The 115,343-nt window shown below is 48.2% G+C and carries 103 protein-coding genes and 12 pseudogenes; 51 read left to right on the forward strand and 64 right to left on the reverse strand.

The annotated features are described in order from the left end of the window. On the reverse strand, nucleotides 1-681 hold a 681-nt coding region (locus tag ATN88_RS10645), incomplete at its 3' end, for a trypsin-like peptidase domain-containing protein (protein ID WP_198158367.1). Nucleotides 682-1,152: 471 nt separating this feature from the next. Between ATN88_RS10645 and ATN88_RS10650 the strand changes: the two genes are divergently transcribed. The 4 genes from ATN88_RS10650 to ATN88_RS28890 all read left to right on the forward strand — a co-directional run bounded on the left by ATN88_RS10650 (nucleotide 1,153) and on the right by ATN88_RS28890 (nucleotide 4,147). Beyond that, on the forward strand, nucleotides 1,153-1,548 hold the full coding sequence (locus ATN88_RS10650) for a hypothetical protein (RefSeq protein WP_067415318.1): 396 nt from the start codon (nucleotides 1,153-1,155) through the stop codon (nucleotides 1,546-1,548). Nucleotides 1,549-1,694: 146 nt separating this feature from the next. Beyond that, the gene (locus tag ATN88_RS10655; RefSeq protein WP_067415330.1) at nucleotides 1,695-2,489 is read left to right on the forward strand and encodes an enoyl-CoA hydratase; all 795 of its coding nucleotides are present in this window, start codon (nucleotides 1,695-1,697) and stop codon (nucleotides 2,487-2,489) included. Between the two features lie 9 nt (nucleotides 2,490-2,498). Beyond that, nucleotides 2,499-3,323: an AMP-binding protein gene (locus tag ATN88_RS28885; RefSeq protein ID WP_269748131.1), complete on the forward strand. Its 825-nt coding sequence runs from the start codon at nucleotides 2,499-2,501 to the stop codon at nucleotides 3,321-3,323. Continuing rightward, complete coding sequence (locus ATN88_RS28890; protein ID WP_269748132.1) at nucleotides 3,254-4,147, forward strand: AMP-binding protein; 894 nt, start codon at nucleotides 3,254-3,256, stop codon at nucleotides 4,145-4,147. Before ATN88_RS28885 ends, ATN88_RS28890 begins: the two co-directional genes overlap by 70 nt. Before the next feature lie 70 nt (nucleotides 4,148-4,217). On the opposite strand, the gene ATN88_RS10665 is transcribed toward ATN88_RS28890, so the two are convergent. The 5 genes from ATN88_RS10665 to ATN88_RS10685 all read right to left on the reverse strand — a co-directional run bounded on the left by ATN88_RS10665 (nucleotide 4,218) and on the right by ATN88_RS10685 (nucleotide 9,495). Further along, entirely contained in the window at nucleotides 4,218-5,633 is a 1,416-nt protein-coding gene (locus ATN88_RS10665; protein ID WP_067415333.1) for an aspartate kinase, read from the reverse strand. Between the two features lie 83 nt (nucleotides 5,634-5,716). Continuing rightward, nucleotides 5,717-6,103, reverse strand: coding sequence for an ectoine synthase (locus ATN88_RS10670; RefSeq protein ID WP_067415336.1), 387 nt, complete (start codon nucleotides 6,101-6,103; stop codon nucleotides 5,717-5,719). A gap of 11 nt (nucleotides 6,104-6,114) precedes the next feature. Continuing rightward, entirely contained in the window at nucleotides 6,115-7,380 is a 1,266-nt protein-coding gene (ectB, locus tag ATN88_RS10675; RefSeq protein WP_067415337.1) for a diaminobutyrate--2-oxoglutarate transaminase, read from the reverse strand. Nucleotides 7,381-7,411: 31 nt separating this feature from the next. Continuing rightward, nucleotides 7,412-7,948, reverse strand: a complete 537-nt coding sequence (gene ectA / locus ATN88_RS10680) for a diaminobutyrate acetyltransferase (protein ID WP_067415339.1) — start codon at nucleotides 7,946-7,948, stop codon at nucleotides 7,412-7,414. Nucleotides 7,949-8,628: 680 nt separating this feature from the next. Further along, a complete protein-coding gene (locus tag ATN88_RS10685; protein WP_067415345.1) occupies nucleotides 8,629-9,495 on the reverse strand; it encodes an aldo/keto reductase in 867 nt (288 codons plus the stop codon). Nucleotides 9,496-9,706: 211 nt separating this feature from the next. On the opposite strand from ATN88_RS10685, the gene ATN88_RS10690 reads away from it, so the two are divergent. Continuing rightward, on the forward strand, nucleotides 9,707-10,969 hold the full coding sequence (locus tag ATN88_RS10690) for an RNA polymerase sigma factor (RefSeq protein WP_067415346.1): 1,263 nt from the start codon (nucleotides 9,707-9,709) through the stop codon (nucleotides 10,967-10,969). Here ATN88_RS10690 and ATN88_RS10695 read toward each other — a convergent pair. The 5 genes and pseudogenes from ATN88_RS10695 to rsgA form a co-directional block, all read right to left on the reverse strand. Further along, the gene (locus ATN88_RS10695) at nucleotides 10,966-11,322 is read right to left on the reverse strand and encodes a YciI family protein (RefSeq protein ID WP_067415348.1); all 357 of its coding nucleotides are present in this window, start codon (nucleotides 11,320-11,322) and stop codon (nucleotides 10,966-10,968) included. The genes ATN88_RS10690 and ATN88_RS10695 overlap by 4 nt on opposite strands. 134 nt (nucleotides 11,323-11,456) lie before the next feature. Next, nucleotides 11,457-12,620: a glutathionylspermidine synthase family protein gene (locus ATN88_RS10700; RefSeq protein ID WP_067415349.1), complete on the reverse strand. Its 1,164-nt coding sequence runs from the start codon at nucleotides 12,618-12,620 to the stop codon at nucleotides 11,457-11,459. A 2-nt stretch (nucleotides 12,621-12,622) separates the two neighbouring features. Continuing rightward, nucleotides 12,623-13,120, reverse strand: a complete 498-nt coding sequence (locus tag ATN88_RS10705; RefSeq protein ID WP_232313098.1) for a DUF1190 domain-containing protein — start codon at nucleotides 13,118-13,120, stop codon at nucleotides 12,623-12,625. Nucleotides 13,121-13,187: 67 nt separating this feature from the next. Beyond that, nucleotides 13,188-13,603 (reverse strand): annotated as a pseudogene (locus tag ATN88_RS10710) (DUF350 domain-containing protein). A gap of 249 nt (nucleotides 13,604-13,852) precedes the next feature. Further along, a complete protein-coding gene (rsgA, locus tag ATN88_RS10715; protein ID WP_067415351.1) occupies nucleotides 13,853-14,899 on the reverse strand; it encodes a ribosome small subunit-dependent GTPase A in 1,047 nt (348 codons plus the stop codon). 356 nt (nucleotides 14,900-15,255) lie between these two features. Here rsgA and ATN88_RS10720 point away from each other — a divergent pair. Together ATN88_RS10720 and ATN88_RS10725 are read left to right on the forward strand one after the other, a co-directional pair. Next, nucleotides 15,256-17,302 (forward strand): annotated as a pseudogene (locus tag ATN88_RS10720) (prolyl oligopeptidase family serine peptidase). 235 nt (nucleotides 17,303-17,537) lie between these two features. Further along, nucleotides 17,538-18,389 carry an alpha/beta hydrolase family protein gene (locus ATN88_RS10725; protein WP_067415352.1) on the forward strand — a complete coding sequence of 284 codons (852 nt, stop codon included), beginning with the start codon at nucleotides 17,538-17,540 and terminating at the stop codon, nucleotides 18,387-18,389. A gap of 30 nt (nucleotides 18,390-18,419) precedes the next feature. Here the strand turns inward: ATN88_RS10725 and ATN88_RS10730 are convergent, their stop codons facing one another. After that, entirely contained in the window at nucleotides 18,420-18,929 is a 510-nt protein-coding gene (locus tag ATN88_RS10730) for an RNA methyltransferase (RefSeq protein ID WP_067415353.1), read from the reverse strand. A 266-nt stretch (nucleotides 18,930-19,195) separates the two neighbouring features. Between ATN88_RS10730 and ATN88_RS10735 the strand changes: the two genes are divergently transcribed. After that, on the forward strand, nucleotides 19,196-20,623 hold the full coding sequence (locus ATN88_RS10735) for an amidohydrolase family protein (protein WP_067415354.1): 1,428 nt from the start codon (nucleotides 19,196-19,198) through the stop codon (nucleotides 20,621-20,623). A 19-nt stretch (nucleotides 20,624-20,642) separates the two neighbouring features. After that, entirely contained in the window at nucleotides 20,643-20,870 is a 228-nt protein-coding gene (locus ATN88_RS10740; RefSeq protein WP_067415355.1) for a serine protease, read from the forward strand. A 78-nt stretch (nucleotides 20,871-20,948) separates the two neighbouring features. Here ATN88_RS10740 and ATN88_RS10745 read toward each other — a convergent pair whose 3' ends face one another. Beyond that, entirely contained in the window at nucleotides 20,949-21,377 is a 429-nt protein-coding gene (locus ATN88_RS10745) for a hypothetical protein (RefSeq protein ID WP_067415358.1), read from the reverse strand. A gap of 298 nt (nucleotides 21,378-21,675) precedes the next feature. On the opposite strand from ATN88_RS10745, the gene katB reads away from it, so the two are divergent. Next, nucleotides 21,676-23,136 (forward strand): catalase KatB, encoded by a 1,461-nt coding sequence (gene katB / locus ATN88_RS10750; RefSeq protein ID WP_067415361.1) that lies wholly within the window; start codon nucleotides 21,676-21,678, stop codon nucleotides 23,134-23,136. Between the two features lie 55 nt (nucleotides 23,137-23,191). Here katB and ATN88_RS10755 read toward each other — a convergent pair whose 3' ends face one another. Both ATN88_RS10755 and ATN88_RS10760 read right to left on the reverse strand, forming a co-directional pair. Continuing rightward, nucleotides 23,192-23,692, reverse strand: a complete 501-nt coding sequence (locus ATN88_RS10755) for a GNAT family N-acetyltransferase (RefSeq protein ID WP_067415363.1) — start codon at nucleotides 23,690-23,692, stop codon at nucleotides 23,192-23,194. 157 nt (nucleotides 23,693-23,849) lie between these two features. Next, a pseudogene (locus ATN88_RS10760) lies at nucleotides 23,850-25,462 on the reverse strand (bifunctional metallophosphatase/5'-nucleotidase). Nucleotides 25,463-25,523: 61 nt separating this feature from the next. On the opposite strand from ATN88_RS10760, the gene ATN88_RS10765 reads away from it, so the two are divergent. After that, nucleotides 25,524-26,777 (forward strand): IS1/IS1595 family N-terminal zinc-binding domain-containing protein, encoded by a 1,254-nt coding sequence (locus ATN88_RS10765; protein WP_157490703.1) that lies wholly within the window; start codon nucleotides 25,524-25,526, stop codon nucleotides 26,775-26,777. Between the two features lie 26 nt (nucleotides 26,778-26,803). Here ATN88_RS10765 and ATN88_RS10770 read toward each other — a convergent pair. From ATN88_RS10770 to ATN88_RS10810, 9 genes and pseudogenes are all read right to left on the reverse strand, one after another. Beyond that, a pseudogene (locus ATN88_RS10770) lies at nucleotides 26,804-27,273 on the reverse strand (DUF1097 domain-containing protein). A gap of 204 nt (nucleotides 27,274-27,477) precedes the next feature. Next, nucleotides 27,478-28,398, reverse strand: a complete 921-nt coding sequence (locus tag ATN88_RS10775; protein ID WP_067415371.1) for a 5-oxoprolinase subunit C family protein — start codon at nucleotides 28,396-28,398, stop codon at nucleotides 27,478-27,480. Then, nucleotides 28,395-29,081, reverse strand: coding sequence for a 5-oxoprolinase subunit PxpB (gene pxpB / locus ATN88_RS10780; RefSeq protein ID WP_067415373.1), 687 nt, complete (start codon nucleotides 29,079-29,081; stop codon nucleotides 28,395-28,397). Before pxpB ends, ATN88_RS10775 begins: the two co-directional genes overlap by 4 nt. Then, nucleotides 29,068-29,808 (reverse strand): 5-oxoprolinase subunit PxpA, encoded by a 741-nt coding sequence (locus tag ATN88_RS10785; RefSeq protein WP_067415375.1) that lies wholly within the window; start codon nucleotides 29,806-29,808, stop codon nucleotides 29,068-29,070. Before ATN88_RS10785 ends, pxpB begins: the two co-directional genes overlap by 14 nt. Nucleotides 29,809-29,836: 28 nt before the next feature. After that, nucleotides 29,837-31,143 (reverse strand): annotated as a pseudogene (locus ATN88_RS28895) (TRAP transporter large permease). Further along, nucleotides 31,143-31,673: a TRAP transporter small permease gene (locus ATN88_RS10795; RefSeq protein ID WP_067415378.1), complete on the reverse strand. Its 531-nt coding sequence runs from the start codon at nucleotides 31,671-31,673 to the stop codon at nucleotides 31,143-31,145. The pseudogene ATN88_RS28895 and the gene ATN88_RS10795 overlap by 1 nt, the downstream one beginning before the upstream one ends. Nucleotides 31,674-31,760: 87 nt before the next feature. Then, entirely contained in the window at nucleotides 31,761-32,741 is a 981-nt protein-coding gene (locus ATN88_RS10800) for a TRAP transporter substrate-binding protein (protein ID WP_067415380.1), read from the reverse strand. Nucleotides 32,742-32,768: 27 nt separating this feature from the next. After that, complete coding sequence (locus ATN88_RS10805; RefSeq protein WP_067415382.1) at nucleotides 32,769-33,596, reverse strand: putative hydro-lyase; 828 nt, start codon at nucleotides 33,594-33,596, stop codon at nucleotides 32,769-32,771. 104 nt (nucleotides 33,597-33,700) lie between these two features. Beyond that, nucleotides 33,701-34,597 (reverse strand): LysR family transcriptional regulator, encoded by an 897-nt coding sequence (locus ATN88_RS10810; RefSeq protein WP_067415574.1) that lies wholly within the window; start codon nucleotides 34,595-34,597, stop codon nucleotides 33,701-33,703. A gap of 194 nt (nucleotides 34,598-34,791) precedes the next feature. Between ATN88_RS10810 and rimO the strand changes: the two genes are divergently transcribed. Continuing rightward, nucleotides 34,792-36,207 carry a 30S ribosomal protein S12 methylthiotransferase RimO gene (gene rimO / locus ATN88_RS10815; RefSeq protein ID WP_067415577.1) on the forward strand — a complete coding sequence of 472 codons (1,416 nt, stop codon included), beginning with the start codon at nucleotides 34,792-34,794 and terminating at the stop codon, nucleotides 36,205-36,207. A gap of 62 nt (nucleotides 36,208-36,269) precedes the next feature. Here rimO and ATN88_RS10820 read toward each other — a convergent pair whose 3' ends face one another. Next, entirely contained in the window at nucleotides 36,270-37,658 is a 1,389-nt protein-coding gene (locus ATN88_RS10820; RefSeq protein WP_067415383.1) for a serine hydrolase domain-containing protein, read from the reverse strand. A gap of 147 nt (nucleotides 37,659-37,805) precedes the next feature. Next, on the reverse strand, nucleotides 37,806-38,093 hold the full coding sequence (locus ATN88_RS10825) for a hypothetical protein (RefSeq protein ID WP_067415384.1): 288 nt from the start codon (nucleotides 38,091-38,093) through the stop codon (nucleotides 37,806-37,808). A 115-nt stretch (nucleotides 38,094-38,208) separates the two neighbouring features. On the opposite strand from ATN88_RS10825, the gene gcvA reads away from it, so the two are divergent. Then, nucleotides 38,209-39,117, forward strand: coding sequence for a transcriptional regulator GcvA (gene gcvA, locus ATN88_RS10830; RefSeq protein ID WP_067415386.1), 909 nt, complete (start codon nucleotides 38,209-38,211; stop codon nucleotides 39,115-39,117). Nucleotides 39,118-39,161: 44 nt separating this feature from the next. Here gcvA and ATN88_RS10835 read toward each other — a convergent pair whose 3' ends face one another. After that, nucleotides 39,162-40,022: an AraC family transcriptional regulator gene (locus ATN88_RS10835; RefSeq protein WP_067415388.1), complete on the reverse strand. Its 861-nt coding sequence runs from the start codon at nucleotides 40,020-40,022 to the stop codon at nucleotides 39,162-39,164. A gap of 210 nt (nucleotides 40,023-40,232) precedes the next feature. Beyond that, a complete protein-coding gene (locus ATN88_RS10840) occupies nucleotides 40,233-42,014 on the reverse strand; it encodes a glycoside hydrolase family 19 protein (RefSeq protein WP_232313104.1) in 1,782 nt (593 codons plus the stop codon). Between the two features lie 606 nt (nucleotides 42,015-42,620). Between ATN88_RS10840 and ATN88_RS10845 the strand changes: the two genes are divergently transcribed. Continuing rightward, nucleotides 42,621-44,021 carry a hypothetical protein gene (locus ATN88_RS10845; RefSeq protein ID WP_157490705.1) on the forward strand — a complete coding sequence of 467 codons (1,401 nt, stop codon included), beginning with the start codon at nucleotides 42,621-42,623 and terminating at the stop codon, nucleotides 44,019-44,021. A gap of 62 nt (nucleotides 44,022-44,083) precedes the next feature. Here ATN88_RS10845 and ATN88_RS10850 read toward each other — a convergent pair. Further along, nucleotides 44,084-45,138 (reverse strand): annotated as a pseudogene (locus ATN88_RS10850) (alcohol dehydrogenase family protein). A gap of 102 nt (nucleotides 45,139-45,240) precedes the next feature. Continuing rightward, entirely contained in the window at nucleotides 45,241-46,125 is an 885-nt protein-coding gene (locus ATN88_RS10855) for a LysR family transcriptional regulator (protein ID WP_067415394.1), read from the reverse strand. A 104-nt stretch (nucleotides 46,126-46,229) separates the two neighbouring features. On the opposite strand from ATN88_RS10855, the gene ATN88_RS10860 reads away from it, so the two are divergent. The 5 genes from ATN88_RS10860 (at nucleotide 46,230) to ATN88_RS10880 (ending at nucleotide 51,487) form a co-directional block, all read left to right on the forward strand. Continuing rightward, nucleotides 46,230-47,609, forward strand: a complete 1,380-nt coding sequence (locus ATN88_RS10860) for an MATE family efflux transporter (RefSeq protein WP_067415397.1) — start codon at nucleotides 46,230-46,232, stop codon at nucleotides 47,607-47,609. 154 nt (nucleotides 47,610-47,763) lie between these two features. After that, nucleotides 47,764-48,957, forward strand: a complete 1,194-nt coding sequence (locus ATN88_RS10865; protein WP_083539464.1) for a glycoside hydrolase family 5 protein — start codon at nucleotides 47,764-47,766, stop codon at nucleotides 48,955-48,957. A 203-nt stretch (nucleotides 48,958-49,160) separates the two neighbouring features. Then, entirely contained in the window at nucleotides 49,161-49,814 is a 654-nt protein-coding gene (locus ATN88_RS10870; protein WP_067415400.1) for an inorganic diphosphatase, read from the forward strand. Between the two features lie 330 nt (nucleotides 49,815-50,144). Further along, complete coding sequence (locus ATN88_RS10875) at nucleotides 50,145-50,918, forward strand: DUF2076 domain-containing protein (RefSeq protein ID WP_067415583.1); 774 nt, start codon at nucleotides 50,145-50,147, stop codon at nucleotides 50,916-50,918. 143 nt (nucleotides 50,919-51,061) lie between these two features. Next, nucleotides 51,062-51,487, forward strand: coding sequence for a cysteine--tRNA ligase (locus tag ATN88_RS10880; RefSeq protein ID WP_067415408.1), 426 nt, complete (start codon nucleotides 51,062-51,064; stop codon nucleotides 51,485-51,487). A gap of 225 nt (nucleotides 51,488-51,712) precedes the next feature. Here the strand turns inward: ATN88_RS10880 and ATN88_RS10885 are convergent, their stop codons facing one another. The 6 genes from ATN88_RS10885 to ATN88_RS10910 all read right to left on the reverse strand — a co-directional run bounded on the left by ATN88_RS10885 (nucleotide 51,713) and on the right by ATN88_RS10910 (nucleotide 55,713). Then, nucleotides 51,713-52,180, reverse strand: a complete 468-nt coding sequence (locus ATN88_RS10885) for a hypothetical protein (RefSeq protein WP_067415411.1) — start codon at nucleotides 52,178-52,180, stop codon at nucleotides 51,713-51,715. Further along, nucleotides 52,177-52,890: a hypothetical protein gene (locus ATN88_RS10890; protein WP_067415414.1), complete on the reverse strand. Its 714-nt coding sequence runs from the start codon at nucleotides 52,888-52,890 to the stop codon at nucleotides 52,177-52,179. Before ATN88_RS10890 ends, ATN88_RS10885 begins: the two co-directional genes overlap by 4 nt. Next, nucleotides 52,887-53,768, reverse strand: coding sequence for an ATP-grasp domain-containing protein (locus tag ATN88_RS10895; RefSeq protein ID WP_067415417.1), 882 nt, complete (start codon nucleotides 53,766-53,768; stop codon nucleotides 52,887-52,889). The genes ATN88_RS10890 and ATN88_RS10895 overlap by 4 nt, the downstream gene beginning before the upstream one ends. Continuing rightward, entirely contained in the window at nucleotides 53,765-54,571 is an 807-nt protein-coding gene (locus ATN88_RS10900; protein ID WP_067415420.1) for a hypothetical protein, read from the reverse strand. Before ATN88_RS10900 ends, ATN88_RS10895 begins: the two co-directional genes overlap by 4 nt. Nucleotides 54,572-54,686: 115 nt before the next feature. Further along, nucleotides 54,687-55,403, reverse strand: coding sequence for a hypothetical protein (locus ATN88_RS10905; RefSeq protein ID WP_067415423.1), 717 nt, complete (start codon nucleotides 55,401-55,403; stop codon nucleotides 54,687-54,689). A 1-nt stretch (nucleotide 55,404) separates the two neighbouring features. Continuing rightward, complete coding sequence (locus ATN88_RS10910; protein ID WP_157490707.1) at nucleotides 55,405-55,713, reverse strand: pentapeptide repeat-containing protein; 309 nt, start codon at nucleotides 55,711-55,713, stop codon at nucleotides 55,405-55,407. A gap of 379 nt (nucleotides 55,714-56,092) precedes the next feature. Between ATN88_RS10910 and ATN88_RS10915 the strand changes: the two are divergent. The 3 genes and pseudogenes from ATN88_RS10915 to ATN88_RS10925 all read left to right on the forward strand — a co-directional run bounded on the left by ATN88_RS10915 (nucleotide 56,093) and on the right by ATN88_RS10925 (nucleotide 59,787). Further along, nucleotides 56,093-57,027: pseudogene (locus ATN88_RS10915) on the forward strand (hypothetical protein). 362 nt (nucleotides 57,028-57,389) lie between these two features. Beyond that, a complete protein-coding gene (locus ATN88_RS10920) occupies nucleotides 57,390-58,661 on the forward strand; it encodes a hemolysin family protein (RefSeq protein ID WP_232313106.1) in 1,272 nt (423 codons plus the stop codon). A 100-nt stretch (nucleotides 58,662-58,761) separates the two neighbouring features. Continuing rightward, entirely contained in the window at nucleotides 58,762-59,787 is a 1,026-nt protein-coding gene (locus ATN88_RS10925) for a CNNM domain-containing protein (RefSeq protein ID WP_067415434.1), read from the forward strand. 76 nt (nucleotides 59,788-59,863) lie between these two features. Here ATN88_RS10925 and ATN88_RS10930 read toward each other — a convergent pair whose 3' ends face one another. From ATN88_RS10930 to ATN88_RS10945, 4 genes are all read right to left on the reverse strand, one after another. Continuing rightward, a complete protein-coding gene (locus tag ATN88_RS10930; RefSeq protein WP_067415439.1) occupies nucleotides 59,864-60,988 on the reverse strand; it encodes a M14 family metallopeptidase in 1,125 nt (374 codons plus the stop codon). A 104-nt stretch (nucleotides 60,989-61,092) separates the two neighbouring features. Then, nucleotides 61,093-61,419, reverse strand: a complete 327-nt coding sequence (locus ATN88_RS10935; protein ID WP_067415443.1) for a hypothetical protein — start codon at nucleotides 61,417-61,419, stop codon at nucleotides 61,093-61,095. Nucleotides 61,420-61,626: 207 nt separating this feature from the next. Then, the gene (locus tag ATN88_RS10940) at nucleotides 61,627-62,196 is read right to left on the reverse strand and encodes a sigma-70 family RNA polymerase sigma factor (RefSeq protein ID WP_067415446.1); all 570 of its coding nucleotides are present in this window, start codon (nucleotides 62,194-62,196) and stop codon (nucleotides 61,627-61,629) included. Nucleotides 62,197-62,259: 63 nt separating this feature from the next. Next, nucleotides 62,260-63,960 (reverse strand): vWA domain-containing protein, encoded by a 1,701-nt coding sequence (locus ATN88_RS10945; protein ID WP_067415448.1) that lies wholly within the window; start codon nucleotides 63,958-63,960, stop codon nucleotides 62,260-62,262. Nucleotides 63,961-65,378: 1,418 nt separating this feature from the next. On the opposite strand from ATN88_RS10945, the gene ATN88_RS10955 reads away from it, so the two are divergent. Then, on the forward strand, nucleotides 65,379-66,488 hold the full coding sequence (locus ATN88_RS10955; protein ID WP_067415454.1) for a mandelate racemase/muconate lactonizing enzyme family protein: 1,110 nt from the start codon (nucleotides 65,379-65,381) through the stop codon (nucleotides 66,486-66,488). Between the two features lie 138 nt (nucleotides 66,489-66,626). Here the strand turns inward: ATN88_RS10955 and ATN88_RS10960 are convergent, their stop codons facing one another. Further along, entirely contained in the window at nucleotides 66,627-67,145 is a 519-nt protein-coding gene (locus tag ATN88_RS10960) for a thioesterase family protein (RefSeq protein WP_083539465.1), read from the reverse strand. A gap of 124 nt (nucleotides 67,146-67,269) precedes the next feature. On the opposite strand from ATN88_RS10960, the gene ATN88_RS10965 reads away from it, so the two are divergent. The 4 genes and pseudogenes from ATN88_RS10965 (at nucleotide 67,270) to ATN88_RS10985 (ending at nucleotide 73,197) form a co-directional block, all read left to right on the forward strand. Beyond that, the gene (locus ATN88_RS10965) at nucleotides 67,270-68,226 is read left to right on the forward strand and encodes a GlxA family transcriptional regulator (protein ID WP_198158368.1); all 957 of its coding nucleotides are present in this window, start codon (nucleotides 67,270-67,272) and stop codon (nucleotides 68,224-68,226) included. Between the two features lie 212 nt (nucleotides 68,227-68,438). After that, the gene (locus ATN88_RS26120; RefSeq protein ID WP_083539466.1) at nucleotides 68,439-70,307 is read left to right on the forward strand and encodes a 3-keto-5-aminohexanoate cleavage protein; all 1,869 of its coding nucleotides are present in this window, start codon (nucleotides 68,439-68,441) and stop codon (nucleotides 70,305-70,307) included. Nucleotides 70,308-70,552: 245 nt separating this feature from the next. Beyond that, nucleotides 70,553-72,104, forward strand: a pseudogene (locus ATN88_RS27220) (BCCT family transporter). Nucleotides 72,105-72,192: 88 nt separating this feature from the next. After that, nucleotides 72,193-73,197 carry a GlxA family transcriptional regulator gene (locus ATN88_RS10985; RefSeq protein ID WP_067415468.1) on the forward strand — a complete coding sequence of 335 codons (1,005 nt, stop codon included), beginning with the start codon at nucleotides 72,193-72,195 and terminating at the stop codon, nucleotides 73,195-73,197. A 47-nt stretch (nucleotides 73,198-73,244) separates the two neighbouring features. Here the strand turns inward: ATN88_RS10985 and ATN88_RS10990 are convergent, their stop codons facing one another. From ATN88_RS10990 to ATN88_RS11020, 7 genes are all read right to left on the reverse strand, one after another. Then, nucleotides 73,245-74,432: a TauD/TfdA family dioxygenase gene (locus ATN88_RS10990; protein ID WP_067415471.1), complete on the reverse strand. Its 1,188-nt coding sequence runs from the start codon at nucleotides 74,430-74,432 to the stop codon at nucleotides 73,245-73,247. A 224-nt stretch (nucleotides 74,433-74,656) separates the two neighbouring features. Beyond that, nucleotides 74,657-74,977 (reverse strand): amphi-Trp domain-containing protein, encoded by a 321-nt coding sequence (locus tag ATN88_RS10995; RefSeq protein WP_067415474.1) that lies wholly within the window; start codon nucleotides 74,975-74,977, stop codon nucleotides 74,657-74,659. Nucleotides 74,978-74,988: 11 nt separating this feature from the next. Beyond that, entirely contained in the window at nucleotides 74,989-76,278 is a 1,290-nt protein-coding gene (locus ATN88_RS11000) for a metallophosphoesterase family protein (RefSeq protein ID WP_067415477.1), read from the reverse strand. Nucleotides 76,279-76,283: 5 nt separating this feature from the next. Further along, nucleotides 76,284-76,967: a histidine phosphatase family protein gene (locus tag ATN88_RS11005; RefSeq protein WP_067415481.1), complete on the reverse strand. Its 684-nt coding sequence runs from the start codon at nucleotides 76,965-76,967 to the stop codon at nucleotides 76,284-76,286. Between the two features lie 61 nt (nucleotides 76,968-77,028). Continuing rightward, nucleotides 77,029-78,120 (reverse strand): HprK-related kinase B, encoded by a 1,092-nt coding sequence (locus ATN88_RS11010; protein WP_067415485.1) that lies wholly within the window; start codon nucleotides 78,118-78,120, stop codon nucleotides 77,029-77,031. After that, nucleotides 78,117-79,013, reverse strand: a complete 897-nt coding sequence (locus ATN88_RS11015; protein ID WP_067415487.1) for a GAK system ATP-grasp enzyme — start codon at nucleotides 79,011-79,013, stop codon at nucleotides 78,117-78,119. Before ATN88_RS11015 ends, ATN88_RS11010 begins: the two co-directional genes overlap by 4 nt. Next, complete coding sequence (locus ATN88_RS11020; RefSeq protein WP_067415489.1) at nucleotides 79,006-80,652, reverse strand: phosphotransferase family protein; 1,647 nt, start codon at nucleotides 80,650-80,652, stop codon at nucleotides 79,006-79,008. Before ATN88_RS11020 ends, ATN88_RS11015 begins: the two co-directional genes overlap by 8 nt. A 426-nt stretch (nucleotides 80,653-81,078) precedes the next feature. On the opposite strand from ATN88_RS11020, the gene ATN88_RS11025 reads away from it, so the two are divergent. From ATN88_RS11025 to ATN88_RS11035, 3 genes are read left to right on the forward strand one after another with little or no spacing between them, the layout of a single operon-like run. Further along, entirely contained in the window at nucleotides 81,079-81,837 is a 759-nt protein-coding gene (locus ATN88_RS11025) for an amino acid ABC transporter substrate-binding protein (RefSeq protein WP_067415490.1), read from the forward strand. Between the two features lie 2 nt (nucleotides 81,838-81,839). After that, nucleotides 81,840-82,511: an amino acid ABC transporter permease gene (locus ATN88_RS11030; RefSeq protein ID WP_067415493.1), complete on the forward strand. Its 672-nt coding sequence runs from the start codon at nucleotides 81,840-81,842 to the stop codon at nucleotides 82,509-82,511. Beyond that, on the forward strand, nucleotides 82,508-83,242 hold the full coding sequence (locus tag ATN88_RS11035) for an amino acid ABC transporter ATP-binding protein (RefSeq protein WP_067415496.1): 735 nt from the start codon (nucleotides 82,508-82,510) through the stop codon (nucleotides 83,240-83,242). Before ATN88_RS11030 ends, ATN88_RS11035 begins: the two co-directional genes overlap by 4 nt. A 92-nt stretch (nucleotides 83,243-83,334) precedes the next feature. Here the strand turns inward: ATN88_RS11035 and ATN88_RS28900 are convergent, their stop codons facing one another. The 3 genes and pseudogenes from ATN88_RS28900 to ATN88_RS11045 form a co-directional block, all read right to left on the reverse strand. Then, nucleotides 83,335-84,192: an FGGY-family carbohydrate kinase gene (locus tag ATN88_RS28900; RefSeq protein ID WP_408607701.1), complete on the reverse strand. Its 858-nt coding sequence runs from the start codon at nucleotides 84,190-84,192 to the stop codon at nucleotides 83,335-83,337. A 26-nt stretch (nucleotides 84,193-84,218) separates the two neighbouring features. Next, nucleotides 84,219-84,784, reverse strand: a pseudogene (locus ATN88_RS28905) (FGGY family carbohydrate kinase); the annotation flags it as partial. 129 nt (nucleotides 84,785-84,913) lie between these two features. Beyond that, nucleotides 84,914-85,264 carry a cupin domain-containing protein gene (locus ATN88_RS11045; RefSeq protein ID WP_067415499.1) on the reverse strand — a complete coding sequence of 117 codons (351 nt, stop codon included), beginning with the start codon at nucleotides 85,262-85,264 and terminating at the stop codon, nucleotides 84,914-84,916. A 169-nt stretch (nucleotides 85,265-85,433) separates the two neighbouring features. On the opposite strand from ATN88_RS11045, the gene ATN88_RS11050 reads away from it, so the two are divergent. The 3 genes from ATN88_RS11050 to ATN88_RS11060 all read left to right on the forward strand — a co-directional run bounded on the left by ATN88_RS11050 (nucleotide 85,434) and on the right by ATN88_RS11060 (nucleotide 89,091). Beyond that, nucleotides 85,434-85,973: a glutathione peroxidase gene (locus tag ATN88_RS11050; protein ID WP_067415504.1), complete on the forward strand. Its 540-nt coding sequence runs from the start codon at nucleotides 85,434-85,436 to the stop codon at nucleotides 85,971-85,973. A gap of 285 nt (nucleotides 85,974-86,258) precedes the next feature. Continuing rightward, nucleotides 86,259-87,410 carry a Na/Pi symporter gene (locus ATN88_RS11055; protein ID WP_067415506.1) on the forward strand — a complete coding sequence of 384 codons (1,152 nt, stop codon included), beginning with the start codon at nucleotides 86,259-86,261 and terminating at the stop codon, nucleotides 87,408-87,410. A 244-nt stretch (nucleotides 87,411-87,654) separates the two neighbouring features. Further along, a complete protein-coding gene (locus ATN88_RS11060; RefSeq protein ID WP_232313108.1) occupies nucleotides 87,655-89,091 on the forward strand; it encodes an MFS transporter in 1,437 nt (478 codons plus the stop codon). A gap of 22 nt (nucleotides 89,092-89,113) precedes the next feature. On the opposite strand, the gene ATN88_RS11065 is transcribed toward ATN88_RS11060, so the two are convergent. The 5 genes from ATN88_RS11065 to ATN88_RS11085 form a co-directional block, all read right to left on the reverse strand. Next, nucleotides 89,114-89,881, reverse strand: a complete 768-nt coding sequence (locus ATN88_RS11065; protein ID WP_067415512.1) for an ABC transporter permease — start codon at nucleotides 89,879-89,881, stop codon at nucleotides 89,114-89,116. Next, the gene (locus tag ATN88_RS11070) at nucleotides 89,881-90,501 is read right to left on the reverse strand and encodes an ABC transporter ATP-binding protein (protein WP_067415514.1); all 621 of its coding nucleotides are present in this window, start codon (nucleotides 90,499-90,501) and stop codon (nucleotides 89,881-89,883) included. Before ATN88_RS11070 ends, ATN88_RS11065 begins: the two co-directional genes overlap by 1 nt. Further along, nucleotides 90,494-90,931, reverse strand: coding sequence for an acyl-CoA thioesterase (locus ATN88_RS11075; protein WP_083539469.1), 438 nt, complete (start codon nucleotides 90,929-90,931; stop codon nucleotides 90,494-90,496). The genes ATN88_RS11070 and ATN88_RS11075 overlap by 8 nt, the downstream gene beginning before the upstream one ends. Before the next feature lie 94 nt (nucleotides 90,932-91,025). Next, a complete protein-coding gene (arfB, locus tag ATN88_RS11080) occupies nucleotides 91,026-91,439 on the reverse strand; it encodes an alternative ribosome rescue aminoacyl-tRNA hydrolase ArfB (RefSeq protein ID WP_067415517.1) in 414 nt (137 codons plus the stop codon). Between the two features lie 40 nt (nucleotides 91,440-91,479). Beyond that, a complete protein-coding gene (locus ATN88_RS11085) occupies nucleotides 91,480-92,298 on the reverse strand; it encodes an IclR family transcriptional regulator (RefSeq protein ID WP_083539470.1) in 819 nt (272 codons plus the stop codon). A 141-nt stretch (nucleotides 92,299-92,439) separates the two neighbouring features. Here ATN88_RS11085 and purU point away from each other — a divergent pair, with 141 nt between their 5' ends. The 9 genes and pseudogenes from purU to ATN88_RS11115 all read left to right on the forward strand — a co-directional run bounded on the left by purU (nucleotide 92,440) and on the right by ATN88_RS11115 (nucleotide 100,347). After that, on the forward strand, nucleotides 92,440-93,300 hold the full coding sequence (gene purU / locus ATN88_RS11090; RefSeq protein WP_067415520.1) for a formyltetrahydrofolate deformylase: 861 nt from the start codon (nucleotides 92,440-92,442) through the stop codon (nucleotides 93,298-93,300). Nucleotides 93,301-93,309: 9 nt separating this feature from the next. Beyond that, entirely contained in the window at nucleotides 93,310-94,194 is an 885-nt protein-coding gene (folD, locus tag ATN88_RS11095; RefSeq protein ID WP_456297734.1) for a bifunctional methylenetetrahydrofolate dehydrogenase/methenyltetrahydrofolate cyclohydrolase FolD, read from the forward strand. A 24-nt stretch (nucleotides 94,195-94,218) separates the two neighbouring features. Then, complete coding sequence (locus tag ATN88_RS11100; RefSeq protein WP_232313110.1) at nucleotides 94,219-95,787, forward strand: FAD-dependent oxidoreductase; 1,569 nt, start codon at nucleotides 94,219-94,221, stop codon at nucleotides 95,785-95,787. Continuing rightward, nucleotides 95,784-96,320 (forward strand): 2Fe-2S iron-sulfur cluster-binding protein, encoded by a 537-nt coding sequence (locus ATN88_RS27225; protein WP_232313112.1) that lies wholly within the window; start codon nucleotides 95,784-95,786, stop codon nucleotides 96,318-96,320. The genes ATN88_RS11100 and ATN88_RS27225 overlap by 4 nt, the downstream gene beginning before the upstream one ends. Next, nucleotides 96,296-98,392, forward strand: coding sequence for an FAD-dependent oxidoreductase (locus ATN88_RS27235; protein WP_269748133.1), 2,097 nt, complete (start codon nucleotides 96,296-96,298; stop codon nucleotides 98,390-98,392). Before ATN88_RS27225 ends, ATN88_RS27235 begins: the two co-directional genes overlap by 25 nt. Beyond that, nucleotides 98,365-98,691 (forward strand): glycine cleavage T C-terminal barrel domain-containing protein, encoded by a 327-nt coding sequence (locus ATN88_RS27240; protein WP_232313115.1) that lies wholly within the window; start codon nucleotides 98,365-98,367, stop codon nucleotides 98,689-98,691. Before ATN88_RS27235 ends, ATN88_RS27240 begins: the two co-directional genes overlap by 28 nt. 1 nt (nucleotide 98,692) lies before the next feature. Further along, entirely contained in the window at nucleotides 98,693-99,280 is a 588-nt protein-coding gene (locus tag ATN88_RS11110; RefSeq protein WP_067415523.1) for a hypothetical protein, read from the forward strand. Between the two features lie 82 nt (nucleotides 99,281-99,362). Then, nucleotides 99,363-99,596: a hypothetical protein gene (locus ATN88_RS27245; protein ID WP_232313117.1), complete on the forward strand. Its 234-nt coding sequence runs from the start codon at nucleotides 99,363-99,365 to the stop codon at nucleotides 99,594-99,596. A 2-nt stretch (nucleotides 99,597-99,598) separates the two neighbouring features. Next, nucleotides 99,599-100,347: pseudogene (locus ATN88_RS11115) on the forward strand (Ldh family oxidoreductase). Here ATN88_RS11115 and ATN88_RS11120 read toward each other — a convergent pair. After that, nucleotides 100,331-101,236, reverse strand: a complete 906-nt coding sequence (locus tag ATN88_RS11120) for a LysR family transcriptional regulator (RefSeq protein ID WP_067415526.1) — start codon at nucleotides 101,234-101,236, stop codon at nucleotides 100,331-100,333. The pseudogene ATN88_RS11115 and the gene ATN88_RS11120 overlap by 17 nt on opposite strands. Nucleotides 101,237-101,351: 115 nt before the next feature. Here ATN88_RS11120 and ATN88_RS11125 point away from each other — a divergent pair, with 115 nt between their 5' ends. Continuing rightward, the gene (locus ATN88_RS11125; RefSeq protein WP_067415529.1) at nucleotides 101,352-101,843 is read left to right on the forward strand and encodes an ester cyclase; all 492 of its coding nucleotides are present in this window, start codon (nucleotides 101,352-101,354) and stop codon (nucleotides 101,841-101,843) included. Nucleotides 101,844-101,859: 16 nt separating this feature from the next. Here the strand turns inward: ATN88_RS11125 and ATN88_RS11130 are convergent, their stop codons facing one another. Next, the gene (locus ATN88_RS11130; RefSeq protein ID WP_067415599.1) at nucleotides 101,860-102,810 is read right to left on the reverse strand and encodes a DMT family transporter; all 951 of its coding nucleotides are present in this window, start codon (nucleotides 102,808-102,810) and stop codon (nucleotides 101,860-101,862) included. A 445-nt stretch (nucleotides 102,811-103,255) separates the two neighbouring features. Here ATN88_RS11130 and ATN88_RS11135 point away from each other — a divergent pair, with 445 nt between their 5' ends. Further along, complete coding sequence (locus ATN88_RS11135; RefSeq protein ID WP_067415532.1) at nucleotides 103,256-103,645, forward strand: DUF805 domain-containing protein; 390 nt, start codon at nucleotides 103,256-103,258, stop codon at nucleotides 103,643-103,645. A 52-nt stretch (nucleotides 103,646-103,697) separates the two neighbouring features. Here ATN88_RS11135 and ATN88_RS11140 read toward each other — a convergent pair whose 3' ends face one another. Next, nucleotides 103,698-104,786 (reverse strand): mandelate racemase/muconate lactonizing enzyme family protein, encoded by a 1,089-nt coding sequence (locus tag ATN88_RS11140; RefSeq protein ID WP_067415535.1) that lies wholly within the window; start codon nucleotides 104,784-104,786, stop codon nucleotides 103,698-103,700. Next, entirely contained in the window at nucleotides 104,722-105,624 is a 903-nt protein-coding gene (locus ATN88_RS11145; RefSeq protein ID WP_067415538.1) for a LysR family transcriptional regulator, read from the reverse strand. Before ATN88_RS11145 ends, ATN88_RS11140 begins: the two co-directional genes overlap by 65 nt. A gap of 134 nt (nucleotides 105,625-105,758) precedes the next feature. Here ATN88_RS11145 and ATN88_RS25825 point away from each other — a divergent pair, with 134 nt between their 5' ends. The 7 genes and pseudogenes from ATN88_RS25825 to ATN88_RS11175 all read left to right on the forward strand — a co-directional run bounded on the left by ATN88_RS25825 (nucleotide 105,759) and on the right by ATN88_RS11175 (nucleotide 111,356). Next, nucleotides 105,759-106,178 (forward strand): Rossmann-fold NAD(P)-binding domain-containing protein, encoded by a 420-nt coding sequence (locus tag ATN88_RS25825; protein ID WP_067415541.1) that lies wholly within the window; start codon nucleotides 105,759-105,761, stop codon nucleotides 106,176-106,178. Beyond that, on the forward strand, nucleotides 106,061-106,723 hold the full coding sequence (locus ATN88_RS11155) for an NAD(P)-dependent oxidoreductase (protein ID WP_083539471.1): 663 nt from the start codon (nucleotides 106,061-106,063) through the stop codon (nucleotides 106,721-106,723). Before ATN88_RS25825 ends, ATN88_RS11155 begins: the two co-directional genes overlap by 118 nt. 59 nt (nucleotides 106,724-106,782) lie before the next feature. Next, complete coding sequence (locus tag ATN88_RS11160; protein ID WP_067415547.1) at nucleotides 106,783-107,523, forward strand: class II aldolase/adducin family protein; 741 nt, start codon at nucleotides 106,783-106,785, stop codon at nucleotides 107,521-107,523. An 18-nt stretch (nucleotides 107,524-107,541) separates the two neighbouring features. Beyond that, nucleotides 107,542-108,441 (forward strand): HalD/BesD family halogenase, encoded by a 900-nt coding sequence (locus ATN88_RS11165; RefSeq protein ID WP_067415550.1) that lies wholly within the window; start codon nucleotides 107,542-107,544, stop codon nucleotides 108,439-108,441. A 9-nt stretch (nucleotides 108,442-108,450) separates the two neighbouring features. After that, nucleotides 108,451-109,074, forward strand: a complete 624-nt coding sequence (locus tag ATN88_RS11170) for an NAD(P)-dependent oxidoreductase (RefSeq protein WP_198158371.1) — start codon at nucleotides 108,451-108,453, stop codon at nucleotides 109,072-109,074. Next, complete coding sequence (locus tag ATN88_RS26140) at nucleotides 109,059-109,361, forward strand: NAD-binding protein (protein WP_198158372.1); 303 nt, start codon at nucleotides 109,059-109,061, stop codon at nucleotides 109,359-109,361. The genes ATN88_RS11170 and ATN88_RS26140 overlap by 16 nt, the downstream gene beginning before the upstream one ends. A gap of 403 nt (nucleotides 109,362-109,764) precedes the next feature. After that, nucleotides 109,765-111,356, forward strand: a pseudogene (locus ATN88_RS11175) (BCCT family transporter). A 57-nt stretch (nucleotides 111,357-111,413) separates the two neighbouring features. Here the strand turns inward: ATN88_RS11175 and ATN88_RS11180 are convergent. The 4 genes and pseudogenes from ATN88_RS11180 to ATN88_RS11195 all read right to left on the reverse strand — a co-directional run bounded on the left by ATN88_RS11180 (nucleotide 111,414) and on the right by ATN88_RS11195 (nucleotide 114,993). Beyond that, complete coding sequence (locus tag ATN88_RS11180) at nucleotides 111,414-112,169, reverse strand: iron ABC transporter ATP-binding protein (protein ID WP_067415553.1); 756 nt, start codon at nucleotides 112,167-112,169, stop codon at nucleotides 111,414-111,416. Nucleotides 112,170-112,174: 5 nt separating this feature from the next. After that, nucleotides 112,175-113,125: an iron chelate uptake ABC transporter family permease subunit gene (locus ATN88_RS11185; protein WP_067415556.1), complete on the reverse strand. Its 951-nt coding sequence runs from the start codon at nucleotides 113,123-113,125 to the stop codon at nucleotides 112,175-112,177. Continuing rightward, nucleotides 113,112-114,052, reverse strand: a pseudogene (gene vctD / locus ATN88_RS11190) (iron chelate uptake ABC transporter permease subunit VctD). Before vctD ends, ATN88_RS11185 begins: the two are co-directional and overlap by 14 nt. Nucleotides 114,053-114,081: 29 nt before the next feature. Beyond that, nucleotides 114,082-114,993, reverse strand: a complete 912-nt coding sequence (locus ATN88_RS11195) for a siderophore ABC transporter substrate-binding protein (protein WP_067415559.1) — start codon at nucleotides 114,991-114,993, stop codon at nucleotides 114,082-114,084. Between the last annotated feature and the right edge of the window lie 350 nt (nucleotides 114,994-115,343).

A 115,343-nucleotide genomic window follows, 5' to 3' on the forward strand; every position in this document is an offset into this window, starting at 1 on the left:
AGTCAAATTTATCTTGTAATTAGTGCTTTGTCCTTTGGTTATGTTGTCATTGAATGTTTTTCTAACATTGTTTTTATGTGGTGGCTTGTCTTTTTGTAAACCAAAGTGCCCTTCAATTAATTTCAAGATGTGATTGAATCTTAATATGTATCCATGACCGTCGTCTACCTCAGTCAATATTCCACTTATGCTATTTGCAATATATAACACGCTTCCGCTATATCCTTGTTTCAATCCTCTATTTGAATCTGATGCTTTTATTTCAATTATCTCATTATGATTTACCGCAACAATATCGATTGGAGATCTCATTAAGCTTGCATCTTCCAGCATAGAAAATATCTCTCCATTGTTGACTACTGTTAAGATTGTATCTAGATCATTAATAGGTTGATGATTGATATCACCACAAGGTTTAGAAGTGCTTTCAACCTTCAATATTGCCAAGTCTTCTTCAAAGATATGCTCAATTTTGGCTATATGTTTCTTTCTGTCGGGAGTTAGAAGGTTAATTTTTTTTGCGTTACTAACTACATGTGCCGGAGTAATAACAAAACAATCGTTTTGATGAGAATAGAAGAACCCTTGACCAAATTGATTATCCGTAGAAATTAGCACATCTGAAGAGAGTGCGGTGGTTGAGAATATGGAGAAAATAAAAGCCATGAGATATAAACGCATGTTAACCCTCAAGTGTTGGACCTAATGTGCTAATTACTGCCCATATTGTACACTTCAAATGGATTTTCGTGTGTTGACTACATACCTTAGATGTGAAAGTCAAACATGCGTCGCACTATTCAATTCTAAGATGATACTTTCATATTTCTATTGGTTGAGTTGGGTCTAAATTCAATGTGAGTTTAGAATATGGTTGGTCTTGACTCTCTTTTTATGGATGAAACTGTTATTCATCTTAATTGTTAACCACATTCGGTTTTTCGATGGGCTAATCCTATGGGTAATCAACCACTGTCTAACTTCGAGTTCGCTAGAGTGGTAAACTGTGAAAGCCATATTTTTACAAAGTTGCCAGACTAGCTTACTACTTCGTTACCTACCGCACGCTTACATCAGAATTTTTTGAATACACTTCTTTCATGTCACCGCTCTTTATTCATCTGCATCAATCTCAAGCAAGGAGAAGACTCAATGAAAACGCTCTCTAGACTTGCTATTGAACATGCTACCCGCGCTGCGTTTGAAGACCTGCTCTCGCACGGCGTGATGTTTGATTCTGACATCATCGACAAAGCGCAAAACCTGCTTGGCGAACTTCTTTCCAGTCAGGTAGAAATCACCCCTGATAACGACCGCGTGTACATTGAAAAAGAGCGAAGAATTCACTGTGTCGCTAAAGAGTGGACAACCTATTACGTCACCCAATCTGAATACGAAGACGCGCTGCGAGATTGCGGCGGTGAGGAAGCCGAAGCGATTACCTTGCTGGTTGGTGCGGGGAAACTAAAGCGCGAAAGCCACGGTGACCACTCAATGGACATTCAAGAAGTCGTTGCGGAATTTGATGTGGAATACTCACCGACATAGAGCCTGAAAGCTGCCTCAAAGGTTCTGTAAGAGTCTTTTGCTTAAACAAATACGACAAGTCTCACTTCCAGCCTACGCTGCCTATTCTCTCTGGTCTGTAATAAATAGACGCTAACACGAAGTCTGTTAATGACAGGGAAGAGATAATGAGTGAATTGATTGAAAAAGCACTGAGCGGCGATGGCGTTTTGCGGCTAACGCTGAATAACTCGCAACGGCGAAATGCACTGTCTGAAGCTATGATCGAGGAGCTTCATCAAGCCATCAATGCCGCGGGCGAATCACCGGATGTGAAGGTGGTGGTCCTCTCTGGTAATGGTCCGGCGTTCAGTGCTGGGCATGATTTGAAAGAGATCACTGCGGCCAGAGAAGCTTCTGATAACGGTCGTGCCTTCTTTACCCGTCTTATCGAAAAATGCGCTGCCATGATGACGGCGATTGTTCACTGTCCTAAACCCGTTATTGCTGAAATTGATGGTATTGCGACTGCGGCAGGATGTCAGTTGGTAGCAAGCTGTGATTTAGCCTATGCCTCGGAGACGTCGCGCTTTGCCACGCCCGGTGTGAATATCGGTTTGTTTTGCTCAACGCCTATGGTTGCGCTATCTCGCAACGTCTCAAGCAAACACGCGATGGAAATGCTGCTGGTCGGTGACATGATCTCGGCATCAGACGCGGAGCGCATTGGCCTGATCAATCGCGTTGCCGAAGTAGAATCGTTGAACGCTTTCACCCAAGACATCGCCGAAAAGATTGCGGCGAAATCCTCCCTGACTCTTGCGATTGGTAAAGAGGCTTTTTATCGCCAGCAAGTGATGGATTTGCAACAAGCCTATGCCTATGCAGGCGAAGTGATGGTGAACAATATGCTGACCAAAGACGGCGAGGAAGGGATCACCGCGTTCGTCGAGAAACGTCCTCCGGTTTGGCGCAACGAATGAGGGGTAGGCATGACAAACCCTTATAACATTGGCCTCGATAAAAACGCCGCTAACTTCCAACCGTTAACGCCATTAGGGTTTCTAGAGCGTACGGCGTCAAGTTACCCAAATGTTACTGCCATTATTCATGGTGATCTTCGCATTGATTACCAGACGTTTTACGACAGAAGTCGTCAGCTAGGTGCGCAGCTTTACGCACTTGGCGTTGGTCGAGGCGATACGGTTTCCGCCATGTTGGCGAACACGCCTGCGATGCTGGAGTGCCACTACGGTGTACCAATGGCTGGCGCGGTGCTGCATTCCATCAATACTCGTTTGGAAGCGGGCACTGTTGCTTATCAGTTGGATCATGCTGACGCGAAAGTGGTGATTGTGGATGCCGAGTTCCTGGCTGTGATGAAAGAGGCGCTGAATCTGACAAAGGTCTCGCCTACCGTGATTGTCTATCAGGATACGCATTGCTCAGAGACGAACAGCACCGAGCAACACAATACTGGGCAGCCTGCGAGGTATTTGGATTACGACGCCTTTGTGGAACAAGGAGACAAAGACTTCGCATGGCTGATGCCAGAAGATGAGTGGGATGCGATTTCCATCAATTACACTTCTGGCACTACTGGGAATCCGAAAGGCGTAGTGTGTCATCATCGCGGTGCTTACCTGCTTGCATTGGGGAATGTGTTTACGGCGGATATGCCTAAATACTCTACCTATCTTTGGACGCTTCCGATGTTCCATTGCAATGTTGGTGCTTTCCTTGGACAATGTCCGCGATTTGCGGCACGCACGTTTGCCTGCGTCAGGTTCGCGCTGAACTCATTTGGCAGGCGTTAACCGAACATGGCGTTACTCACCTTTGTGGTGCGCCGATTGTCATGGATGTGATCCTGTCAGAGCAAGCTAAGCCCTTATCCAACGGCGTGGCGTTTTTCACAGCCGCCGCACCGCCACCTGAAAGTACGCTGGCGAAGATGCAGCACGCTGGCTTTGAGGTGACACACCTTTATGGCTTAGCCGAAGTCTATGGCCCTGCGGTAGTGAATGAATGGCATTTGGAGTGGGATGCGCTGGATATCGAAGAACAAGCCAAACTCAAAGCGCGACAAGGTGTGAGATATTTGCCGCTCGAAAGTCTGGATGTAATAAACCCGGAAACCATGGAGCCAGTGCCTGCGGATGGAAAAACCATTGGTGAGGTGATGTTTCGTGGCAATGTTGTGATGAAGGGATACTTTAAGAACCTTCCGGCGACGGAGTCGGCTTTTAAGGGCGGTTGGTTTCACTCCGGCGATCTCGCCGTGAAACACCCAGATGGTTATATCCAACTCAAAGATCGTTCCAAAGACATCATTATCTCTGGCGGGGAAAATATCTCATCCATCGAAATTGAAGATGTGCTCTACAAACACCCTGATGTTGCGGTTGCTGCGGTCGTCGCGTGCCCTCATGACAAATGGGGAGAAGTGCCTTTCGCCTTTATTGAATGCGCAGAAGGGAAAGCGGTAACGGAAGAGGTATTGAAAGCGTGGTGCAGTGAACGATTAGCAGGATTTAAAGTGCCCAAGCACTATGTCTTCACCTCGATTCCCAGAACACCGACAGGCAAAATCCAGAAATTCCAACTGCGGGAAGATGTGCTGAAACGCTTGGAAAAGTAGTTTCCCTAGCACTTTTGGGGAACAAAAAAGCCAGCGTGTGAACGCTGGCTTTACAGTATTATCTACAGCATCAAGCAATCTGCTTGGTTACTGTTTCTCTTGCGAAGAAAGCTTCATGCAAGGCACGAATCGCGTTTTCGTACATGTCGTCTTTTACTACGAACTGCACATTAACGTTGCGCATTGATGAGTGAACAGCAATCGGTGCAATGTCGTGGCTCATCAGTGCCAGCATGCCTTTGCTCAGTGTCGTGTTGGTGTTGATTTCTGCGCCGATGGCCGAAATCAGAGCCACCATATGACGGGTGATGGTCGAGTTCGGGAAACGCTTCTCAGCACGATACAGAAGCTGGTTCAGGTTTTTCGTCGCGCCACTTAAGTAGTAAGTGATGGAGTTAGCATTCATTTCTTTCCCAATCAGGCTGACGCGCTCTTCGTAGATGATTTCCATCATCTCGTAGCCAACGTTATCAACTTGACCCACCATTGCCTGATCGAAGATTTGCAGAGCGAATACCTTATTTTTGCCTGCGATGATCTCGATTTTCTCGCGCGTCGGCGCGTATTGCTGGGAAATCAAAGTGCCTTTGTGCTCTGGTTCAAAGGTGTTTTTGATTTGCAGTGGAATGTTCGCCTGACGCAAACCAGAAGCCGCATTCGGGTGGATCGCTTCCATGCCGAGGTTAGCCAGTTGGTCTGCTACATCAAAGTTGGTTTGGCCGATAGGCAATACGTTTTCTGGACCGGCGATACGAGGGTCAGCACTGCTCAGGTGGTATTCTTTGTGAATGATCGCGATATCCGCTTTGGTGATGCTGGCGATGCGGCTGAACGTCATTTCGCTATAGCCGCGATCGTAGGTTTTCATCAAGCCTTCATCGCAGTACGAGTAGCCAGTGACGATTGGCAGCTCGGTTTTCACATCAATGTCTTGGAACGCGCAGGCGATCACTTCATCAAGGTTTCCTGAGAACTTGTCATCCCAGCTTGAGAGGTCAACGAATTTGGCGTTGATGCCCAAAGACTTAAGCTTCAATGCTGTGTTAAACGCGCTGTGCGCTTCACCGATGGAAGACAAAAACTCGCGAATTTGCGGCAAGTACTGACGCAGGGTGAACTGGCCGTATTGGCAGGTCGCGAGGATGTTGGTGATACAGTTTTGCGCGTCATCTAGACGAGCAGAAATGTATTTATCAGCGCGAGCACGGCTAACGGTGTCTTCGAAGATTTCTGCGTTAATGCCGACAAGACGTTGCTTCAATGCCGCGAACGCATCAATCCAACCGTCTTCACGTTTAGCCACTAATTGGTAAATGCCTGGGTCGCCAGTACGTTTACTTTCAAGCAGCGCATCTGTGATGCCACCGTATGCAGAAACAACAAATACGCGGTTGTAGGGTGATTCAGGGCGAAGAAAAATATTGTTCAGTACGGCGTCAAACGCCGACATTGACGTACCACCGATTTTTTCAACGGTATAAGTCATGGGTAAATCCTTTACTTGAGCGTGCAGACAGCAATCTGCAGGTAACAAAAGGGGAGCAAACATGCTCCCCAAATGAGGCGGGATCAGTCGACCAGCGGGTAAACGCCGTTTTCGTCGTGAACCTCTTGCCCAGTGATTGGCGGGTTAAACACGCAAGCCATCACCATCTCTTTACCTTCATAAGCGCGCAGGTAATGCTCGTCATGCTTGTCCAAGATATACAGCGTGCCCGGTTTAATTGGGTAGGTTTTGTCGCCGACCACTTCAATTTCACCTTCACCCGACATGCAGTACACAGACTCCAAGTGGTTTTGGTAGTGGATGTGGGTTTCGGTGCCACCAAAGATAGTGGTGATATGGAAAGAGAAGCCCATTTTGTCGTCTTTCAACAACATACGGACACTTTCCCACGTTTCCGATACCACGCGGCGTTCGCTGTTCTTACACTCTTCCAGAGTTCTTACGATCATGACTTATTCCCTTAAGATGCTTTCTTGGTTGCTTTCTCTGCAACGCTTTCTACGGCCTTTTCAAAAATCTGCAGGCCTTTTTCGAGTTCAGTTTCTGTGATGGTCAATGGACAGAAGAATTTAACCACTTCATCGTTCGGTCCTGCTGTCTCAATAACCATATTCAGCTCAAAACAACGCTGTGAAATCGCGGATGCCAAATCACCGTCTTTACACTCGATGCCTTGCATCATGCCGCGGCCTTTGCCTTTCACGAACAAAGAAGGGAATTTGTTCAAGGTTTTGTCGATGACCTTTTTCACCTGCTGGCTGCGTGCGGCAATGTGGTTTTCAAAGCTGTCTTCTGCCCAGTAGGTTTCAATCGCTTTGGTTGCCGTGATGAATGCATGGTTGTTACCACGGAACGTACCGTTGTGCTCGCCAGGTGACCACTTATCCAGCTCTGGTTTGAGCAGAACGATGGCCATTGGCAGACCATAACCACCGATAGATTTAGACAATGTCACCATGTCTGGCTTGATGCCAGATGGCTCAAAGCTAAAGAAGGTACCTGTACGGCCACAACCTGCTTGAATGTCATCGACAATGGTCAGGATGTCGTGCGCCTTACAAATCTTAACCAGCTTTTGTAACCACTCGTTTGACGCAACGTTCAGGCCGCCTTCACCTTGCACCACTTCCAGAAGCACGGCTGCTGGCTTATCGAAGCCGCTTGAGTTGTCGTTAAGCATGGTTTCGAACAGGGCCAGACCGTCAACACCTGCATAGCCTTCATATGGAATGCGTAAGGTGCCTGACAGCGGCATGCCAGCACCACCTCGGTGGTGTTGGTTACCTGTTGCTGCCAGCGCACCCATGGTGCAGCCGTGGAAGCCGTTGGTGAAGGTAACAATGTTGGTTCGGCCAGTGACTTTACGCGCGAGCTTCATCGCCGCTTCAACGGCGTTGGTGCCAGTTGGGCCAGTAAACTGCACTTTGTAATCAAGATTTCTAGGGGTGAAGATGTGATTACGGAGTGCGGTCAAGAAGCTGGCTTTGGCTTCTGTGTGCATGTCCAAGCCGTGCGTAATGCCGTCTTTTTCAATGTATTCAATGAGTGCTTGCTTCAACACTGCATTGTTGTGCCCATAATTTAGCGACCCTGCACCGGCAAGAAAATCGATATGCTTCTGTCCATCCTCAGTATGTAGCCATACGCCTTTTGCTGACGTGAAGACAACTGGGAAGCTGTTACAGTAAGATTTTACGTTCGACTCTTGCTTGTTAAAAATATCCATGTCTGGTCCGTTTCTACTCTTAATTTAATTTCTACTTCAAAGGGATACGGTAGAGATACTCAGTATCGTGGTGTCCTTTGAAGTGCTGTTCTTGGTCTAAAAACACCGATACAGAACCTCGTTTTCCATTCGCGGTATCGAGTTTTTTAAATAAGCTCCAAGACCCTTCGTTTGATTTAGTGATAGTGGTTTCAACTGCACTGACATTGCTGAGGTGTTCGCGCTGTAGAAGCGTTTGCAGCATGCGGTAGGCCAATCCTTTTCCACGGCTAGATGCCGAGACTGCCACTTGCCAAACAAACAGTTCTGACGGTGCTTCCGGCTTTAAGTACGCAGAAATAAAGCCAGCGACTTCGCCTTCGTGTTCGGCCAAGATGCAGGTCTTGTTGAAATGGGAGGATTGGAGAAAGTTACAGTAGGAGGAGTTTTCGTCGAGAGGGGGGCAGTTAGCGATCAAGTTATGAATCTTGATTCCATCACCTTTGTTGGGAACACGAAATACCAGGGCATCCAGTTCCTTTTTCAAACGCGCCGTTACTACACTGTGGTCGATCGTTTCGGTACTCATCAATTATCCAAATCATTTAGAGGTCTAAACATTTAAACCCTTTAAAGGATACATTGATATGTTCAATTTTCAAGCTTCCGTCACAGCACTGAGACTTTTTGAGGCTAACTTTATGTTTTCAAATAGACATTAAATTTTAATGAATTCAGGTAATCATTTAGAGGTATAAAGAATAATTCAAAAAATCGTCACTTTTTGTGTGCTTTTTCTTACTATGCCTTTGCATGGCGTAGGTTGAGACGTATTGATAACTGACGTTTTAAGTTGATGTGATGATGGGGCAATATTTGCTCACAATCACAAAACGTAGACCGAGGTGATGATTGGACTAAAGTTGTAAGTAATGAATTTATCTGTTTGTTTTTATTGTATTAACTAGTCTTTTTTTCTAACTAAACCAGAGATAATTGACGGGTTTGGGGGGAGTAATTTATGGCTTTATCGCCGTTCGCCTTGCGCTCATTTCTTTTTTGTCAAAACTCAAAAACATCCCTACGCACTGTTTTGGTGAGATAGCGCATTCTTTCAAGCAAAAATATTGTAATAAAAAGATTTTGTTACAGGTTATTTCGATAGAGATCTATCTATTTAGCGTAAGGAAAGGGCTACTTTTCTGAGGATAAAGCATGTGCCACAAGAAGGTGCATGCGCTGCATCTTCTTGTGGCGACAAAAGTGGGTTTAGCGAAGTCTGCGCACCAACATGAGGTTTTCTTTCAAGTGCTTAACGTTGCTTGTCATGCAAACGGGGAAAATGCCTTGGTTGGCGATGTTACGCAGCACAATGGCGGAAGGGCTCATCAATAACATATCTGCTTCGGCGCGTAGCTCTGCGATAAAACGTTTGTTCTCTGGCGTGTCGTACTCTTCTGGCAATGTCCCTTTGTGCTCAAACGCGCCATTTAGCAGAGGCGAGTAGGCAACGATAGTCACGTCAGGATTGGCGTCTTTAAGCAGTGCTTGAATGTCGTTGGTCAGACAAAGCTGAACGCCAAAATCTAAATTGGGTTTTGGGTGGATCACTGTGTGGCGGTATTGTGCGTAGCTGATGGGTGCCAGTGCTTTGCGTTCAATCAATACACAGAGGTCGCTCAGTCTGTCTAAGGTGTAGTTGGACACACCCAGCTTTTTGACGATACCTCGGTTTACGTAATCGGTCAGCGTTTCCCACGTTTCTTCTAGTGGCGTATTCAGATCATCAATATGGGCGTAGAGCACATCAATGTAATCGGTACCTAAACGCGCCAAAGCCGCACTGACTGCACTATCAATTGCTGCTTTGCTCAAGCCTTCAGCCGTGGCAAAGTCTTTACCATCAAGCGGCATGGCACCAATCTTGGTATGGATTTCTACCGAGTCGCGGTCGATGGTTTTCAGCCAATCACCAACCACTTGTTCGCTTTCGCCACCTTTGCCTGCCCAAAACGCATACGCGTTCGCGGTATCAATTACCGTCCCTCCCATGTGAATGAATGCATTTAGTACGTCAAAGGCGTCTGAAGAAGAGATGGTTGTACCAAAGGCGGCTGTACCTAAACCTGCTTTCATAGGAGATCCTTACTGGTGATGCAGAAGAGTATTGCGAGCGTTTCTTCTGAGTGTGGAGTGCATTCAAAAGGATAGAGAGCTTGTGTTGTCAGTGAAAGCACTCGTTTCGGGTATAAGAACAAACTTATTTTACCGAAATGATTTCTCGGCAATGTATCAATCTAGGAGCAATACTCAATTCATTACGGTACGGACGCGAAAAGGCCCTTAATTGTCTAAAAGATTGGAAGAAATCTATCGTCAGGAGTCATCAAAGATACTGGCGGCACTCATCCGTATTTTTGGTGTTGAGAACGTCGATTTGGCGGAGGACACCTTGCATGAAGCGTTCGGGAAAGCGTTAACGCATTGGCAAGAAAATGGTGAGCCAGAAAACCCCGGCGCATGGTTGATGCTGACGGCAAAAAACCATGCCATCGATGTGATTCGAAAGCACCGCCACAATGTAGAGTTCGCTGATGATATCGCGGTATTGCTCGACAGTGAGTGGACGCTATCAACCACGCTAGATGGGGCGTTTAGCGAACAGGCATTGCAAGAAGACATGCTGAATATGATCTTTTGGTGCTGCCACCCGAACATTAAGATTGATAACCAGTTACCGATTATCTTAAAAGCCCTCTGCGGCTTCTCTCTTCCAGCGATTTCGAATGCACTGTTTTTGCCTGAAGAAACCGTAAAAAAGCGGCTGCAAAGAACAAAGCAGCAACTCAAACAATACCCGCTTAAACGCCCTGATGAGGCGCACATGGCGGAATCACTCTCGTCTGTACATCTGGCGTTATACCTTCTGTTCAACGAAGGCTTGTATTGCTCTGATGAGAAGAAACTCATCAACATCGATTTTTGTAAAGAGGCAATGAGTTTGTTGGCAAGGCTCATTGCAGCCCCGCAGGTTGCCAGTCGTGAAACGCTAGCCCTGTATGCCTTGATGCATTTCCATATGGCACGGCTTGAATCCCGCGTTGATAAAGATGGCTTGCCCGTGCCTTTAGACCTTCAAAATCGTGAGTGTTGGGACAGAACCCAGATTCAACAAGGGCTGCAATGGCTAGCGTTTGCTCGAACCAACGTTCAAGACGAGGACATAAGATCTCGTTTTATGCTGGAAGCCATGATTGCCAGCGAACATTGCAAAGCAGCGTTGTTTGATGACACAAACTGGCGAGAAATAGAACGTCTGTATGACGCCTTATATGAAGTGACCGCTTCGCCCGTGTCGCTACTAAATCAGGCGGTGGCCAATGCGTATTTGAACGACATGACAAAGGCGGTGGCTTTGGTGCATGAAGTGAACGATGAAAAGCGTTTGAGTGAGTCACATCTGCCCGATGCGACCCTGGCGCATATTTACGCCAAATGCGGCGATGAAACCGCCGCCAATGCTCATGCAAAAGCGTCGATGGCGAAAGGAGGCACCCAACAAGAGCAGCAACTGATGTTGTCTCAAATTGAGCGCCTCTTACGGGGTTAGCAATTACCCATTTGGACAACTTCTCGCACTTCTAAGCTCACGCCAGGAGAGAGGAAAATCGGGCATTCATTGGCGATTTGCAATGCCTCTTCCATGGTTTCTGCTCGGATGATGGAGTAGCCACTCACCAATTCTTTCAGTTCTGCGGCAGCGATGTCTGTGACGACTTTATTCGGATCCATGCGCTTACCTGAAAAATGCAAGGGTGATCCGCCAGTGACAAGTTGATCAGAGGCTGCCAGCTTTTCCATCCACGCTTGCCATTGACCCATGATCGCCGCCATTTCATCAGGCGTTGATTTCGTTGCCCAGTCTGGATCGCCACCTTGATAGATAAACATAAAGTCTTTCATGCTTGTTACTCCGTGTAATTGATTGAGGGTGAGATTCAACTCTCGGTAAGACAACGGATGAGCAAAATAAAAAGGGACACTTTTTTGCGTCCCTTTTAAAAATAGTCTGTGCACACCGAATTGTGCGGTCGGGTTTAAAGAATGATATGAGGCAGATAGCGGGCAAGATCTTGGGTGATCAAGGATGCGTCTTCGCGAATGGAAATCCCCGCGGCACGATCGTTTACCAGCCAACTGCCGATCAAGGTATAGTTGTCACCAAACTTGGGAAGCGGCTGATATTGCTGAACAATGGCTTGGCTCGCGTTGTATGGGCCATCGGTTTTGAAGTGTGTTTTCCCGTTTCTTACGACTTCAATGTTTGCGCCTTCACGCGAGAAAAGCGGTTTGACCACATAGTTCTCGAGGTGTGAGGCATTGGCATCGTCGGCAAAGTAGGAAGGCAACAAGTTAGGATGATTGGGATGAAGCTTCCAAAGCATTGGCAGTAGAGCTTTGTTCGACAATACCGACTTCCACATGGGCTCTAACCAGTTAATGGTGGCTGAACCTAAATACTGCGCGTACTCCTCGTCGAACATGAACTCCCACGGGTAGAGCTTGAACATCCAACGAATTTCTCGGCCTGTGGTATCCACAAACTCATTGCGATCGTTGATGCCTATATCTTCGACATAAACAAAGCCGGTTGAGAGCCCGGCTTCTTTGGCGCAATCTTCAAGATATTGCACCGTTGCACGGTCTTCTTCTGTGTCCTTGCAGCAACTGAAATGGAGTCGCTGGCCGGGTTGACGACGAGACAACTCAGCAAACCGCGCCATGATGAAATCTTGCAAGATATTAAACTGATCGGCACTTTGGTGAATGCGTCCGCTATCGACCACATCCTCTAGCCAGACCCATTGCCAGAACCCTGTCTCAAACAGTGAGGTGGGCGTATCGGCGTTGTTCTCATAGAGCTTGGCAGGATTGACTCCGTCGTAGGTAAAATCAAGCCGTGCGTAGAGAGAAGGATCGTTGCGCTTCCATGATTGAACGACAAGATCCCACATGGATGCTGGGATCCCAAATCGGCGGAGTAAAACTTCATCGCGCACCACCCGATCAACCACATCAAGACACATTTGGTGGATTTCTTCAGTCGGCTTTTCCAGATCGCCTTCGATTTGCTTTAAATTGAACTGGTAATAGGCGGTTTCATCCCAGTAAGGCTCGCCATACATGGTATGAAACCCAAAGCCGTATTTCTGCGCGAGGGCGCGCCAATGGGGACGTTCTGCGATTTCCCGTCGGAACACGCTTAGCCACCTCGGCTTGATGAAACGGATTTACCAAAGCCGCCGCGTGACATCACGTTGCCTATGGTGCCGCCTGATTTCTTGGTAGAACTGGACGAGACTTTCGCCGGTTTACCAAACGATCCTGCGAGCTTTGCGCCATCACTGGAATACAGGCCACCGCGATAGCGGTAAACGGGTTTGGAGTAGTAACGCTTTTTCTTCTTTTTGAAGTAATCATCATCCAAGGCATTGGCAAAGAAGAACCCTGCCAGTGCGGGAATAAACCACGAGCCGTAGCGTTCACACCCTTCCTGAAAATCAGATTCACAGGCGTATTGGCTTTGATAGCGAGGCGCATCTTGGGCGGCGTCTTCCACGGCATCTTTGTAGGCAACTTGGCATTGCGCCACTTCTTCTGGAAAAGCGTTTGAGCACTCCTGCGCGTTTTGGAACACAAAGCCTTCGGTTTGCGGCTCAAAGAAGCACCCTGATATACCGCCCACAAAAGTAAACGGCACCGCTTTAGTGCTTTGTTCATGGATGCGCGTTTGACGTTCTGACTTCTTTTCATGACAGACTCCTACATCAGTAAGTCAGACATGCAGCATTCAAGATGCCAATCGAGACGGAGACGACAGCGAGGATGATACCTGCGGGCAGTTCATCGTTCTCAATGCGCTCTGTCAGCTCTTTTAAAAGCAAAAAACGCACGATGGCAAATGCAATGAACTGGCTGATCATGCAATGACGCCCCACACCGCAAAATCGACGATATCGACGGAATTTTTCGCAGCCCCAGCGATAGCCAAGCAGTAGCCCAAGAACGCACCGCCCAAGGCAACGGCCGCAGTGACGCTTTTCTGATCTTTGATCAGTGCCCATTCATCGTAAGGTGTGACGCGCACATAGATGAATTTAAACACCAGCACAAAGACCAAAGAGGTCGCAAAGTAGATAAGAAAATTCGGTAGGCCAGAGAGCAGTCCCGAGAGCAATTCCATATGTCGTTTCCTATTGTTTCACGTATTTTGAGCATAGAGGGTTTCATGCAAAGTGGGTTATACACTACCTAACTTTACGGAAAGGTTTTGTGTTAAAAGTGAACAGCATAGGGATTGAGCGAAAGAATGCGATGGAGATGGGCTGAAAATGAAAAAGCGCGCGCCCGAATCAGGCAACGCGCTTTGTATGTGGTGCTTTAACGTTGATGGCAGATTAACTGCGCGTGCAGCGCAAAAAGCGACTGCTGATCAAAAGCCTTTGTTTTTACGGTTTTGCTTTTGTATGTCGTACACCATTTGGGTAAACGCTTTGTCTTTGGCACGTTTGGTCGCAATGGTGGCTGAGTTGCGTGCATCTTCGCGTTGCAGCTTTTGGTAGTTGTTGAGGCGCCGCTCATCAATCGTACCCGCTTTCAATGCTGCTTGGATTGCACAGCCTGGCTCATTGTGGTGCTGACAGTCGCTAAAACGACATTGCGCTTCAAGCTCTTTAATGTCGGCGAAGACATTACTGATGCCTTCTTCGGTATCGAAGATTTGAAGCTCACGCATCCCCGGTGTATCCAGCAATACGGCACCAGACGGTAGACAGTGCAAACTGCGCGACGTGGTGGTGTGTCGGCCTTTGCTGTCGCTTTCGCGAATCCCACCTGTTGCCTGCACGTCATCACCCATTAGGGTATTCGCCAAGGTCGACTTACCTACGCCAGATGAGCCCATGACAACAAGGGTTTTACCTTGTTTAAGCCAAGGTTTCAGTGTGTCGATTGTGCTTGCGTCTAGGCCGTTTACCGCTTCGACATAAAGCAGGGGAGACAGTGCTTCTACCGACTGTTTTCTGTCGTACATGGTGTCTTCGTCAACCAAGTCTCGCTTGGTGAGAATCACCACAGGTTCAACGTCTGCCTCTGAACACATCGCCAAATAACGTTCAATGCGGTTGAGGCTAAAGTCGTTGTCGAGCGCACACACAATAAAAGCGGTGTCGACGTTTGCAGCAATAAGCTGCTCTTTGACCTTTGAACCTGCTGCTTTACGGGCGAACAGGGATTGTCTGTCCAGCAAACGCAGAAACTGCCCGGTATCGTCAAGCAACACCCAGTCGCCCACCGTCATTGATGGAAACGAAGGATGAATCTCCAAAGGAGTTGTACCGCTTTCACTGACGAGAACAAACTGGCTTCTGTGATGCTCAGCAATTCGCGCGATGTGCGTGTTTTCGTAATCGTCGAGTGTCAACTGCTGTTGGAATACAGGTTGCCAGCCAAGTTGGTTAAGCGATGAAAATGATGTCATTGGTCTTTCCCTACGCACAGAGTCACGCTCTGTGAGATAAAATTACAGAGTTAGGTAGGGTCAATGCTATAAATATGGACCCCGGTTTTATTCACCGGGCAAGATGGGTTTGATTCTGATGGGAAGTAACGGTGTGAAAGTTGTTTACGCGTTGCTTCTATCAGCGAGCAAATCCTGCCGGGTGGGTCATTGTTACAATCATTTTATTCCTCCTGGTTTTGCCACGATTTTTCATGACACTTATCTCGTTTGAATTCGCGGCGAATCTAACATGAAGATCTTTCTGCTGTAAAGCTGTCGGTTATCGTATTGTCTGTTGATGAAGATCTTCCCTCGACACATTCATGGAGAGAGCTATGTTCCGTTATCCGGAGACCCGAAAAGACACCACGGTTGATACCTATTTCTCAACAAATGTTGCAGATCCTTACCGCTGGCTTGAAGACGATTTAAGCGAAGAAACCGCGAAGTGGGTTGAAGCGCAAAATACGGTGACGTTTGCTATCTCAACAGTATTCCGTTTCGCGGTGCCATCAGGGAACGATTAGAAGCGGCCAATAACTATGTGAAAGAGTCGGCCCCTTTCAAGCGTGGTGACTTCACCTATTTCTACCGCAATGACGGTCTGCAAAATCAAACCGTGGTTTATCGCTTCAAAGACGACATTCGTGCTGCGGTTGTGTTTCTAGACCCGAACACCTGGAGTGATGAAGGCACAACTCTCTCGACCAACTACGTTTTTCCCGCGACGACAAATATATTGCCTACTCCACGTCAGAAGGCGGCAGTGATTGGCGCACCATCTATGTCATGGATGCCGAGTCTGGCGAACTGCTGGGCGATAAGATTGAGAATGTGAAGTTCTCTGGCATTGAATGGCGAGGAAGTGAAGGATTCTATTATTCCACCTACGACAAGCCAGAAGGCAGTGAGCTCTCAGCGCGGACAGAGCACCACAAGCTTTACTTTCATAGGCTAGGCACTGCGCTTCAAGACGACGAATGTGTTTTTGGTAACGAAACCGACCCGCAGTTTCGTTATGTGGGCGGATATACGACGGAAGACGATCGCTATTTGGTGATCAGCGGTGCCAATGCCACGTCGGGCAACATGCTGTATGTACAAGATTTACAGATGGGCACCGAGTGTATTTGCTTGACTCATGATGACAGTGCTGACAGCGATGTGGTTGATCATATCGATGGCAAACTGCTTATCTACACCAACTTGGATGCGCCAATGGGACGCATCGTTAGCGCGAACGCTCAAACGCCAACACAAGATGGCTGGGTAGACGTTATCCCGGAAACCGAACATGAACTGAGCTTCACGACAGGCGCAGGGTATCTTTTCATCAGCTATTTGGTGGATGTACAAACGCAGGTGAAGCAGTACCGTATGAACGGTGAGTTTGTCAGAGACATTGCTCTGCCGGGCGTGGGGATGGCGTCAGGTTTTGGCGGACGCAAGAAAGACAAAAACCTTTACTACAGCTTCACCAACTACACCACTGCCAGCAATACCTACTTGTTTGATCCAGAGTCCGGGGATGCCGTGCTGTATCGCAGAAGTGCTTGTGTTATCGACAGTACTCAACTGGAATCTAAACAGGTTTTCTATATCTCGAAAGATGGCACTAAAGTGCCGATGACCATTTGTTACCGCAAAGGCATCACATTGGATGGCAGAAACCCCACCATTTTGTATGGTTACGGCGGTTTTAATATCAGCTTAGAGCCGAGCTTTAATCCGAGTGTGGCGAGTTGGATTGAGATGGGCGGTGTTTACGCTGTTGCTAACCTTCGCGGCGGCGGTGAATACGGCAAAGCGTGGCACAAGGCGGGCACGCAGCAACAAAAACAAAATGTCTTCGATGACTTTATTGCGGCGGCAGAATATCTGATTGCTCAGCAATATACTTCGTCGGAAAAGCTTGCCATTCGCGGCGGTTCAAACGGCGGTTTGCTGGTGGGCGCGTGTATGACTCAACGCCCTGAGCTGTTCAAAGTAGCACTGCCTGCGGTGGGTGTGTTGGACATGTTGCGCTACCACACCTTTACCTCAGGCGAAGGCTGGGCCTATGACTACGGTACGTCAGCGCAGAGCGAAGCGATGTTTACGTACCTTCTTGGTTATTCGCCTGTTCACAACGTAAAAGAAGGCGAGAGATATCCATCCACGTTAGTCACAACGGCCGATCACGACGACCGCGTTGTGCCTGCACATTCCTACAAGTTCATTGCAGAACTTCAGTCTAAACAGTCTGGTGAGAACCCTGTGTTGATCCGTATTGATGTCAATGCAGGACATGGCGCAGGCATGCCAATGCACAAAGTGCTGGATTTGAACGCAGACGTGTATGCCTTCTGCTTCGACCAAATGGGGTTTGAGCCTAAGCTTTGATGTAATGTCGAGACAAGATAAAAACGCGCTGGTGGGCGCGTTTTTTCTTTTGAGAAGGCTATTTTCTATCGTAAGTCTCATAACATCACAGCGATTACAGTTAGCTTAAACAACGACATGTTAATCGGGTTGTGTTTCATTGATTCACGTTTCCAGAAGGATGATTAACGGGCTATAAAGCAACGAGTAAAGCAGAGCACTAAGCCTGTTTGAACGCAGACAGAAGGAATTGAACATGTTTGACCGGATACAAAAACACGCGTTAATCAGCACAGTTCTTTTGGCATTCAGTTTTGGCGTTGTAGCCGAAGAAATTGTGATGGTTCCCGTCTCCCTTGACGGTGAAACCGTTCAACTTGAAATGCTTATCTACAAACCCGATGCCATTGAGAAGCCTAGACCCACCCTTGTCCTCAACCATGGCTCGACGGGCTATGGCAATGATCCAAGCCTTTTCACCGCGAAAGTCGATTATTTTCATCCCATCATTGATCACTTCATTGCGAGAGATTGGGTGGTGATTGCGCCGATGCGACGCGGACGTGGTGGTTCCGAGGGGCTTTATGATGAAGGCTTTGACGAGGCACGAACTTCATACACCTGTGAAACCGACTTATCACTGAAAGGGGCTTACCGCGGGTTGGATGACATTCATGCGTCTGTTGAGGCGATTTCAACCATGCCGTTTGTCGACAAAGATCGCTTGGTTATCTCAGGAGTATCTCGAGGCGGAATTCTGAGTACTGCCTATGCGGGCATATATCCTGATGATGTTAAAGGCGTGATTAACTTTGTAGGCGGTTGGATATCAGATTGGTGTTCAACGGCAGATGACATTAATGGTGCGCTATTTCGCGACGGCGGAAAAGCGAAGGTGAGTTCAATTTGGTTGTATGGCGAGAACGACTCCTTCTATTCGATGGCGCATTCACGCAATAACTTTGACACCTATGTCTCAGCGGGTGGCGATGGAGAGTTTCATACCATTGAGTTGGATGATGAAATCAACGGGCACTTTGTGAATATGTACTCCAATACATGGACCAAGCTAGTGGACGAATACTTGAAACAAATCGACGTCGAGTAGAAACAAAACAGGGGCTATAGGCCCCTGAATTCATTTAACAACGCGCAATCTGTTTCGGTTGTCTCTGCTGCTTTTGATCAGCTCATCACCTTGAACAATATTGTCTGATTTTGCTAAGCGATCATAAAGTACCACATTCACTGTTGCTGCTAAGTTCATGCAACCAACGGTTGGTACATACACCACATGGTGCGCTTTCTTCACGATGTCTTTCGCAATAGAACCATCTTCTGGACCAAAGATATAAATCGCCTTTTCAGGGTGTTCAAATGAGGGCAGGGAGGTTGCGCCCACAGCTAGCTCGACACACACGATTTCGACACCGTCTTCTAGGTTTTCAGTTAACGAGGCTACGCCATTTAGTGGAATCGTATCGATGGCATCTTGGGTGTCGGTATAGAACTTAGCGGCCCTGTCGTACCGTACACCAGTATAGCGCACTTCACCCGCTTGATAACATCTCGACGCACGCAACACGGCTCCCACATTGGAGGGGCTTTTCGGGTTATCTAGCCCGATGATCACGGTGGCGTTTGTCATTGGAAATGTCTCTTTGCGTTAATCTGAAAGTAAAGCCGCGTATAGCTGGGCTTTAGAAAGGGCGGCATTCTAGCAAAAGAGAATCTTTTTCTCTAAATCAAATAACGCCCTTCCTCAACATAGGTGCTGGCAATATAAGTATTTACTAACTTATTCGCACTGTGAGCTTCATCAATGTGTGCTGAAACGAAGTCATTGCCTAAACCTTCAATGCTCCCTACTCTGAGCCTCCTATTCATTATTCTCTTTTTCTATTCGCTGCACCCATGAACTCAAAACTAAAATCAGCCATTGCGCTCGCGCTACTTGGTGTTTCTTCGCTTTCCTATGCACAAACTGATGTCAGTCTGATCATCAAAAACGGTCAAGTGCTGACCATGAACTCGCAAAAAGAGGTTTATGATAACGGTGTTGTCATTATCAACGAAGATGCCATCGTTGCCGTCGGTGATGAATCTCTATTAAAGACCTATACCTCTAAAAACATCATTGATGCCGAGAATGGCATTGTGATGCCGGGCATGATCAACACTCACAATCACTTGCCGATGATAGCGTTTCGAGGCCTTGGCGAAGAGGGCATCGAAAACCGTTTGTTTGCTTACTTTTTCCCACTGGAAGCGAAAAAGCTAAACCGCAATGTGATTTATCAAGCTACGCGATTGGGTACGCTCGATCTCGCGCAAAGCGGCGTGACAACGTATGCCGATATGTATTACCACGTCGATGAAATGGCGAAAGCGACCAAAGAAATTGGCTTACGTGCGGTACTGGGTGAAACCGTGATCAAGTTTCCAGTCGTCGATGCGAAAGACCCGTTTGGCGGGATTGAATACGCCAAGCCGTTTATCGAGCAATACAAAAACGACCCGCTGATCACGCCTGCTTTGGCACCACATGCGGTTTACACCGTCTCTGAAGCTAAGTTCAAAGAGATCGATCTGCTTTCAGCTAAATACGACATTCCGGTGCTGGTGCACGTGTCTGAATTTGGTAACGAAAGCGAGCGTATTGAAGGCAATACTGACAAGCTTAGCCCAATTGAATGGCTGGATAGCATCGGGGTGCTGAATGACCGCATGGTGCTTGCCCACACCATCCACATCGACGATGAAGATATCGCTCTGGTGAAAAAATCCGGTGCAGGTATTGCTTATAACCCAATGGCGAATGCGAAAGGCGCGACAGGCATTGCGCCAGCGTGGGACATGTATAAATTGGATATTCCGATGGGGCTGGGTACAGATGGCCCGATGAGCTCGAATCAAGTCGACCTGTGGCGCACGCTCAGCTATGCCGCAAACATGCAACGCTTAAAACACAACGACCGCACTATCATGATCCCTGAACAAGTGATTGAGCTGGCGACGATTGGCGGTGCCCGTGCACTGCACATGGACGATGAAATTGGTTCGTTGGAGGCAAACAAAAAGGCAGATGTGATAATCGTGGAAACACAGTCTGCCAATATGCGTCCTTCCTATGACCCTTATGCCACGCTTGTTTATCAAGCGAACCCGAGCAATGTGGTGACCACCATCGTAAATGGCGATCTTGTCATGCAGGACAGAGTCATGAAAAACGTCGATACAGATGACATTCACCAAGCCATTGATAAGATAGAGTCAGATATCGCGGCGTTCGCGAAAGAATTGGCCAAAGAGGCCATTAAATCTCCTAGCTTGATGAAATAAGTCTTTAGAGGATGTGGATATGAAAAACGTGTCTCTCGCTGTTGCTGCGCTTTTGCTAGCTGCTGGGTGCAGCTCTCCCTACGATTCTGGCAAAGTTGGTGCGGATAAGGACGAGCATGGCTGTATAGGCTCGGCAGGCTACGCTTGGTGCGCTTCAACAAACCAGTGTGAACGTTCGTGGGAACTGGCGAAAGACAAAGGTTTTGAAAACACGGAAGAGAACTTTGACGCGTATTGCGCGCAATAACGTCAGCGTTGTTTCGCCCTTATGTGAAATTAAAAAACGCGCGTTTGCGCGTTTTTTGATTCTCCACCGTCGTTTAGATTAGCGACATCGGTTAGCTGACATCATGACGTTAGTGATGTGGTTTACTCCATAGCTGGACGAATCATCGTTTCGGATGTCTACAGAGATGTAATTCCCCTGGTCGAGGTAATCGACGAGCGCAGGGCTGTTGCACACTTTTTCGAAGACAAAACGTTTAGCATTGTCGCGAAGTCGATCCAGCTCTTGGGGCTTGTCGCCTAGCCCTGAAATAGCAAGCGCGATCGAAATCGTGTTGTCCTCATTTGAAAACCACACCAGTTTCAGTCTCTCATCATCGCCGACAAAGTAGTCTGAAAAAGCCGCTTTCTGCTCCCTCAACGCTTGTTCTTCTAACGCCTCGTATTTGCAATAACTTAGCGTATGCAGCGTTACCACCAACAGAAAGATGGTGTAAGCAATCATTTTTGACTTCAGAAAGTTGCGCATCTTTTGAAAATTCGTCGCGTGGTGGATTCTCGGATGTTTGATTATTTATTGCTCGAATGGGTTACGCAAGGGTTGTTACATCTTGGTTGGGTTAGTATTCACTCTGTGAATCATCTTCCTTGTGATTAATCCGCTTTGGAAACATCAGGTTAATGATTGTGCCGAGTAAGTAATATTTGATGTCGATATTATGATTTATATCAATATAAAATTTTACAACTCATCCGAAAATCCCGATGAATTGAAACGAAATTATTTCTTGTTCACATGAATGCAGGAATATTCAAAGGGATAGAACATGGAAAATACCACTTACCTGACCAGTCAAAATGGTGCACCCGTTGCTGATGATCAAAACTCGTTAACAGCCGGTGAACGCGGCCCCGTCCTTCTTCAAGATTGGCATTTGATTGAAAAGCTTGCTCACTTCAACCGTGAGCGAATTCCTGAGCGTATCGTGCATGCAAAAGGCACGGGTGCTTACGGTAAATTTACTCTGACACGCGATTTGAGCGAATTTACTCTGGCTGACCACTTCAATGGTGTTGGCAAAGAAACCGAAACGTTCGTTCGTTTCTCGACTGTTGGCGGAGAAATGGGATCGGCAGATGCAGAACGTGACCCTCGCGGATTTGGTGTTCGTTTCTACACAACCCGCGGTAATCACGACATCGTAGGCAATAATACGCCAACGTTTTTCTTGCGAGATGGCATTAAGTTCCCTGACTTCATCCACACCCAAAAACGTAATCCACATACCAACTTGAAAGATCCTCAAGCGATGTGGGAGTTTTGGTCGTTGAACCCTGAGTGTATGCACCAGGTGACGGTGTTGATGTCCGACCGTGGTATTCCAGCTAACTACCGTCAGATGCACGGTTACGGCTCTCACACGTATTCATTGTGGAATGCAAAGGGTGAGCGTTTCTGGGTGAAATTCCACTTCAAGAGTCAGCAAGGTGTTGTGAACCTGACCAACGATCAGGCGGCTACCTTACGCGGTATTGACCCAGACTCAAGCCAACGTGATCTGGTTGTGGCCATTCAAGATGGCAACTTCCCACGCTGGAGTGTGAATGTTCAAATCATGCCTGAAGCAGACGCGAACACGTACCACATTAACCCGTTCGACTTGACCAAAGTGTGGCCGCATGGCGACTACCCGCTGATTGAAATCGGTGAGCTTGAGCTGAATCGTCTGCCAGAAAACTACTTCGCAGAAGTTGAGCAAGTCGCACTGGCACCAAGTAACTTGGTTCCAGGTGTGGGTGCGTCGCCAGATAAAATGCTGCAAGCACGTCTGTTTGCTTACGCAGATGCACAACGCTACCGTTTGGGCGCGAACTACAACCATTTGCCAGTAAACTGCCCACATGCGGCTAAAGCAAATCATTACCAGCGCGCGGGCGCGATGGCGGGCACAGCCTGTCCATATCATGGTCATCAAACGGGGAACGATGCCGCGGCAAACTTTGGTCCGAACCAGCAAGACAAACTTGTTGAAGCACCAGAGTTCAAAGAGCCGCCACTGCGTTTGGAGAGTGAAGTGGATCGTTACAGCCGCTACAACCAAGATGATTACACCCAAGCGGGTAACCTGTACCGAATCTTCAGTGAAGACGAGAAAGCGCGTCTGATTGAAACCATCTGCGGTACCTTGTCTCAGGCGTCCGATGACGTTCAACGTTCGATGGTCGAGCATTTCGCGCATGCGGATGCAGATTACGGTCAGCGCATCGCAACGACCTTGGGACTGTAAATTCGCTAAAAACTGAAAAGCCGGCATTGCCGGCTTTTTTATTTGAATGAGGAAGTTACAGAAACTTCTCAATCAAAATTTCATCAATGTATTTGCCGTTAATCTTGGCATGTTTTTTCGCTCTGCCAATCACTTCAAAACCGTGCTTGCGGTAGGTGTTGAGTGCCGCTTCGTTGTCTTCACGCACGTAAGCAAACAGCTTTTCATATCCCATGGTTTTGGCTTTTTCAAACGTGCCCGCGAAAAGCGAAGACGCGACACCTTGGCGACGGCTGTTTGCGCTTACATAGGTGCCGATAATGCCAACATGGTCAAAAGAGCGCGTGTAGCTTGCGAAAGGTTCTACGGTTTGAAACCCGACAATTTCGGATGTTTCGTCGTGTTGAGCCACGCTGAAAACGCCGTTTTCGCTAAACACTTGAATAAAGAATTGCTCTTCCTCAAGCGTAAAAGTGGAGTCCAAAATCGTGTATCGGCCATCTTCAATGATTGGATTTAAGATATCGATAATGCCTTGTGCATCTTGAAGGGTGACGTTTCTAACCGTCAATGACATATGTGTATTTCCATGGGGATTTATCTCATCGGCGCAGCGTACCTTAAACGCTGAATTTTGGCGAGAAAACCAGAGGTGGCGTCTGCCAACAATACGCATTAAAAAGGCCACAACAAGGGTTGTGGCCTTTGAGGGTATAGATGGGTAGCGACAGGGATTACTTCGCTTTGCGATCTTCGATACGCACTTCGGTGACTTTAGCCAGCGCATCAGGACGGCCTAAGTAAGCTTTGAAGCCCAGAGATAAAGGCTCGCCCGCGCGTTCTTTGCGGTTCTTACCTTGTGTGAAGGCGGCAAAACCGTCACCACCGTCGGCAAGGAAGTTGTTGGTGACCACTCGATAAACACGATCGTCAGCCATTGGTTTGCCGTTAAGCGACAGTTCCAACACACGCTTGCGACCGGCAGAGATGAATCGTATGCCATGTGAACGCCGCTTGATACTTGCATAACACCGTTAGTCAGGCCGGCTGCGTGCTCCATTAGAGAGCGAATTTGCTTACCGGTTAAGTCAATCGCGACTGGGTAGTTAGGGAATGGGAGTGCATCAATCACGTCGCCGTAAGTGATATCGCCCGCTTCGATATCGGCACGAATACCACCACTGTTCGTAAATGCCAGTTCACCGTCTGGGAAGTTTGGCATCATGGAATCTGCAACCAAGTTACCTAAGGTTGAAGATTCACCGTAAGAGCGAGTCAGAGTGTTTTCTGACGAAATCAGCTTTTCACGAACGATCTTGTCGACAACGCTTTTCCAGTTTTCGATGCGTGCTTGCGTTTCTTTATCGGCATTCCACTCATCCGCCCAAATCGTTTTCAGCTCAAAATCATAGTCTTTGATTTTGCCAGCTTTTTCGTCGAAATCGACCGTCAGTTTACCCACGTTGATACCGTAAGCGTCGGTCGAAACAATCAAGGTATCGTTCACTTCAATCACTTCAGGTGTGCCAACGTGAGCGTGACCCGTAACCAGAATATCTAAACCGGTTACTTGTTTAGCAGTTTGAATGTCTTTGTCCAGAGCGCGACGAACATCGTTGTTACCCAGGCTAGATTGACGTGCAGGCGTGCCTTGGTGAGCCAAAAGAATGGTGATATCAACCTGTGGGCGAAGCTCATCAAGATACTTTTGCAGGTATTCGATTTCATCACGTGCTTCGAGATTTTGGCGCATGTTAGCTGCCACGGTGTCGTAGAACGCAAACTTACCATGCAGGCCGATGATGCCTAGTTTTAGACCGTCACGCTCAACAATCGTATACGGTTTATCCCAAAACGGTTTGTCAGTACCTTCGAAGAATACGTTGCCCAGCAATACTTCGAAGTTTGCTTTTGAAAGCTGAACAAGCGCGTTGTCCCAGCCGTAATCAAACTCGTGGTTACCGATTGAAGCAACGTCGTATCCCATGCTGTTCATGATATCGATGATAGCTTCACCTTCGGTCAAGGTATCTACAGTAGAACCAGAGAAGTAGTCACCGGCATCCAGCACAATCGTGTTGTCTGGCTGTGCTGCTTTTTGTTGTTTGATGTAGCTAGCCACATTCGCAAAGCCACCAACTGGGCGTTCTTCATCGATGTAGCGAGCGACGAATGGGTCCACCTTCGCGTGAATGTCATTGGTGTAAACAATATTCAACTCTTTCGCGCACAAAGGCGTCGCCGCAATCGCGATCAAAGAGGCCAGCAAACGTTTTTTCATGTTCTTCTCCTTAGATAAACGGGCGGCAATATACGGAAACGATTGCGCGAGAATTACGATGCGCATCACATTTTATTTCGGCGGGATGGATAGAATTGCGCGATTTTCATTTTTTGTTGTTATTCAGATGCTTGATCTAAACGTGTGTAAAAGCGGCCGCTGTAAAAACCTTGGCGTTTCAAAAGCGAAGGAGTACGAATACCACATTCGTCCGTTGGGCTTTTTAGCGATGCGTTGTGGAGCATGTTCGGCTACGCCTCCCATGCTGGACAATGAAAGCTTTGGTTTGATGCGAAGCCATTGGTTGCGACAAGTTGGGTTGTCCACGGGCAAACTCTGTCCGGGTTGCGGTGCTGCCGCCATTAAGCGTTTTGGGCAAAGCAGTAACGGGAAACCCCGCTTTCAATGCAAGGTCTGTCAAAAGACGTTTTCGAATCGTTCGTCAGTGATGAAAGGTCAGGAGCAGTTGGCGAAAGCGATTCTAGATGCGCTTTCATGTGACCAAGATGGCGAGAACCTAACCCAGCTAGCTGCGAATAAAGGTGTGCATTTCGATAGAGCTTGTGAGCAGCTAAAGCGTCAGGCTTACCAAGTTATTTGGCAGGGTGAGCGAGCAAACTATATGGCAAGTGTGAGGTTTACACTGCCCTATAAAGGTAATGACAATCAGCTTTGGGGCATTCTTACCACAGACATTTTGAGTGGGCGCGTGTTGCACATCAGTACAACCTTGGTCCCGTTTGGTTTGCCTGAACAAGGGCGTTATCAGCCATGTGTTGATGCGCCGCCACTTGAGCTTTCTAGCACCGACAGTGCAATTGAATTGGCACACAAGCAAGAGCAACGATTCTTATTGCGTCAGCAGTTCGATCGCTGTGATTTCGGTTCCGCCACGGTTCGCAAACAATCTCAAAGTCATGCCTTACCTGTACTGAGCGCACATGCGCACTTTGCTGTGCTTAACGCGCTTGGCCATGGCGAAGAAGGCGGTGCGCATTTTTTATCTCATGAAGTATTTTTGCGTGGAGCCTGTATCACGCAATTTTCCGAGCATGTGAAACGTCACCAAATGGCACTGGCTTATGTTGTTGGCGAGACTAATGGCGACATCGAGCTGTCAACGATCAGAAAGCTTGGCTGGTGGCAAAACAGTTGGCGAGAGTTTCGCGATAATGCTGGCAAAACCAAAGCCTATTCGGTCTTGTGCGGGAATTTGGCGTTGGAGCCAAAAGAAGTCCGCCTAAAATCGGCAATGAACGCACTGAGGTTTATTCAACGAGAAGTGGAAAAGCTCAATCTTGCTGCGTTTACCGCCTCGCGAGTGGAGAGCTTCGCTGTTGAGTTCGCGAAGCGGTATAACCAAGCGTTAGAGTGCTGCTGAGCTGAGCCTTTTGGCTTTTTGACCTGTTACGCAGGGACTTCTGAAGATTGGCGTGATTTATTGTGCAGCCACAAACCTGTGGCTTTCATCAAGTAGCGAATATCCCACCAAGCAGTAGCGACGGCACAACCAGTTGCCAGTCTCCGCCTGCTGCGAATGTGGCGCAACAGCCAATAAAGGTGCCCGGAATGTAACCTAGCCATTTTTGTTTTGCTTGAATACACATAAAGAAGGCGACAATAGCTGTGATCACATAGCCTAAGATTTCCAAGCCCGCATAGTTAGAGCTTTCAATAATCACCATTGCCCAGAAGACGCCAGTCATGTTGGTCAATAAGCTGCCAGCTAGCCCTTTGACACCATCAGTTGGCGATGCAAAGTAACTGGTGCAACCTAAAAAACCTGCCCAAGACAGCAAACCAAAAGAGATAGCAATCCATCCCCACAGCCCAGACAAAATTCCGGTTGTTAGTGAAATCGCGACTAATGTACTCATACTGTCTCTAAAGCTTCACGACGAAATCGACGCAAGTGCTCTAGCCTCCCCTTAAAATCGAGTGAGCATACTAGGGGAGAATGCTCTCAATTTGATAGATATAGATCACATTAATTGTTTGACGTTTCATTTTTAATTCACGATTAAAGTGATCATAGTCACTTTAATGGGGGTCTGACTAGGGATCGCGTCGTTCTAGTGCTTTCAACCAAACATCACACGATTAAACAGCCGCCTTTCTACTTCGGCATCGGCGACATCCATGGGTTTGAAGGTGACGATTTGTCCCGGACGACGCTGTGAAAGCTGGCCAGCACCAAGGCTACTAAGGCAGCCGATTTTAGGGTAGCCACCAATGGTTTGTCGGTCTTTCATCAGAACAATGGGTTGGCCGTCGTTAGGAATTTGGATCGCCCCAAATGCGATGCCTTCGGAAATGATGCCATCTAAGCTGCTTTTTACCTCTGCGCCAGAAAGGCGATAGCCCATACGGTCGATGTTTTGGCTAACTTCGTAGGGGCTGGTGAAGAAGGTCATCTGAGCATCATGCGTGAAGCTGCCATGCTGGTAGGCGGGCATGACACCTAGTTCTAGTGGAGCATCGTAATCAGGAATTGCCCAACGCGGTGTTCGCTGCTCTGAATGTTGAGTCGTCGGCGCAAAAGAAAGCACGTCACCTTGTTTTATCGGTTCGCCATTGCCTTTGAGTCCACCCAGTTTTTCTCGTTTTACTGTTGAACAACTGCCAAGTTTTTCTGGGGCGTTGAAACCACCTTTAACGGCAAGATAGGCGCGAAGACCTTGCTTAGGCATGCCAAGCGCAATGACGTCATTGGGTTGAATGGCATAGGTCAGCCACGGCGATATGGGTTTGTCGTTTAGCGTGGCTGAAAGATCGGCACCTGTTAAAGCAATGCTGGTGGTCGCGTTGGCCTTTAACTGTAATTGCCCAAAGGTAATTTCCAGCATGTTGGTGTCTGGTGCATTGCCTAGTAAGCGATTCGCCCAGTAGAAGGCATGTTCATCCATGGGGCCACCGGTGGTGATCCCAAGGTGCTGAAAGCCGACTCTACCGCTGTCTTCAAGTAGGGTTAACATACCGGGATTGAGGACATCAAAACTCACAATACGCCCCCTTTTTCCAAGAATTCTTTTTTGTCGATGGGGCGGAATCGCACTCGGTTTCCGACATTTACGCGGGCGAGAGAATCACTTTCCCAGTCGACCATATTCAGCGGTGTTCTGCCGATGATTTGCCAGCCACCGGGGGTGCTGCTCGGGTAAATCGCCGTCTGGTTTTCCGCAAGGCCGACGCTTCCGGTTGGTACTTTCAGGCGTGGCGTGGATTTTCTCGGTACAACAATGGCGTTATCAAGGCTACCTAAATACGCAAAGCCGGGGCTAAACCCAATCGCATACACGCGGTATTCACGCTGGCTGTGACGCTCGATGACGGACTTAATGTCCAAGCCTGTTTTGTCACACACATCCTGCATGTCGAGGGCGACTTCTTCGCCGTAGTAAACCGGAATTTCGACGACGATGTCTGTGTTTTCGTCTTCGGTACTTTTGGCGTCAGCGTTTAAGGCTGCACGGATCCGTTTGATGATATCAAAGCGGTCAGTGCGGTTGAGGTCAAAGCTAACCAACATCGAGTTGTACGAGGGAATGATATCGGTGACCAAGTCGCCAAGCGCATCTCGCACTTGGTAGATGGCCGCATTCACATCCGCTGCGATGTCATCATCGATTTTGTCGCCGAAATAGATGATCAATGTTTGTTCGTTGACTGGTTCAATCCGCGCCATCTTCCCTCCACTGACGAAGAGATTGAACAACGGCTGATGCATGCGGCCCATCACCATGAATACACAAAGTATCTGCTTTAACGCTGATGGTTTTGCCGCTTAGCGTATTGACTGTACCTTGCTCAACAATCTGCTGAACTTGTTTGAAGATCGCAGAGGCACTGCCATGCACTGCACCTTCAATACGTCTATCAACCAAAAACCCTTCGTCGTCGTAAGCGCGGTCTGAAAAAGCTTCAAACATTAAATCGATGCCGATTTCTTCGGCCAAGTCTTCGATGGGCTGACGATGTGGAATTGCCATCACGACTAGCGGGCAACCCGGCGCAGCATCTTTGACAGCGCGCATGACCGTTCGCAAGACTGACATGTCTTTCATCATTGTGTTGTAAAGAGCACCATGTGGTTTTACGTAGTCCACGATGGCTTTTTGCTGGGAACAAATGCCTTTCAGGGCGCCGATTTGGTAACCCAACCAGCTATAAAGCTCTTCCTCGGTGCAGTCAAACTTGCGTCGGCCAAAGCCCATAAGATCGGGATAGCCTGGGTGAGCACCGATGGTGACGCCATTCTCGCGCGCCAGCGCAACGGTTTTTTGCATGGTTACAGGGTCGGAGGCGTGAAAACCACAGGCAATGCTCGCCATATCAATGCAGGGCATGACTTCACTGTCTTTACCCATTGTCCATGCACCGAAGCTTTCGCCCATGTCGCAGTTAAGTTTCATTCAATGTCCTTATTATTCTGAATTGCCGCTAACGTTGACTCATTGTGGTTGGCAGATAGGTCACTATCTCTGGGAATGCCGTGATCAACACTAACCCCAAAAGGATCAGCATGAAAAACGGAAGTGCTGCACGTGCGACATAGAGTATGTTTTTGCCTGTGAGTGCTTGAATAACAAACAGATTAAAGCCAACGGGCGGAGTGATTTGGGACAGTTCCACCACAAGGACGATAAAGATCCCAAACCACAGTAAGTCGATGCCTGCTTGCTGCACCATAGGCAAAACCACAGCGACGGTTAATACCACCACAGAAATTCCATCAAGGAAGCAGCCAAGCACCACAAACAAAATGGTGAGGTAAAGGAGCAGTTCAAACGGCGAAAGCGACATAGCAGCAATCCACTCGGCTAGCGCACGAGGGATGCCGAGAAAGCCCATCGCTAAGGTAAGAAAGTGTGCGCCAACCAGAATGAACCCGATCATACAGGCACTTTTTACTGCGCCTAACAGGCTGTCGATAAAGCTCGCTTTTGTCAGAGAACCCGTGAGCTTAGCGAGTACCATGCACCAAATACGCCAAGTGCTGCCGCCTCCGTGGGTGTGGTAAAGCCGCCATATATTGAACCAAGAACAAACGCGATGAGCGCAACGATCGGCAGCAGCTTCTTCAACGCTTTAAAGCGGATGCTCCACGTGATGTCATCTTTGCCGTGCTGAGGAAGCTGGTCTTTATTAAACAATGCCCAAAGGGTGGTGTAGCCAACAAACAATCCCATCAGCATGATGCCGGGCAATGCGCCAGCAATGAAGAGTCTGCCAATCGACACTTCGGCGGCAACGCCATACACAATCAAGATGATGGAAGGCGGGATCAAAAGCCCCAAGGTGCCAGAGCCTGCTAGTGTGCCGACGGCCATTTTTTCGCTGTAGCCCTGCGCTTTTAGCTCAGGTAAAGTCATTCTGCCTATGGTGGCTGCCGTTGCCGCAGACGAACCTGACACCGCCGCGAAAATGCCACAGCTCAGGACATTCACATGCAGCAACTTGCCTGGGAAGCTGCTTAGCCAAGGTGATAACCCTTTAAACAAATCCTCTGAAAGACGGGTTCTGAATAAAAGTTCTCCCATCCAGATAAACATTGGGAGTGCTGTAAGGGACCAACTGGTACTTGCGCCCCAACTTGAGGAAGCGAAAAGTAATCCTATCTGCTCATTACCACTAAGATACAGCCCAAGGACACCGACGCCAATCAGTGCCAAAGACACCCACAGCCCTGCGGCCAAGAAGAGCAACATGCTAACGGCGAGAATGATGGAGATAAGCGTCATATCCATTACGCGCCCTCCTTGTCATCAATCATTTCAATCGCTACGTCTTCGTTTTCAAGTTTCTTGTAGTGCGGAGTGATGCCACGAATGTTCTCGACCAAGCTATCCAGCACCGCGAGCGTAAAGGCAATCATGCCAACGGCCAGTGGAACTTGCGGGATCCACAGTGGAATGGGGATATAACCGTGCGTGACTTCTTCAAAGTCGTAAGACTCCCACACCATGTAGGCGCAGTAGTAACTTGCAAAACAAAGCAACAAAAACGCCACGGCTAATACAACAGTTTCTATCGGCTGTTGGAGCTGCTCCGGCAAGCGTTGAATCGCCAGATTTACGCGAATATGGCCGCCTTCTCGAAAGGTGTACGCAAGGCCAAAAAAGGTTGATGCAGCGAGCGCATAGCCTGAAAAATCTTCTGCAGACGGAACGATAAAACCAAAGAATCGACCGATGATTTGAGCGAGGATGATCAGCATGATCAACACAATGAAAAAGCCGGATAAACCACCAGAGAGCAGATACAGCTTGCGCTTCATGGGAAACCTTCCTGATTGGTATATTAGGGTTGTTTAGGTTGCGCCCTCCCCAAATCCTTTTTCAGGGGAGGGCATTCATGCCTGCGATTACTCGCTGCGATAGGTGTTCAAGACTGGCGAGAGTGCTTGTGGGTTCTCTGCTTCCCACTCTTCTGTCATGGTCACACCAATATCTTGCAGTTCGTTGAGCAATTGCGCTGAGGGTGCGGAGACCACAATGCCGTTGTCCGCGAGTGTTTTTGTGTCTTTCGCTTCCTGTGCGGTAACTTCAGACCAACCACGGGCTTCAGCAGCAGCGGCAGCATCCAAAATCGCTTTCTGGGTGTCTTTATCTAAACGTTTGAAAGCACGTTTGTTTACCACCACAAAGTTTTTCGGGATCCACGCTTTTACTTCAGTAAAGTGGCTGAGGTAATCCCATGCTTGACCATTCGCGCCAGTAGATGGCGAGGTGATCATTGCGTCGATGATGCCAGTGCTGAACGCTTGCGGAATATCCGGTACCTGCACCGTGGTGGGTGTGGTATCCATCAGGTCTGCCAGACGAGACGTTGAAGGGCTGTAAGCACGCATTTTGGTGCCTTTAATATCAGCCAGTGAGTTCACTTCTTTTTTGGTATACAGGCTTTGCGCTGGCCATGGCACGGTATAAAGCAGGATAAGTCCTTCTTTACTGAGTTGTTTTTCAATCTCAGGCTTTGCAGCTTGCCACAGCTTTTGCGCTTGTTCGTAGTCGGTTGCGAGAAACGGAATATTGTCATGCTTAAAGATAGGGTGAGTGTTTCCCATGATGCCGATGAACACCTCACCGAGTTGCACCTGACCTGTGCGCACCGCGCGAGGAATTTCAGGGTGCTTCATCAACGAGGCACCAGAATGTACTTTGATGTCTAGCTCGCCACCGGTTGATTCTTTGATTTGCTCAGCGAAGTCATAGGCAATCTTGGTTGGTAGGTTCGCATCGCCATACGGTGTGGGCATGTGCCATTGTGCAGCGAAGCTTGATGGCACCATTAACGTTGAAATCGCTAACACAGCGGAAGGTAGCAGGGTTTTCAACAACTTCATCGGAAGTCTCCTTGTCTCGTGTTTTCATCAAAGGACAGAAAGTTGCTCAGAGGCGATATCCGTCACCAACATTTTTCCTGGAGCATGGGTGATTGCAATCGGGGGTTTGGCGTTTGCAATCGCGACCTGAGGCGTGACGCCGCAAGCCCAAAATACGGGGATTTCATCATCATGAATTGGCACCGCATCGCCAAAATCGGGTGCGGAAATGTCATCGATACCGATCATACTTGGGTGGCCTAAATGCACTGGCGCACCGTGAGATTTCGGATAACGCGTCGTGATCTGCACTGCACGAATGGCGTCAGCAGGCTTGAATGGGCGCATAGACACCACCATAGTGCCACCGAAATGCTCGCTCGATTCCACGGGAATATTGGTGCGATACATGGACACGTTCGATTGGCAGTCGATGTTTCTCAGCGAGATGCCAGCGCGCATCAGCGCGTCTTCAAAAGAAAAGGAGCAACCCAGCACAAAGGTCACCATGTCATCCCACCACAAATCGCGAATATCGTTGGTTTTTTCAGTCAGCTTACCGTGGCGAAACACATGGTACTCAGGGATGTCTGTTCTGATATCGATGTCTTCGCCAAGGGTCTCGAGCAAAGGTTCCCCGGGAGCGGAAACCGCTAGTAGCGGGCAAGCGACAGGATTTCGTTGGCAAAACACCAAGAAATCGTCTGCCCACGCTTTTGGCAAAATCACGATATTTCCTTGTGCGAGTCCTGAAGCAAATCCACTTGTGGATCCATTGAACGAACCGTTTCGAGCCAACTGACGGAGTTCGCGAGCCTGATTCAGAGAGGCTTCATGCTGGTTGGTGGCGATTGTGTTGTTTTGTCCTGCAAGCATTGAAGATCGTCCTTTCCCTAAACTTGAATTTACTGTTAAGTAAATGTTGCAGGTTGGTGTCATTTCGTCCAATTATAGTTTTTTACAGATTCTGATAAATAAAATTAATCGGTTTTGTGAGCGTGCTTCGTCGCGATGTCTACAGCAAGTTTCGCCGCTTCTTCGGCGGCCCCATTTAGCGGGGCTTGAAGGTAGGATGCGGTAAAACCGAGAGGGGAAGGTGTCCAGTCGCAGTCAACGTAGCGTAGCTTGCCTTCATCCACTGCTTTTTGCGCGATGGCGATGGGCAAGCTGGCGAGACCCAATCCATCGACTGTCATGCGAAGACAGGCAGAGAGCGAACTTGATGTAAAGAAGCGCACCTCTGCTGTGTCCGCATTCGAAAGTTGTTCTTTTATCTCGCCAAACGGACGGGTATTTCTGGCATAGGTGATAATCGGCCAACGCGCCAAGTCGTCGAGAGAAAGCGTCTGTTCCGGTAAATCAAGAGTCGGGCTTGCTGCCCAAGCGAGAGGGTATCGGCAAAGCGGATGGTTGGTGACTGAGGCTTCAGAAATCGGTCCCATTAAAAACGCGAGATCGAGCGTTCTGTCCATCAAATCGTGTCGAAGGTTTGCAGTGACATCAACAGTAATGTCGATATCAAGGCGTGGAAAGGTTTCCTTAAACTGCTTGAGAAAATCGGTCAGCCAAGTGTGAACAACCGTCTCTGAAATCCCGAGTCGTAAGGTCCCGGAAAACAGCGCATTGTTTTCTGCGCGACGATGAAACTGATCTGCCGACTGCAACATCTTTTCCGCAAAGGGCAAAAGTTCTCTGCCTTTGGCCGTGAGGGCAATGGGGGACGCGTCGCGATCAAACAAGATAACACCGAGCTCTTTTTCCAAGCTCGCAATGCGCGAGGAAATCGCAGGCTGGGTGGTGAATTGCTGCTCTGCAGCTTTGCGAAAGCTTCTCAAGGTGGCGACAAGCACAAAGGTTTCTATGCGTTTAAGGTTCATGGCTGAGGCGAGCATCCCTCTGGTTAACATCCTGTAATTGAAAAGATAGGACTGTTCTGCTCCGACTGACTTTATCGCATTATTTTCGTGAGCCATTCCACATCTTGAGGTGGTTTCGACAAAATCGGGCAGGTATAATCGCCCGCTAATTACGCCGTTCCTCCGAATGGCGGTAACCTGTGAGCAATGAAAGCATGACTGTCGAAACCTACACGCCAAATAAAACAACGACGTTAGAGACGGCGAAAAAAACGATCGCGGAACAAAACGAAAACCGCGGCGAGACTGCTACAGCGGGCGGTAATAAAATCGGGTTTGTTTCTTTGGGCTGCCCAAAGAACCTGGTTGACTCAGAACGCATTCTTACCCAATTGCGTACCGAAGGGTACGAGATTGTAAACAGCTACCACGATTCAGACGTGGTCATCGTAAACACCTGTGGTTTCATCGACAGCGCGGTTCAGGAATCTCTGGACACCATCGGTGAAGCACTGAAAGAAAACGGCAAAGTGATCGTCACGGGCTGTCTGGGCGCACGCGAAGATGAAATCCGCGAAGTTCACCCGGGTGTGATGGGCATTTCAGGCCCGCACGCTTACGAAAACGTACTGGAGCACGTGCATCAGTTCGCTCCTAAGCCAGAACACAACCCGTTCACCAGCCTAGTACCAGACCACGGCGTGAAACTGACGCCAAAGCACTACGCATACCTGAAAATATCGGAAGGCTGCAACCATCGTTGTACCTTCTGCATCATCCCGTCAATGCGTGGTGATCTGGTAAGCCGCCCTGTGGGTGAAGTGCTAAGCGAAGCAGAACGTCTGAAAAATGCTGGCGTTAAAGAGCTGCTGGTGATCAGCCAAGACACCAGTGCATACGGTGTGGACACTAAGCACAGCACTGGCTTTGCGAACGGTATGCCTGTTCGTCAAAATCTGAAAGCACTAAGTGAAGAACTGGGCAAACTGGGCATTTGGACACGTCTGCATTACGTTTACCCATACCCACATGTTGACGACATCATTCCTTTGATGGCCGAAGGTAAAATCCTGCCTTACTTGGACATTCCTTTCCAACACGCGAGCCCTCGCGTACTGAAAGCGATGAAGCGTCCGGGTAAAGCAGAGCGTACCCTTGAGCAAATCAAGAAGTGGCGTGAAATGTGTCCTGAGCTGGTTATCCGTTCTACGTTCATCGTGGGTTTCCCGGGTGAAACCGAAGAAGACTTCCAGATCCTGTTGGATTGGCTGAAAGAAGCACAACTGGATCGCGTGGGTTGCTTTAAGTACTCACCAGTAGACGGTGCAGCAGCGAACGAGATTGAAGATCAAATCTCAGAAGATGTGAAACAAAATCGTTTCGACCGCTTCATGCAGCTTCAACAAGAAATCAGTGCGGCGAAACTGCAGAAACGCATCGGCACCACCATGAAAGTGTTGATCGACGAAGTGGATGAAGAAGGTGCGATAGGCCGTACGTATGCAGATGCACCAGAAATCGACGGCGTTGTTTATCTGAACGAAGAGTTCAACGTGAAAGCGGGTGATATCGTAGACGTTGCGATTGAGCATGCTGACGAATACGACCTTTGGGGGTCGGTAATTCGTTAATAGACTTACGTTGGAAGAAGAAAGCGGCTGTTAGCCGCTTTTTTTCTGCCCAACGTTTGCTGTCAGTTGCCGTCCAAGACAGCAGGTAGAATGTATTGCGATACCATGCGATGTGTCTGAGGCTCTCGCGCAAAGTTGTAGCCGTTAGTGACAATGACGAGATCCAGTTCATCAATGATGATGATACTTTGGTCGCCCCAGCCAAGGGCAAGAACGGCGGCATAATCGTTGTAGTTGTGGGTGTAATTGCGCGTCCACCAGTAATATCCGTAACCCATACCCAAGACGGTATTGAGTGATTGCGTGCTTTCTTCAATCCACGATTGAGATAAAAGCTGTTTGCCCTGCCATTTTCCGTCATCGAGCATCAACTGACCCAGCTTTAACATGTCTCTTGGTCTTAGCAGCATGCCACCGCCTGCGCCGGGTCTGCCATCCAACATAGACATCCAACCTGCGTTATCGAAACACAGTTCTGCTAGTGGACTTTCACGAAAGTAATCGGCGGCATCTTCAGATTCAGTGGCATTGGCGATTACCTCGCTGGTGAGGTCGACAAAGCCGCCACTGTAGGCGTAGTGCGAGCCTGGGTCGTGAGCTAAAGGCTGTTTGATAGTGAATTCTACAGCGTCATCAGAGAGGATCTGTTGGAGGCGCACATTCGTGGGATCAGAGTAGGGTTTGCTCCATTCATCCCATTCTAGCCCCGCTGTCATTGAAAGCGTGTGTTTGAGCGTGATGGACGCTTTGCCATGTTTAAAAAGCTTTTCATATTTCGGCAAATAGTGAGCGATTGGGCTATTCACACTTTCAACGGCACGCGCGTCGATTGCCGTTCCTGCCAGCATAGACACAATACTTTTAGTGACTGATTGCACTGTGTGTTTTTCATCTTTGTGGTAGCCGTTGAAGTAGTGTTCTGCCACCAGTTCACCATTTTTAGCGACAAGGATGCTGTTGATGTTCCCGAATCGCCTTTTCTCAATACTCTTCCACAATGGGGTAAGTTTTTGTTGTAGAGAAAGCGTGGGCTCGAAGAACTCATCCGTTGAACATTGTTCTGAGTTGCTGATGTCTTCACCTAAGAGGCTCGTTCGATGGGCAGTCGAAATGTTTATGTTTTCGTCTGGTTCAATGCGGTGAAACCGTTTGGTGTAGGTTGGGTCAACGTAGTCGATATATTGATATTGCCCGTCATCCAGGTCGCCAAATTTCCCTTTTGCGTACACATGCTTTAACACCATGTGGTCGTCGCTGGTGAGTTTGATTTCTGCGATACCTTGGAATGAGTGGAAGAAAAGTTGGCCATTTTCTTCTGTGACTTTAACGAAAGACGGTTCCCAGTCACTCGATTGGTAAAGCCCAATATAAGCGGAATCTGAACCCAGTGCCTGTGCAGCGAACGTTGCTGAGAGGAGAAAAGCAACAGTAGCGTGTTTGAACCCAACCATGATTTATCTACTTTTGAAGTGATGTTCAAGATGCTAGATAAATCATGGCATTAAGGTAAATGAATCCCGCTGAAAGACCTGATTCTTTGGACGCAATTCATGTTCGCTGTGCAAATCTTGCAACGTGAACAATCGCCTGACATTCCACTATCTCCGCTCTATCTCTGCGACGGTACCAACCCCAAGTTTCTCTTGGTGCGCTTTCGCGATAGCGACTTCTTCTGGGTTTAATCCAATATCTTCAAGGATATATGCAGGGTAATCTGAGATGTCGCGATAGAAGCGGTTTCGTGCCTGACGAACACGGTAGGCACGTATTTTCTCAGACACCGCGTTGACGAAGCGAAGCATGATGTCGCTGATCGCCAGTGACGCTGATGCACTTCGATCAAACGGCTGAACTAAGAGCGAGTGTTTTTCGTTTGGCAGCTTCATTGTTAAACCCTCCAATTGCCATGAATAAGATTTCCTTACCTTGAAGTTGATGATGGTTTAACCTAACAATGACTACAAACGAGTAATCCTTAATCAGAGTTAGAAAAACTTAATCATGGAAGAACAGTTACCTCCTCTGAATGCGCTGAGGGCATTTGAAAGTGTCGCCAGACTTACGAGCATTAAAGAAGCTGCAGAAGAGCTTCATGTCACGCCTGCGGCCGTAAGTCAGCAAATTAAATCTTTAGAGAGTTATTTGGACGTTCAGCTTTTTGAACGCAAAGTGCGTTCGCTAGCACTCACGGAAGCGGGAGAGCAACTCTACCCGTTTATGGAAGAAGGCTTTTCTAAGCTGGAAGAAGGTATTCGGCAACTGCGCCGGCGACAGCAAAGCAATGAACTGGTAGTGAGTGCGTCGCCCACGTTTGCCGCCAAGTGGTTATTACCTCGCTTAGGTAGCTTTTATCAGGCGTATCCTCAATACCGATTGCGGGTGGATGCCTGTGAATCTTTGGTGAATTTCAGAACCGACGGTGTCGATGTGGCTTTGCGTTATGGAGCAGGCAACTATACCGGGCTTTATTCGCAAGAAATGATCCCAGAAGAGGTGATTCCGGTTTGCAGCCCCTCACTTTTAGAGGGAGGAAAGCCGCTTCAAACTGCCGACGACTTAAGACATCACATGTTGTTGCGGTCAGTGTGGCAAACGGGACATGCCAGCGCACCATGCTGGGGAATGTGGCTCAGAGCAGCTGGCATTACAGACGTTGACCCTGATGCGGGTTATCAATTTTCGACGGAGTTTCTTGCGATTCAAGCGGCCATAGAAGGGCAAGGGATCGCGCTTACTATCAAGGCGATGGTTAACAAAGACATTGAGGCGGGACGTTTAGTTTGTCCATTTGGCGAGTCAGCCAGCCAAAGAGCAGCGTTCAGCTATTACTTGGTTTGCCCTGAGTCTCATCTTCGATTGAAGAAGGTCCAAGCATTTAAACGATGGATTGAATGTGAACTGAAAGAGTAACAAGGCAGCGAATAAGCTGCCTTGCTAGGTTTTAGCTGGTGATTTTATGATTCCAGCGGAATATAAATATCAGTCAGAAGCTCAGTCTGTGGGACTTGATGTGCATCGTTCAAGTATTCCTCAAACACTGGCTGAAAGCCGACTTTTTCACCGGAATTTGGCAGCCAACTTGCGAACAGCCATTTGTAAGCCGCATCCATGTTTGCATAAGGGCCTTTGTACCTGAGTACGGCGCATTTGCTTGGGTGAATGGTGTATTTGCGCATGTCGTCTTCGGCGGGGAAACCGTCTGCGTTCTCGACAAGCACACAAGCCAGCGACGTGAGTTTATCGACGGGAACAGATTCGGGATCATCGAAGTAAACGCCAAAGAAGCGTGTGGATTCCGTGATCAGCCCTTTAGAGACCAACCAGCCTTGCAGCTTTTCAAACTGCTGACCCACATTCATGTAATCGCCTTTGTGTTCATAGCCAATCAGCGTCAATCCGTCGGCGTGTCTAATGGTTACATCATGCATAATCGATTCCTCAGTATTCAGTGGAGTCAGAGAGAATTGAATATGGTCACCTTCGCGCCGAAATCGGGCTGGAGGCATACCAAATGATTCGCTGAATGCACGAGTAAAGCTTTGCACTGACGTGTACTTTGCTTGCTTCGCCACATCTTCCATTGAAAGATCGGCATTGATCAATGTGTCGGCGGCATTGTGGAGTCGGATCCGTTTAATCGTCTCCGTTAAGCTACTTCCGTAAATACCGCGAAAGACACGATGCAGGTGATAGGGCGAGATCAACGCCACGTCAGCCAAGGTTGCCATATCAAGATCTTCATCGATGTGTTCGTAGATGTAATCGAACAGTACATCGAGTCGCTTTCGATAGTGCTCGGCAGTAGATTGGCGCATAGTGCTTCCTCCTCGTTCAGCCCCTTCAAGCTAGCATTGGCTGTTTTAGCAAATCTTGCGAACTTGTTTTTCGTTCATGGAAAATGCTGGCTAAAAGAACCTGACGATTAACTAAAAAGTAGGATGTAAAGCAACAGGCGGTGGAAAGTCGCTAAAAATAAAAGCCCCTATAAAAGGGGCTTTGACATTGTTCATGCTTTTAACGTGTTGTTACTCAACAACAAACCAAGCCTCAGACCAGAACGTACCAACACCAGGTTGATAAACCACATTTGATCCGCACCAAGCGGAATATGGCCAAGGTTTACATTCATAATTAACGCCATTGGCAGTAACGCGATCTCCAGCTGCGTATTCATGACCCAGTATCCAATTTGGGTAAGTCCCTGTATCGGGTGGTGATATCGTGACAGTTTGAGCCGAAGAAACAATGTTGTTGCCAGAATCCGTAACGGTGACTGTGATATTCACTGCGGTCTCTACTTCGACTTCAGGAGCAACAAAGTTTACTGAGCGGTCATCATCGGCGATGACTAAAGTCAGATTACTGTCGTTTGTCCAATCAATCGTAAATACCGTGTCGTCTTCATCCACTATTTCGGCTGTGACTGTCATCGATTCTCCACTGATGGCCGTGCTCTCACCGGATAAAGTCACTATAGGTGGCATGTTGTCAGGTTTTGTGTTCGCAGTAACAACCATATCGTCACTGTCACTTTCTCCATCTTGATTGGTGATGGTGAGAGTGAAAGGATATTCGGTAGTAACGTCGACTTTCGGAATTACCACCGTTGCCACTGCTTTGTCGGCATTGGTGATGGGTAGCAGTTCGCCTTGCGAAACCCATTCATATGTCAGCGTGTCTGTCGATGCACTTGAGGAGAGGGAACCATCCAATTCGACGACTGTATTGTCTGAGAATATTGTTTTGTCTACACCAGCATTGGCAGTAGGAGCAACACCTTCTAGGTCGTCAATTATGGTTACATCAAAATGGTACTCAACACATTTTCGATAATCCCCTTCAATAAATGCAGAGTGAGGCACTTGGTATGCTTTGAGTTGACATTTGTAGGTTTCACCTGTCGGTGTTTCGGATGACCAGCCCCAGTCTTCTTCCCAATAGATGCTGAGAGCGCCTGCTCCACCCTCGTCAAACTGTTTCATCGACGCGCAGCCTAATACTTCGTCTTGTGGAACAGGAACATCAAGGTAATTCGCAAAATTGTGGTAGTAGTCAATGCGATTTTGAGATTGGATGTGTTCTGAGGCTCCGCCACATTCAACACCACCATTTATGATTTGCGTTGTTACACCAAATCCTGGGACAAGCCCATTTGCAATGTCTTGTTGATTTGGTTGCCAAGTCCCGTCAATAACATGCAACATGCTAGGCTTCGGTGGTTGAGGATACAAATAGAAAAATACCGCACTGGCTAAGTTAAGCCATGTGTCTGCAACCAACTCAGGCTGGTTTAATAAGGTTTCGACATTTCCATATATGGATTGCGAAAACGGGCCGTAGTTGTAGTTATAACTAAGTTGCTTAGAGCCTCGTCCAAAGTAGCTTTTGTAAGTTCCATCAGGGAAAGTGCCACATGGGTATGTTCTACCTTGCCACGTCTCTTCTCCGCACACACCATATCCGCCGGGGGTGCCTTCTTGCCAGCCTATTTCACGTAGATAGTATAAGCCTTGACGCCATTCTGGCGTGACATCTGCAATAGACTTATCGTGTCCTCCAGTTTCTTGAGTGAAATGGGCGAACATTGTCGCTAAAGACTTGCGACATATAGCCTCGGCATCGCGGCCATCAGAATAGTCACCACAAAATGCGGGATACTTTCCAATTGCTTTTAAGAAATTGAGATAGGTATATTTTTCATCTCTTAGCGGGAAAAGGTGGTTCCAATCACTTTCGCTAATAATGCTTTCCACGCGTTTGACGTTGGAAGGGTTTGAAATTGCGTTGATAGAAATGTTTTCAACCACTTCATTGTCTAATGTTCGGATAGAGTCCTTAACTAGCCTCAATCCTTCCGGGGCAGCCGCGATTATTTGAGCTTCGTCGGCCAGCAATTTACTCAGGTTTAGCTCGTAGGCTCTGCAGTAGCCGTTGCTGTGATCACGCTTAGAGCGATAGGGCTTAGTGTGGCCCACTTCAATATAGTCATTATTGTTCCTCGCTGAATTAAACGCTTTTTTGTCTAGAAAAGTAGTGATTTTTTGTTGCTGCCAAATTTGGCCAACAAAATGTTATGTCAAGTGATTTGCAAATTTTGAGATACAAATCCCGTGATAAATGCAAGGTTTTTTAAGAGAGGTGTTGTAAGCACAGATAAGGAAGTAAGATCTCACTCGCAATGAAAATGCGCGAATGATAAACATGTGAATATGAAAAACTGGTCACTGATCATCTGTCACTAACGTCATAACAGTTTCAGCTAGCAATATGTTCAGCCTCCTCTAGCTTGCATTGTCTGTTTAGTAAATCTTGCGAACTTTTGAAGACCTTTTAGTCAATCACGTCCGGATGAATGCAGTGTTTGCCTAACTAATTTAAATCCATTTTAACCAAAAGGTTAAATTTTCATCGTTTTGTTTTTAAAGCAAAAATATGAAGTTTTCTTTTTGTCTTTTTACGGCTATTCCATCATCATGCGTAACAATTTTGCCGGATACCATCGTGGAGCAGTCGTGAAATCGGGCTTAGATACTCAGTTACGTGATGCATTTGATACATTTTTTAATGAGCTAAAAACAACGCACGAGAAATACTTTGATGCATCAGTGCGTCTCGTTTCTATAGACGAATGGCACTACCTTGACGTCTTAATGTGTTCTGATGAGTGTGAGGATGCTGACCACGCTAAATGGGTAGAGTTGTCAAATGAAGACAAAGATGCCACGGATAAAAAGCATTTTTATTGTGAATACACGACAAGCCATGTTTGGGCGATAAATGCTGCGGGTAAAGGCCGCCGAATAAGAATAGATCTAAGCTGTGTTCCTGAGAAAATGGTGATCTTGGACCAACGTGCATTTATTGAGAATGTGGTTTGGGAAGAAAACCTAGCTGATACCCATCGGGGTGTTCTGCCCGTAAATAAGATGGTGTTGGAGATAGGAGGTGAGGAACGAGCTTTCTATATTTGCGGCATGCCAGATGATGAAGATCGTCTAGCAATCAGGGTGGACAATGTTGGAAACCTAGGTCAATCGGCGACACATTACGTTAATGACCTGATGTATAAGTTAGAGCAGGCCTACCAGCCGTACAAAAAAAACAAAGCCCCGATAACAGAAACAAATGTGTTAAATAACGTGCCATTTTTAGCGTATATCGATAAACACGATGACGACGATGTGTGCATAAAACAGTTCCCATTTCTCTCATGGCAGGTGTTTGGAAAGGTAAGAAGAGAAATAGCAACCTTTCGCTTTGCTGTGCAGAAATCGGTGAAAGAAGCGGTATCGGTGAAGCGTGTAATGATGTTTGCCGTGCCGAGTGCGATCGTCCTGTCTATCGCGCTACTGGCTGTTTTAAACCTGCTTTCACGTGAGAGTGCACTGGCGAGTATTGGCGCGTTTGTTTACGTCCCGTTTGATGCATTCATGTCTTTGAAGCAATTCATTCTTCAACTTTATTTCTCGTTGTGGGGAAATGCAAAGTATGCGTTCTTCGCGTTGATCTTTGCGGTGAATTTGCTTTATTACGGTGTTAATTATTGCGCAAGCAAATGCAAGTCAAAGGGAGTGCTATTTCCTACCGTAGCTAAATTGACTTACCTCTGTTTCGTCGCCGTTTTTTTACTCGATGTACTCTTGTTAGGTGTCGGCTCCATAAGCCAAAATGTCTTGGCATCCACCCTTGGATTTGCCATGTATATGCTGCCGTTTACCGTTTATACGAGCTTTGCGTATTTAAAGAAAAAAGCAGTGAAGACGTATGTGGAGCCACTGAAATCACTAAGCTGGCTTTCCATCGAGAAAGCATAGCGATAAAGACAAACGAAAAGAGGGTGTTTTCACCCTCTTTTTTATGCAACACCAGTCACGTGTTAATCCGCGTTAACCTCTAGCACAATCTTTCCAATATGCTTCTTTTGACTAAAGATTTCTTGCGCTTGATGAATCTCTTTAAGCGGCAACACCTCTGCGACGAGAGGGGCGATCTTCTCTTGCTCAATCCAGTTGACGAGCTTTTGAATACGCCGTCTTCCAGCTCTGTGCAGCCGTAAAAACTCAGGTCTTTCAAGTAGAGTGTGCGCACATCCAGCTCAACCATTGCACCGCCAATGGCACCTGATACGGCATAACGCCCTTTGGGTTTGAGTACATCGAGAAATTGCGGCCATTGGTCGCCAGCGACGAGATCAATCACCACATCCACACTGTTCGCGCCCAACGATGCGACCAAATCCGCATCGCGGTTCAACGTTTGGTCGGCACCTAATGCTTTCAGTTCTGCCGCTTTGCTTGGGCTGGTGATGGCGATAACAGATGCGCCACGTGCTTTAGCAAGTTGAATTGCAGCAGAGCCTACACCGCCCGATGCGCCTGAAATAAGAACCGTGTCAGAGGCACCTACTTTTGAGCGGGTAAGCATGTTCTCCGCTGTGGAATAAGAGCAAGGGAAGGAAGCAAGTTCAGTGTCTGAATAGTTGCTGGTGATCTTGTGTGCATACCGCGCAGCCACTGTCGTGTATTCTGCAAAGCCGCCGTCACACTCAGAGCCAAAATACCAAAAAGAGGTGAGGGGTTGCCCGTTGAACTCTTTCAGACAAGGCTCGATGAGAACACGCTCTCCAATGCGGCTTGGATCTACGCCATCGCCGACTGCGACAATAGTGCCACACACGTCAGCCCCTTGAATGCGAGGAAATGTTAAGGCATTCCCTGACCACGAGGCATCTGCACTGTCACCTTCGTTTTTCGAGTACCAAGCGGTGCGGGTATTAATGTCAGTGTTGTTGACACCAGCTGCCGATACGCGAATCAACACTTCTGTCGGAGCGGGGGAAGGTACCTGAATATCTTCGCGATACTGAAGAACTTCTGGGCCACCATGTCCGGTCAGTTGCACGCCTTTCATTGCTTTTGGTATAGATTGCATTGTTCCCACTTCTCCTTTGCATTGGTTCACTCAGCAGTATTCATGCTCAATGACTGTGCTCAATTTAGTATCGCGAAAGTGACCGTTTGGCAATGAAAGTTGCTACTGTTCCTCTTCAAAAAATTGTTTCATCTGATTTAGTAGCCATTGGGAGACTGGACTTAGTGATTTATCCCGTCGCTTTACGACGCCGATATCCAACATCACGGATTGTCCAAGTGGTCTAGCTGGGTAAATTTTCAGGCGACCTTCATACCAGTTCGAGTTAGCAATGTGCTCAGGCACAATTGCCCAGCCTGCACCGTTGATAATCAGTTCGGCGATATAGAAGTAGCTGTCGACATGCCAATGATTTGCATTGAGCGGAGTGTCTCTGCCAGTTCCTGTACGGTCACAAATGACGAGTTGGCGGTAGGGTTGTAAGTCCTTCAGCGTCAGCGTTTTTTTCTTCGCGAGCGGATGCTGATTGCTGATGACTAGCACTTTGTTCACATGGCCAACAGATTCAAACTCGAGAGATGTCGCGAGCTCGTTGTAACGCAACATGATGCCAATATCAGCACGGCACTCTTCCACGGCTGTCGCGATGTCATCTCTTGAGCCGTTAGTCAGCGTCAACCTCAGATTTGGATAGGTAACACCGAGTTCGAAGATCAATTGCTCGAACGCTTCAACGGATATGGCTTCATCACAAGCAATGGTGAGGGAGGTTTCCTCATTGCTCGAGACTTTTTGTGCCATAGCTTGCAAGCGTTCGCATTGATTGAGTACCGCAGTCGCTTCGATGAGCAGCTCTTTTCCGCCTTCTGTCAGTGTTGGGTATTTGCCGGAGCGGTCGAATAGCTCGAAGCCTAAATCAACCTCCAAATCTGCAATGGCACTGCTGATCCTAGACTGCACTTTTCCAAGGCGTCGTCCCGCTGCTGAAAAAGAGCCTAACTCCGCTGAAACCACGAAAGCGCGCAACTGATCTAGTGTCCAATTCATTGCGATTACCCAAACTATCAATCTCTTTTAAAGATGGATACTAACTTTTTAATATCTCTAATGGGAATATCATTCGCCTATCTATTGGTTCTTGAGTGTCAAAAATGAGTGTTACAACTACCCTCTCCCCAAAAAACGAATCTGTTGCACGCACATTCTGGCGTTATGCCGTGCCTTCTGTCGCTGCGATGATTGTCAGTGGTTTATATCAGGTGATAGATGGCTTCTTTGTGGGTCACTATGTGGGTGTCGATGGTCTTGCAGGCATTAACATGGCGTGGCCTGTGCTGGGCGTCATCATGGGCTTTGGTATCCTGGTTGGCATGGGGGCAGGCAGTGTTATTTCGATTTATCGCGGTGAACAAAACCAACAAGGTGTCGGGCTCACATTAAGCACCTCGCTTTGGTTGATGTTGGGTTTCGGTATCCTATCAAGCGTGTTTTTGTACTTTGGTACGGACACTGTCATGGCGATTCAGAACGCGTCAGGCATGCCTCTTCTTCATGCGAAAGACTATCTGAATGTCTTTGTTTTTGGTTCTGCATTGACCGTCGGCGCAGGTGCGTTGCCGCTGTTAGTTCGAAATGACAATAGCCCGAACTGGGCAACAGCGTTGACTGTGCTTGGTGCTGTCGCAAATATCGTGCTGGATTATCTGCTTATTGGTGTGTTGGGACTGGGGCTTGAAGGTGCGGCGGTTGCTACCGTGATTTCGCAAGCGTTAGTGGTTGTCGGCGCATTGTGTTACTTCTTGTCTCGTCAAGCCGAGTGCCGTATTCGACACATGCAATTTAGCCTAGTAAACGCGAAACATACCATTGAATTGGGTTCATCGACCTTGTTTATGTTCCTGTATTTCAGCTTTGTACTCGCCGTACATAACTTCTTGCTGATGAGCTATGGGTCAGCCGTTTATGTCGGTGCATACGCGATTCTGGGCTATGTCGGTACCATGTACTATTTGTTTGCCGAAGGTCTGGCAAACGGTATGCAACCGCCAGTGAGTTACTACTACGGTGCCCGTCGATTTAAGGCGATTAAAAGCACGGTGAAAATCGCTCTGGGTTCGATTATTGGTATTGGTGTAGCGGCAGTCGTGTTGCTGAATATTGCCCCTGAGCAAATCATCGCGTTGTTTGGTAAAGGCAATTCAGAGTTGATAGAAGTTGCGAGTCACGGCGCGAGATTGCACCTGTTTGCGATGTTCTTGGACGGTCTGTTCTTCGCCGCATCAGTCTTTTTCATCTCGATTGATAAAGGTGGTAAAGCCCTGTTTGTTTCCGTCGGCAACATGCTGGTGCAACTTCCGTTCCTTTACCTATTGCCAAAGATTTGGGGTGTTGATGGTGTGTGGCTGGCGATGCCAATTTCCAACTTGGTTCTGGCTTTGGTGGTAGTGCCTATGCTTCTGAGTGAGCTGAACAAACTCGGTCGAAGAGAAGACAATTCGCCTAACGCCGCTTTGGCGGCAAAGGCAAACTGAACATAACGGAGCCGTCAAGGCTCCGTTTTTGTGAGAGATGCACTTTGTCATCTTCAAATTGTCGATTAATTTACACGCCACTTACTTTCCCCGCGCTTCGTCGCGATAAAGTGCTGCCTAGCTTATTCCCTATAAAAAATAAAAAGGATGTTTGATGTTCCCTTTTCCGCGCCTTAAGAAAGCCCTTATCTTGCCCATCTTACTCTCGTCTCAGATTGCTTTTTCAGCGGATGTTGGGGATTTTTGGGAAACACCTCAACACGGAGGCAACGTCTTTAATCGGCTTCCAGCCAGCACCGAACTGTATTCAGACCTCTCTGCGTACAATGCGTCTTGGGTACGCATTGCGTATGACAAGTGGCCTTCAGAAAGTCGAGATTTTTTGCTAGGTGACGCAGACGACTATCAAGGTTTGGTGCCAGCGGATCTAAAAACGTTGAAAGGCGAGATTCAGCGAGCAGGTGACGCAGGGCTTAAAGTGGTCATTTCCCCGTTGTCTCTGCCGGCATATCGTTGGGCGCAGAACAACAATGGAAAATTTGATGGTCGTTTATTTTCCGACAAGGCTAATTGGGAGAAAGCGGCGGCTTTTTGGAAAGACCTCGCGAGTGAACTAAAGGACAGTCCTCACGTTGCTGCCTATAACATCATCAATGAACCTGCGCCTGAGAAGCAAAGCTCATTAAAAGAGCACGCTTCTGCTTCAGAAATGAAAGACTGGTATGAAAAAGTAAAAGGCTCAAGTCGAGATCTACCTGCCTTTTATGAGCACATTGTCGCGGCGATCCGTGAAGTGGATAGCAATACACCTATCATGGTGGATGCCGGTTGGTATGCGGCGGCCGACAGCTTCAATTATTGGGAAAAAACGCTAAGTGATGACAAGGTGCTGTATAGCTTTCATATGTACGAACCCTATGAAGTGACAAGTGCACCAAACCTTCGTCGTGACGTTCCTTTGACGTATCCAGGCAATGCACCGTTTGGTGACAATCAATCGATGCGATGGGACAAGGCTCAAGTGGCTGAATACCTCAATCAACCTGTTGAGTGGGCGAAAAGTGTGGGTTTACCAACGAACAAGCTAGTGGCGGGAGAGTTTGGCTGTGCGAGGAAAGTGGACAATTGCGCTGCCTATTTGATGGATGTGATAGCAGCACTGGACGCTAACCAGCTTCATTGGGCATTTTACAGTTTCCGAGAAGATGCGTGGGATGCGATGAATTATGAGTTAGGCACAAAGGGCAATGTCGGCTGGAAGTATTGGCAAGCGATGGAAGAAGGTAAGCCAGACCCAACCAAGTACTCATCCTCGGGGCTTTTCTCGATCATTCAGCAAAAACTCTAGCCTTATGCACCGACGCTGTTCATAAGCGGCACTAAGAATTTATGAAATGAGCGGTGTGATTTGATAATCACACCGCTTTGTTTTTCTCAGCATATAGAGAAGGCAAACAAGTAGCGCATATTTCTTAAAACAGCAATAAAACTGCCATTTTTCTTTCATCAATTCAGACGATGATGCCCGCATCTGATTGAAATGGAACTCTTATGAAAACCTCTCTTTTGTTTGCAAGCCTGTTACTTAGCTCTACCGCTTTTGCCGCTACCCAGTTTGAGCAAATCGATACCTATACGGTGAAAGCGAGCCACGACTACCTGTCAGATATTCCTGCACAGAATGCGAACGGCACCATCAATGCCATTATCGAGATCCCGACAGGTACCAATGAAAAGTGGGAAGTGAGCAAGCGTGACAGCTCAGTGATCAACTGGGAATTTAAAAATGGTCAGCCACGCATTGTGCATTACCTTGGTTACCCGGGTAACTACGGAACTATCCCAAGCACGGCATTGCCAAAATCTTTGGGTGGTGACGGCGACCCGTTAGACATTCTTGTATTGGGTTCAGCGATGGAGCGCGGTAGCGTGGCACCAGTGCGCGTGATTGGTGGCCTTAAAATGTTGGACGGCGGTGAGCAAGATGACAAGCTGATTGCTGTGCCAGTTGTTGAGCAATCACCATTCAAGGACATCGAATCGGTAGAGCAACTTCAAAAAGCGTATCCGGGTGTGGTAGACATCGTCAAAACGTGGTTTGCTAATTACAAAGGCCCAGATGGTGGTATGGAAATAGAGGGTGTAATGTCAGGTGAAGAAGCACAGAAAGTGTTGGAACAAGCCATTAAGCACTTCAAAGCGTAATCCTGAAACCGTCAGTTAGTCGTCAAAAAGCTCGGTATAACAGCCGAGCTTTTTTGTGATCTTTAAATATACGTGACACTGTCACCTATTGTTTCATCATGTTCTAACTATGAGCCAGATTTTTTACCAATAACTGCCATGCTTGAGCGTATTCGTTGAACGAACGCTTCCTGATTGCGCGAACTATGAGGTTCAAGAAAACCCGCCTTTCAACCCATGTGCTGCAATTTTGCAAAGTATGATTGTCTGGCTGTCCGCGTTCTGGAATTGGCGTATCGTGCAGTTACGTTAAATCATACCTCTCGCACCTCAGCGAAGATGGGGGAAATCATGACTCCGCAAGAACAGGAACTCATTCAAAAACTGGCTGACAAAATGCGTTCGAACCAAAGCAACGCCAAAGATCCAGCCGCTGCCCAACTCATTCAAGAAGCCATAGCGTCGCAGCCAGACATTGTCTACCGTCTGACCCAAGTCGCGCTTGCTCAAGAGGTGGCTCTGAAGGAAATGAAAGAGCGCAATGACTACCTGCAACGCAACGCTGATTTCTACAAACAAGAATCAAGCCGAGGTAGCTTTAGCAAAATGTTTGGCGGTGACAGAAATCCACCACCACCGCCACAACCAGCGTATAGACCAAGTGCGTTTGGCGGCTTTATGCAAACCGCAGCGGGTGTTGCCGCAGGTATGGTAGCGGGCAGTGCTCTAAGCCATCTTTTCTTTGGTGGCGAACATATGGAGCCGACCGTTGAAGACATCACCAATAACACGATCATTGAAGATCCAAATGATGCGAACGTTGACCAGCAAGATGCCTCTCAGGATCCGGGTGATGATTCGCAAACCGATACTGCGAGCACGGATACTGACAGCGGTGGCAGCTTCCTAGACGGTACCGACAACTACACCCAAGACTATACAGGTGGTGGTTGGAGCCAAGGTACCGGCTTTGATGATTCGAATACGGGTTTCGGCGATTCTGGCTTCGACGATGGTTTTGCCAACAACGATGATGATCCAAGTCGTTACGGTGGTGATGATGGGGCGTTTGGAGGCGATGACAGCGACTTTGGTGGGTTTGACGACGACAGCGACTCTTGGTAACTGCACCTACAGAGGGACGCCGCTGTCATAACCCCAGTCAATCTCGCTCAATCCTGCATCTTTAGATAGTTTGGGTATATAATCACAGCAGTTTTTAATCGCGGGCAGTCTTATATCGCCCGCGAGTATTCGAGGTGAAAATAATGAAAAAAGCCATCACTGCTGTGCTTCTTGTTACCGCGCTTGCGGGTTGTGAAGAAGCAAACAAAGCGATCGACCAAGCGCAGGAAGCGGCAACCAAAGCGGTTGATACCATTCACGAGCAAGTGGAATCTGTTGATCTGAGTGCACTGAATCTCGACCAATTTGGCGATGCTGCTGATTCAGCAAAAGAGCTTGCCGAGTCTGTTGAAGAAGCGATGAACGTAGACTTCAGCAACCCAGCAGCACTGGCTGAAGTGAAAGAACACGTTTCTAACGCTTACAGTTGCTTGGTGGACGCAACCTCTGAATCCACAGCAGAAAAGCTGATGGACAAAGTGATGCAAACCATCACCAATGAAGAAGCGCAATCTTTGCTGGAAAAGAGCATTGAGAAAGCGAAAGACGCGAAAGAGTGTGTGATGTAATCACTGCTTCGTTTGAATAGCCCGCGCTTGTCGCGGGTTTTTTTATGCCTAAATCTAAGGATTATTGAAACGCGACATCATCAAAAAATGCCACGACCGAGACGGCAGGTCTAGATAAGCGGCGGACATCCACCCTGTGTTTGGTCGGAATCAAAGGCAGTGAACTGAAGTTTCGGCATCCAATCATCATGTAGAGGCAATTTGAGAGCGAATTTCGTTCACAATCTACATTAAGAACAGAGCCAGGAGATACCAGTGTAAAGGCACTTTCATCAACATGGTCAGGCAGCATCCAGCTTTGATCATAGTGCTCATGGTAGTGAATGGGATAGCGCAATACCCGGATGCCTGAAATATAAAATGATCTACCGCCACAAGAGAGTTAAGCTGCTCTTTGACGGGCGTTAAGCTCCTGAGTAGCTGACTCATTCCGTCTTGTAATTCGGCTGAATTGTTTACGCTAACCGTTCGTTTTCCCATGTTGGGGCGAGATATATTGGTTAGCCGTGAGGCCGGGTGCGTCAAACTGGGTTTTAAATCGAAGATGTCGTAATCCAACGCGGCATCATCAAGGTTACTTTCTCTTATCTCATGTTCCATCAAGCTTGCCGCAGGCGTGGCAAGTTGCCTGAAGGTGGTCAGGTCTGGCAAGGAGAGAAAGGTATTCAATGTATGCGCGTCGATAATGCTCACCAATACATGTAATAGTAATCGCCCACGCGAATGAGATGCCCCTGAAGCGTAATGCGGTAATCACTCTCGCTATTACTGTGCGAGCGGCCGATACGGTGAAGCACCAACCCGTTTTGAATCACCATAGAACCAACCTTAAGCACTTCTCTGATCGGATCGGGGTGCTCTGCAATCCAATCTGTAATGCTGTGATGTCGCAAGTCAGCGTAAGTTTTGTTCCACCATTCAAAGTCTCCGCCTTTTTCGGGTAGTTGCAGCACCAAGGTAAACGAAAGTGGCGGATAAGCTTGGTTCCAGACACCTTTCCAACGAAGTGGCAGAAACTGCAAGTCAAAGTGACCCATCAGGTTGGTTGGCTCAAGCGTGATGCTTGAACCGTGGAAAATGTGAAAGCCGGGAAGCGCGAGATCGTCGTCAAACAGCACAGGGGAAGAAAGGTATTGAGAGAATACATATTTCAGCAGTTCTAAAATATCACTGAAGTTATCTCTCAATATCTGGTTCGTCACCATAGCGGAGTCATAGTAGGTGGTTTGAACGTCGCAGGAGTGATTGGCATCGATATACGATGCCGTTCCCAGGGTGTAGAAGCCTCCGGTTTCATTGTTGTGCTCCGAGCGAGATGTCCACGCGCTTCGGAGCGAGAAGAGCTTGTCGACAAGGCGCGCACAGTCGGGTGGAGAAAGCAGGGTTTCAGACAAGACTTTCATTGTTTGAGGTACTCGACCAATGCTTTGGTCAGTTGAAAGTCAGTAGGGCGGTCGAAAGGCGTAAACGCAGGCATGGGATTGACTTCCAGACACCACCACTTTCCGTCGTCATCGACGATAAAATCCCAACCAGACAGGAGCATGCCAAGCTTTTTCGCAGCGGCAACGAGTTGTTGTTCGAGGTGCTCAGGTAGCGCAATCTGTCTGCCATCCAAAATTGGATTACTTTCGTCAACATGCCGGTAGTCGATATGCCTTCCAGCGATCTCTAGGGCATGGCAGAGCTCATCCAGTACATGCACTCTGACATTCACGCCTGAGATAAATTTTTGGAGGTGTACTGGGCCGCTATAGCTATCACTCAACAGATCGTCGGCGAAGACTCTTCGACATCTGGCGCGCACCCCGCAGATCGTTTTTGCGACCACTGGATGTTCGCGGGCAAACGCTGCAAGGTTCGCCTTGTTCATGCTGGTAAAGGTATCTGCAACGTTAAAACCCAGCTTAATGAGTTCCGCTTCATGGAGAGGTTTTGAACCGTTATGGATGATGTCTGCGGGCGGATTAATGACGCGTCCTTTAATGGAGGAAAGCCAGATTTGTAAGCCTTTGTTGGTGGACATCAAATCCAAGTCATTCGATTCATTCTCCCCGGCAATTCGACCAACATCGACAATACGGCAGTAGTAGTTGTCGCTGTTTTTTAAGTGAAAGTCTCGGCCGTCGGAGAGAGTAACGTGCGCGTGGCCTTCGGGTGAGACATGAAATTTCCAATCTTCAATCAGCCACGTATCAATAAAGCGCTCTGGGTCGCTGTATTCGTTGACCTTAGCAATCACGGGGTCGGTTGACGGTCCAATGATCCAATAATCGCTCATGCCGCCTCCTTGGAAAGGTAGGAAACGATAAGTGCAGCCAAATCGTTGATAATGATTTGGTCATTGTATTTGGGCGGGTAGGGATCGACGTCGATAAGCTGAAACTTACCGTCAGGGTAAATCAGATAGGAAAAGCCCACCATGTCTGTGTTGTAGTGTTCAAATAACGTTTTGGTCGCTACCTCAATGCCTTTAATGGTTTCTGGATAGTCTGTCAGAAGACCCGTGTCTTGCGAGTAAAGTGGTGATGTTTCCCCTGCCACGCAATACTGATGGCACTCAATGGCGTCATCACTTTTTAGCTGGGATGCGGCGCGAAAGGCATGGGGCGTGTCCGCGCGAGGGTAAATGCCAAAATCGATCAGAGACTGCACATAGAGGTTGCTGCACTCGCTCGGCAGGGAGTAGGTTTTAGAGCATAAATATTGGTCGCGCGCTTCGTGCATGACGCCAAGATCCAGCCCACTCTTGGGAATAAATGCGTCGATGTTTGCTTTAAACCCGTAGTCTCCAATCTTGCGAGACGACATCAAATTAATCGCCGAGCAGGCGAGGGACCAATACTCGGATAGCATAAACGCTTCGTCCGATTCTGGGTCTTCTGCTCTTGGCACGACAGGGCGAAAAAACAACGGCGTGTCCGGGTAAACCCTTGCTCCTTGTTCATTGACAGCAATTTCAACCGACTCGCAATAATCCTTGAAAGAAAGCATATCAAAGGGGATAGACTGCTTCGAAAGCACAGAAATAATGCTTCGAAGCAGCAAGTCGTTTTCGTGGCAAACGAGCGTAATTTTACTCATACAATAGGCTTGTCCTTCAGGGTTCTAGCCTTGATGAAGTCCTTCACTTCTTTGGCCTTCACGGTATCAATGCTGTTAATGTCACCGACTTCGAGTTTTTGGAGGCCGCTTGAGGTCACGATAGGTGGCAGTGTGACGCCAAATCGACCCAAATCCGTGCCGTCGGAGTCGTCTTTGCCCTCTTTCCCTTCCTTACCCTCTTTGCCTTCTTTTCCATCTTTACCTTCTTTCCCTTTATCAGAGCTGTCCTTTCCTTCTTTGGAGTCTTTGCCGTCCTTGCCTTCTTTGCCTTTGTCGGAGGTGTCTTTACCTTCTTTTCCTTTGTCAGAGCTGTCCTTTCCTTCTTTGGATCTTTACCGTCCTTGCCTTCCTTTCCTTTATCGGAGCTGTCTTTGCCCTCTTTCCCTTCTTTAGAATCTTTACCCTCCTTGTCGTCTTTGCCGTCCTTACCCTCTTTGCCTTCTTTCCCCTCCTTACCTTCTTTTTCTTTGGCTTTATCGCCGCCGTCTTTCACACCTTCTTTTGAGTCTTCTTTGGACTTGTCGCCGCCATCTTTACCGTCTTTGCCTCCGTCCTTACCGAAGACCTTAAAGTCGGTATCTTCCATGGTGTCTTTCAAACCATCTTTACCGTCTTTTTTGACCAAGCCACCGTCTCTGCCTGGTACTGGACGTGGGCCAAACCCATCGTCATCAGGCAAAGGCGTTAAGCCAACACGAGACTCAACCAACTTATCGATAGTTTCCTGCCTCTTTTCGAGCTGCTTCCGCAAAACGGGAACACGATCTTCGGCAGGGATAAAAGGCTGCAGGAACGTAAATTCGTTAGGCATGTTAAGACTCCTTCCCTTGGGTAATGAGGTTCAACAATTTCCCAACGTGGATCCCATTGATAATGAGACCAGACACGTCACAATTGACCATCACAGTGCCTTTCAATGAACAGTTCTCAAACACCACGCTATCGAGTGAAGACCCCGAAATGGCCATGCCATCTAAGTCCCCTCGGTTGATGCGCGCGTTAACCATGGAGATGCGATCCATCAGGGTGTCATCAAAGTCGATTTCAGTGAGAGAGGAACTCTTGAGCGATGTGTTGGTGATGAGCGAGTTGGGCCCAAGCGGAATTGGTTTCGTAGACATCTCGTCAGCCTCTTTTGCAACGTCGAATTCAAAGCTCTGGTGCACAGCTTCCGCTGTCGGAGCAACTTACAGTTCTTGAAAATCTTGCACGTAGAGCAATCTGAGTAGGAGATAAGTGTGTATCAGTAAAGCAATTCACCTAGTAGCAATATTGATACTTTGAGGGGATTTGATGATTTGGGAACAAAGCTGTTTCTAACCCTGCAATTTGACGTGGTCGATACAAGGTCGACCCATGCTGAAAACGAGATGGTTTCAGTGGAGCAGCCAAGACTCCGGACGAGAACATGGGTGAGTTATGGCGTTTTGTATCAGCAAACCGAGATTTATCCGGCTGTAACACGTAAAATGTAAGCATCTGATTAAGTGAAAACACCGCATGCAAACCGACGCTCATACTCACATCGACATCCCATTCAATTTCCGCCATACCTGTTGGTTTTGTGGGGAGCCATCTTCGAGAAGCTTCCATTTTCCACGCAGACCGAACAAAAACGTTGAACATCCTTTGCTGACGATCCCTGCTTGCAAAGAGTGTGACACTATCAAATATGCGCGCGATGTCTCTTCAATCTGGCGTTTACGAGCAGTATTAAACAAGCTCTGATCTCCAAATACACCAAGCATTTAGCAATTGGAATCAACTGGACAGAAGAAGAACTTCAAGACAGTGAGTTTTCAGGCTCAATTTTGGGTGGTTTTGGTGAAAGCGCGTGGCAAATGTACGAAATTGCCAAAGAGCGCGTGGCGTTTCAGGGCTGGCCACTCAGCGTGAATGGTGTCCCGCTCTATGTTTTTGATGATACCAGTGGCTTTGATTTTGAAGGAACACGATATTCGTCTCTCTCGGCGTGTATTGATTTCTTCGTGGAAGCAACAGGTGTTGACAAAGATCTTCTATCACAACTCGTTGAAATTGTTACACCTGAGCGATTTGATTATGCACTCAAAATCGCAACGCTGAACAAACGCATCTCCTTTGCCAGACGTACGCAAATTATTGATGATGTCACCGAACAAGAAGCCGAGAAACGCGAAGCGGAACTGAACCGCAGTGCGATCGCGCATTCGATTGAAGAGGTGTCGGTATCAGGTGCGGTTGCCCCCATTTTTGCTATTCAATGGGCAATCGAGAAGGGCGTCAAAACACTCGCAGAGCTGTGTCCTTTAGAAGATGACTATTTTGATGACTTTCAGCACCTTGGCGGTGCGGCCGCGTTCGCCTCATACAACGGACTTCAGCTTTATCTGCAAGCGCGTGAAGACGCGGAGTGGGTTGATGAAAACGACCCGAATAGGGATTTGTGGGTGTGACCATGTGGCACTGAGTAAGCAAAGGCAGTGACCAACTAACACTTTGTTTCTAACAAAACATCCAACCCACACTAAGAATATTGCTATTTTGTAACCAACGGTAACGCAATTGAGTGCCGAAATGCTGGCTCAAAACTGCGATAAATGTGCTAAATATTTGTTTTCATTGTCGTGATATCAGCATGTTGGCAAGTGAACACCTATGCGTTCGTGGAGTATTTCGCATTATTGGCTGGACGGTTTTCATTGAGCGGCTCTATACTGCGCTTCCTGTTTTTACGTTAGGAATACTTTGTGGACCCCAACTCTAGTCGATTGTGTAACCCCTTATTGGCTTTCTTTGACCAAGGGAGGACACAACAATGATTGATACCCTTCTAACTCTGCTGTTCGGCATTTTCTTCATTCTGGTCATTATTGCGGCAAACGGTTACTTCGTTGCGCAAGAATTCGCGTACATGGCAGTGGACCGCGCTAAGCTCGCTACTCTAGCAGCGACTGGCGACGAAGCCGCTAAGCGTGCACTCGCCGTGACGAAACGTACCAGCTTCATGCTTTCCGGTGCGCAGCTGGGTATCACTGTGACTGGCCTTGTTTTGGGCTTTGTTGCTGAGCCTCTAGTCGGTCAATCTTTGGGCGTTCTATTGCAGGGCTTCGGTTTATCTCTTGAATCAGGTATTGCCATTGGTACCGTCATTACACTTGGCGTGGCGATGGTTGTTCAAATGATTCTGGGTGAGCTTTACCCGAAAAACCTTGCGATTGCGAATGCTGAGCCAATGTCTCGCATTTTGTCTCGCTCTACGCTGATTTACATGTCTGCCTTTGGTTGGATCATCAGCTTCTTCGACAAATCCGCAAACCTGCTTCTTCGCGCAGTTCGTATCGAACCGGTTCACGATCTCGATGTGAGCGCATCAGAAGAAGATTTAACCCATATTATTGCTAACTCGCGTGACACCGGTGACTTGCCTGTTGAGCTGTCACTGATGATGGACCGTATTCTGGACTTCCCAGAGCGCGATGTTGAGCACGCGATGGTTCCTCGTTCACAAGTGGACTGGGTTGAGCCAGAAACCACGCTGACAGAACTACTGTCACTGATGAAGCAAGCGCATACTCGCTACCCAGTTATCAACGATGACGACGCGCCGGTAGGTGTTGTGCATTTGGCTGATGTGCTGGCGCACTTGGAATCAGGCAGTGCCGAGGACACAGTGTCTTCTGTGATGCGTCCTGCGACGGTGCTGCCGACTTTGATGTTGCTGCCTGACGCACTGAACCAACTTGTGACCTCAACCAACCAACTTGCTTGTGTTATCGATGAATACGGCGGCTTTGCGGGCGTATTGACGATTGAAGACTTGGCAATGGAAATCGTCGGCGAAATCACCGACGAGCATGACACTGACGGCGCAGATGCTGTTGTGTCAGAAAGTGACAATGTTTGGTTGATGGAAGGTGATGTTCACGTCGACGAAGTAGAGCGTGCGATTGGTTACGATCTGCCAAAAGAAGATGTAGAAACCATTGCTGGCTTGCTGATTTCAGAGCGCGGTGCGCTGCCAGCTGAAGGTGAAACCGTTAATATTGAGCTGCCTATCGACCATCTGAACTGGCAGCAGGTGAAGTGATTTCACGTCACCTTGAGGTGAAAGTGTTGCGCATTGAGCGACACGTACCGACCGAGGTGCGTGTAAAACTGGTAGAAACGCCAGTTGTGGAGGGTGAATAATGTACGATCCGTTGATTGTCACCCTAGTGACTGTTGCCCTAATTATTCTTAGCGGCATCTTCGTAATCATTGAGTTCGCATTGCTGGGTGCTCGTCGTCACCGTCTTGAAGAGATGGCGATTGAAAGCGCGTCTGCCCGTGCTGCATTGCGCGGTATGAATGACCTGACGCTGATGCTGGCGGGTGCACAGCTTGGTATTACCTTCTGTACCTTTGCATTGGGTGCGGTAACGAAACCGGCTGTTGACCATTGGGTTGGCCCTGTCTTGCTTGCTATGGGTATGCCCGATTGGGCTGCTGGTGGTGCCGCATTCGGTTTCTCGCTGTTCGTGGTGACCTTCCTGCACTTGGTGGTGGGTGAAATGGCACCTAAGTCATGGTCTATCGCGCACCCTGAGAAATCAGCATTGGCAGTGGGTATCATTGCTCGTGCATACGTGTGGCCTTTGCGCCCGTTGCTAAACTGGATCAACCGCATTGCTAACCGTTTGGTGAAAGCATCGGGTGTTGAGCCAGTTGAAAGTGCAGCGGTTGGTGGACAGGATATTGATACCATCCGCCAATTGGTTGAGCACTCAGGCAAGGTAGGTACGCTGAAGCCTGATACGCAGCGTCAGCTTTCTGGCCTGATTGATCTAAGCTCAATCCCAGTTGAAACGCTGGTAACAGAAGGCCAGGTGACAGTGCATGTCGATAAGAATGCGACTGTGGCAGACGTACGTGCTGCTGCAATGACGTCAGGACACCTGCGTATTCTGCTGTGCGGCAAGAAAGGAATTAAGCCTTTGGTTGTTCACGTGCGTGATACCTTGTTGGAACCTGCTGACCGACCTGCACGTGAATTGGCACGTAACGCATACGTGCTTGATTCTAAAACCCCGGTATACGAAGCACTTGCACGCATGCGCGAAGCCAGCGTTCAGCTTGCTGTAGTAAGCAAAGACGGAAAAATGGTGGGTGTCGTGACCTTGGCAGACATCATCAAACGTGTATTGCCAACCTCGGCGACTAACGACGCGGCGTAACGATATTCTTGGTGTCAGAGACTCTCTGACGGTCAGATCAAAAACGCCACCCTAGGGTGGCGTTTTTTTATGGCGATTAAAGCTTTGGCAGTGTTGCCCAAATTGCTGCCAGCATTTCGCTACCGAATGCGGCACTGCGTTCTGGCGACCAGCCGTAGACTTCATCTGGCTGGTTGTTGTGATCCTTAAATGGCATTTCAACCGTGTAAGACAAACACTTGAACTGTTCAGCGACCCAGTTTGAACCCACAGTCAGGTTCGCAGTGCCCGGTGCACTTTTCGGATAACCGTGTTCGTCTTGGAACTCTGGTGTAATGGTTAGCAGTGCTTGTTTGAAGTGTTCTTCAAGCGCAGCAAAATCTTCATCGTAAGAAGGAATACCTTCACTACCCGCAACGAAGTTGTATGGGATCGCTTCATCGCCGTGAATGTCCAAGAACATATCAACGCCCGTTTCTAGCATGCGCTCGCGAACGTAGAACACCTCTGGGCTGCGTTCAACCGACGGCGTTTGCCATTCACGGTTCAGGTTTGCGCCCACTGCATTGTGGCGCAGGTGACCACGAATACTGCCATCTGGGTTCATGTTTGGCACAACGCGGATTACCGCATTATCAATTAACGCCTTACCCACGGTGTCAGTATCATCCAACAGGCGCATCAACAGGCCTTCAATGAACCATTCAGCCATGCTTTCGCCTGGGTGCTGACGACCGATAACCCATATGTTCTTCTTACCTTCTGCTGGCTCACCTATGGTCAGCAGGCTCATGTCATTACCGTCTAGGGTTGAACCTAACGTTTCTAGCTGACAGGCGTAATGCATCTGTGCATTGTGCAGCAGATCTTGGTGGCGGTCATACGAGTAAGGCGCGAAGTACGCAAAGTACATTGAACTTTGCTCTGGGATAACAGAAAAACGCAGGTTGTCGCCATCAAACTCAGACGGAATACGGAACCACTCGTTGCGGTCGTAAGAAGCAACCACATCGTAATCTTGCCAGCCTTCGGGGTAGGCGGATTTAGCAAGGTTTTGCAGTGTGAACTGATGCAGCTCTTGTGAGTGGCTTTCCAAGCGGAAATGGAACCACTGCGCGATATCGGTATTGTTGTCGGCAGGGATAGTGAGCTGAATGCTGTCTGGTGATTCAGCGGAAACAACATGGATGTTTCCGCTGTCGAAATTGCTGAAAATTTTCATTTTACTGGACTTTCTATCGAGGATTTCCCATCACAATAGCATAGCTCTCTTGTGATGCGAGCGATGAAAGCTGAATTAAATTACTAACCAATCAATACACTAGATTACTTCTTCATCAGTTCGCACATTTCCGCCGTCAGCTCCTCTTTCGCCTGAGGATAGGTTCTCAAAAGGATTCTCAACTGCTGCTTTGCCATCTCGGTCTCGTCGTTATCGATCAGTATCTGGATGAACTTTAGTTTTGCCTCAATCTTAGAATGGATTTCGGCTTCACTGAGCACTTCCACATCATGTTCTGGTGCACGTGAGAATCGTTCAAAGGTTTCCGCATTTGAACGCGCCTTCATTTCCACTTTTGGTGGCTCTGGCAACGCAGCGTCAGCGGGGGCTGTATCCATCATCATTTCGGCTTCAAGAGATTCTTGAATCACCGCAGGCTCAGTGGAAAGCGGTTTGTCTGCCCATTTCCACGGTGCAAGAATGGCAACAAACCCAACGGTTGCTGCAATGCCCGTGATTTGCCACCAAGGGTATTTAGCCAGCTGTTTGCTTTGCTTTTCGGCATAGCGAATAATGCGTGCATCTATAAGCTCGGAAGCTCTTCATTTGCGCCGTCTTTGTAGAGAGCGATAATGTCGTCATCGGAAAATTGGCGTGTCATTCTCGGCTCCTAGCTTTTTCGTCAGGCATTGCCTTAGTTGGTCAAGAGCATAACGAAGACGTGTTTTCAGTGTTTCAGGTTTCGCATCAACAATGTCGCATATCTGTGCGGGCTCAAAGCCTGCTTCGTGACGAAGCAAAAACGCTTCTCTTTGTTTAGGTGCTAATAAACCCATGCAGTGCTTGAGTGCCGATTGCTGACGTTCGGCCGGGTTGTCAGGTTGTTCCCAAGCGTCATCGGTATCAAGTTGGGCGCGATAGTCTTTTTCTGACTGCTGCTTACGATACTCATCAATCACGATGTTATGGGCGATGCGATATAGCCAAGTTGTAAATTTGGCGGAAGGCTCGTAGGACGAACGCTTATCGACAACACGAAACCAGACATCTTGAAAAAGCTCTTCTGCCCTGGATTGTTGCGATACGCCAAGCTGTCGCAGCACATAGCGATAAAGTGGCGCACGATGGCGACGGTACAAGGCATCGAATGCACCTTGGTCACCCGCACTAAAGTTGAGCATAAGCGTTTCGTCTGTGTCGTTATTCATTTTTATCTTTAAACAAGGAGCGACAATTCGTCGCCCCTAAAAAACGCCTTATCGAGAATCGCCTTATAAGTTTTGTGCAACTTCCACCATGCGAATGAATTCGCCGCGGTCGTTGTAAGGGTCGTCACCTCGGTTATCACGCGCAATGGTGGCGATCTGCGCATAGGATAAATCATTGAGGTACTTATTATCCTTCAGTTTTTGCGCGAATGCCGCAACAGATGTGGCAAATTGAAAATCACTGCTTGCTTGGGCGAAGGCACGTTTCCCATCTTTATGGTTTACCACGGTTTTCACGAGCTTGCTGGTGTCCGACTCAGGCAATTTATAACGCACTTTCACTTGTGCCAGTTCATTTTGATGCAGGTTAGGTTGCGTTAACCCTGTTTGCGTTTTTTGATAGCGCAGATCGTCGATTTGCCCTTTATCACCCACGTAGGTGACCTCATAGATCGCAGTGACAGAATGGCCAGCACCAATCTCACCTGCATCGACCTTGTCATTGTTAAAGTCTTCATCGCGAAGCTGGCGGTTTTGGTAACCAATCAAGCGATACTCTTTGACGACTGCGGGATTAAATTCGATTTGAATTTTTACATCAGAGGCGATGCTTTGCAGCGTGCCGCTCATCTGGCGGATCAGCACTTTTTGCGCTTCATGCAAAGTATCGATGTAAGCGTGATTGCCATCGCCGATATCAGCAAGCTGTTCCATCATCGCATCATTGTAGTTGCCACGGCCAAAGCCCAATGTAGTGAGGGAAATGCCGTTGTCGCGCTCCGTTTTAATTAAGTTCTTTAGCTCATCGAGATTGGTCATACCCACATTAAAATCGCCGTCAGTGGCAAGAATTACGCGGTTAACGCCATTTTTAATAAAGCCAGATTTCGCTTGTTGGTAGGCGAGCTTAATGCCACTTTCCCCATAGGTGCCGCCACCCGCTTGGAGTTGTTTTAGCGCATTGAGGATTTCTTGTTGGTTGTCGCCTTTGGTGGGTTTAAGCACCACGCTGGATGTGCCTGCATAGGTGACGAGGCTAACCGTGTCATCGCCGCTGAGTTGTTTCGTCAGCATCGACAGGCTTTGTACCAGCAGTGGCAGCTTGTTTGGCTGTCCCATTGAACCGGATACATCGACAAGGAACACAAGGTTGGATGGTTTTCGTTCATCGCTTGGTATGTCATAGCCTTTGAGAGCCACACGCAGTAACTGACGGTCTTCATTCCATGGAGACGGAGCAAGCTCTGTTTGCACGGAAAATGGCTGAGCAGTGGAGGTTGGTACCTCGTAGCCGTAATCAAAATAGTTAATAAACGCTTCTTCACGAATCGCATCGGCAGGCGGCTTTTGCCCCATATCGAGGTAGCTTCGAATGTTGGCATAGCTGCCAGTGTCGACATCGATAGAGAAGGTAGAGAGTGGCTGCTCACTGACGAGCTGAACACCGTTGCTCGGCGTCGGTAAATAGCTATCGCGATTAGGCTGAACCACCATCATGTCGTGAGCAGGCATACCAATCAGGGCGCGTTTATTGGTTGGGGCAGCGGCATAAAAGACTTCTGGTTGGCTTGCGGGAACGCGCTGAACCACGTCGCGTTCTGCTTGAATTTGTAGAGCGTCTTGTGAAGCTTTTTCTTTTACTTCCGTTTTCACTGTGTGTTGTTGAGGCTGATTTGTTTGCTGTGAAGTGGCTGGTTTATCCGAACAGCCAGAAACCAAAATCGTGCTGATAAAGAGTGCAATGGTAGTTTTACGAAGTGTCATGATTCATCCCTTCTTCGAAAATACGAGCCTGATATAGGACTCGAATCGTTCTGTTTGGAGTTACAAACGTGCGGGGAAGGAGAAGGGGTGAAAATTTTTTGAAGTTTTTTGAGGGGGTTGGATTTGTATTAGGAAGAGATAGATGAGGGTCTAGCGGATTTTGAAGGATGGAGCGAAGTGTTGAGTACGTTTGAACCACGGTCAGTAGGATTGATTCGCGGAAATGTACGATGAAAAAATCACGGCTAAACCTTGGTTTCTTGTTGTCGTTTTCTAACAATTTCCTCGAACAACAATAGGCCCCACTTGGGCAACTTCTTTTAGGTATCTCACCATGCTTTGAAGTGTATAAATCGACACGCTGTATTCTGCTCTGAACGCTTCATCTGCGATGCGTTGATTTATAATAGGCATAAATCAACTGATAGAGCTTAAACATTCTCTCCAATTAGAAGCGATTTTAGGTAACTGGTTTTCATTCGCTATATGGTAAATTAATGAAAGTGATCGTGGACTAGTCGGGCTTCCCATTTTTGGCTTAAAGGGTAAGTTTTCTGTTAGCGAGTTGTTACTAACTTCGTGTTTAAAGTTCTGGGTGTATGCAATATTTTTTACAGTGGCTTTTTGTTACAAAAAGAAATTACTTTAATGTCTATTTCTGGTCGTTTTTGTTTTTGTTTTTATTTTTTGTCTCGCATTGGATTTTCTATGTGCCGCCCACATTAGTTACTTATGTATATGATAGGTTTCCAGCTGAGGACATTTATTGTGCACAGAAAGGAGGTAATCGTAAGAGAACCTATTTGTATTTCAAAAGTGCTTATAGTAAAGAGTCATTTAGGCTCTCACCGCATTCGCTTGAGATGTGCGAGTATCTGATTGACCGTATGTTAGAAGGAAGCTCCGTAGAAGTGACTTACAGTACGATAGATATAGATGAAGTAACTTGGGTATCTAAACTAAAAGTCGATGATCAGACTTACTTTGACGATATGAGAAAGTTTAATTTGTGTGATTACCTTCCCGCAAGGAAGTGCATTCCAAAAGAGGATTAAGCTCATTGAAAAGGCTTAGAAAAGTTGTCCAAGCGTTACTGTGAACCTTCAATATTTTGTCCAATCAAACTCATGGCATGATTGCGTCAAATACTTTGCTAAACGCGACAGCGTAATAATTGTCGTTCCAGTGGCCGTTATAATCCCTATTAATAGCGGTCTTCCTTTGAAATCAGTATCGAGTAAATCCTTATCAAAAGGATGGCCTAGTGAATTGAATTCTCTAAAAATTCACGCTGTAACCTCTCATTGAAAACTTGACTGTTTAGGCATCGCAGTGCTGCAAGCTGCGAAGAGTGAGTGTCCTTTTAGTAGATAGGCACCCAGTAGTATCTGAAACGCAAAGTAGACGAGAAAACAAACATGCCATTAATCAACCAAATCACTGTCTGGAAATTAGAACTGACCAGTCACACCCCTTACTATATGGCCAACGGAAAAACCTGCGTGTCTGTCCCGTCGATTATCATGAGAGTCGATACAGATGAAGGTATATCAGGGTGGGGAGAGGTTTGCCCGATTCCGCACTACTTAGCGGCCTATGCCGATGGTGTCTTGCCTGCCTTACAGAACATGTCAGAAGTACTGCTTGGCACTGAAGCCGTTGGTCCTGAAGCGGTGATGGCCATAATGGATCGCTACTTAATCGGACACCGTTATGCGAAGTCCGTTATTGATATGGCTCTTTGGGATATTACTGCCAAAAAAGCGGACATGCCTTTGTATCAACTGCTGGGTGGTAAACAGACAGAGAAACTGCCGCTTTATAAATCGTTGACCTGCACAGATACCCACACCATGGTCGAAATGGCACTGCACGCCTACAACGAAGGCATTCGACAGTTTCAGGTCAAACTGGGCGCAGAAAATGATTGGGTCAAAGACGTGGAAAGGCTGACTTCAGTGCGGGATGCGGTGGGGCCGGGCCCGCTCGTTTTTGGTGATTGGAACTGCGGGTCGAGTCAGCGTGATGCGATTCGCGCTGCCAGAGCCGTATCTCACCTCGATATAATGATCGAGCAGCCATGCGCAACGCTTGAGAGCTGCAATGTGGTCAGACAGAACTCGGGGTTAGCAATGAAGTTGGACGAAAGTGCCCATGATATCGAGAGCCTTTTACATGCTAATCAGCTCGGTTGTATGGATGCTGCAGCTATTAAACTGTCCAAATTTGGCGGGCTATCAAAAGCACGGCGAGCCAGAGACCTCTGCGAGTCTATTGGAACACAAATGGTCATCGAAGATACGTGGGGAAACGACATAACGACGGCGGCCTCGATGCATTTAGCCACCGCCACAGATTCTCGCAACCTGATGAATGTATGTAATTTGTCTGAGTATGTGTCGCCAAGATTGGATGAAAGCTGTTACCAAACCCAAAATGGTTATGCGACTGTGTCTGATCGGCCAGGTTTAGGGGTGAATCCTGACTTGTCTATTTTAGGTGAGCCATTAGCCATATTGTCTCAATAAAAGCCGCCAGTAGACGTAACAGCGTTGGTTTCGGAAGCTAAAAGTGAACGTGCATTTTTAGCTTCGCTCTATTGTCTTTTTTGTTCATTGAAATATCGCCCTTACATAGCTCTTGCTGCCACAAAGGTCTTCGCTGCATCAAGAGCTTGGTCGTTTTAGGGCAATACCCGCGCCGGCCTTTCTCGGTATTTCCAGCACACTGTGTGCAGCTTGTATTTCATCGACTAAGGCTTGAGTCTTAGCCAAGAAAGGCGCAGCTCTTCGCGCTTTCATATCCATGTGTAGGAGCAAGGTTTCCATGGTTGCCAGTTCATCATGGTTGTCGGCGTGATACATGGTCAAAAAAAGCCTTAGCTTCTTGTTGTCGCTTTCTAACAATTGCCCACGAATAACAATCGGCTCCGCTTCGGCAACTTCTTTTAGATACGTCACCATGCTTTGGAGGGTGTAAATCGACACACTATGTTCTGCTCTGAACGCTTCATCCAAACCAATGTGCAGCATGAAGGCGTCAATGGCCTGACTGAAGGCGACCACGTAATAGGCGTCATTCATATGGCCGTTATAGTCTATCCACGCCGGCAAGACTGGACTTTCGAACAGCGTAATCATTTCACGTGGGGCTGTTTGCGGTACTTCGGCGAACGGGTTTGGCATTTTTCTTTCTCGCGAAAACAAGCTTCCTGATTGGCTCCTATACTAGGTTGAAAATGTCGACACTGTTGATTAAAGCCGCACAGTATTTGATTTTAATCGACAGAATCAGGGAAAGGAGGCAAGGGTGTTTGGCGAACCCTCACGAATGACGGTACAAAAAATTCACTTTCTGCTTTTGCCGGGCTTCTCGTTGTTTGGGTTAACGTCCATGCTAGATCCCTTGCGTCATGCGAATCGCACGCAAGGTGAAGACTTATATGAATGGCAGCTTATTTCAGAAAATGGCGGCTTGATTTCAAGTAGTGACAGCATCGAGATCATGACGCATGCCGATCTTCGTGCGATCGAGAAATGTGAAACCCTCATTATTTGTTCGGGCAGTGATCCTGATGTGGTCACAACACCCGCCGTGTTAGCGTTTATTCGCCAGCAGAGTCATTTTGGAGCTGATATCGGGTGTCAGGATACGGGAGCCTATATTGCAGCGGCGGCAGGTATCTTAGATGGTTATCGCGCAACCATGCACTGGGAAAACTATGAAACGACGCAAGACGCTTTCCCTAACGTCGCCTTCGTTGAAGAGTTGCTCGTCATCGATAGAAAGCGTTTCTCTTGTCCCGGTGCTTTATCTGGCTTGGATATGATGCTCTACCTTATCAAATCGCAATACGGACAAGAGTTAGCCACTCGCGTGGCGGACGAGTTGGTTTATACCCACCAACGGGAACACAGCGAACCTCAACGTCGCTCTTTACAAATCCGCTTAGACAGTCGCAACCCGCATCTCATCGACGCGGTCAATTTAATGGAGCAGAACATTGAAGAGCCGCTACTTATCGCAGAGCTTGCGCAATGCCTTGGTATTTCGGATAGGGAGTTAGAGCGATTGTTTAAACGGCATTTGGCGCAAACGCCTAAAGCGTTTTATCGGCAACTCAGGTTAGAAAAAGCGCGTTGGATGCTGCAACAAACCAACGATAGTGTTACCGCCGTTGCAACAGCCTGTGGCTTTGTTTCCCTTTCCCACTTTACCCGCTGCTACCAAAAACAATTCTCCAAACCGCCGAGTAAAGAACGGTAATTCTCAATCAAATACGCGTGTTCAATATGTCGCAAACAGCGCAATGTGCTTCATTGCGACATTTCTTTGCTTTGGTCTTTTTTGGGTTAATTAGCTTCGAGTTTAGGCAAGGCTGTCGTTTTTAAACGTGTAGTTTTGATAGTGCTCGACGATGAAATCTAGGCATACCCAGTTGTCTCTTGTTTTGTTTAACCCACAAAAGAGCCCTTACGATGAATCAAGATGTCATTATTACTTGCGCAATTAATGGTGCCGGGGATACCGCAGATAAAAACCCAAATGTGCCGATCGCCCCTGAGCAAATCGCCAACTCAGCCATAGAAGCATGGAATGCAGGCGCGGCCATTGCCCATATTCATGTGCGAGATCCTGAAACGAAACAAGGGTCTCGACGTGTCGATTTGTACGCAGAAGTCTGTGAGCGTCTTCGTGCTTCCGAGTGCGACATTGTTATTAACCTGACCGCAGGCATGGGCGGCGATCTTTATGTCGGCCCTGAAGATAACCCAACCGCGTTTTGTCCTGAGACAGACTTGGTCGGGGGGCTTGAACGTCTTGTGCATATTGAAGAGCTCAAGCCTGAAATCTGTACCCTCGATTGTGGTTCCGTAAACTTCGGTGATAACAACCTCGTCTACATATCGACACCTGACATGCTTCGACTGGGAGCCGCTCGCATTAAAGAGCTGGGTGTCACCGTCGAGCTGGAAATCTTTGATACGGGTAATCTTTGGTTTGCACTTCAAATGAGAAAAGAGGGATTGCTCGCTGACAACGCCATGTTTCAGCTTTGTCAGGGTATTCCATGGGGAACACCACCAGATTTTACTCTTTTAAAAGGCATGGTGGACATGCTGCCTGAGAACACCCAATGGACAGCGTTTGCATTGGGCCGAAACCAATTACCTTGGGCTGCGCAATCAGCCCTGTTAGGCGGCCATGTGCGCGTGGGTTTAGAAGACAATTTGTATCTCAGTAAAGGTGTACTGGCGACAAACGGACAGCTAGTTGAGCGCGCCGTAAATATCGTTGAGAACATGGGCGCACGTGTCTTAGCCCTTCTCAAGCCCGCGAAAAACTTAGTTTGCGTGGCACGCAATAGGAGGGAGGTGATGATGCGTCCAAATCCAACTAAGGTGTCAAAAGTTGGCGTGATTGGCACCGGTGTTATTGGTGGTGCGTGGGCTTTGCATTTCCTGCGAATGGGGATGGAGGTTGTTGCTTACGACCCCGGCCCAAACGCAAAAGAGAAGCTTCTTAAAATGGTCGACAATATTTGGCCGACCATTGAAAAGCTTGGTTTAAGAGAAGGTGCGAGCAAGAACAATCTGTCTTTTGTGGACTCCTTGGCGGCATTGGCAAATCAGGTGGAAGTGATTCAAGAGAGCACACCTGAACGCTTGGACGCCAAGCAACAACTGTTCGCAGAGCTTGATGGCATCGTCCCCCCAGAGGTGGTGATCATTTCCAGTACTTCAGGTTTTGCCATGACAGACATGGGAAAGGTACTTGATGCTCACCCTGAAAGATTTGTGGTTGGTCATCCTTTTAATCCCCCTTATTTGGTGCCTTTTTGCGAAGTTTGCGGAGGAGAAAGAACGAGCCAAGAGGTGGTGGATTGGACGGCCGCCTTTTATGAAGCCACTGAAAAACAAGTGGCCAAAATGGACAAAGAGTTGCCGGGCTTTATTGGTAACCGTCTACAAGAAGCACTTTGGCGAGAAGCACTCCACATGGTCGCAAACAATGAATGCTCCGTCGAAGACATTGATAAAGCGATCGCCTATGGGCCGGGTCTGCGCTGGGCCATTATGGGGCATTGCTTAACCTACCATTTAGGAGGCGGACAAGGGGGTATGGCGCATTTACTGGATCATTTCGAGGATGCGTTAGAAGAACCTTGGACACGTCTAAAAGCCCCCAAACTCACCCAAGAACTGAAAGATGACATGGTGGCTGGTTGCTTGGCACAAGCGAATGGTGCGTCCATTGATGAGCTGGTGCAAGAGCGTGATGACTGCCTGATTCTAATTATGCAAACGCTCGAACAATATCGAGCGGAGAAAGGGATTAAGCGCTAATTGCCAGTCATTAAAACGTCTCAGTAACAGGGCGGATTGGTATTTCACACATTTATAGAGGAAGGCATAAAACAATTAAATAAAGCCATTCAATCAAAACCACAGCAATGGAGGATTTGCTGATGTCGTCAAACTCTCAGGACGGTTTTGAAGCCGCTGAAACGATGGCTTTTAAAGCAGAAAGACTTGCCCAAGCCGGGCTGTTTAAAGGTATGCATAAAGGCATGACGATAGTGTCGTCAATCATGGTGCTTTTATTCGTGGCTTTTACGGGCTTCAACACCGACCTAGCCGGGAAGGTATTTGGCAGTGTTCGGTCTTGGATAGAAGTAACATTTGGCTGGTACTACATGGTCACCATCGTTTTTTTGATTGTCGTGTGTACCTTTATTGTTTTTAGTCGGTTCGGTAGCGTGCGATTAGGTGATGATGACAGCCGGCCAGATTTTAGTAACTTCGCTTGGTTTTCAATGCTTTTTTCAGCGGGCATAGGAATAGGGATACTGTTCTTTGGGGTTGCTGAACCCATTTTCTACCTCGACAACAGCGGCGCGTTTGGTTATCCGAATAACCCTTATGCTGACTTGGATGGCGCAGAAGCACTTGGATACGATCGCGCGGTTGATGCGCTTAGAGTGACCTTCTTCCACTGGGGTTTTCACGGCTGGGCCGTTTATGTCATTGTTGGTATGTCGCTGGCCTATTTTGCATATAGAAAAAAACTCCCCCTAGCGTTGCGTTCTGCACTTTATCCCTTTATCGGTGATCGTATATATGGGCCGATTGGGCACATTGTCGATATTTTCGGTGTGTTGGGTTGCGTGTTTGGTGTGGCAACCTCCCTGGGATTAGGCGTGAGTCAAATGTCTGTCGGGCTTGAAAGACTGGTAGGGATCAGTTCTGGCACCTTTACTCAACTCACCTTGATTGCGCTCATTACGCTCATTTCTGTTTTATCTGCTGTCTGGGGTGGGTAAGGGCATTCGAATCATCTCCCAATGGAACATTACTGTCTCGGTTGTTGTGGTGGGTCTTTTTCTCTTTGCGGGGCCGACGAGCTGGGTGTTAGGGCTTTTTGGTGTTGCTGTCGGGGATTATCTCACTAGCTTTATTCAGATGGGGCTTTGGTTTCCTGAAGAAGAAGGTCCGGCGAAATGGCAAAACGGTTGGACGGTGTTCTATTGGGGATGGTGGATTGCTTGGGCACCGTTTGTCGGCGTGTTTATTGCCCGCATTTCTCGTGGCCGAACGTTAAGAGAGTTCGTGATTGGCGTGCTCCTTGTACCGACGGCAATCATCTTTATTTGGTTGGGTATCTTTGGTGGCACGGCACTTTATCAAGAGTTAACCGCCAGCACTGGAGTTGGTACTGCAGGGCTTATTGATTTGGTGAATGCGTGGAATTTGCCTGAGGCGTTATTCGCCAGTGCTGACGGAATTTTTGGCGTCGGTGCATTAGGTTGGATTGTTTCCGCCATGATGGTATTTCTGCTCATGAGTTGGTTTGTCACGTCTTCAGATTCGGGCATTGTGGTGTTAACGACCATTTTGTCGCTGGGGAATGAAGAACCGCCAAAAACCTTCCGTGTCTTTTGGGGGGTGGTTGTTGGCTTGGTTGCCGGTGCCTTGTTAGTCGCAGGTGGCCTGAGTGCGCTACAAACCGCCAATATTGCGGCGGCGTTGCCTCTTAGTTTGGTGATTATTCTGATGACACTAGGGGTGCTCAAATCACTTTTTAATGAAGTGAGTGGCTTGGGGACAGGAGGCAAAAGTGACACGCCATTCGTCAAAGATTAAACAATTTTTTACGAATGGCTGAGCAACGTATGGCTAAGCTTTGGAGAGACGGCAACAAAGGATTGTCGTCTCTTCTCTAGGAGAGCCAATGCAAACGTCGCCATCCTCATCTCAAAATATGCAAAGACCGCTTGTCGCTGATGATGACGGCGTTTTCACCGTCTCTTTTTTGCTGTTACCTGAATACGCAATGGTGTCCTTGCTTTCTGCTATCGAACCGTTGCGGATTGCAAACAGACTGGCGGGTAAGACGCTGTTCCGGTGGCAGTGTTTTAGTGAAGATGGGGAGTCGGTTTTGGCCAGCAATGGTTTGGCACTTCAAGCGTCGATTCCTATCAATACTGCTGAAAAGCCGCGCAACCTTTTCGTTAACGCGAGTTTTCACCCAGAAAAGCACCTTTCCGAACAATCCGTTAAATGGCTGCGTGAACTCAATCGACGCGGTTCTATGGTGGGCGCGTTGGATACGGGTTGCTATTTGTTGGCAAAGGCGAAGCTTTTAGACGGCTTCCCAATCACCCTGCATTGGGAAGCCAAACCGTCCTTTCAAGAACGCTACCCTGAACTTGAAATCAGTGATGAGCTTTTTGAAATTCAGGGCAAACGCGTGACTTGTGCCGGTGGTACGGCCGCAACTGATATGATGCTGCATCTTATCGACACCTATTTTCAGTCAGAATTGGCTATTTTAGTGTGCGAGCAATTGATCAAAAATACGGTCAGAAACCAAGCCGACCCTCAACGCATCAGCCAAGTTGAAAAGCTTAAAATTCACCATCCAAAAATCGTGAAAGCACTGGAATTAATGGCTTCGAATATCGAAAGCCCGCTCACCACGTCAGAACTCGCAGACCGCTTGTCTGTTTCGGTTCGTCATCTCGAACGACTGTTCTTGCAGCACTTGTCTTGCTCTCCGTCCACGCACTATTTGCGGTTGCGGGTAGAACATGCGCGCTACCTCTTGTCAGATTCAGGACTCAGTATCGCGGACATCGCCCTTGCTTGTGGCTTCTGTTCTACGGCGCATTTCAGTCGTCGTTATCGGGCACTTTATGGCACGACCGCCAGCCAGTACCGCTCAGGGATTGAATAGCGTTTACGTGGTTTGCTCGCACCTTCTTCGATTCTCTAGTCCTGCACCTAACCAAGCGTATCCCTTTCCAGCACTCGGATCCGAGAAAGCAGTTCGTCCCGGTCTATGTAACAACCCTGTAAGTGTCTAGAGCCCGTTTTGAGGTCGAATGCATTACGTGCGTGTAAAACCCGACGATTATCAAAGACGATGAGTTCACCACTATTGAGGCGATGAAAAAACTGAAACCTTTCTTCTCGGGTTAACTGAATAAAACGGCGATACGCTTTATACAACGCGAGCGTTTGATGTGCAGGTACATCGATAGGTCCTCTGAGAAAGTTAGCAAGACGAACCTCAACGATTTGGTGATTTTCGTCGACGACGATGGCTGTCCCTCTAAAACGATAATCGCTGTGTTGGTCTTTGTTGTAAAAGGACATGGGAATACTGGATAAGCTGGCAAATTCATCTGGGTAATACTCACGCATGTGTTCGGCGATCTTGAAACCATCGACCAAAATGGATTCACCGCCCTCAGCATCGTTGATCAAGCAATGCAAAAACTGCAGGCCGGGCTGCAGCTCTCTGGTCGGTAAATCCGTGTGCAAAGGTAAACGCAAGTCGGTATAGGCGGCACTGTTTGCATCAGCTTTGGCTTGCACATTAAAGATAGTGCCAAAGTTCGTTTCCCTGATAAAAGAGATCCGGTGTGCCACTTTGATGAGGGTATTTGGCGCGCAATCCACGTCTGTAACCAGTGCGATGCCATAGTCACGTAAGTCTCGCAGCCAAGTTAATAGGTGCTGATCGCTTTGCAGAATGTTGAGATAGGTGTTGGTGGGCAGAGTTTGGTTGATCGCCTCTTTATCCCACACTTTTGCCCGCCACTGTTTGGCTTCACGTGCGCTTTCGCTATAGCAATGGCTGTATAACCAGCCTGGATGATATTGGCTGATGTGGTCAGCATAGTCCCACTTTATCACCAGTCGATTATCCTCGGAGAAATAGGCTTCGAGCGGTCGGATGGTCTCAGGTACATCGCAAATTTCAAAGACCTGCTCTCTGGTGAGCGTGGCGATACATTCTGAACAATGGCAATTGTCTCGAAGCCAGAGGTAATGGTATTCACTCTCATGACCGTTATCCCAAACGATAAAAAGTGACTCGCTTCCTACGCGGAGGTTGAGAGGAAGATGCTTGATGGGGTAGGGGGTAAATGACGCAATTTCTGAATGAGTGCTGGTTACTGTCATCGTACATTCCTAGTATTTACTTCAAAAAGCTGACTTCAAAAAGCTGGTCTCAAAGTGCTGGCTTCAAAGCCCTTGCTTCAATGAGAGTGACGTTTTTAAGCATCTTATGATGAGAATGCAGGATTTCCGTGATACGTAGTCGACGTTATATTGCACCAATCCGACATCTCGTGTGGCGCAGCAAGGGGAATGACGTTTAATTGTGTGGAAGGTGACGCGGGGTTTTAATCTCCCGCAATCACTTTGATTTGAGGCTCTTTATCTTCGACAACAAACGGGTCTTGCCATGACACTTCAAACGCAAACTGGTTATGACCATTTTTCTTTTGTGCTCTGAGTTTGAAATGCATCAAGCCGTCGGGTTGCATGATGATGTCGCCGTTCTCGTCCGAGAAGGTCAACTCACCGCTTTTAAGCCCGTCCGCAACAGAGCGGAGCATATCTGCCAGCATGTTGTTGTCTTGCAGTGATTCATGGCGAAATTTCTTCTTACCACTTTGCATCATGAACGAAAGCTCTGATGTATTCACACTGTTCTTAGCCATGGTTTCTGTCCTTATTTTTCTTCTTGTGGGGAGAACACTTTGATCTTGGAGTGATCACTGCTGATACCAGTGATCGTGCCTTGGGGCTCAATCAAGGTGGCACCAAATCCTTTGCTTTTTAGCCCTTCCTTTCGGCGCGAGTTACAGTCCAACGTAATGTCACACTCGAAATGCAGAAGGTTTTTCCTCATGGCGATTCGCTGACCGCGATGCAGGTTTCTGTGTCCGTGCACAATGGCAAGAATGCCGGCACGACGCGCAGATTTGCTGCCGATGGGCGTCAATGGCATATCCACACTGCGGTATTTGGTGCGGATCATGCTCGACAAAGGACCATAGTAAAACTCAAAGGGGTTACCCAATATCTGTCGTCTAAATTCTTTGTTGATATAGCCAGTTCCGTGCTGCTCCAGCATTGCAGCGGTGCGGTCATCAATACCTGCATGAGTAAAGAGCAGGGAGCCTTTGCGCATGACCAAACGTAGCCGTTGGAAGAACCAGTAAAACTCACCACCTTTTTCCATAAAGAGCGATTGCCAGCAACGTGCCGCGGCGTAAGCCTCCCGAACCGTAAGCCCTTCTTTTTCACAAACTTGAGCAAAGCGTTTGGACTTGTAATGAATTTTACGGACTTCTCTTTCGACCACGTTATTTGGCATCGACCATTTCGCGAGATCTGGAAATTGTTCCCACCAACTATCAGAAGGCAGCATGGCGTCCAAACAGGTTTGCTTGTCGGGAGTTTGGTTCATCGCGCCATCATGCGACAGGTATTCGTCTTTGATTTCACGAAGGAAGGGAACCGCTTTTGCACCCATACGAATGAAGAAGTGGCCGTTGCGTGGGTCATCGGTCATATCCACACTCGTCATGCCGAATAAGACGCGAATATCGTGGTTTCCTGCCAACAGGCGGACACGAGCGCGTTTTTTGAAAAGCAGTTTGAGTGCTCTGAGTAACGCGAGATTACTTGGACCTTTATCGAAGAAATCACCGCCGAATACGAAAGTGGCGGATTTACCAAAAGGTGTCAGTGAGAAATCGTCACTGCCTTCTTTTTTCTCAATACCGCCAGAGGCTACCAAGGATGCCCAAAAGGCATCGGCATCCGCGTGGAGATCGGTGATGAATATGATGGGGCGTTTGGGCCATTTCCAACTTTGTTTGGCAACCCAGTTTCGAATCGCAGGCTCTAATGCCTTTTTCCCTTTTTTGCGCTGACGAAGTGCATGTTTATTACCACTCAGCCAGCTTACGCGCTCCTGCGCCAGCGTGGCATCGATCTGCTTGTAAAGTCCCATTCCGGTTAATCCATTTCCTTTTGTCCTTTCGAGCGGGGTTTCCATTCCCCCGCGATGTGCTGCCAGGCTCCGCCCGCTTTACGACAAAAAAAGATGGGTTTTGCATGGTACATACTGCGTGCTTTCGCTTCGTCTAAGGACAGAATACCGAGATGGAACATGGCATGACGAAACGACGCGCCGTGTCCGAAGAACACGGGCAGCAACTCAGAGTCTGAGGTATGAAGAACGTCAGTGATGTAATCCGCTACCCGCTGTCCCGCTTGCAACAAAGATTCCGCGCCTGGGTAGGGTAAACGGTAATGACTGTCTGATTTCCAGTTATCTGGAGGTGTTGGGTAGCGAGGGTCAGACGACAATGCGCGATTGATTTCTTCAATCGTGAGATTAGCCATTGAGCCCACGGAGCGCTCACCAAGTGCATATGTCTCCACAGGCTTCTCACGAAAGCCTAGCTCAGCACCGGCCAAAGAGGCGGTTTGCCAAGCGCGTAATGACGCAGAACTGTGCAAAGGAAATTGCACCTTAATGATTTTGTCTTGGCAGAATTGGGCGATGTAACCTGCACACTGCTTTGCTTGCGCTTCCCCTTCTGGCGTTAGCGCATAAGGTTGGTTAGCACTTGGCGTGTCTGGGATTTGGTAATAATCACCATGACGAACAATCGCGAAATATTGGATTTGACTCATTGTTCCTCCACGGTGATTTCGTGTGCTTTGGTTGATCTCACTTGAATCGTTCTCGTCGACACTAGCGCGTTAGCGTTAAGCAAAATGCGCTCAAAGCTTTGAAATCAACGCCGCCAGATACCTCAATAACTTCAATATCTTGAAGGAGATTTAAATATAGCTCTGGATTCGGTTTTTCGACATCAGTGAGAAAAGAGCCATCTTTTCGCTGATAAAACGGGCCGGAAGGCTTCATGATGGCGTCGAGCAACTCGAGTTTGTCCGCGATTTTTACGCGCTCAATGCGAGTGGGAGAGGTATCTTTGTGTGACCACTTCAGCACGATGAAATGGCTCAGCGAGCCTTGATTGCTGATTTTGTTCTTACCAAAACAGGCTTCGATGTCTGTGTCGTACTTTTCTTCTAGCTGCCACAGTGCATCTTTATCCATGCTCAAATAATGGTTATGGGCGTCATCCGTTAACAAAGAAAAAAGGTGCGAGTTGTTGACGATAGTGCCGGGATTAATGCGCGGAAGCTTTGGCACGCCACGGGCGATCACTTGGCCTTTCCCTGCTTTTAAGAACAAGCGATCGTTGGAAAGAAACGCCAGACCCGGTTCACTGAGAAGGTGAAGCATACTGGTTGACTTTCCACCACCTGAGAATCCCGCGAAGGCAATGGCTTGCTCGCCATTGGTCAATGCGGCAGCATGACAAATAAGCCAATCGCCTTGCTGCAAGGCAGTCATGTACTGGTTATTGATGAAGTTAATCACCTGATTCGGATTGGCTTCACAAGGGCCTGCGGCGATGCGGGTGCCTTGGCTTTGCAGAAATACCATACCTGTGCGCACTTTTCGGATCAGGCGGCCACCTTGCAAGTCGAACCACGCATCTTTTCGTCCTTCTTTGCCCGGCTCGCGCTGCCAGTCTTGCCAAGTAATGGGAAGCTCGGGTTCTGGTGATTCGATGGCAAGAATGTCGATGTTGTTTTTGCACGTCTCTGCCGTTACCCAGTTTGCGAAATAGGTTTGTAGCTCAGCAAGCAGGGTAGACGAGTTAGTTTTTACCGTGATCGTCAAATCTGGCAGCGCAAGTGTTAACGTGTCGTCCAGTAACACTGTCCCTTCAGTCAGATGCTGAGTGACGTCTGACACAGAGAAGGCGTTCATGCTGTCGCCTCCAATTTTTCCAGCACATAATCGACATATCGTTTTGCTGTATCAATGCCGATGCCTTCTTTCGCGCCTCTGAACCCGCCAAACGCGGAGACTTCAAAAACGATGGGGCCGATTTCAGATTCGGCGACATCTACAGTCGTAAAGTCCATATTGAACGGTTCTTGAGCCCGTGTTGCCAGCTCAATGATCTCATCGGAAGGTGTGTAAGCTTCATACTTGCCGCCACTGTTGATGGTGGTGTTCCAAGAATCGCTTTGAGCAACGCGGGCATACGTGCCAAGGTATTCGCCACCGAGGAAAACCATTCCAAGATCTTTGCCGGGCAAAGACAGTTTCTTCTGGATATACATGACTTGATGCTCGGCTTTAAAGTGTTCGATTTCTTCACGAAGTACCGCGTCATTGTCATTATCTTTAATTACGCACATGCCACGCGCTTTGGTCGAATACAGCGGCTTAAACACGGTTTCGCCATAGGCTTTTACCGCATCCACAGCTTCGTCGATGGATTCGGTAATCGTGGTTGGCGGCATGGGAATATCGTGATTGCGAAGCGTTACTGTGCAGCTTAGGCGGTTAATCAGTCGAAGAATGTTCTCTGCGCCGCTGAATACTTGCACGCCTTGCGCTTCCAAAATGCGTAAGATTTCTAAGCGGTCCAACGTACTTGGGCTGTAGGTTTCGCTGATTTTTTTGACGATCACGGCGTCAAATTCGCTCAGGTTGATGTCACCTACCCGAACTTGGCGGGTATCGAGGTCCAAACATACGTCTGCCATATCAACAACGGTACGTCTGCCAGTCTTCACGTGTACGGCATCTGCCAATACTTCAGTTGACCACTTGCCTGGCAATCCAATGACGGCAATGTTTAATTCACTCACTGAAAATCTCCCTGATATTTAGCCGATACTGTTCGGCCTCATCTGCATTGAGTGTCGAAAGTTGGCGCAGTAAATACTGCGCGCGTAAATAGAGTCGTTTCGCGATATTCGGGTCGAAGATAAAGCGGGTAGAGGTGATAAATGAGCGAGCCAATCCGATCGCCAAGCGCACGTTAAACGTCTTATCGCCGCGTTTTTTAGCGAACGCATCCATTAACTCGTAGAAAGCGTTAATCTGCGAATTGATGCGTGCCCGGCTGTCTGCATCCATGGCTTGCAAGCGATAGTTTGACACCATGAATACAGAAACATCCTGCACATAGTCCATGTAGGTAGAACGGTGTAGGTCGATAAATCGGATCCGACTGTTCTGCTCATTGAATAGAATATTGTCGACGTTGAAATCGCCGTGGATAAAGACGCTAAACGTCGGAGGTAGGGCATCTTCCAGTTTTTCGACTTTTTGCATTAATCCATCGAGCGTATCGATCGCATAGCTACAAACTTGGCTTTTTCCTTCTTCAAACTGCGGGTGCAATTCATAGACTGACGAAAGACGCTTGCGTGTCTGTGCCATAAAGTTTGCCCGTACAGATTCGCGCTTACGGGTTTCATCCCAAATTGCCGTCAGCGTTTTTGCTAATGCTTCGATGGCACGTGTTCTTAACTCAGGTGAGCCTTTCAACACGATATGGTCGAACGTTTGCCCGTCTAAATGCTCAATCAAGAGGGCGGCCAGATCGCCTTTCTTTTTGTAGGTTAGAATTTGTGGCGCGACACCCGGATAAATCCGGTGCCAGCTTTCTACGCCGTCTCTTTCTTCCCGAAGCTTTTTCTGTTCACCGTCTTTATAAATCGCAAGGTGAGGTTTACGAGATTTCGTTTTCTCGCGCATTGGCAAACTGACCGCGCTGATGCCGCTACCAGAGCGCGTCTCTGCGACCGGGCAAATATCAAGGTTCGCGACATTTTGGATTTGCGTGTACTCGCTCATGGCCTCTTCCATGACGCTAAAACGCTGCATATCGATGGTTTGACCGAGCTGGCTAGAAAGAATCGACTCGCCAATCGTCAGCAGTACCTCTCCCATTTGCTCAAAAATGTGCGCGATGAAAAGACCCGTGATCAGCTCTTCCGTGTTTTTGCGCTTCTTGAGTTGTTCTGTTTTGTTGGAAAGCAGCGATTGATAGAGTCGATTGAGCTTGCTCTCAGCGCGTCCCAGCTTGAGCGCTTGGTTTGCATCGTTATGCAGAAGGGCTTTGTCGATGACAGGGATGCTTTTTATCACGCGGCGCAAGAGCGGTCGATAGACGTCAAGAGGCAGGTCGTGCTGCTCGGGTAATCGGCGAGTTTGCAGTACACAGTCACGGGTTAACTCTGTTAGCCGATCTAAATAGCCAGCAATGTCTGAAATGGCGCGAGCACGCACCGCATCAGACGGCGAATTATCCGCCGCATAAGCCATGCTTCTGTTTTGAATTCGTTGTCTGAGGTTATAGGCGTAGCCGCTTCTATCCAGAATCCCCTGTGCTTTTACTTTGTTTTCCGTCAGTAAATAGCTATCAAGCTTCTCAAGAAGCGCCGTGACTTCTACCAACAAGAACTTGAGGTTTTCTTTTATGGGCTCAGGCAGAGACATAAGGCATCCGTGTCGTATCTCTAAACTGTCTTATTTCTTATATAGATATGCAGTCAATGTAACATGTTGAAACATTTAATCATCAAAAATGATACAGGCTGGATTTTTTTGCGGGTGATGTCTTTTTATTCATTTTTTATGCAAAAAACGTATTTCTATTAGGGGATTAGAATCCAAGAAATTGACACTATCAGGCGTGGCGGTGATTGGAGTGGGTAATGAATCATTATGATGTGCTAGAAAATGAAAGGTTACATTGACCAATATTTGGTCAATAAATAGACGCTATCGCTATTAATCCTAAATTATTTAATGAGTTGTGGCGTATACATTACGATTGCAGAGCATTACATAGATCTTTTTGTTATTTATCACAAAAAAAGACCTGAGTTAGATTGGGGGCAACAGAATAAAGGAGTAACAACAATGCCTTCAATGAAAAACCTTTTGGTTGCGACACTCGCTTTGGCAACCAGTGTGACATCGACTGCTGCGCTATCCCAAGAAGATATCAAAGTGGGCATGTCTGGACGCTACTTCCCATTCACCTTTGTAAAAATGGATGAGTTACAGGGGTTTGAAGTTGATGTGTGGAATGAGATTGGCAAACGTGCAGATTACGATGTCGAGTTTGTCACTGCCAACTTCTCTGGCCTTTTTGGCATGCTAGAGGCTGGACATATTGATACGATCAGTAACCAAATCACGATGACCGATGCGAGAAAGGCAAAATACGCATTTTCGGTTCCCTATGTGATTGATGGTGCGCAAGTTGTGGTTCGTAAAGGTCGAGAAGACATAGAAAGCATCGATGACTTAAAAGGCAAAAAAGTTGCTGTGAATCTGGGCAGTAACTTCGAGCAATTGCTGCGTAACTACGACAAAGCCAATGATATAAACATCATTACGTATGACTCTGGCTTCGAGCAAGATGTGGCTCTGGGTCGCACAGATGCCTTCGTGATGGACCGTGTTTCGTCCGCGCAACTGATTAAGAAATCGGGCTTGCCATTGCAACTGGCAGGACAACCGTTTGAAACCATTCAGAACGCAATGCCATTCTTGAACACGCCAGAAAAACTGGCTATCAAAACCAAAGTAGACAAAGCACTGAACGAGATGAAAGCTGACGGCACCCTGAGCGAAATCTCCGAGAAGTGGTTTGACTCTGACATCACCCAGTAACCATGGGTTTCGATTTAAATTACATGCTGGCGTTGTTCCCAATACTGCTGAAGTATCTGGGAATAACGCTGGAGATGTCCTTGGTCGGCTTTGCGGCAGCACTGGTTCTGTCAGTGTTGTTAGCCCTAGTTCGGGTGTTTAAGGTCAAGGTGCTTGATGCATTTGTGGTGGTATATATTTCCTTCTTCCGAGGAACACCACTGCTGGTTCAGCTCTTCTTGCTTTACTACGGCTTACCGCAAGTCTTTCCAATTTTCGTCGGTATGGATGCGTTCACTGCAGCTGTATTGGGTTTATCACTTCACTTCTCTGCGTATATGGCAGAGAGCATTCGCGCTGCGATTCTTGGCATTGACAAGAGTCAGATGGAGGCGAGCCTGAGCATCGGCATGACCAAGCTTCAGGCAATGAGACGCATAATCTTGCCGCAGGCAGCCCGCGTGGCGACACCATCATTGATGAACTATTTCATCGACATGATCAAAAGTACGTCGCTGGCGTTCACTTTGGGTGTGGCGGAAATCATGGCAAAAGCCCAGATGGAAGCATCATCGAGCTTCAAATTCTTTGAGGCGTTTTTGGCGGTAGCCTTGATTTACTGGCTGGTGGTGATTGTCTTCACCCAAGTGCAGTCAGTGCTTGAAGGCAGATTGAACAGGGCATACGCAAAATGATTGAGATTCGAAACCTGAGCAAACGCTTTGGTGACGCTGAAGTCCTGAAGCATATCGACCTTGATGTGAAGCAAGGTGAAATCGTGGTGATTATCGGCCCATCGGGCACAGGCAAATCAACGCTGCTGCGATGCCTGAACTTTTTGGAGTCGCCTACAACCGGTGAAATCCAAATTGGTGGAGTAAAGCTTGATGCAAAAACGGCGTCAAACGCGGACATTTACCAACTGCGAAAACAAAGCAGCTTTGTGTTTCAAAACTACGCGCTATTTGCCAACAAAACGGCATTGGAAAACGTGGCGGAATCATTGATCACGGTTTGGAAAGAGCCAAAGGACAATGCCTTTGTCACGGCAGAGAAACTTCTGAACAGCGTCGGAATGGAAGCGCATTTAAACAAATACCCCGCACAGCTATCTGGCGGTCAGCAGCAGCGCGTTGGTATAGCGCGAGCGATGGCGTGTAAAGGTGAGGTGATTTTGTTTGATGAGCCGACATCTGCACTTGACCCAGAGTGGGTTGAAGAAGTCCTAGCAGTGATGAAAGAGCTCGCCGCGAAACGTCAGACCATGATTGTGGTGACTCACGAAATGCAGTTCGCCCGTGACATTGCCGATAAAGTTATCTTCATGGAAGGTGGCGTGATCGTAGAACAAGGCCCTCCATCGCAGATCTTCGGTAATCCGCAAAATGAACGTACTCGTGCGTTTGTGGCGAGAGCGGTGCATTAGCAGTTACGCAATGCGTAAATAAGACCTGGTTCCCCCTAGGCGAAAAAAGCCAGCGAATATGCTGGCTTTTTCTTTTCCCAAAAAGTGCAGGCTTAAAACAGGGGTTTTAACTGCTGATACAGAGCTTGGTATGTCGCCCGTTTGCTGCGGTAATACGCCATCTTGGTGACATCAGGTTGATGTTCTTGAACCAGTTCGGGTTCTGGGCAGGCATCTTGGAAAGAGATACCGTTGCTAACGCCTAGCATCGCAAGTCTTGCTGCACCAAGGGCAGGACCGACGTCGCCTCCTTTTCGATAAACCAGCGGACGCTCTACTATGTCAGCTAGCATTTGACGCCAATACGCACTGCGCGCGCCACCACCAATCAATGACACCGTGTCTGGCTCAGTGCCTGTTATATGCAGCGCATCAAATCCATCTGCAAACGCAAAGCCGACACCTTCCAATACGGCTTTGGCGAGCTCCAATTTAGTCGTCGCGTGTGTCATACCGAAAAAGACGCCTTTGGCATTCGGATCGTTATGCGGCGTTCGTTCACCCGACAGATAAGGCAGAAATATCACTGAAGAGGCTGGATCGGCGTTGGCTTCGACGTGGTCGAGCATTTCTCCCACATCATCAAATCCCGCTAATTCAGTCACCCATTGCAGGCAAGATGCGGCACTCAGAATGACGGACATGGTGTGCCACGTATCAGGCAGTGCATGACAAAAACTGTGAAGTGCAGATTCTGGGTTTGAGGTAAAACCATCACTCACGGCGAAATACACACCTGACGTGCCAAGTGACAGCATGGCTTGCCCCGGTTGGGTGATGCCAACGCCAATTGCGCCCGCTGCATTGTCTCCGGCTCCCGCGACGACAGGAACAACAGGGATATTCCAAGCATCTGCAATCTCCTGGAGCAAGTAACCCGTGGTTTGGTTCCCTTCACAAAGTTCTGGCATATGATGAGAGAAAGGCCGGTTGCGTTTAGAAGGCTGTCATCCCAATCCCTGTTTTTCACATCTAGCCAAAGTGTTCCTGCTGAGTCGGACATGTCAGAGGCGAATCGCCCTGTCATTTTGTAGCGAAGATAATCTTTCGGCAGCAACACCTTATCGACTTGTTGGAAAATAGTGGCTCATGGTTAGCGACCCACTTAAGCTTTGGTGCGGTGAAACCCGGCATCATAATGTTACCGGTGATGCTGCGACTATCGGGGACTGCTCGCTCTAGCTCTTCGCATTCCTTCGCACAACGTCCGTCATTCCACAAGATCGCCGGACGCAGCACATTACCTTCGATATCCAGCAGGGTTGCGCCATGCATCTGACCTGAGAAGCCAATGGCTTTTGCGGCATTCAAATCGACAGATTTGCTCAATGCAATCATGGCATCACACGTTGCCTGCCACCATTCCGCAGGGTCTTGCTCAGACCACAATGGAGCAGGTCGGTAGACATTCAACGGCTTGGTCTCCGTCGCCACGATTTCACCCGAATCCAACATGGCAATCACTTTGACGCCGGACGTTCCTAAATCAATGCCTATGTACATACTTTCACTCCTTGAACTTATGTTCAGGGTAGTGCAGTCGAGCTTGCGTTTCGACGCCTAATCCACTGAATCCGTATCAGTAATGATAACCGAGCATCGAATGCTACTTAATTGATCAAAACGGATAGCCTATGGCTTCAGCTCAATCTCAAGCAGAGTGATTTGGGTATCACCGATGTTGATTACGTTATGTGTCGCTGCAGGGACATACAATGTCATCCCTTCTTTAAACGTAATGGTTCGGGTTGGTTTTGAACTGTCAGCAGGCACGATTTTGGCTGTGCCGCCTTCAAGAACGTATACCACGCGATAAGGGTAGTCATGACCATGCATACCTGACTCTGTGCCAGGTGGATAGGTATGGCGCACCGCCATAACAGCATCGTTTTCGAGAAGGTGGTCGGTGGTGCTTTTTATCTCGGTTTCCAGTGCAAAGGCGGATAACGAGAATGTGACGAGAAATAATAGAAGCGTTCGCATGGCGTGAGTCCTTTCGAGGTGTGAAGCCACCAGCCTAGCGAGAAGGCAATCAGAACCCAAGTCATCCCATAAATTCTGAGATCGGCTTCCCCTCACCAAAAATGAATTGATCGTCTCGACGCAAGTTCGAGTAAAGATTACTGGATGCCAGAGATTGGGAGAGCGAAAGATGTTGAAGCTAATGACGAGTGCGGCGGCACTGATGCTCAGTGTTGATGCGATGGCGGCAGACTGCCCTGCGATACTCGACAGCACACAAAGAAAGTTGAATTCGACGGAAATGGTCAATCTTTGCGAGTCGTTTAAAGGCAAAACGCTGCTGGTGGTGAACACGGCCAGTCAGTGCGGATTCACCTCCCAGTTTTCAGGATTGGAGGCTCTCTATCAAATGTACAAAGCCGACAACTTCGCGGTGGTGGGTTTTCCATCCAACGATTTTAACCAAGACAGAGGCGATGAAAGTCGTTCTGCAAAGGTCTGCTATCTCGATTACGGTGTGACGTTTCCCATGTTGTCACGCAGTGCTGTCAAAGGCACAAACGCGAATCCAGTTTTTAAGGAAATCATTAAAGCCTCTGGCGTCGAGCCAAAATGGAATTTCTACAAGTACCTCATTACCCCTGATGGGAAGGTCGTTGCCACGTTCCCAAGTTCGGTCGCACCGCAATCTGAAACGCTACTTGGCATGATTGAGCAGCACATTCGATAGCCACATCACTGAATCTCCCCAACAAATTTTCCTTCGCTTGCTTCATCAAGTGAGGGGGACGATTGACCTGCCATTGATGATAAAAATCCTTCGCACTCTAAGAGTGTTTCGGGTTTTTCATGCAGCCAATTCCATCATCAAAAGCGAAAAAGTTTATAGTGAATCAAAAAAATTGCCATTTTGGTCAATAAATGTTCATTTGAAGTGTCGCGGTAATATAACTGTAATATTGCGTTCATAGGATTTGCATCGAACTGAAATTATTTATTAGTCAGGAAGTGAGTTATGAGCATCCAATCCGATGCAATGCAGCGACCACAATCAGATGCCCCTAAACGTGCAACCCAGTGGGCAGCACTAATCGCCATGCTTTATCTGCTACTGGTATCAGTATCGATGATCGGCAGTGGTTTCAAATGGGCAGCAGGCGAGCAAGCCAAAGAGCTGTTTGAGTTTGCATCTAACCCTGTTGCTGGGTTGATGATTGGTATCGTAGGTACCGCACTCATCCAGTCTTCAAGTACTGTAACGGCAATCATCGTCGGCTTAGTGGCAGGTGGTTTGCCAGTATCAATGGCGATTCCTATGGTGATGGGTGCCAACGTTGGCACAACAGTAACCAACACCTTGGTGAGTCTTGGTCACGCCCGCTGTAAGGATGAATTCCGACGCGCATTTACCTGTGCAACGGTTCATGATTTCTTCAACTTGATCGCCGTGATGATCTTCCTGCCTTTGGAAATGATGACGGGCATGCTGGCGAAAATTTCAGCTTGGTTGGTTTCTCCACTGAGTCACGCTGACAACCTCAGCATGAAGAGCCTGAACTTCATCAAACCTATCACCAAACCTGTTGTTAACGGTGCCAAATCTATTTTCGAAATTTTCCCGGGTAACTTTGGTGGTGTGGCACTGGTTCTGTTCGGCATCCTGATGGTGATTATCGCTATTACCTTCATGGGCAAGCTGATGAAGAAGCTGATGGTCGGCAAAGCACGCGAAGTGCTGAATGGCGCGATTGGTCGCGGTCCTATTCACAGCATTGCGTCTGGCACGCTAGTGACGATTCTGGTTCAATCTTCTTCAACAACGACAAGTTTGGTCGTGCCTTTGGTAGGGACAAACGTGCTGAGTGTGCGTCAGGTTTACCCGTTCACCTTGGGCGCAAACATCGGTACCTGTGTGACTGCGTTGCTCGCAGCTACTGCGGTAACCGGGCCAAACGCTGTATTCGCGCTGCAGATTGCGCTTGTGCACCTGACTTTCAATGTTCTGGGTATTTTGGTTATTTTCGGCATTCCATTCCTGCGTGAACTGCCATTGAAATGCGCGGAGCTGCTGGCTGACTACGCAGTGAAGACCAAGTTGGCTGTTGCGGGTTACCTTGGCGTCGTGTTTGTGGCTCTGCCGGGTCTAGTGCTCTCAGTGTCCTCATAGGCGAATTTTTATCTCCCCAGTTCGAAAGGTCCTGCTTGTCAGGGCCTTTTCTTTTTTCCGGTGTCCATGAATTCTGAAACAGAAGTGAGAAAGCAGCAGGTGTGTGGCTGACTACACTGGCTGTGTTCTATGTCGTTTCAGATGAAAGAGGGATTCCGCCATCGAAACTCTCACTGGCAACCCAGAGCCTCGCTACCAAACCGTTAAAACCAAGTTAGTGTACAAGCTCGATAAACCGCGGAGTGTGCAAAAGTACATTGATGAAGCTCCCGTGTGGCGAGATGGCACACCGACACCACGCATCCCAATGACTGCGATGCAGTGGCGTATATGGCTATTGGCGTCCGCGGGGAAGTTTTTTGAGGGGATGGTGGTGTTTATGACGGGTGTGGCATTGCCGCTCATCGAGCTGGATTTTCAGCTCTCACCCAGCGAAAAAGGCCTGGCCAGTGCGGCAACGCTAACGGGCATTCTTTTCGGGGCTTCATTGCTTGGCGGATTGGCTGACAGTGTTGGTCGAAAGCGTATGTTCATCGTCGAGATGCTGCTGTTCACTGTGTTTCTGACTGGTGTTGTGCTTGCGCCAAGCTTTCTATGGTTATTGGTTTTCCTCTTGGGTGTCGGGTTAGCATTGGGCTGTGATTACCCAACGGCACATTTGATGCTCTCCGAAAGTATTCCCAGTAAAAATCGGGGTCGATTGGTGCTCAGTGCATTTGGTTTTCAAGCCATCGGAGCATTAACGGGCGTTTTAATTGGCTACGGAATTTTGTCTTACAGTGCTGATGCACACGCATGGCGATGGATGTATGCAGTGGTGCTGTTGCCTTCAATTGTGGTGCTTATCCTTCGTTTCTTCATACCAGAAAGCCCGCACTGGTTTATTGATAAGCACCGTAAGCAAGACGCGGAAAAATCGCTCTCAGTTTTGCTTAAGCGTGACCCGCCGTATCCACCGACCATCAATATTAAAATGCCCGTGATGAAACAGGCATCTACAGAAGACAAGAGTGCTGAGCCAGCGGGGTATCAGCTTTTGTTTAGCAAGCATCGTCGAGCCACGATGCTCGCGTCCATTCCTTGGTTCTTGCAGGACCTGTCGACCTATGGGATAGGGATTTTTACACCGACGATTTTGGTTACCTTATTCGGGGCATATAACACAGAGCATCACACCGTTGCTGCGGTTATTCAAAACGATCTGTTAGCGGCGAAAGGGACGGCATTTCTCGACTTGTTTTTGCTCGTTGGGATTGTCGTTGCGGTGATATTTACAGACAGGCTTGGCAGAATAAAGCTTCAAATCGTTGGTTTTATTGGCTGTTCAACGGGGTTGCTTCTAGCGATGTTTTCACTGTTTTTCGACGGTGACGGTCAACTTCTCATGCTGTTTGCGGGCTTTATCTTGTTTAACTTCATGAATAGCATGGGGCCAAATGCACAGACGTATCTTATTGCTGGCGAAGTGTTTCCTTCCAAAATCAGAGGGAAAGGGGCGGGATTTGCGGCTTCCTTCGCCAAGCTCGGTGCCATCATTACAGCGTTTTTGTTTCCTATTGCCTTAGCATCTTGGGGCGTGGAAATTTTGCTGCTGATGTTGATTGTCACCTCCATGCTGGGCGCGTGGGTGACGTGGAAATTGAGGATAGAAACGTCGGGGAAAGACCTCGAAACCTTGTAAGACTCCGAGGTCTCGTTAAGGCTTATTTCAATTGTCCGTAATCATCAATAATCGCTCGGCTTGAAAGCCAAAGGGTGGTGGAAACGGATAAGGTGACACTGATAAATATCGCCACCATGATCACCAACTGGTATTTCACCGCCAACAAGGGTGATGTACCACCGAGGATTTGACCTGTCATCATGCCCGGCAGTGCAACAATGCCAAGGGTACTCATGGAGGCCAACGGTGGTCTTAACGCGGCTGTCATAGCTTCTTTGAAAAAGGGCTTGGTCGGTTGTGGTGTTCCAAGAGCAACGTAATATTGCAGCTCTGCATGGCGTGTTTTTAACGCCGAAAAGAAACGCTCGATGGCCAGTACATTCGCGGTTAACGCATTCCCTAACAACATGCCTGCAATGGGGATCAGATACTGTGCTTGCCACCAAGGATCCGCTTGAATAACGCCAATAGTTAGCAAAGGCAAAATAAACAGCATGGCAACGAGTTGCCCGATAAAGATCGGAGTCAGCAAGCTTTTACGATTGACGCCAGATTGCTTGCAAATAGTCCAACTCGCCACACACATCATCACCAAAAGCCAAGCGGTATTTAGCCAGATGTTGGCGAAATCAAAGAGTGTCTGAAGGTATAAACCCACCACTGCGAGCTGCAGTGTCATTCGAGTGACAGATGAAATCAGATCTTTGCTCAGACCAAGGCTAAAGCGCTGGAACAGAAACAGTGGAATAAGAAAAGCCAGATACAAGCCAGCCAATGCCCAATTGCTGATGTTCAATGCCTCGTTCATCAGGATCCTCCCATCACGAAGGATTGCGTCGCGCTCTCTACCCAAACGGGATCATGAGAAATAGAAATTCGAATCGTCGGTTTATCTGCGAGAAGTGCAATAAGGTTGTCGCGACTGTCTGCATCTAACGCCGATGTGGGTTCATCCATCAACCAAATGGGCTTATCCAACAAAAGCGCGCGAGCAATTGCGACGCGCTGTTTTTCCCCGCCAGAGAGTGTGTTGATTTCTGTGTCGAGCGCGTGCTTGAGTCCTAACGCGTGAAGGACATGTTGTGCGACATCGACGAGGAACGTCGATTTCACCGCACCCAATGCCCAGGGCAATTCGAGTGCGCCTTGAAGTGTTTCTGCTCCCATTACAGGTTCTTGCGGCAAGTAACAAAACTGGCTACGCCACCAGGCAAAGTGAGCAGGTTCAATTTCTCGACTTTGCCAGCTCATCGTCCCTTCTTTTGCAGGCTGTAGCGCGGCGATAACTTTTAGAAGGCTGGACTTTCCGCAGCCTGATGGGCCGGTGAGCACAAAGTGGTTACCTTCAGTAAGGTCTGCCGACAACGTGGGCACGCCGTCGGGAGAAAACGCTGAGCGGAGTTGTACGAGGGAGAGTATGTCAGCCATCGGATTTCACGTAGTTCTGCAAACCATCAAGGGTGTGTGCGGGAATAGGCGCACTCTTTCCGGTCTTGAAATCACAATACACAATTAACGCCTCTCCTTCGGCGACGCAACGTGCTTGTTGATGGCTAAAAATCTGATATTTCATGGTGTACTTTTTTTCTTGAATATCTTCTACCCAAGTCACTGTGGTAATTGTGTCGGGATAAACGAGCGGCGCACGGTAGTCGCAGCGCGTGGAAGCGACGACAGGGCCGATTTGTGTGCTTTTCACTTCGTTGAAGACATCAAGTTTTTCCAACATCACGACGCGAACATCTTCGAAATAGCGAAAATAGACGGTGTTGTTGATGTGTTGGAAGGCATCCATGTCATTCCAGACGATGTTCTGGGTTTGAGAGAGCGGGTAGTTGTCGAAAAGCGTCTTATCCATTAGGGCTTTCCTTGTTTTTATTGTTGAGTGCTATGGTGACACGGCAAAACAGCCACGTCACCGAAGCGATGATCCAGTTGTGATGTCAGCGAGATCAGAAAGAGACTTTTCCTCGCAGTGCTTTGGTCTTGCCACGCTGCGTTTTTCCATCCATGCGTTTTCTCTGGGATGATTTAGTCGGCTTGGTCGCACGGCGAGCTTTCTGCACCTTTGCGACACTTTTTACCATCTCTTCTAGGCGCATTAGCGCATCTTCGCGGTTTTTCTCTTGGGTACGGTATTGCTGAGCCTTGATAACGATAACGCCGTCTTTGGTGATACGGCTGTCTTTTAGGTTCAACAGCCGCTCTTTGTAAAAATCAGGCAGGCTGGACGCATTGATATCAAAGCGAAGATGGACGGCGGAGGATACCTTGTTGACGTTTTGACCGCCTGCACCTTGTGCACGAATGTAAGAAAGCTCGATTTCTTCATCGGCAATAGAAACGGTTTGAGAGATATGAAGCATGCTGGCGTGTCCTTGAAAATACAGGGCAATGATAGCGAATCTAGTACCTTGTGCTCAAACAACATCTTTGAACTTGGCGTTTGCCGCCTCCGAATGCTCGCTGTTTAGGCGGGTGCTTCACAGGAGATGGCGTTCGCGTGGTGAGAAGGCTTTGTTTTGCCGCTTCAAACTGGTGGCGTTTATCCATGATTTGCTCTGCACCGGAAATGTTTATAGCGGCGATGATGTTACCCAAATAGTCAGTGATGGGAGCCGCTATTGCCGTTGCATTATCAGAGCGATTTAAAGCGAATCCTTGTTTCTTTTCGGTGGCAAGAAGGTGCTTTAACTCAGGAAAGGTTTGTGGATGTGGACGCGGATACATATCTAAATGAATCGATTGATACACAGCACTGAGCTCAATATCACTGAGCTGTTGCAGCAAAATTCGCCCCATCGCATTGGTATGACAAGGAAGGCGCGTCCCCAAAGGAATATTGACGGATAGCCGTTGTGAAGCCTGCGCACGATAGACATACAGGGTTTCGAGTCCATCTCGTATCGCCATGTGGCAGGAGATACTGGTTTCATCTCTTAGCTTTTTCAAATGTGGTGCAGCAATGTCCACTAAATCTTGCCCCGCCAGAAATGAAAATCCTCTTGAGACGACTTGAGGTCCAAGGGTATAGGCGTTTCTGGCGACTTTGCGCAGGTAATTCTTGTCTATCAAGGTTTGAACAATGCGGTAAATGGAAGATTGGCTGACGCCTAACTGCTCGGCAAAGTCGTGTGTGCTAAGGATGCGGTGTTCGGCATCGAACAATTCAATGATCTCTAGCCCTCTTGCTAAGGACTGTGCTTGATAGTCCGCCTTCCCCATGTTTCACCCACATATAAATGAAAACTTCATATATGAATAAAATATGTGTTCATTCTGCGCGTCTGTCCATCTGGACTGTCAATTTGTTGGCGTTTGGCTTATCAAGTGGACAAGGACAGTAGGTAACCAACGGGATGGAACATGCAAGCGTCAAAGGAGTTTGTTCTCAAGGCGACGTGTGATGCGTCGAGTGGGATTCTTGCAGCAGTCACGTCTTATCTGGCGGGGCATAGTTGTTATATCTCTGAATTGCATCAATTTGACGATGAAGAAAATGGCAATTTCTTTATGCGTGCCGTTTGTCGAATTGAGTCTCCCGACGTCGATTTAGCGATGATCAGAGAAGGGTTTGAAGCGCAAGTCAGCCGTTTTCATATGGACTGGCAGTTTTTCGATGCGGATACGCCAATGCGCGTGCTGATCATGGTCAGCAAATTCGACCACTGCCTCAAAGATTTGTTGTACAGGCACGAAAATGGCGAACTGCCGATGGAGATCACCGCCGTGGTGTCTAACCACAAAGATCTCCGACCTATCGTAGAGCGAGCCGGCATTCGCTTTATCTGGTTACCCATCAATACCGAGAACAAACCAAGACAAGAAGCGGCGCTGTTAGACGTTATCCAAGAAACCGACACCGAACTAGTTGTGTTAGCGCGCTACATGCAAATTCTCTCTGATGATCTTTGCAAGAAGCTTCATGGCAAGGCCATCAACATCCATCACTCCTTTTTACCAAGCTTTAAAGGTGCCAAGCCCTATCACCAAGCGCACGCACGCGGTGTGAAATTGATTGGCGCAACAGCGCATTACGTGACGTCTGACCTTGATGAAGGGCCAATCATCCAACAAAGCGTTCAGCCCGTTAGCCATACCTATTCGTCAGACCGACTGGTTGCCGTAGGGCGTGATACCGAAACCATTGCGCTTGCGCAGGCCGTCAGATTGCATCTGGAACACCGTGTCTTTATGTACGGCAATAAAACCGTTGTCTTTCAATGATCTTCTGAGGTGAATGTGTCTGTAAATGTCATTGATGGTCGCCAGCTTGCTGAACACTTGGTTGAAGAGATGGCTGAAGAAGTAAAGGCGAGAACCGCTCAAGGCTACCAGACGCCGGGATTAGCGGTGGTGCTGGTGGGAGAGAACCCAGCCAGTGCGATTTATGTGCGCAACAAAATCCGAACCGCGGAGAAGGCGGGATTGCACTGTGTGGTGATAAAACTCGATGCGTCTTGCTCGCAGCAAGCGTTGGATGAGGTGGTGATTGAGCTGAATGAACGCGATGATATTGATGGTATCTTGGTTCAACTTCCTTTACCCGCCCACCTTTCTGAAGAACGCATCATTAACCTCATTTCGCCAGAGAAAGACGTCGATGGATTCCATCCAATGAATGTGGGTCGGTTGTCGACAGGGCAAGCGACGTTGGTGCCCTGCACGCCGCTCGGCTGTCTCGAAATTCTGAAAAGGGAAATCGGCGATCTTTCAGGTATGCACGCCGTTGTGATAGGTCGCTCCAATATTGTCGGAAAACCGATGGCGAGCTTACTGCTTCAGGCCAACTGCACTGTCTCGGTTGTTCACTCTAAATCGGTCGATGCGGCCAGTTTGTGCAGACAAGCGGACATTCTCGTGGTGGCTGTTGGAGTGCCTGAACTCGTTGACAGACACTTGGTAAAACCCGGAGCAGTAGTGCTAGATGTGGGTATTAATGCCATAGAACAAGACGGTAAACGAAAGCTGGTTGGCGATGTAAATTTCGCTGATGTCGCAGACATTTGCCAAGCGATAACCCCTGTGCCGGGTGGCATAGGACCTATGACGATCGCGTGTTTGATCAAGAATACGTTGGCAGCGGCAAAGCAACGAGGCGTTAAACAGCCTGTCGTCTGAGCTAGTTCAAGGAAGGAGCCTGAAGTGCCGTTTTCGCTTTTAAAATATGGCTTGAGCAACGACTACCCGTTTGAAAGAGACGCGGATTTACCGTTGCCAGGCGATTTAAAACGCCATTACGACGTGGTGATCATTGGTGGTGGTGGACATGGTGTTGCGACTGCCTATTACCTTGCCAAGTATCATGGCATTACCAATGTGGCGATTTTGGAAAAGGGGTATTTAGGTGGTGGCAACACCGCAAGGAATACTGCGGTCATCCGCTCTAACTACCTAACGTCAGAGGGTGTTAAGTTTTACAGCGAGTCCGTCAAATTGTTCCAAGGGCTCTCCAATGAGTTTGATTTTAACATCATGTATTCCTCCCGCGGCCAACTAACATTGGCGCACACGGATGCGACTGTGCGCTCGTTTCGTCAACGCACAGAAGTGAATAAACACTTTGGTGGACGCACTGAACTCATTGATCCGCAACAAATTCGCGAGTTAGTACCCACTTTGAATATGAACCCAGCAGACATGCCGATTTTGGCGGGACTTTGGCATATTGATGGTGCCACCGCGAGACACGATGCGGTGGCGTGGGGATACGCAAAAGGCGCAACGCAACGAGGGATCGAACTTCACCAATTAACCGAAGTGACGGCTATCAATACGTCAAACGGCAAGGTTGTGTCGGTCGACACAAACCGAGGCAACGTCGGCTGTGGGTGTGTCGTGCAAGCCGTGGCGGGACATAGCTCGATCGTGGCGGGGATGGCGGGCTTTAGAATGCCCCTCACTAGCTACCCACTTCAAGCCATGGTCACCACGCCAGTGAAACCTTTCCTCGATCCTCTCGTCAGTTCCTCCGCTCTGCATTGTTACGTTCAGCAAACGGGCCGTGGGGAGATTGTCTTTGGCGGTGGCTCCGACCCTTATCCGCTCTACAACACGCGGTCGACGCTGGAACTAAAAGAAAGCTTAATTGCCAGTGCGATTGAGATGTTCCCGTTTATGGCGAACTTCAAACTGCTGCGACAGTGGGCTGGCACCACGGACATGACCAGTGACTACAGCCCAATTATGGGACTTAGCCCTGTTGAGAACTATTACCTTGATGCCGGGTGGGGAACATGGGGATTTAAAGCGACACCGATTTGCGGAAAAACCATGGCGGAGCTGGTGGCGTCTGGCGGAAAAGTCCCCGATCTGATCGCACCCTTTTCAATGGATAGATTCGATGAGTTTCGACAAGTGAACGAAATGGGGGCCACGGCGGCGAGCATTAGGAGAGTAGTCATGAAGATAATGCCATGTCCCTTGAATGGCCCAAGAAACATCAATGAGTTTGTCTATGGTGGTGAAGTGAAGGTCATGCCAAACCATCGAGACTGTTCGGACAAAGAGTGGGCTGAATACGTTTTCTATTTGGATAACACCATCAAAGTCGTGCGCGAATGGTGGTTTCACAGTGCATCTGGTTACTGGTTTATCGCAGAAAGACATACTGGGTCAGATGAGATCCTCCGAACCTACGACCCGAGCGATATTTTCACGCAAAAAGTAGTATTTAACACCGCCCCAGAACAAGGAAAAGGAGGGGGACAATGACAGAACTTCATCGTCTTGCCCCCCCGATGGGCTCGTTAATTTCAAGAGACAAGCCTGTTAGGTTTGAATTTGAAGGCCAGAGTTATGCTGGCTTTGAAGGCGACTCGGTTGCCAGTGCTTTGGTTGCGAACCGCCAATGGCTGATGTCCCGATCGTTCAAATATCACCGTCCCCGCGGGTCGCTGACGATGGCAGGGCAAGATGCCAATACTTTGGTTCAATTGCCGGATGAAGCCAATGTGTTGGCCGATCGCATCGGGATTGCCGATGCGCCTTCTGTCATGGGGCAAAACTACAACGGTTCCTTGGAAAAGGACGCGGATGCCATCTTGGAAAAGGTGGGTCGCTTTATGCCCGTTGGTTTTTACTACCGCGCTTTCTACAAACCAAAAGGTATTTGGGACAAGTGGGAGCCGCTTATCCGAAAGAAAGCGGGATTGGGAGAAGCCAACCTCGATATCGAACCCGCCTATCACGACAAAGCTACCTGTTTTGTGACGTGTTGGTCGTGGGTGCCGGGCCTGCTGGCTTAAATGCCGCCATAACTGCAGCAGAGCATGGCGCAAATGTGCTGTTGGTTGACGAAAATAAGCAGCTTGGAGGGGCACTGACATTCCACCGGTTTGACGTCGACCGAGAGCATACCGATGACATGCTGAGTGCGCTGACGTATATGGTATTAAACCATCCGAAGATTCGGGTGATGACGGATGCCGTTTGCAATGCGTGGTATGCAGACAATTATCTCCCCGTGTTGACGGGCAATCGAATGTACAAAGTGAGGGCTAAGCAGTGCATTGTTGCATCGGGTGAGTTTGAGCAGCATGTAGTCTTCAGAAACAACGATGTGCCCGGCGCAGTGCTGTGCAGTGCCGCCATGCGCCTGATGAAACATTACGCCGTAAAGCCGGGCAAAACCGCGGTTGTTTTAACAGGAAACGACGATGGTTATCTGTGTGCGGTTGAATTAGCTGAGCAGGGTGTTGAAGTGGCGTCCATTATCGACATGCGACAGGCACCTGTGCGGCATGAAGTGCATGACTGCGTTGAATCCTTGGGTATACCTGTCGTTCTCGGTGCAACTGTCTATGAGGCGACAGCGAATCAACATCATCTGGACTCCGTTGACGTGTATGCGATCGATGATGCGCACAAGGTGACGGAAAAGGTTGCTACCATAGCCTGCGATCTGCTTTGTATGTCAGCGGGGTATATGCCCGCTTATCAGTTGTTGTGTCAGGCGGGGGCACAGCTAACGTATGATGACAACACCGCACGTTTCGCCATAAAAAACCTTCCAGACAACCTTCATATTGCGGGCTCAGTCAACGGTATTCACGACCTGGAAAAGGTCTTAGCGGATGGTCAACGAGCGGCCTATCGCTGCTTACAACTTTTGAACTTATCTGAGCTTGGTGGGCAAGAAGTGGTTTGTGACCGTCAAACCAATTTCCCTTGGCCCATCTTTCCTCACCCAAAGGGCAAAGACTTTGTCGATTTTGATGAAGATCTGCAAACCAAAGACATCATCAACGCGACACGCCTTGGCTATCGCGACATCCAATTAGTGAAACGCTTTTCAACAGTAGGGATGGGGCCATCACAAGGTCGTCATTCTGCGTTAGCGACGGCTCGTTTGGTTGCCAAGGCAACGGACAGAACCGTCAGCGAAACCGGGGTGACCACGGCAAGGCCACCTTACACGCCGGAAAAACTCGCGTATTTAGCCGGGCGAATTTTTAATCCAGTCCGTAAAACACCGATGCATGAGAGACATGAGCGGTTAGGTGCCCACTTTATGCCCGCAGGGGCTTGGAGGCGGCCTGCATTTTATGGAGAAAAAAGCCATCGCGATGCCTTGATTCAACAAGAGGCATTAGCCGTGAGGAAAAACGTCGGAATCATTGATGTCAGCACGTTGGGCGGAATTGAAATATATGGACCAGATGCGCCAGAGTTTCTAAACCGTATGTATACCTTCGCGTTTGTAAAACAGCCTGTCGGCAGAACGCGTTACGCCATATTGACCAACGAGCAAGGCGTCGTGATTGACGATGGCGTTGCCTGCCGAATCGCAGAGGATCATTACTATGTGACGGCTACTACGAGTGGTGTGGATGCCGTTTTCCGAGAAATGAAAAAGTGGAATGCGCAATGGCGGTTGGACGTGGATATAGCCAATGTGACGTCTGCTTTCTCTGCCGTGAATGTCGCAGGCCCTAATGCGCGAAAGGTGTTGGAAAAGGTCTGTAACGATGTGGATTTTTCTCCAGAAGCCTTTCCTTATCTTGAGTACCGAGAAGGCCATATCTACGGAATGCCAGTGCGGTTAATGCGGGTGGGGTTTGTTGGGGAACTTGGTTACGAAATCCATATGCCGACGCTGTTTGCGCTGAAGATTTGGGACATCTTGATGTCAGCCGGTGAAGCGTTTGATATGGGCCCCTTTGGCGTTGAAGCGCAGCGGCTACTGCGTTTGGAAAAAGGGCACATTATCGTCGGGCAGGATACGGATGGCATGTCTCATCCTGGTGAGCTTTCTTTGACGTGGGCAATTGCAAAGGCGAAGCGTTTTATGTGGGTTCGCGCTCTGTCGACATCGTGATGCGCCGTAAACAAACGCGAAAACTGGTTGGATTCAAGCTCGAGAAAACATCAGACAAACCCGAAGAAGGGCATTTGGTGTTAGATAAAGCGGGAGCCGAAGCGAACATCACGGGTAATGTGACCTCGTGTGAGTATTCTTCCACCTTGGACGCATACATTGGGCTGGCATTTGTGGGCGTCGACCAACAAGACACTGGCACACGGTTCCCTATTCGCGTTGATGGAAAAGAAGTCTGGCCGGAAGTGGTGTCTTTACCTTTTTACGACCCCGAAGGGGCAAGGCAGGAGGTGAGCTAGTATGTCTTCGTTTTTGGTAAGCACACAAGCGCAAAACCGTCTGAGTAATATTGAGCAAGTCTATAGCTTGTCGTCCATCTCGTTTTTTGATGCCACGACGTCTAACCGTATTGGGTTTAGAGGTCAGAAAACGGCATCGTTTTTAAAAGAACACGGGTTATCGGTGCCCGCGCAACCTAATCAAGCCCTAGAAATGCCGGATGGCCTTTGGGTGTTGAAGCTGAGTTACACCGAGTTTTGGGTCATTGATAAAAACAGCCAAAACGCAGAGTTCATCACTGAGTTAGAGACGAAAGTTGAGACAGAGAAACAGGTTACGCGTCTTTATTGCCAGCACAGCCATGCACTGTTCGTGCTGACGGGGGACGACTGTCCGGCGATGTTTGCCAAAGTGTGTGGGGTTGATCTTACTGAGGGTGAATTTGAATCGGGGCAGATTGCCCAAACGTCGGTGGCGCGTGTGTCATCTGTCGTGGTTAACGTATCAAAGCGCGAATTGAAGCAAACGCGTTTTCTGATTTTGAGCGATATTTCCAGTGCAGACTATTTATGGAAAGCACTCGGCGACGCAGCGACAGAATTCCAGTAATAAATGAACGAAGCAGCAAGGAGAAAGACGCAAGAGGTGAAATGAGCCGATAAGCCAATCTTCAAAGTTGGAAGGAGTATGTATGCCAGTGATTACAATTTCTGAGATTCATCAGGTTTGTAAAACAGCGTTGGAAAAGCATGGCGCGTTACCGTGGATTGCTGAGTCTGTTGCTCACGCCGTTGCCAAAAATGAATCCCGGAGCAACAGGATCTGTGGGTTGTATTACCTGCAGAGTTATTGTCAGCAGCTCGTGTCTGGGCGCGTGTCAAAAGATGCAGAGCCTGACATTAGCTGCCCAAACCTGGCTTTGTGAAAGTGGACGCCAAGTTTGGCTTTGCTCAGCCTGCTTTTGAGCGGGCATTGCCCTCGGCCATTTCTGCGGCGCGTGAAAATGGGACGGCTTCTTTGGCGATCGGGCACAGTCATACTTGTACCTCTTTGGGCTTTTTCACTGAGCAACTGGCACGACACGGTTTCGTTGCGATTGGTTTTACAAATTCTTCGCCGATCGTGGCACCGCCGGGTGGAAAAATGCGCACCATAGGGACAAATCCTGTTGCCTTCTCGGTGCCTGACGGGAAGGGTGGCATTGCGATGCAATTTGACCAGTCGACCACTGTCGTGGCTCTTGGCAAAATTACCATGCAAAAGAAGCCGGAGAGGCCATCCCTGAAGGCTGGGCACTGGACGAATTTGGCCAGCCGACCACAGATCCTAACAAGGCACTGGCAGGTTCATTGGTTTCTGCCGGCGGCTATAAGGGGTGGGGCTTTGGGCTCATGGCTGAGCTGTTGACCGCAGGTATGACGGGTGGCATTGCGTCTCAGTTTGTTAAACCTCTAAAAGCACCGCAAGGTGAACCGCACGATTTGGGACAATTTTTTCTGATCATTGACCCAGCAAACGCCGAGCATTTTTATGAAAGGTGCAGACAGGTTGCAGAACTCGTCTCACAAGATGAAGGAACCCGTTTGCCTGGTCAGTTTATCAACGAACTGACAGACGTTGAAGTACCTGAATCTTTGTGGGAGCAGGCAAAAAGTCTCGCTAACGGTCCGGTTTGATAGCTGCGTTGTCTGCGAATTGCATCAAATACTCGATGAGCAGGCGTGTTCGCAAGGAAAGGTGTTGCCTAGATGGATAGAGCAAATAATACGTGAAACGGCGTGCGTGATTATATGCGGTCAGTTTTGACACTTTCCCCTGTTTGATGGGTTCTTCCATCATCCTATCTGGTTGTAACCCCAACGTTTTTCCTGAAAGCACCATCTCTCGCAGCATGGTTGGAGAGTTGGTGCGATCGAAGTTACGTGGAGAGAAAGCATACTCTTCTTGCCCGTCTAACAATGTCACAGTGTCGTTTGGCGTTAAGGTTTCAAAAAGGGCCCAAGGCAAATCGGCCAAATCGCGATGATCAACGAAAATCTTGTGGCGTTTAAGAAACTCGGTACTGGCATATACACTGGCTTTGTCATGAAAGAGGGGGCGGGCGATGTAACCTTCTTCTTCGATATTGGCGATGCGAACGGCGAGATCCACCTTGTCTTCGATAAGGTTGATACGCTTGTCTGACAAGACAAAATCAAAATGAATATCGGGATAGCGGGCTTTGAACGCCTCTAGGCGCGGCAACAGCCAGTTTGCCGCAAAATCATAGGTGGTGGTGAGCCGAACGGTGCCATGTGGTTTGTCGAGGTTGAGCTGATTTTCGCTTTGCTCTAAGGCTTCAACAATTGTTCGCGCTGACGGGTAAAGGGCCTCTCCATCAGTGGTCAGCGTGAGATGTCTTGTGGTGCGCTGTATCAGCCTGACATTCAGATTCGCTTCCAGTTTACTGACTTGTTCACTAACCGCAGAACGGTTGAGCCCCAACCTTCTTGCCGCTGCCGCAAAACTTCCCTCTTTTACCACCACAGCAAAGATCGCCATTCCTTTGAGATAAGCCAGTTTCATGGTTCCTCACTGTTCCGATAATCCGAACAAAGCATACTGAATATAGCGTCTTATCCTCACGACTGTTTGATTTTATCTTGGAAATATCACGAGATACATCGACACGGAGCGAAAGATGAAAAAGATGATAGCGAGCGCGGTATTAGGCTGCATGATGTTTGCGGGTGCTGCAACTGCCGAGCAGCTTACCCTTGAAGAAGGGCAGGCAATCGTCAAACCGTTTTATGACTTGTTCAGCCTTCAAGATACAGAGGCTCAAGCGAGAGCCAATATGTCGCCAGATTGGCAGTCGTACTACAGCAACACGAGTTATAAGAATCTTGATGACACCATGAAAGCGGTCGTTGGAGCATTTCCCAAAATGGTGCCAGACATGAAATGGACGCAAGATGACATTTCTGTCACCACAGAAAATGAAGTGGTCGTAAGGGGCACATTAACGGGGACACCTGCGGGCGACACTTTCTTTGGTCAGCCGGTTAATGGAAAGCCGTTCTCTGTGATGACGTTAGACATTCACACAATTGAAGATGGCAAAGTCGTCAAAACTTATCATATCGAAGATTGGTTTCGTGGCTTAGGGCAGATGCGTCCAGACGCGAAATAATACTGGAATTCGATCCTTAGACCTTCTCTTCTTGACGCTCTTTGAGAGCGTCGTTTTTGTTGGGAACGCTAGCGACGTTCGCAATCACAATGCCAATCACAATGAATCCAATGCCCAGCAGGTGGTGTGTTTCCATTCTTTCTCCTAGCAACAACGCTGAGAAAATAAGGCCGAATACCGGGATTAAGTGCATGAACTGGCCTGTTCTGGATGCGCCCATTTTTAGGATGGCACTGTTCCAGCAAAAGAAAGCGATAGCAGACGCAAAGATACCTGTGTAGAGGCCGAGAAAAATACTCTCACGAGATAGCGGCATGGGCGCAATTGTGAGGGACTCCCAAAGGTAAAACGGCAGCAACAGAAACGCACCTAAAGTGACGGTGTAACCTAGCATGGGCAGACCTTTGAGTTCCGCAGGAAGTTTCTGAACCAGTACTGAGTAGGTTGCCCAAACCAATATCGCGAACAAAGCAATCCACTCACTCTTGCCAATGGCGATATTGGTACCCAGATTTCCTTGTGTAACGATAAGTAAAACACCAATGACGGAGATGGAAATCGCCAAAACCTGACGTTTAGTGGCGGCTTGTTTAAGCAAGACAAACTGTGCCAGCAAAATCATCAGTGGACTAGAAGACTGTAAGATCAACACGTTTGTCGATAGCGTGTCTTTTAAGGCGATGTAGATCAGTGTGTTATAGCCCGCAACACCAAGCAAGCTAAGGGTAAACATGAGCGGCAAGTGTTGTCTGCAAACGGGCCACATGGCGCGCATTGGGCGGATTACAAAAGGGAGAATGATGAGTGCTGCTACCGTCCAACGCCAAAAGGCCAAACCTATGGGAGGAATGGAAGCGTTGAGCCACTTTGCCAGCGTGATATTGCCCGCCCAACTCATCGTCGCCAGCACCGCCAAGAAGACGGGAAACCAGCCAATGTGTGTTTGTTGGGGCTGAAACTTATCCATTCGTTCACGCTTGTTTGTTGATGAGAAAACAAACAGGTTACCCATTCACGGGAAACCTATTCAACCTCTATTGGGAATTAATTCGAGAAAACGCCTTATACCCAATCAACTTGAAGATGTAGTATTCAGCGAGTTTGAAGGGTGTTGTGATCGCGGCGTCCCTTTGTAGGTGTAGTCACCTCTATCAAAAAGGGGCAACAAAGAGCACGATGCTCGTCAACTCGCCCACAGGGAGGGCTTCAATGCGCCCAAATCATCTCGAAATTCCGGGGAAATCGGATGACCATTTCTAGCAAAATTCGCCCAAATTCAATGCATTGATAACCTCTGAATGCGAGCACCTTCGAGTTGATTGGGTATACACATCAAAGGACTTTATTTGGTAAAGTAACGGCATTGGCCGCGGATGGCGGTGATTGAAACTTGCAATACCCTAGGAGAGAAAATGGACTGGTATATTGGCGTGCTGAAGAAGTACATGGTGTTTAAAGGCCGAGCACGCAGAAAAGAGTACTGGATATTCATCCTGTTCAATATGCTGATTTCGTTGGTGTTGTCTTTGGTTGACGAACAGTTTGGCACCTTCAACCCTGAAATTGGTATCGGTACCTTGGGTACGATTTACGCCTTATTCGTATTTCTGCCAACACTGGCCGTTACCGTGCGCCGTCTTCACGATGCCGATCGCACTGGCTGGTGGGCGTTATTGGGTCTTATTCCTTTCGGCGTATTTGTGCTGTTGGCCATGCAAGCGTTTGAAGGCACCAAGGGTGAAAACCGCTTCGGACCTGATCCGAAAGGGGATCAAACCAAGTCGGGCACCTTTACCGTCTAGCCCGCCTTAGCTAGCCCGTTACTGTTGGCGGGCTTCGCGCGCACATCCCGCATCAGACTTTCATCTTCGCAATGGCGCGATGATTGAAGGTGAAGCCACAACCGGGGCGATGCGGGATGGTGAGTTTCCCTTCGCGCACTATCATTTCCTCATTGAATAGCGATTCAAACCAAGGCATGTGTTCAACCGAGCGGCAATTCGGTGCACTCCCCGCTATCGCTAAACTGTGCTCAGTGAAAATATGGGTGGAAATCGGGACGTGGTAGGCAGATGCGAGAGCCGCGGTTTTTCGCATTTCACTCAAGCCGCCGATTCGTTGCAGGTCTGGCATCAAAACATCACAAGCGCGCTTTTGTAGCATGGCTTGCATACCAAAACGGGTGTACTCGGTTTCGCCACTGGCAATATCCATATCAAGAGAACGCCTAACTTCTGCGTGCCCCTCAAGATCATCGGCATCGACGGGTTCTTCAAGCCAAGCAATTTCGTAAGGTGCTAACGCTTTGCCCAAGCGAATGGCCTGTTTGACGGACAACGCCTGATTGCAATCTGCCAATAAGGTGATGTCATCTCCCACGGTTTCTCTCACCATAGCAACGCGCTTGATATCGCGCTGCATGTCTTGGCTGCCAACGCGTATTTTCATGGCTCTAAAGCCTTGTGCGATGAAGTCTTTGGCATCTTGTTGGAGCTGTTTTTCTTCATCGATAAGCCAAAGCCCACCGCTTGCGTAAGTGTCAATGTCATCTCGGCAAGCTCCGAAAAGCTGATGAAGTGGTAAAGATGCCAGTTTGCCATTGAGGTCCCAACAAGCTGTATCCAACGCCGAAAGCGCAGCAATCGTCACCCCTTTGTGGCCTGTTGGGTTTACCTCCGTCCAAACTCGCTGCCAAATGCGCTCGATATATCGAGGATCTTCACCAATGAAAAACGTGCTGAGTCCTTTCACCATTTCATCAAAAGCATTCAGTCGTACGCCGTTGAGTGTGAATAAATAGCTCTCTCCGACAACCCCTTGGTCGCTTTCTACGGTGATCAATAAGCAACCCACAGAACGCATGTCATGTATGGCAGTTTTAATTGGGCGCGAGAAAGGAATGGTGACTTTCTGACGTTTGATCGCGGTAATGTTTGCGCTCATGCAATTGCCTTAAGGCCATCAATCGCGGCCTGAATGGTGGGTTCGTCTTTACGGTATTGAAGGTAGAGAGATAGATTGGAAGGCTGAGTGATGCAGCCCCTGCTACCTCCAGTAAGCGTCCTTGCTTGAGGTGTTCGTTAACGAGATTTTTGGGGAAGTAGCCTGAGCCGCCGTATTGCTCTATGTGTGCCAATGCGACAACAGCCTGACTGATTTCAATGCGATGGTAGGGGGCGTCAGGATAGAGCTTGTTGTGCTGTGCGCGAAAGCTTTCTCCCCAATCGACATAGAGATAACCGGGTACCTGCCGCGCTTCGACATCTCGTGCTTCACTGGAAACCAGAATCAATTCATCTTCACGCAGAAACTTCGCCGCCAATTGGGGGCTTTGCTGTGGCTCGTGAACAATCGCTAAATCAATGAGCCCTTCTTTTAAACTGCTTAGCAGAGGGGCGGAGGCATCGGCCCTTGCTTGGGTAGCTAATTGGGGATGATGTGCTGTCATCCACGTAAACCAATCATTGGCCCAGAGCGGCCAAACATTCAAATGAAACCCAAGAGTGACCACAGATTGAGAGTCTTCTGGCAGTGTAATTTCCAGTCGCGCATGCTCCCAGGCTTTGACCATGGTATTGGCGTGACGGAGGAATTTGTGTCCTCCCGTGGTGAGCACAACCCCATGTCGGGTTCGTTGAAACAATGGGCGGTTGAGCCTTTCTTCCAACCCTTTTATTCGCGCACTCATGGTCGATTGCGTGATGTAAAGGTTCTCCGCTGCTTGTTGAAAACTGCCTGTCGAGACAACTTCCAAAAAGGCGCGAACGGTTTCAATGTTCATTCGAGCACCTCCCCATAAGTGAGATATCGAAAATCACGAATTAAGGCTCCAATTATATTTGTTTTACACATGGCAGAGCTTTGGTCAAGATTTGAGCGGGATTGAGTGATGCTCAGTATCAAGGCAGGGACACAATGGCAATTCTGCTGAACAACGTAGGCTACGGTAATGCACCTTGGTTACGTGCCTTACAAGCACTGTTACCGGATGAGGATGTGCTGACCCCAGACGACGATATTTCACCTGAAGAGGTGGAGTTTGCCTTGGTGTGGGATCACCCTCTGGGAGATTTGCATCGTTACCCCAACTTGAAGGCCATTTTGTTGCTGGGGGCAGGGACAGAACACATCGACCGGGAAACCTGTTTGCCACCGGTGCCTGTTGTGCGACTGATTGACCCCGACGTTGTGATGGAGATGGCGCGCTATGCGCTGTATTGGGTACTGCATTTTCACCGAGCTTTGATCGGTATCAGCACCAGCAGTTACTCAAACATTGGCACCGGTATGATGTCCCCGCGGTCGCTGACTATGGTGTCGCAGTACTCGGATTAGGCCAAATCGGTGCCAAGGTTGCGTCATTAATTTCCGCAAACGGTTTTCGGGTCAATGGATGGGATGCCCAACTCAAATCTGTTTCTGGCGTGGACGTATACAGCGGCGAAGCGGCGTTGAAGCAGGTTTTTCAGGATGTCAGCATCGTGGTGAATTGCCTGCCCTTAACGCGACAAACCCATCACTTTTTCAATGAAGCCAGACTCTCAATGCTGCCGGTTGATGCGGTGTTGGTGAACATCAGCAGGGGAGATGTGGTCGATGAGCAAGCCTTACTGAAACAGTTAGACACTGAGCAAATGAAAGGGGCGGTTTTGGATGCGCACAGCGTTGAGCCTTTGCCTTCAACCTCGGTGCTTTGGGAGCATCCAAAGGTGTGGATTACGCCCCATATTTCAGGTGCGACGAAGGCAGAAAGTGCTGCTCACGTTGTCGTTGAAAATATAAAGCGGATCAGAAAGGGCGAAGTAGCATTTCCCCTACACGTCCCTCCCTGCCAACAAGGCATGTCGCAAGTCATACATAATCAAGTCGCGAAAGTGTAATCCGAAACTGTAGGCGCGGCGGATAGTTACCCAATAAAGGCGCAAAGAGGAATGCAACGATGAGCAAAGAGAGTATGCCATCTTTGGCAGAACAACAATGGAATGTCAGGGTCGATTTAGCGGCTATGTTCAGGCTGACTGCGCACTTTGGTTGGGACGACACGATTTGGAATCACATCACCGCAAGGGTACCTGGCTCAGATCATCACTTCTACATGCATAGATTTGGCTTGATGTACGACGAAGTCACTGCATCAAACCTGATTAAAGTCGATGAAGAGGGCAATGTGCTGGAAGGGCCGGAAGATGTGAATACTGCGGGATTTATTATTCACAGTGCTGTCCACCTTAACCATGCAGAAAACAAGTTTGTATTCCATGCGCATCCCAAAAGTGCCATAGCGGCAACTGCCATGAAGGAAATACCTTTTTGGGTACAAGACTCCTCAATGCTTTTTGGGAAAGTGGGTTATCACGATTGGGAAGGCTTGTCCGTCGACCCCGATGAGCGTTTTCGCATTGCGGAAAATCTGGGTGACAACAAATGTTTAGTGATGCGAAATCACGGTTTTCTTGCCGTGGGTAAAACCGCTGGCGAGGCATTCATGAACATGTATTACCTCGTAAGATTGTGTGAGGTGGCGATTCAACTCAATGGCGCGCGCTTCGATATCGATCCTGGCCCTGAGGATATTTGGAATTTGAGTGCCAAGCAGTATGAAGCATTCTCTCCGGGGATGTATGAATGGCCTGCGCTGCTGCGGCTGTGCGATCGGCTTGATAGCTCTTACAAACACTGATGGTATGGAGATGAAGATATGACGTTGCAAGCTCTTCATACTCAGCTCCCAAGTGCGTTTTCTGCTGCGGAGATCGCACTGGATGCACTCATTGATTTAGACACTTACCCTATTCACGACATTCATCACCCCAAGCGAAAAATGCTGGTGGCGGACTGCCATCAATCGCTGTCAGAGACTGGGTGCGCGCATGTTCCTAAGTTTATGCAGCCCGCGGCAATTAACGCGATGTTGGAGGAAGTAGGGCGGTTACGTACAGAGATTCGCCGCTCCGAAGACACAGTAAACGCGTACTTTTCAGAAGATGATCCTGCATTGAGTGCTGCGCATCCAAAACGCCATTTTATGAGTCGAAAGAGCTCATTTATCAATTCCGACAGACTCGAAGCTCGCTCGTTATTGCGCCAGTTTTACGACAGTGATGTTGTGGTGCACTTTTTGTCAGAATGTTTGGGTGTGGCACCGATTTATCGCTGGGCAGATCCGCTTGCGAGGAATCCATATAGCGTGATGCAGGAAGGCGACCACTTTCCATGGCACTTTGATGGCAACGACTTCACGGTTAGTATTTTGGTTCAGCAAAGCGAAGGTGGTGGTGATTTCGAATACTGTCCAAACCTTCGTAATCCCCATGATGAGAACTTTGAAGGGGTCGCCGAGGTGCTGGCAGGCAATCGAAAACCCGTGCATGTGTTGTCGCTTGAGCCAGGAGATTTGCAGCTTTTCAAAGGCAGATATTCTCTTCACAGCGTGACCCCAATCGTGGGAAAAACCGAGCGCGTTATCGCGCTTCCAACCTATGTTACCGACCCCTATACCGTGAACCGGCCTCATCATGCCAAAACGGTGTACGGCGAAGCACTGCCCATTCATTTTGAACGAGAAAACGTGGTTCGCGCCGACAACCTGATGGATTGAGGAGTAGTCATGGATATCGGATTTATCGGCCTAGGGAAAATGGGCAGCGGCATGGCGGCGAACTTGCTTGAGTGGTGCCAAACCAACGGCTGCAAACTTAGGGTGCTGGATATCAACCAAGATGCGGTGAACGCCTTAGTGAGTAAAGGTGCTTTTGACGGTGAGAGTGTGGCCAACATCGCTCAGCGTTGTGCGATTGTGTTTACGTCGTTGCCAACATCCAAAGAAGTGAATGCCGTTGCACTGGGTGAAGAGGGGATTTTTGCCAATATTGAAGCACTTGAAGTGTGGTTTGAGACCAGCACCAATGCGTTGTCTGATTGGGAAGCACTGAAGCTGGCCGCGCCTCATGGCTTGGTAATGGTAGATGCGCCAGTAACGGGTGGTTCAGAGGGCGCAGAAGCGGGAACCTTGACCATGCTGCTGGGCGGGAAAAAATGCATTTTGGATCGGTACGAAGATGTATTGAGTGCGTTTACCGCAAAGCGGGTTGTTATGGGGCCAAGCGGATCGGGATATGTCGGTAAACTTTGCCAGCTCCATCTCAACTACTTGGTGGCGCAAGGAATTGGCGAAGCTTTAATGCTTGGTAAACAGCTGAGCTGGATCTTGATACCTTGTGGGATGTATTGAGAAACAGCTGTGCCAGAAGTTATGTGGTTGAGTCCTATGTTCCCAAAGTGCTGGATGGCAGTTACGACCCTTCTTTCACGCTTGCTTTAGCAACCAAAGACATGCGTCTGATTAGTGAATTGGGTGAACATCTGACCGTGCCTTTAGCACTCGGTGACAGGGTGTTTGATAGCTACCGCAATGCGCTTACACAGTACGGTGACATGGCACCGCATCTTTCCATCGTCCGACTGATTGAAGAGCAAACCGGACAGCTTCTTCGCAGTAGCGAACAACAGGGAACCTGAAATGATTCGGTAACGATACGTTTCTCAATATCGCAGCAAAAATAGCGATGTCTTTTCCCTTTGATCTCTATTTTGATTTGCTTGTCTTGTAACTCGCCATGTTAGGCTTTCAGTGTGGGATCTATCTGTAATCTATAAAGATTGAACCTTTGTTGGCAGTACTAGGACAGACAGTCTTTTTGTATTCCCAGCCAAGTTAAATGTTGAATTGCCGGTAACGGCTTTTCTTTTATTCAGCCCATCTTCACAGGGTTGTGAGTCTGCATCTTTGGGATTGATGAACATACATCAACCTTGCAGGGACATACCTTGTCTTCAAGCTGTCTGGTCGTTTGACCCGCTGGCCATGTTCTATTGTCGTCCTTCTTCATAGATGAAGCAGGGTGTTTAAGAAGGTATTTCTATGACTGAGCCTACTGCAAATGTCGATAACAATGACGATGACCTGTACAACACGGATTATCAAATTGGACAGGATAACGTTAATTTCTTAGGACTCGATTTCCACAACCCCGTCTTCCCAGTGTCAGCCATCATGGTCGTGGTGTTTGTCTTGGGTGTGCTGATTTTCCGCGAACAAGCATCTGACTTCTTTGGATGGCTGCGCCCCGCAATTACGCAATCGTTCGACTGGTTTTTTGTCATTTCCGCCAACATTTTTCTAATTTTCTGTTTGGTTTTGGCACTCTTACCGGTTGGGAAAATTCGATTGGGTGGCGATGACGCAAAACCGGATTATTCTTATCCAGCGTGGTTCGCCATGCTCTTCTCAGCAGGTGTTGGTATTGGCCTGATGTTCTATGGCGTCCTTGAGCCAATGAACCACACATTGAACCCACCGCTGGGCTTAGAGGTGGGATCAGAAGATGCACGAAGCATTGGAACCGCAGCGTCCATTTTTCACTGGGGCTTCCATGCTTGGGCGGTCTATGCCGTTGTAGGATTAGCATTGGCTTTTTTCCATTACAACAAAGACTTGCCGCTGACACTGCGCTCCGCTTTCTACCCGCTTCTCGGCGATCGTGTTTGGGGCATGTGGGGACACATCATTGATATCATGGCGGTATTGGCAACCCTGTTTGGATTGGCAACGTCGCTGGGTATTGGCGCGAATCAGATCGCGGCGGGTCTCAACTATCTGTTCGGCATTGATAGCGGTATCGAAACCAAGTCTATTTTGATTCTGGCGATTACCGTTGCGGCTTGATTTCTGTCTATCGCGGCATGGACGGCGGTGTGAAGCGATTGAGTGAAATTAACATGGTGATGGCAGCGATGTTGATGGTATTTGTCATCTTCGTGGGTCCTACCATGTTGATCTTCAGTGGTATCGTGACCAACACCATTGATTACGTCACCTGGCTACCTGCTTTGTCCAACTGGGTTGGGCGAGAGGATTCTGGCTTCTACCATGGCTGGACGACGTTCTACTGGGCGTGGTGGGTATCTTGGTCACCATTCGTCGGTATGTTCATTGCGCGCGTTTCACGCGGTCGAACAGTGCGCGAGTTTATTCTGGCGGTACTTATTGCGCCGACCATTGTGTGTATTGTCTGGATGACCACGTTTGGTACGACTGCATTGGATCAAATGGATGGCGGCTATAACGGCGTGGTGAACTTGATCACCAATGGTAATTGGCAGCCTGAGCTTTCTATCTACAAGATGTTTGAAGCTCTGCCGTTTACGACAGTTATCAGCTTCTTCGGCATGGTGCTGACGATCATTTTCTTCGTGACTTCATCGGACTCTGGCTCCTTGGTTATCGATACGATTACGGCTGGGGGCAAAATTGATGCGCCAGTTTCTCAGCGTATTTTCTGGTGTACGATTGAAGGCTTGGCCGCCATTGCGCTATTGATGGGTGGTGGCTTAGGCGCACTGCAAGCCGCCACCATTTCAACCGGATTACCGTTTGCCGTGTTCCTTCTGGTGATGTGCGTGAGTCTTTACGTGGGGCTTTCGAGAGAGCTTAGAAGAAAGCAGTTCGCGTAACGTTCAAAACGAACAAACGAAGAAGAAAAAGCCCGCAAATTCGCGGGCTTTTATTCGTCAGTAGTACAAACACATGCGTTTGCCATTGGCTTCAACAATACTGAAAGGGGTGTCGTAGATTTCGCTCAAAACAGCCTCTTGAATGACATCATTCACACCAGCATTAGCCGCAATTTTTCCCTTTTTCATCGCGATGATGTGGTCGGCATAGCAGGCAGCGAAGTTAATGTCGTGGATGACAATCACGACGGCTTTACCCATATCATGTGCCAGTTTTTGAATGGTTCGCATGATGGAAAGGGAGTGTTTGATATCTAAGTTGTTCAACGGCTCGTCAAGGAATACATAGTCTGTATCTTGCGCAATAACCATGGCGATAAAGGCCAGTTGTCGTTGACCGCCACTGAGCTGGTCGAGATATCGGTCTTGCAAACTGGCGAGATCAAGATAGGCCAGTGCTTTGTCTATCATGCTGTTATCTTCATCGGTCAGATTTCCCTTTGAATAGGGAAAGCGACCGAATGACACCATTTCTCGCACGGTAAAACGCATCGTGATGCTGTTTGCCTGACGCAGCACGGCGAGATGTTTGGCGAGCTCTCCGGTGTTCCAGTCCACGATAGATTTGCCATCGATTATTACATTGCCAGCATCAGGCGGGAGCAAACGGCTTGCCATCGAAAGCAGTGTGCTTTTCCCCGCACCATTAGGACCAATAATGGCGGTCACTTTTCCTTTTTCAAACTGACTTGAGGCGTCATCCACAACCTTTTGTGAGCCAAATGCTTTTGAGAGTTTCTCGAGAGTAATCATTGGGTTTAAACAATCCTGTTTTTCAGCAGCATCCAGATGAAATAGGCACCGCCAACAAAGTTCACCACGACGCTTAAAGTGGTTTCAAACTGAAAGACGTTTTCCACCACCCATTGCCCGACAAGCAGGGTGCAGACAGACATTAGCGAACATCCCACTAGCAACACCTTGTGCTGGTAAGTGCGAAACAGTTCGCGTGTAAGGTTGGTGACCAGAAGGCCAAAGAACATGACTGGGCCAATCAGAGCCGTCGACATGGCAATCAGAATGGAGGAAAGGATGAGCATCTTGCGGGTGGTTTTTTCTACGTCAACGCCCAAGCTGACGGCGTTATCTCTGTCTAACCAGAATACATCTAAGGTGCGGTGAGTGCGAAAAAGCAGGAAACTTACCACCAAGAGTAACGGTACACAGAGATAGACAAGATCGACGTTGATGTTATTGAAACTCGCAAACATCTTACTTTGCACCGCGAGGAACTCGTTTGGGTCCATCAGCATGGTGAGAAACGACGCAGAATTCCCAAACACCTGCCCCAAAATCAGTCCAATAAGGAGTAACACAATCAGGTTGCGTCCACCTTTGGCAAAGTAGAAACCAAACAAGAGCAGGGAGAAAACCACCATCACGGTTGTGGCGATCGCAAAGTTCCAATACGCGTTTACGATGTAGAGGCTGAAGCCGCCAAACAACGCAACCAAAAGCGTTTGTGTCAGCATATAGAGCGCATCGAAGCCCATGATGCTTGGGGTCAGAATGCGATTGTGTGTGATGGTTTGAAAAGTCAGTGATGACAGGGCAACAGCGATTCCTGCCACGATCATGGCAAGTACTTTTGGTACTCGGCGAGAAAGAAAATAGCCGTAATTCGTAGCGCTTAGGCCAAGCCCTATGAACAGGGCTGCAAAGGCAATCGCAGTGAACGCCATTGCCAGCATCTTTTTATTGTCTGACATGGCTAGGCCCTTTGAGGATAAAGTAGATAAACGCAATACCACCCAAAATGCTCACCAGCATGGAAACAGGCACTTCATAAGGAAGATAATAAGGCGGCTTGCGATGTCGCAAGCGAGCACTAACAAAGCACCGAGTGCGGCAACGCGGGGGATGTTTTTTCGAAGGTTATCGCCGTAAAAAAGACTCACCACATTGGGTACGAGCAAGCCAAGAAAAGGCAGCGAACCAACAATCATTACAACACTGGCTGACAGCACAGACACCAACATAACGCCGATGATCAACACTTGTTGATAATTGAGCCCAAGGCCAATAGCGAAGTCTTTTCCCATGCCAACCGCTGAGATTCTTGCTGCATAGAGATAGCTGAATATTGCGATAGGGATAGCGATGTAAAGCAGCTCAAAGTCACCTTCTAAAATGCTGGCAAAATTGGCGACCGTCCAAGCACTGAGCACTTGAATAGCATCATATTTGTAGGCGAGAAATGTTGCTCCCGAGTCAATAATGCTGCCGTAGATAATGCCAATGAGCGGTACAAAGACAGCATTGCGAAATTGGATACGCTGAATCAAGGTGACAAACACCAAGGTGCCAAACATGGCAACACCGAAAATGAGCCAAAGTTGGTTGCCATTGCCGAAGAAAACAAAACTCAACATATAGCCGAGCATGGCGCATTCAATGGTGCCTGTTGTCGAAGGTGCCGCGAATCGGTTTTGACTGATTTGCTGCATGATAAGGCCAGCGATACTGAGGCCAGCTCCCGCCAGCAATATTGCGAGCAACCTTGGTAATCGACTGGTAAAGAAAAGGTTCAAAGCGTCAGGGTTACCTGCGAGCAGAAGTGCAGGCGATAAGTCACTGACACCAATGAACAAAGACACTAGGCTGAGAAAGCCTAGTGGTAGTAATAAAGCGAACAAGATTTACCTCAGAGCTTTAATTAAGAGATTTATAGTGCAACGCTGTTTTGGATGTCTTTAACCATCTGCTCGGTCGCAGTAATGCCGGACATTGCCAGATACCAAGCGTTCAAATCCAAATAGGTCATCTTGCCCGTCTTGTAGGCTTGGGTTGCTTTCACTAAATCATTATCAAAGTCTTCGCGGGTGGTACTTTTGCTCGGGTCGAGTAAGGTATCGCGATCGATAATTAGCAGGGTTTTAGGGTTGGCTTCACGGATAAACTCAAAGGACATCATGTCACCATGGGTGCTGACTTTGATATTTTCGATCGTTTCCTTAAAGCCGAAGTCTCTGTATATGGCAGAGAAGCGAGAGTCTGCACCAAAGGAGGTAAGCTTTCCACCTGAGCTCATCACGGTCAGCGCATTGTTGTCGGTTGCCTGATTGTGTGAGCGGATTGCGTTGATTTGTTCATTCAAGGTCTGAATCTTCTTTTCAACTATTTCTTCTTTACCAAAGATTTTCCCCAGGTTGCGCCATTGTTCTTGGGTGGCATGCCAATAGCCTTTGTCACTATTCGCGGCAAATACCACGGTGGGGGCAATCTTGGACAGTTCTTCGTAGCTTGGTGAACTGCGCGGCCCGACAACAATGATGTCGGGTTGTTGGGTGTAAATTTCCTCAAAATCGGGCTCGAACAAACTCCCAGCATTGGCGTAGTTATCGGATTGGAACTTACTGAGATACGCAGGCGTTTGAGGCAGCGTTTTAGATACGGCAACCGGCTCAATACCTAGCGCGTTAATTGCGTCCATGGCACCTAATCCAATCACAACGACACGTTTTGGAATGCCATCAAGGGTTGTTTTGCCCATCAAATGTTCAATGGTAACGTTTTCCGCGAAGGCTAAAGGAACACTAAATAGGGAAATCAGCCCAGCCAGAAAGAGGTGTTTCATTGCTTACTCCATTAATCAAATGAAAATCATTATCAATAGCGTTCGCAATATACAGCGTGTCTGTGCCATCTTCAACCTTTGCTAAGGTTGGACGCGACAGAAACAGCATTACAATTTTGTATAGGGAGTCAGGCAGTCAGTGAGGGATATTTAGTAAATAGATATAGATGGATAATCATATGAAAATCAGTGAGTAATGTGATGAATCCTGAAAAGTCACATGAAATGTGTCTCAAAAAAAATAAAAGAACACACATAGTGAAGTGACTTCAAAATCCCTTTTTTATTTTGCGGTGCAGGTTGGTTTTGCGACTGTTGAGATTTGATAGCTTCGTTAACTCATTTCACAT

The organism is Enterovibrio coralii (assembly GCF_001559595.1).
GTDB lineage: Bacteria > Pseudomonadota > Gammaproteobacteria > Enterobacterales > Vibrionaceae > Enterovibrio > Enterovibrio coralii.

Excerpts from the sequence above, each read along its gene's own strand:
- ATN88_RS10890 (WP_067415414.1), bottom strand. The coding sequence starts at position 52,890 with ATGAAAGTCTTGTCTGAAACCCTGCTTTCTCCACCCGACTGTGCGCGC.
- ATN88_RS26120 (WP_083539466.1), top strand. The coding sequence starts at position 68,439 with ATGAATCAAGATGTCATTATTACTTGCGCAATTAATGGTGCCGGGGAT.
- ATN88_RS25825 (WP_067415541.1), top strand. The coding sequence starts at position 105,759 with ATGGCAATTCTGCTGAACAACGTAGGCTACGGTAATGCACCTTGGTTA.
- ATN88_RS11030 (WP_067415493.1), top strand. The coding sequence starts at position 81,840 with ATGGGTTTCGATTTAAATTACATGCTGGCGTTGTTCCCAATACTGCTG.
- ATN88_RS11085 (WP_083539470.1), bottom strand. The coding sequence starts at position 92,298 with ATGGGGAAGGCGGACTATCAAGCACAGTCCTTAGCAAGAGGGCTAGAG.
- purU (WP_067415520.1), top strand. The coding sequence starts at position 92,440 with ATGCAAGCGTCAAAGGAGTTTGTTCTCAAGGCGACGTGTGATGCGTCG.
- ATN88_RS11005 (WP_067415481.1), bottom strand. The coding sequence starts at position 76,967 with ATGAGTCAAATCCAATATTTCGCGATTGTTCGTCATGGTGATTATTAC.
- ATN88_RS11125 (WP_067415529.1), top strand. The coding sequence starts at position 101,352 with ATGAAAAAGATGATAGCGAGCGCGGTATTAGGCTGCATGATGTTTGCG.
- ATN88_RS10930 (WP_067415439.1), bottom strand. The coding sequence starts at position 60,988 with ATGAAAATTTTCAGCAATTTCGACAGCGGAAACATCCATGTTGTTTCC.
- ATN88_RS10990 (WP_067415471.1), bottom strand. The coding sequence starts at position 74,432 with ATGACAGTAACCAGCACTCATTCAGAAATTGCGTCATTTACCCCCTAC.
- ATN88_RS10910 (WP_157490707.1), bottom strand. The coding sequence starts at position 55,713 with ATGTCTACGAAACCAATTCCGCTTGGGCCCAACTCGCTCATCACCAAC.
- ATN88_RS28885 (WP_269748131.1), top strand. The coding sequence starts at position 2,499 with ATGACAAACCCTTATAACATTGGCCTCGATAAAAACGCCGCTAACTTC.
- ATN88_RS10685 (WP_067415345.1), bottom strand. The coding sequence starts at position 9,495 with ATGAAAGCAGGTTTAGGTACAGCCGCCTTTGGTACAACCATCTCTTCT.
- ATN88_RS10855 (WP_067415394.1), bottom strand. The coding sequence starts at position 46,125 with ATGAATTGGACACTAGATCAGTTGCGCGCTTTCGTGGTTTCAGCGGAG.
- ATN88_RS28890 (WP_269748132.1), top strand. The coding sequence starts at position 3,254 with ATGTCCGCGATTTGCGGCACGCACGTTTGCCTGCGTCAGGTTCGCGCT.
- ATN88_RS27225 (WP_232313112.1), top strand. The coding sequence starts at position 95,784 with ATGACAGAACTTCATCGTCTTGCCCCCCCGATGGGCTCGTTAATTTCA.
- katB (WP_067415361.1), top strand. The coding sequence starts at position 21,676 with ATGGAAAATACCACTTACCTGACCAGTCAAAATGGTGCACCCGTTGCT.
- ATN88_RS10880 (WP_067415408.1), top strand. The coding sequence starts at position 51,062 with ATGAAAAAAGCCATCACTGCTGTGCTTCTTGTTACCGCGCTTGCGGGT.
- ATN88_RS11065 (WP_067415512.1), bottom strand. The coding sequence starts at position 89,881 with ATGAACGAGGCATTGAACATCAGCAATTGGGCATTGGCTGGCTTGTAT.
- ATN88_RS11020 (WP_067415489.1), bottom strand. The coding sequence starts at position 80,652 with ATGTCTCTGCCTGAGCCCATAAAAGAAAACCTCAAGTTCTTGTTGGTA.
- ATN88_RS10860 (WP_067415397.1), top strand. The coding sequence starts at position 46,230 with ATGAGTGTTACAACTACCCTCTCCCCAAAAAACGAATCTGTTGCACGC.
- ATN88_RS11140 (WP_067415535.1), bottom strand. The coding sequence starts at position 104,786 with ATGAGCGCAAACATTACCGCGATCAAACGTCAGAAAGTCACCATTCCT.
- ATN88_RS10835 (WP_067415388.1), bottom strand. The coding sequence starts at position 40,022 with ATGCGCCAATCTACTGCCGAGCACTATCGAAAGCGACTCGATGTACTG.
- ATN88_RS10725 (WP_067415352.1), top strand. The coding sequence starts at position 17,538 with ATGTTTGACCGGATACAAAAACACGCGTTAATCAGCACAGTTCTTTTG.
- ATN88_RS11010 (WP_067415485.1), bottom strand. The coding sequence starts at position 78,120 with ATGAACGCCTTCTCTGTGTCAGACGTCACTCAGCATCTGACTGAAGGG.
- ATN88_RS10985 (WP_067415468.1), top strand. The coding sequence starts at position 72,193 with ATGCAAACGTCGCCATCCTCATCTCAAAATATGCAAAGACCGCTTGTC.
- ATN88_RS11110 (WP_067415523.1), top strand. The coding sequence starts at position 98,693 with ATGTCTTCGTTTTTGGTAAGCACACAAGCGCAAAACCGTCTGAGTAAT.
- ATN88_RS10740 (WP_067415355.1), top strand. The coding sequence starts at position 20,643 with ATGAAAAACGTGTCTCTCGCTGTTGCTGCGCTTTTGCTAGCTGCTGGG.
- arfB (WP_067415517.1), bottom strand. The coding sequence starts at position 91,439 with ATGCTTCATATCTCTCAAACCGTTTCTATTGCCGATGAAGAAATCGAG.
- ATN88_RS10650 (WP_067415318.1), top strand. The coding sequence starts at position 1,153 with ATGAAAACGCTCTCTAGACTTGCTATTGAACATGCTACCCGCGCTGCG.
- ATN88_RS10655 (WP_067415330.1), top strand. The coding sequence starts at position 1,695 with ATGAGTGAATTGATTGAAAAAGCACTGAGCGGCGATGGCGTTTTGCGG.
- ATN88_RS11050 (WP_067415504.1), top strand. The coding sequence starts at position 85,434 with ATGTTGAAGCTAATGACGAGTGCGGCGGCACTGATGCTCAGTGTTGAT.
- ATN88_RS10905 (WP_067415423.1), bottom strand. The coding sequence starts at position 55,403 with ATGCCTAACGAATTTACGTTCCTGCAGCCTTTTATCCCTGCCGAAGAT.
- ATN88_RS10825 (WP_067415384.1), bottom strand. The coding sequence starts at position 38,093 with ATGAAGCTGCCAAACGAAAAACACTCGCTCTTAGTTCAGCCGTTTGAT.
- ATN88_RS11120 (WP_067415526.1), bottom strand. The coding sequence starts at position 101,236 with ATGAAACTGGCTTATCTCAAAGGAATGGCGATCTTTGCTGTGGTGGTA.
- ATN88_RS10940 (WP_067415446.1), bottom strand. The coding sequence starts at position 62,196 with ATGAATAACGACACAGACGAAACGCTTATGCTCAACTTTAGTGCGGGT.
- ATN88_RS10755 (WP_067415363.1), bottom strand. The coding sequence starts at position 23,692 with ATGTCATTGACGGTTAGAAACGTCACCCTTCAAGATGCACAAGGCATT.
- ATN88_RS11075 (WP_083539469.1), bottom strand. The coding sequence starts at position 90,931 with ATGGATAAGACGCTTTTCGACAACTACCCGCTCTCTCAAACCCAGAAC.
- ATN88_RS10810 (WP_067415574.1), bottom strand. The coding sequence starts at position 34,597 with ATGAACCTTAAACGCATAGAAACCTTTGTGCTTGTCGCCACCTTGAGA.
- rimO (WP_067415577.1), top strand. The coding sequence starts at position 34,792 with ATGACTGTCGAAACCTACACGCCAAATAAAACAACGACGTTAGAGACG.
- pxpB (WP_067415373.1), bottom strand. The coding sequence starts at position 29,081 with ATGGCGCGGATTGAACCAGTCAACGAACAAACATTGATCATCTATTTC.
- ATN88_RS11160 (WP_067415547.1), top strand. The coding sequence starts at position 106,783 with ATGAGCAAAGAGAGTATGCCATCTTTGGCAGAACAACAATGGAATGTC.
- ATN88_RS10820 (WP_067415383.1), bottom strand. The coding sequence starts at position 37,658 with ATGGTTGGGTTCAAACACGCTACTGTTGCTTTTCTCCTCTCAGCAACG.
- ATN88_RS10730 (WP_067415353.1), bottom strand. The coding sequence starts at position 18,929 with ATGACAAACGCCACCGTGATCATCGGGCTAGATAACCCGAAAAGCCCC.
- ectB (WP_067415337.1), bottom strand. The coding sequence starts at position 7,380 with ATGGATATTTTTAACAAGCAAGAGTCGAACGTAAAATCTTACTGTAAC.
- ATN88_RS10960 (WP_083539465.1), bottom strand. The coding sequence starts at position 67,145 with ATGCCAAACCCGTTCGCCGAAGTACCGCAAACAGCCCCACGTGAAATG.
- ATN88_RS10945 (WP_067415448.1), bottom strand. The coding sequence starts at position 63,960 with ATGACACTTCGTAAAACTACCATTGCACTCTTTATCAGCACGATTTTG.
- ATN88_RS10955 (WP_067415454.1), top strand. The coding sequence starts at position 65,379 with ATGCCATTAATCAACCAAATCACTGTCTGGAAATTAGAACTGACCAGT.
- ATN88_RS10765 (WP_157490703.1), top strand. The coding sequence starts at position 25,524 with ATGCTTGATCTAAACGTGTGTAAAAGCGGCCGCTGTAAAAACCTTGGC.
- ATN88_RS11145 (WP_067415538.1), bottom strand. The coding sequence starts at position 105,624 with ATGAACATTGAAACCGTTCGCGCCTTTTTGGAAGTTGTCTCGACAGGC.
- ATN88_RS10895 (WP_067415417.1), bottom strand. The coding sequence starts at position 53,768 with ATGAGCGATTATTGGATCATTGGACCGTCAACCGACCCCGTGATTGCT.
- ATN88_RS10925 (WP_067415434.1), top strand. The coding sequence starts at position 58,762 with ATGTACGATCCGTTGATTGTCACCCTAGTGACTGTTGCCCTAATTATT.
- ATN88_RS10745 (WP_067415358.1), bottom strand. The coding sequence starts at position 21,377 with ATGCGCAACTTTCTGAAGTCAAAAATGATTGCTTACACCATCTTTCTG.
- ATN88_RS11055 (WP_067415506.1), top strand. The coding sequence starts at position 86,259 with ATGAGCATCCAATCCGATGCAATGCAGCGACCACAATCAGATGCCCCT.
- ATN88_RS28900 (WP_408607701.1), bottom strand. The coding sequence starts at position 84,192 with ATGCCAGAACTTTGTGAAGGGAACCAAACCACGGGTTACTTGCTCCAG.
- ATN88_RS27245 (WP_232313117.1), top strand. The coding sequence starts at position 99,363 with ATGCCAGTGATTACAATTTCTGAGATTCATCAGGTTTGTAAAACAGCG.
- ATN88_RS10875 (WP_067415583.1), top strand. The coding sequence starts at position 50,145 with ATGACTCCGCAAGAACAGGAACTCATTCAAAAACTGGCTGACAAAATG.
- ATN88_RS11000 (WP_067415477.1), bottom strand. The coding sequence starts at position 76,278 with ATGGGACTTTACAAGCAGATCGATGCCACGCTGGCGCAGGAGCGCGTA.
- ATN88_RS10800 (WP_067415380.1), bottom strand. The coding sequence starts at position 32,741 with ATGAAGTTGTTGAAAACCCTGCTACCTTCCGCTGTGTTAGCGATTTCA.
- ATN88_RS10920 (WP_232313106.1), top strand. The coding sequence starts at position 57,390 with ATGATTGATACCCTTCTAACTCTGCTGTTCGGCATTTTCTTCATTCTG.
- ATN88_RS10995 (WP_067415474.1), bottom strand. The coding sequence starts at position 74,977 with ATGGCTAAGAACAGTGTGAATACATCAGAGCTTTCGTTCATGATGCAA.
- rsgA (WP_067415351.1), bottom strand. The coding sequence starts at position 14,899 with ATGACATCATTTTCATCGCTTAACCAACTTGGCTGGCAACCTGTATTC.
- ATN88_RS10735 (WP_067415354.1), top strand. The coding sequence starts at position 19,196 with ATGAACTCAAAACTAAAATCAGCCATTGCGCTCGCGCTACTTGGTGTT.
- ATN88_RS10795 (WP_067415378.1), bottom strand. The coding sequence starts at position 31,673 with ATGAAGCGCAAGCTGTATCTGCTCTCTGGTGGTTTATCCGGCTTTTTC.
- ATN88_RS11165 (WP_067415550.1), top strand. The coding sequence starts at position 107,542 with ATGACGTTGCAAGCTCTTCATACTCAGCTCCCAAGTGCGTTTTCTGCT.
- ATN88_RS11035 (WP_067415496.1), top strand. The coding sequence starts at position 82,508 with ATGATTGAGATTCGAAACCTGAGCAAACGCTTTGGTGACGCTGAAGTC.
- ATN88_RS10805 (WP_067415382.1), bottom strand. The coding sequence starts at position 33,596 with ATGCTTGCAGGACAAAACAACACAATCGCCACCAACCAGCATGAAGCC.
- ATN88_RS11195 (WP_067415559.1), bottom strand. The coding sequence starts at position 114,993 with ATGAAACACCTCTTTCTGGCTGGGCTGATTTCCCTATTTAGTGTTCCT.
- ATN88_RS11180 (WP_067415553.1), bottom strand. The coding sequence starts at position 112,169 with ATGATTACTCTCGAGAAACTCTCAAAAGCATTTGGCTCACAAAAGGTT.
- ATN88_RS11045 (WP_067415499.1), bottom strand. The coding sequence starts at position 85,264 with ATGCGAACGCTTCTATTATTTCTCGTCACATTCTCGTTATCCGCCTTT.
- ATN88_RS10870 (WP_067415400.1), top strand. The coding sequence starts at position 49,161 with ATGAAAACCTCTCTTTTGTTTGCAAGCCTGTTACTTAGCTCTACCGCT.
- ATN88_RS11070 (WP_067415514.1), bottom strand. The coding sequence starts at position 90,501 with ATGGCTGACATACTCTCCCTCGTACAACTCCGCTCAGCGTTTTCTCCC.
- ATN88_RS11130 (WP_067415599.1), bottom strand. The coding sequence starts at position 102,810 with ATGGATAAGTTTCAGCCCCAACAAACACACATTGGCTGGTTTCCCGTC.
- ATN88_RS10865 (WP_083539464.1), top strand. The coding sequence starts at position 47,764 with ATGTTCCCTTTTCCGCGCCTTAAGAAAGCCCTTATCTTGCCCATCTTA.
- ATN88_RS11170 (WP_198158371.1), top strand. The coding sequence starts at position 108,451 with ATGGATATCGGATTTATCGGCCTAGGGAAAATGGGCAGCGGCATGGCG.
- ATN88_RS11025 (WP_067415490.1), top strand. The coding sequence starts at position 81,079 with ATGCCTTCAATGAAAAACCTTTTGGTTGCGACACTCGCTTTGGCAACC.
- ectA (WP_067415339.1), bottom strand. The coding sequence starts at position 7,948 with ATGAGTACCGAAACGATCGACCACAGTGTAGTAACGGCGCGTTTGAAA.
- ATN88_RS11135 (WP_067415532.1), top strand. The coding sequence starts at position 103,256 with ATGGACTGGTATATTGGCGTGCTGAAGAAGTACATGGTGTTTAAAGGC.
- ATN88_RS10695 (WP_067415348.1), bottom strand. The coding sequence starts at position 11,322 with ATGAAAGACTTTATGTTTATCTATCAAGGTGGCGATCCAGACTGGGCA.
- ATN88_RS10665 (WP_067415333.1), bottom strand. The coding sequence starts at position 5,633 with ATGACTTATACCGTTGAAAAAATCGGTGGTACGTCAATGTCGGCGTTT.
- ATN88_RS10785 (WP_067415375.1), bottom strand. The coding sequence starts at position 29,808 with ATGAAACTTAACTGCGACATGGGCGAAAGCTTCGGTGCATGGACAATG.
- ATN88_RS11185 (WP_067415556.1), bottom strand. The coding sequence starts at position 113,125 with ATGTCAGACAATAAAAAGATGCTGGCAATGGCGTTCACTGCGATTGCC.
- ATN88_RS10900 (WP_067415420.1), bottom strand. The coding sequence starts at position 54,571 with ATGAGTAAAATTACGCTCGTTTGCCACGAAAACGACTTGCTGCTTCGA.
- ATN88_RS10670 (WP_067415336.1), bottom strand. The coding sequence starts at position 6,103 with ATGATCGTAAGAACTCTGGAAGAGTGTAAGAACAGCGAACGCCGCGTG.
- gcvA (WP_067415386.1), top strand. The coding sequence starts at position 38,209 with ATGGAAGAACAGTTACCTCCTCTGAATGCGCTGAGGGCATTTGAAAGT.